The following is a 106012-nucleotide window of genomic DNA, read 5'->3' as shown; positions in this document are numbered from 1 at the left end:
AGCAACCTCACCCAAGCTTTCGAAACTGATGTCTCTTGCTGCATAGATCAGGATGCTCCAGGCAACCGCAATGCCAATCCCCAAACCAGGAGACCAGCCCCGCGACGCGGCGCAAAAACACCGCCGCCTGCGCATCCCTTCTCACAACACGGTATCAACTTGTCCAAGAAACCGCAGCGCCCGTTCGGAAGCCGCATCGGCCGACGTTCAGTCTCCGGTGAGGAGCGAAGCGCCGAGGCCATCTTATCTAGAAGCTTTGACTTTCGATGTCAAGCGGTCATTTCTTCGTGGCCGCCGTTTTCTACTTTGCCTCAGCTTCTGTTTCCCTTGCGGCGTCGCCGTTTCGTTGGCGGCCACCGCGTCGGGAGGCGCTTTATATGCGGGAGCCTTCGGGCGAGCAAGCGCTTTTTCTCCGCCTCCGTCGATTTTTGAAACATGCCTTCGTGACAGACCGGAAATGTCCGGCCAAAGCCAACCGACGACACTTTGTCCATGGCGGCGGGTGAGTCCAAATCACCTCATTGCTTTTTTCTTGGGCACAAACGGTCCGTCTTGCGAATGATTTCATCCGCATCCAGCTTCCTGAAGACGGGAGACGCGGGCAACACCGGTGTCTCCACAAAAAGAACGATCAGGAGGACGCCGTGCATCTGTTCGACCACCCCGACTTCGACGGCCATGAGCAGGTGGTGTTCTGCTGCGACCCCGCGTCGGGACTGCGCGCCATCATCGCGATCCACGACACCACGCTGGGGCCGTCGCTCGGCGGCTGCCGCATGTGGCCGTATGCCAGCGACTGGGAGGCTCTGCGCGACGTGCTGCGCCTGTCCCGTGGCATGACCTACAAGTCGGCGCTGGCCGGGTTGCCGCTGGGTGGCGGCAAGTCGGTGATCATCGGCAACCCGCGCACGGACAAGAGCGAGGCGCTGCTGCGCGCCATGGGCCGCAACGTCGAGCGGCTGGGCGGGCGCTACATCGTCGCCGAGGATTCCGGCACCAGCGTTCCCGACATCAAAACCATGGCGCTGGAGACGACCCACGTTTCCGGCATCGCGGAGAAAACGACCGATGGCGGCGCCACGCGCAATGGCGATCCGTCGCCCGCCACCGCCTACGGCGTCTTCGTCGGCATGAAGGCTGCGGTGCACCACCGCCTCGGCCGCTCGGACCTGGAGGGGCTGAAGGTGGCGATACAGGGCGTTGGCCATGTCGGCGCCCACCTCGCCCGCCATCTGCGGGATGCCGGCGCGCGGCTGTGGATCGCCGACATCGACGCGGAACGGGTGCGCCAAGTCGCCGACACGCTGGGTGCCACGCCGGTCCGTGTTGATGAGGTCTTCGATCTGGACGTGGACGTGTTCGCGCCCTGCGCGCTGGGAGCCGTTCTGAACGACGACACCGTGGCCCGTCTGTCCGCCCGCGTCGTGGCCGGAGCCGCCAACAACCAGTTGGCCGGGCCGCGACACGGGCAGGCTCTGTTCGACCGAGGCATTCTCTACGCGCCGGACTACGTCATCAACGCCGGCGGGGTCATCGACGTCTATCACGAGCGCACCGGATACGATCATGCACGGGTGATGAGCCAGATCGAGGCCATCGCCGACACGCTGACCGAGATCTTCGCCCGCGCCGACGCCGAACGGAAGCCGACCGCCGTCGTGGCCGACCGCATGGCGTGCCAGCGCGTCGGCCGGGCACGCTGAGGCCTCCCCGCACCAGGAACGGGCCGGCCAGGAACCGGCGGAAGAGCGCGATGTTGGACGGATGGTCGTCCTTGCGGCGGCCATCCTTCTCCAACAGGGAGCAGTTCCATGGCCGAGTACGAGAACAGGTGGAGACACGACCGGAACGATCTCCACGATTCGGACGAGAATCGCAGGCGGTGGCGTGGTGACGTGGACCGCGATCTTCTGGAAACCAGCCGCAGGCTGGAGCAACGGCACGACTACAGCCCGGACCTGATCGCGGACCTGCGCTATTTCGCCGGGGCGGAGAGTGGCCGCGATGACAGTGATCGCGATTACAGTAACAGCGCTTATGGCGCGCCCCGCCGGCATGCGGATAACCGCCACCACCAAGCCTCTCATGACAGAGGGCAGCATTACGGAGGGTTGGGGCCACGCGGTTACACCCGGTCCGACGAGCGCATCCGGGAGGACGTCAACGACCGCCTGACCGACGATCCCTATGTGGACGCCTCCGACATCGAGGTGACGGTGAGCGGTTGCGAGGTTACCCTGTCCGGCACCGTCGATGATCGCCGGGCGAAACGCCAGGCAGAGGATGTCGCCGAGTCCGTGTCCGGAGTCCGCTACGTGCAGAACAACCTGCGCGTCCGCCAACCGGCCCATGGCGGCACGGCCACGTCGGCCGGCGCCTCGGCGATGAACGAACTGGGCCGCGCGCCATACCTCTACGATCCCTATCGCGGCGCCCCGTACCTGCGCCGCTCCTGACCGGCCCAACCAGCGCGCAACGTCTGTCTTCCTCAAGGCTCCCGGCGGCGACGACACCCGCGCCGGGAGCCGGATTTCGCCCGGCCCGTGACAACCGCGCAAAAGTGATAATCAATGTGGAGACGGTCACAATTTTGCTCTATTCCATAGGGTGTATCGCCCAGACCTGACCTGAATGCGGCGATGATGAAGGTCGTTCGCGAATGGTTGCAGGCATGGGTGTCCCCTTTTCTCGTCCCGCAGGCGACGCTCCCGCATGGAAGTTGTCCCTTCGTCCGGCCTGGGGTGTGCTGCTGGCCGCCTTGCTCGCGGCGGGAACACCGACACTCGGCGTCGCGGCCGAACCGCAGAAGGTCGAGCCGCAGAACGGGCGCGGCGCGTTGCTGCCCTCCGGCACTGTCACGACCGTCCGTCAGGAGCCGACCAAACAGGAACCGTCCAAGACCAAGCCCCGGACCGACGCCCCGGCGGCCGCGATGCCCGCCGCGACGGCAGCCAACGCTTCGGCCCCCGCCGCCCCGGCCGAGCCTCGGATCACGCAGGCGTTGCGATTCGGCATCTACCGCAAGGAAGCGGACGCCTGGGTCGATTGGAAGTCGCTGGTGCGCCGCCAACCGGACATGGTGGCCGATCTCGTCCCCCGCGTGGTTCCGCTGAAAGCCGGCGCGCCTGATGAGGGCTATGTTCTGCTGGCCGCCCCCCTGCCCGACCTGGACCCGACCTTCGTCTGCCGGCGCATCGTCGGCGGCGGCGGCAGTTGTCTTGTGGTGGAGGCGCCCGACGTTCCGCTCGGCCCGCCGGCGAAGATCGCAGACGGCGACAGCAACGGAGTTGTTACCTACACCCCGGACCAGAGCCGGGAGATGGTGGAGATCGAACGGCAGGCGGCGCGGCTGTCGCGCATCACCGCGATCGTGCCGGGCTTCGACGCACAGATCGATGTGGGTGCGCTGAAGGCCAGCCGCTGGAACCTGTGCGCGCTGACCTTCGACGACGGCCCGCACCCGGCGGTCACGCCGCGCATCCTGGACATTCTGCGCGCCGAAAGCGTGCGCGCGACCTTCTTTCCCATCGGCAACGTCGCCGTCCGACATCCGCGCATCATCCAGCGGATCGTGCAGGAGGGACACGAGGTCGGCAATCACAGCCTGACCCACCCCAACATGCGCAACCTTCCCGCCGAGGCACAGCGCGCCGAGGTGGCCGAGACCAACCGCGTTCTGGCGACAGCCGGGGCCGACCCGGTGCTGTTCCGTCCGCCGGCCGGCCGTTACAACCAGGACACCCTGAAGGTTGTCCAAGAGGAACGCATGAGCCCCGCGCTGTGGAACGTGGACACGCGCGACTGGCTGACCCGCGACGCCGAGAAGATCATGGCGCAGGTCGACGCGGCGGGCGCCATAGGCAGCGTCGTGCTGATGCACACGACCTACAACGCCACGGCCGAAGCGCTGCCGAAGGCCATCGGGCTGCTGCGCACGCGCGGTTGCCGGTTCGTGACCCTGTCGGAGTGGATCAGCAGCCTGACCAGCCTCGCCACCCCGCGCATCGCCCAGAAATGATGTCGAAGAGCGTTCGCGCAGAATGACATTGGGCCGCCCGGATGAGGCGGCCCAAAGTCTCGCAAGGTGTGTAAGCGACGCTGCCTTTACGCCGCGCTTTTGGCGCGGCCGCGACCACGGCGGGCGGGCTTGGCGGGCTGGTCCGCCTTCTTGCCGAGGCCGATCGACTTCGCGAAAGCCGAACGCTGCTCGGCATAGTTCGGCGCCGTCATCGGATAGTCGGCCGGCAGGCCCCACTTGCGGCGGTAATCGTCCGGCGTCATGCCGTAGGCCGTGCGCAGATAGCGCTTCAGCATCTTCAGCTTCTTGCCGTCTTCCAGGCAGACGATGTACTCGGGCGTCACCGACTTCTTGATTGGAACGGCCGGGCGCAGCTCAACCGGTTCCGGGGCCGCCGGCTTGCCGGTGCCGGACAGGCTCTGGTGAACGATCCGGATAAGGTTCGGAAGATCATTCACGGCAATCTGGTTGGAACGGACATAGGAGGCGACGATCTTCCCGGTCATCCCGACCAGATCCGTGTTCGACATCTCCGACCCGTCGGTGTCGCTGCTTTGCATGTTTGTTTCCTTTGCGAGCGAATGATCCTGCGCGCAGCATGGTCAAAGTGATGCGTCGTGCGCAAGCCTGTTATCGTCATAAACATGCAGGCGAGTGATGTGTTTCACGCAGCACAACCGCCGGCCCGCGCCAGTCAAGCCGCAATACAACGCAACGAACCAAAAATGGCTGTGCGCTCAGGCGCGGAAACGCTCGCTTTTGATCAGGTCGGCGTACCAACGGGCCGAGGCTTTCGGCGTGCGTTTCTGAGTCGCGAAGTCCACGTGCACGATGCCGAAACGGTTGCCGTAACCGCTTCCCCACTCGAAGTTGTCGAGCAGCGACCACACGAAGTAGCCGCGCACGTCGGCACCGGCGCGAATCGCCTCATGCATTTTGGCGTTGTAGAGACGCAGGTAGTTGATGCGGTGCTGATCGTCGATGGCGCCGGATTCGTCCGGCGTATCGTTGCCGCCGCAACCGTTTTCGGTGATGACGATGGGCATGCGGTAGCGACGGGTGATCTCCAGCAGTTCGTCCCGGAAGGCATCCGGGAAAACCGCCCAGCCGACCCCATGGGTGGGCGAATCGGGCGGTGCATCGCCCCACCCGTATCCCCAGGCCCTGGTCGGGTCCGCCTTGGCGAAGATCGGGCCGTAATGGTTCAGGCCGAACCAGTCCATGGGCCGGCAGATGCGCGCCATGTCGCCGGCCTGGACGTAGGGCTCGATGGCCTTGGCGACGCGCGGCGAATAATGACCGAGCAGTTGCGGATCGCAGAAGGCGAGATTCCAATGCTCGTCCAGCAGGGCCGCCGCCTCGACGTTCTCCGCCCGGTCGCCCTCGGGCAGGACACGCTGGCGGTTGTGCACGGCACCGATGGAGGCCCCCGGCACCAGATCGCGGATCACGTCCACCCCGGCCCCGTGGGCGAGATTCACATGGTGGATGGCGCGCAGATGCTGTTCGCGGTCGGTGATGCCGGGCGCGGCCCAGGGAATCGCATAGCCGAACAGGGTGAAGACGGAGAACTCGTTGAAGGTGATCCAGCGCTTCACCCGGTCGCCGTAGCGGCGCGCCAGCAACGCCGCATAGTCCGCGTACCAGCCCGCGCAATCCCGGTTCGCCCAGCCGCCCTGGTCGTGCAGCGCCTGCGGCAGATCCCAATGGTACACGCACAGCCAGGGCTCGATCCCCGCCGCCAGCGCGCCATCGATCACGCGGTCGTAGAAGTCGAGGCCCTTGTCGTTCACCGCCCCGCGCCCGCGCGGCAGCACGCGCGGCCACGCCACCGAGAAGCGGTACGCATCCACGCCCAGGTCGCGCATCAGCGCGATGTCGTCCTCATAGCGGTGGTAGTGGTCGCAGGCGACGTCGCCGGTGTCGCCGTTGACGACTCCGCCGGCCGTCCGGCAGCGCGTGTCCCAGATGCTCGGCCCGCGCCCGTCCTCGGCCGCCGCGCCCTCGATCTGATAGGCGGAGGTGGAGACGCCCCACACGAAATCGCTTCGCAGCTTGGTTTTCGCGAGCGCTTCAGCGTCGGGCTTTTCCAGGATTGCGTTGGTCTGGGACATGGCTTTCTCCGCCCGGCTGAACAGTCCTTTCGGGCGGACCACTCACACCGTGATAGTACCTTTGGCATGGTGGCGAGGGAATGGGCATAATTGGGTCATTGTCCCAGCGGACATTATTCCAGCGGAGCGTCCCGCCATGCCCACGCAGACCCCCGAAGCACGCGCACTCGGCCTTCCCGACGACTTTCTGTGGGGGGCCTCGACCTCCGCCTTCCAGGTGGAAGGAGCAGCCGGCGAGGACGGGCGCGGGCCGAGCGTCTGGGACACCTTCTGCCGCCTGAAGGGCCGGGTGGACAACGGCGACACCGGCGACGTCGCCTGCGACCACTACCACCGCTACGCCGAGGATGTGGCCCTGATGCGGGACCTCGGCGTCGGCGCCTACCGTTTCTCCATCTCCTGGCCGCGCGTGCTGCCGCGCGGGCGCGGCGCGATCAACGAGAAGGGCCTCGACTTCTACGACCGGCTGATCGACCGGCTTCTGGAGGCCGGAATCGAGCCCTGGGCCTGTCTTTACCACTGGGATTTCCCGCAGGCGCTGCACGACCTCGGCGGCTGGTCCAGGCGCGACAGCGCGGGCTGGTTCGCCGATTACGCCACGCTCTGCGCCCGGCGCTACGGCGACCGAGTGAAGCGCTGGGCAACCTTCAACGAGTTCTCGGTCTTCACGCTGTTCGGCTACGCCTTCGGCTGGGGCGCCCCCAGCATCGCCGACCGGGCCGAGCATCTGAAGGTCATCCACCACGTCAACCTCGCCCACGGGGCCGGGGTGGACGTTCTGCGCGCCCTCGTCCCGAACGCCTCCATCGGCGCCGTGCACAGCTACCAGCCCTGCCGACCGGAGGACGATGCGCCGGAGAACGTCGAGGGGGCCGCGCTCTTCAACGAGCTGTGGAACCTGACCTTTCCCGACCCGCAGATCCTCAGCCACTACCCGCCGCGCATCGCCCAGGCCATCGAGCCCTATGTCCAGGCCGGCGACATGGCGCGCATTGGACGCCCCATGGACTGGTTCGGCGTGAACCACTACGCGCCGGTTTACGCCAAGGCGGAGCCGGGCATGGTGTGGGGCTGCGGCTTCGGGTCCCCGCCGCCGGACATGCCGCGCACCAACATCGGCTGGCCCTACCAGCCCGACGCCTTCCGCGAGGCCCTGCTGGACCTGACCGGCCGCTACCGCCTGCCGATCTACGTGACGGAGAACGGCTACGGCACCAAGGCCGCCGAGACGCCCGACGAGCGCGGCATGATCAACGACACCGAGCGCCTCGACTATCTGCGCGCCTGCATCGGCAGCATGGCGGAGGCCCATAAGGCCGGCGCCGACGTGCGCGGCTATTTCGTGTGGTCGCTGCTCGACAACTTCGAATGGGGCGGCGGCTACGGCACCCGCTTCGGCATCGTGCATGTGGACTTCGCCACGCAGAAGCGGACGCTGAAGGAGTCGGCCAAGTGGTACGCGCGGCTGATCGGGGGGAGGGTGGCCTAAAAACTCACCCCACCGTCTCAACCGCCCCGCATACCTCTTCCCTCACCTGGACCGCGCCATTCACCCGTTCCAGCACCAGCTTGCGGCTGTGGTGGGCTTCCAGGCCGGGATGGCTGCCGATGGTCAGCACCGTCGCGGCTGGGACCTCCTCCTCGATCAGGCGGAACATGTCGTGCTCGCTCTCGGGGTCGAGGCTGCCGGTGGCGTCCTCCAGGAAGATCCAGTCCGGCCGGCGGATCAGCAGGCGGGCGAAGCCCAGGCGCTGCTGCTCGGGCATGGCCAGCACCTCGTCCCAGGAGTCCTCCTCGTCCAGCTGCGGCAGCAGGTGGCCGAGCCCGACGCGTTCCAGCGCCGCCGTGGCTTCCGCATCGCTGACCCGCTCCGGTCCGACCGGGTAGCTCAGCGCCGCGCGCAGCGTGCCATGCGCCAGATAGGGGCGCTCCGGCATGAAGAACACGCGCGTGTGGGCGGGAAGCGCGATGCGCCCGTGCCCCCACGGCCAGACCCGCGCCACCGTCCGGGACAGCCGCACCGCCGCGCCGGGATCGCCGACGATCAGCACGCGCTCGCCCGGCTTCACTTCGAGGTTGAAAGGCTTGATGACCAGCTTGCCGTCCGGCTCCGCCACCGACACATCGCGGAAGGTCAGGGAGGTTTCGTCGTCGGAGCGGACCACCACGATGCGCTCCGTCCCTTCGCCGCCGATCTCGCGGTCGAGGCGCTGGAGCGCCGTGTTCAGGCCCAGCACGCGCTCCACCGACGCCTTCCATTCCGCCGCGCGGGCGAGGTTGTCGATGGGCCAGGACAGGGCGCCGACCGTCTGCTGGAAGGCCTGCGCCGTCTGCATCAACACGCCGAGCGAGATGGTGCCGGCGATGTAGCTGGGTGCGGCCACCAGAATGGGGAAGGCCGCCGACAGCACCGAATAGGTCGCGCTGAACACCATCATGTTGGACAGCGCCCGCGTCTGCCCGTTCCAGCCCTGCTTCACGCCGCCCAGCAGGCCGACGATGCGGTCGCGCTCGCCCGATTCGCCGTGCAGCAGCGCGATGGCCTGCGCGTTCTCCCGCACACGGGCGAGGCCGAAGCGGAAGGACGCCTCGTTGCCTTGGCGATGGTTCACGGCCTTCACCAGCGGCCGGCCGACCACCAGCGCGATGGTCGTGCCGATGGCGGCGTACATCAGCGCGATGTAGAGCAGGTAGCCCGGCACATGGAAGGTGGCGCCCAGCACCGTCACCTCCGGCGCGCCGGACAGCATCCACAGGATGTTGGTGAAGCTGATCAGCAGCAGGGCGCAGTAGGACAGCGACAACCCCAGATCGATGGCGACCTCGGTGGAGATGCGGATGTCCTCGGCGATGCGGCCGTCCGGGTTGTCGTGGTCGCCGGGCAGATATGTGACCTGATGCTGGCGCCCGCGCGTCAGCCAGTCGTCCAGCAGCTTCTGCGTCAGCCACGTCCGCCAGCCGATTTGCAGGCGCCGTTTCACCCGCAGGTGCAGGATGGTGTTGGCGATGTTGAACAGGATGATGACGCCGACCGCCCCGATCATCGTGACGAAGCGGTCCATGGAGCGCGCCTCCAGCGCGTCGAACAGGCGCTGGCTCCACAGGTTGATCAGGATCGGAACGATCACCTGGCCGACCGTCAGCAGCCCCAGCGCCGCCGTCAGCAGGCGGACCGACCATTTCTTCTCGCTGGACCAGTAGCCGCCGGCCAAATCGATGAACTGGCGGGCGAAACCGGGCGATGCCGGATGCGAGGATTTGATCGACATGGCCTGTTCCGCCCCAACCTGACGAAATACCTCCTTACACTAACGAACGGATTATTACCAACAGCTTGCCTCAAACCTCATCTAGGTTGAGCCGGCGGCTTCGCTTCGTTCGCTGTCACGAATTTGTACCGCCCCGCCAGTAGAGTGGGTGATGGCGGTGTGGGCGGCCCAGGCGGTCCCGGCGTCGATTTCCACCTCGAAGTCGAAGAAGACCGTCCGCCCGTACAGGCCGTAACTGCCGTCGGGAATGTCGGTGAACAGGTGCACCACCATCGCCCCCTGCCACGGCGTCGTCAGCGCCGCCGCGAGGCCCAGCGCCCGGCGCGGCTGGTCCAGCACCATCCACCCGCTGGAGGCCAGAATGCCCTCCTCCCGCTCCGCCTCGTCCACCGTGACGGAGGGCGGGGCGACCACCAGCTTGCAGGCGATGGGCGTGCGGCAGCGCGGGTCCTCGATCACCGCGTGACCGCGCACGGCGACCACGCCCGGCACGTCGTCCAGCGGGATGCAGGCCGACGTCTTCTCCCCGTACAGCGGGTGCAGCAGGATGCGCCCGTCCCGCAGCAGGCCGAACCACGGAAAGGTCGCCTTGTGGTCGCGGCCCTTGCGCACCTGGGCCAGCACCGGCTCGGTCAGCGGCCAGACCAGGCGGTCGGGCAAGGGGTGCGCCGCCAGATGGCTGGCCGGCCCGTACTCCACCCCCGGAATCCCGCCCCACAGCCGCAGGGACAGCATGCCCGCTCCCCCGCCGGCCCGCGCCGGGGGCGCCACCGCGAATTCGTCGAGCAGCCCGGCCGGAGACAGCGACAGGCGCGGCGGTTCGGTCACGACGCCGACCGCCCCAATGCGCAGCTCCAGCGTGCGGTCCATGCGCTCGCACGCCGTGGGCAGACGCAGCGGCAGCCAACCCTCCCGCACCGCGTGGAACGGAATGCGCCATTCCGCCAGCATCCGCCCCGAATCGACGGCGTGCAGCGCGGCAGCGAAGAATCCCCCGCCCTTGGGCGCGCTGTCCACATGCAGGTCGATGCCCACCAGCCCGCGCGCCCACATCGGCACCCGCTGCACGATCTCGGCGGTGCCGGCGGTGGCGGTCTTACGCCCGTGGCGCAGCGGCACCGGCATCGCCCCCGCCGGCTTCGGCGTGGCGAAGACGAGACGCGGCGGCGACAGGCGCAGGTTGTCCAGCAGTTCCACCGCTTCCGGCGGCAATCGCGCGGCCTGCCCCCATTCCTCCCGCAGGGTCGAGAGGTTGCGCTGGATGTCCTGGTTGCGCCGGTGCAGCCCGCCGATCTCGTCCAACGCCTGCCCCAGCAGGGCGCGCTGAATGTCCATGGCCGAGCCCGTGCGCAGGACCGGTTCGCTCCCCGCCCCGCCGGCCTCGTTCCACCACGCGAGCAGCCGCTCCGCATCGCCCTTCACCGCTTCGCCCCGCGCCCACAGGCACCAGACGTTGGCCGGCGGCACCGCCAGCGGGCGCAACGGCACCGTATCGTCCGTTGCGTCGAATTCCGGTGGGCAGAGCAAATAACCGCCGTCGTGCCGCATCAGGCACAGCGTGCGCATGGGCAAGGCGCCGGTGTCGGCGTCCTCCGTGCGGCGCACGACGATGACCTTGGGGGTGCCGTCGTAGAGCGAGGCGAACAGCGTCGCCGGTGCCGAGAGCTTCATGGTGGCTCCTTTATGATACGGCCGGCGGGGACAGAGCGGGGCAGTCCCGCCAATCCGCCTCGTCGCCGACCTCCTCCCCTTCCCAGCGCCGAAGCTTGTCGAGCGGCAGGGCAAGCGCCTGACACAAACGGAACGTCCGTGCATCCAGCGGAACGATGGTCTGGTAGGCATGCTCGAACGCGGCGCAGGCGTTGACCACGTCGGCGGGCGCCCTGCCCTCCTCCGCCAGCCCCAGCGCTGCCCCCAGCACTGCCCAAGTCGTCACACCCAGCTTGCGCAGACGCCCCATCAGGCTGTGCGCCGGCCCGTGCTGGATGGTGACCACCAGATCGAAGGCGGCGAGCGTCCCCGCCGCCATGTCCTCTTCCTCGCGCAGACCCGGCACCGGCGTGCCGAGATAGGCGTTGCGGCGCGTCAGCGGCCGTTCCGGCAGCACCAGCGGTGCCGGAAACGGGATGATCGACCCGAACAGGTCCGCCGCCTCTTGCGACCAGCGGACCGTCCCGCTCCCCATGGCGACGAGGTGTGGTTCCCACCCCTGCCCGCGCAGCCACCCGGCCAGCCTCATCGCCAGATCGAGCTTCTCCGCCGCGCCCGGTTCGACCACCAGCGCGGCCGTACGCCCATTCCCTTTCGGCAGCACCGGCAGGACGGAGGGTAGCTGGTGCACCTGCCAGCAGACATCGCGCGGCGACGCGACCCCCGACCGGTAGCGGTCGATCTGCGCCGACGCCCAGCCCCCGACCGCCTTGTCCGACCACTGCGCCGCCAACGCCTCGTAGAGGGACGCCAGCGCCGTATCGGCTGTCCGGGCGACGGCAACCGGCCCCGGCACGCACAGCCGCAGGTCAAGCCGTGCCTCGACGCAGGGCTTGATGTAATCGCGCTCCAGTTCCGGCGCGCCGGTCGGCTGGGAGCGCACCAAGTCCAGCAGAATCCGCGTCTCCAGCGCGACGACGTCCGCCCCGCCGGACGGCAGCGGCGTCGGCTGCGTGTCGTCTAGACCGATGGCCGTCCCGCGCCACTCCATGGCGCAGGTCTCGCCCACCTCCAGTGTCACCCGCCCGCTGACCACCATAGCCTGGGCGGCGGCGCGCTCCAGCGTCCACAGCACGCCTTGCAACAGACGTTGGCGCAGCAGTAGCCCGTACAGGCCCGAATCCATCACCGTCAGATGGCCGGGGCAGCCCGCATAGTCCGGCCGTTCCGGCGCGCGCAGGATGCACCGGGCGAAGTCGGCCAGCGGCAGATCCTCGCCGTCCTCCCCTTGCCCCCCTTCAGTCGGATCGGTGACGCAGCGGACCACGCCCTTGTCGGGCAGATAGACCGCGTAGCGACGGCCGACGGCCGCCTCCGCCTTGGCGATGGCCTTGACGGCAAACAGCTTGGGATGGCGGCCCTGAATGTGGGTCAGGATCGGGCGGTAGTCGCGCTCCGATTCCGTCAGCATGCTCTCGCCGCGCCGCCGGTAACCGAAGCCGGAGTACGGCACATGCACGCCCCGGAAGCCGCGCTCCAGCCCTTGCAGCCAGAATTCCCAATCCTCGCTGCCCTGGCGCATCGCCTCATCGAAGCGCAGGCCGGCGTCGAGCAGGCGACGGGACGCCATGCTGCCGGCCTCGCTGACGTTGCGGAACAGGTGCTCCAGCGGCGAATAGGGGCCGGACATGTCGCAGAATTCGAAGAAGCCGAACTTGTCCACGTCCGGATAGGCCCAGCCGACCTCCGGCCCGCCGGCCCGCAACGCGTCCAGCATGCGTTGCAGCAGGTGCGGCCGGATGCGGTTGTCGCTGTCGAGGAAATAGACGGCCTCCAGCGCCGGGAAGGCGTCCAGAGCAAAGGCGATGCCGCTGTTGCGCGCGGCGCTCAAGCCGCCGTTGCGCTTGTGCAGGTAAAAGAGCCTGCCGGGGTTCGCCGCCGCGAATTCCCGGCACACCCGATCCGTCTCCGGAAACGGGCACCCGTCATTCACCACCACGACCGCGTAGGCGAAGTCCGTCTCCTGGGCGAGCGCCGTATCCAGCGCTTCCGCCAGCAGGCCGGAGTGCTTGTAGGTCGGCACGACGATCGCCGCGCGGACATCGTCGGTGTCACGGGCTTCGGCCGGGGGGTTCAGGCAAATGGATGACATGACGTATGGATGCGATGAATGTGCATCCTGATTACCGCCGACCACGCCGGTCGCGGGCGTGATAATTCGGGGATCCCGGATCCGGGTTTATTCTGATTCTCGAAACAAAGGGTCCTGACAGTCGCACGAAGATGCAAAAACGCGAAGGGGAGAGGGCGCGCGCCTCCCACCTCCGCGTCTTCGAGTCTTCGTGTGAAAAAGCTTCACAAACGCTACAACTTGCCGCTCCTGGCAACCTCGCTCAAGAACCGGTAGCTGTCCTTCGGCGTGCGCGTCAGCGTGTCGTAATCGACCCGCACGATGCCGAAGCGTTTGCTCAACCCGAACGCCCATTCGAAGTTGTCGAGCAGGCTCCAGCACAGATAGCCCTTCACATTGGCCCCATCGCGCAGAGCCTTCGCCACCTCGGTCACATGGTCGCGCAGGAAGGCCACGCGCTCCGCGTCATGCACCTGCCCGTCGGCGTCCACCACGTCGTCGTATGCCGCCCCATTCTCGGCCACGAAGACCGCCGGGTTGCCGTAGTCGCGCTTGAACTCCATCAGCAGGTCATAAAGGCCATCCGGCTGCACCGGCCACGCCATCGCGGTCCAGCGGTCGCAGTGCGCATCGCCCCACCACACGTCGAACGGGTGCCCCGTCTCGTGCTTCATGGTCATGCGCGAGTAGTAGTTGATGCCCAACAGGTCGATGGGATAGCGGATCGCCTCCTCGTCGCCCGGCAGGACGAAGTCCTTCATCTTCTCGGCCATCAGCTCCGGGATTTTCCCGCGCATCACGCCGTCCAGCGCCACCCGGTTCCACACCGCGTCCCAGCGGGCCGCCGCCGCGATGTCCTCCGGCTTGTCACTCTCCGCCCGGCAGGGCTGGAGGTTGATGACGGTGCCGAGCGTCAGCCCGGAATGCTCCGCCGCGATGGCGCGCAGCGCCGCCCCCTGCGCCAGGTTCTGGTGATGCAGCGCCCGTAGGATGCCAATCTCGCCCAGCTTATGACCGGGCGCATGCTCGCCGGTGCCGTAGCCGTGCGTGGCGACCACGTTCGGCTCGTTCAGCATCATCCAGTCCTTGACCCGGTCGGCAAGCCGGGCGGAGACGATCCGGGCGTACTCGGCAAACGGCCCGATGACCTCGCGCCCCTGCCAGCCCCCCTTGTCCTCCAACGGTTGCGGCAGGTCCCAGTGGTAGAGGCAGGCCATCGGCCGGATCCCGGCCTCCAGCAGCCCGTCCACCAGCCGGTCGTAGAAATCCAGCCCGGCCTTGTTCACCGCGCCCGAGCCCGTCGGCAGGATGCGCGGCCACGCGATCGAGAACCGGTAGGCGTTGAAGCCCGCGTTCTTCAGAAGCGCCACGTCCTCCGCCCAGCGGTGATAGTGGTCGCAGGCGACGGCGGCGCTGCTGCCGTCCTGGATGCGGCCGGCGGCGGTGAAGGTGTCCCACACGCACGGGCCCCGGCCGTCTTTGTTGACGGCCCCCTCGATCTGGTAGGCGGCGGTGGAGGCTCCCCACAGGAAGTCCTTAGGGAAAGTGAAGGGTGCCATAGCGGGACTCCCTCATGAATTGGTCCGCACGCGCCCTGTTGCGCTTGCGAAGTATTTTGCTGCATCCGCGAAGTTTTGATGGCTTCGTGTTCTTCCCAATAGTTGTAGTCCATTCGGGTTAAGAAGTGTATACTTCTTTGGCGGCGGTGATCTTGCCCAACGGTGTGGCGCCTTCCCGCCCGTGGGAGGTATCGCTCATGCTCACCTCGACCCCCAAAACCACGAAAATCGTCTTCCTGGGCGCCGGCAGTGCGGCCTTCGGGCTCAGCATGTACCGCGACCTCTTCACGACGACCGAGCTGGCCGGCAGCACGCTGACGCTGGTGGACGCCAACCCCGTGGCGCTGGAGCGCATGACCGCGCTCGCCCGCGTGCTGAACGCTAGGGGCGGGGCCGGCATCACCATCGAACAGACGACCGACCGCCGTGCCGCCCTGCAAGGCGCCGAATTCGTCGTCAACTCCGTCGCCATCGACCGCAACCGCTTGTGGAAGCTGGATTTCGAGGTTCCGAAAAAGCACGGCGTCCGCCACACGCTGGGCGAGAACGGCGGCCCCGGCGGCCTGTTCTTCACCATGCGCACCCTGCCCCTGATCTTCGACTTCGCCCGCGACATCGAGGAATTGTGCCCGAACGCCCAGTTCATCAACCTGTCCAACCCGGAAAGCCGGGTGGTGCTGGGGCTCGGCAAATACACGAAGGTCAAGACGCTGGGCCTGTGCCACGGCATCTTCCTGGCGCGCTGGTTCATCTGCCAGATCCTGGGCATGGCCGAAAAGGACGTGGAGGTTTGGGGCGCCGGCCTGAACCACTTCCAATGGCTGCTGCACATCCGCGACCGCGCAACGGGGCGCGACCTTTATCCGCTGCTGCGCGAGAAGGAAAAGACCCACGACCCGTCCTTCACCCCGCTGGCCCGGCGGCTGTTCCGCTCCTTCGGCCTGTGGCCGACCTGCTCCGACGACCACCTGGGCGAATACCTCCCCTACGGCTGGGAAGGCGGCGAACACGGCTTCGACTTCAAGGAGGACGAGCGCGGGCGCGGCATCCTGAACGACCTGATGGACGGCGTGATCGCCGGCACGACCCCGATCCCGGAGGACTGGACCCAGCCATCCTGGGGCGAGCGAGCGGTCCAGGTGATCGCCGGCACCCTGCACAACCAGAAGCGCTTCATCGAATCGGGCATCGTCTACAACCAGGGCACCATCCCCAACCTGCCGCCCGATCTGGCGGTGGAGGTGCCATTGCTGGTCGATGCGGCCGGTGTCCACCCGGTCTCACTGGGTCCCCTGCCGGACGGAATCGCCAAGCTGCTGCACATGCAGGCCAGCGTTCAGCAATTGGCGGTGGAAGCGGCGGTTCACGCCTCCAAGGAGTTGGCCTTGCAGGCCCTCCTGATCGACCCGGTCATCAACTCGACCGACGCCGCCCTTGCCATCCTCGACGAGCTGTGGGAGGCGAACAGGCCCTACATCCGGCCTTGCGTGTAGAATCGAACACCCCCTCTGCGCTCAGGGCAGAGGGGGATATCGCGTGAAAAGGTTTCAGTGAACCACCGGCGAGTTCTGGCCGGCGCCGGATTTGCGCCGGGTTTTGGCCCCCGCCGGCTTGTCACCCGCGGACGTGTCATTGGCCGCCTTGGCGCCCTTGCCCCGCGTCGGCTTCGCAGCCGCCGGTTTCATGTCCATGTCCTCGGTCTTCGCGACGGCGCGTGAACCCGCGGTGACTGCCGGCAGCTTGCGGCTCTTGGCGGACTCCTTCGGGCTTTCCTTCGCCACCGAGGTCTTTTCATCAGCCGCTTCGGCCTTCGCCTTGCGACCGCGCGGCTTCTTCTGGCCCAACGCTTCCTCGACCACGTCCACCACGGCGTTCATTCCCGCGCCGATGGCGTCGGCGGCGGCCTTCTTGGTCCGGCGCACCACCTTCTTCACGACGTTGGTAGCGGAAGCTTCACCCGCCCGGTCCTCGTCGTCGATTTCCGCGCACGCCCGCGCCCAGTGCGCGTCATGCTGTCCCTCCGGTCGCCCCTCGCGCTCCCAAATCTCGTGGGCGCGGCGACGGATGCGTTCCTCGCGATCCCCTTGCATCGATCAGTCTCCAATTGGGCCTCGGCCGAAGAAAAAACGAATTCAGCGCCGCCGAGTTCCCGGATTATTTGGCAAATCACAGCACACAAAGAAACCGCTCCATAAATCATAGGATCCTACTCTCCACGGCGTGCCGTCGGATGGCATGGCCTAGGTCGTATGTCGGATGCCGCGCATTGGGCCGGAATGTCCGGCGCATAGGACACTTCGCCGGCTTGTCCATCGGCAATCTCCGAATTTAGCTTTCCGGAGAACGACTTGGGCACCGGGGCCGCAATGCCCCCGCCGTCACGGAAGGCAAAGAGTTCGACGCATGTCCCTTGATCCCTTGTTTCAGGCCAACCGAATCCTCACCGAAGCCATCACCCAATACCTGCAGGCATCCAACGATCTGGCGACGGCGGCCGAGCGCGCATCGGCAGCCAGTGTCGGACGCGACGCGGCCACCCGCCGGCAGGCGTTCCAGGAATTGTCCGAGCGCGGCAACCAGGCGCGTTTCGCCAAGAAGCAGCTGACCGACACCGTGCGCCGATTGCGCAACACGCTGCCCGGTGCGCAGATCGAGTCGCTGGCCGCCAAGCTCGACGGACGCGAAAGCGCCGACAGCGCGCTGACCCTGGTGCGCACGGTTCTGACGGAGAGAATATGGTCGGCGGCGTGACGCCTTATGCCGTTGGTTGAACTTTCCAACAACATACCGCCATTGGAAGAGTAACGCGTTAATCGAAAATACGCCACAATTCCTCCCGTCAGGCGCGCAGGGTTTCGCGTACCCGAGGAGGGACACGACGTGGATCAAGCCGATCTTCGCATGGGCGGGTACAGCGTAAGCCGGCCCCTGCTCGAACAGGTTCTCGCCCTGTCGGATGCCGGTTTCATCCTGTGCAACGGCGACGGTCGGCTGGCCTTCCTCAGCGGCACCGCACGGCAATTTCCCGTGCCGCCGGAGGAATACGCCTTGTCCCGCGCGCTGGCAGGGGAACGCACGAACGGCAAGGTGGTGCGCATCGTCCACGCCGATGGAACGCCCCACGATCTTTCCCTCAGCGCGGCCCCTCTGCGCGATCCGGCCGGGACGACCATCGGCGCGGTCGCGGCGATCACCGACGTGACCGAGCGCCGACGGGCCGACAAATACCGCCGGATCACCGAGCGCGTGATCGACCAGTCGCGCGATTCCATCTCCATCATCGGGCGCGACTACCGATACCAGCGCGTCAACCCGGTTTTCCTCGCCCGTCACGGTCTGCCGCGCGAACGCGTCGTCGGCGCGCATGTGGCCGAGGTGGTGGGAACAGACAACTTCGCCACCATCGTCAAACCGCATTTCGACCGCTGCCTTCTGGGCGAGGAGGTTCAGTGCGACCTCCCCTACAATCTGCCGACCCAGGGGCTTCGCTGGCTGGAGATCCGTTACCTGCCGTTGCGCGACAACGATGACGGAGTCGACGCGGTGGCGGTCATAAGCCGCGACGTGACCGAGCGCCATCGGGACGAGCAGCGCCTGCGCGACGCGTTGGACGCCGCCGAGCAGGCCAACGCTGCCAAGAGCCGCTTCCTCGCCGCCGCCAGCCACGACCTGCGCCAGCCGTTGCAGTCCATGTTCCTGTTCGCCGCCACACTGGCCGCCCATGTAGACAGTGAAGCCGGCCGGGAAAAGCTGATGCTTTTGGAACGCAGCCTCGATACGCTGAAGGGGCTGCTGGACGGGCTGTTCGACCTGTCCCGCGTGGACGCCAGCGGGACGGCGGCACGGGTGGAGAGCTTCGCCCTCGGCCCCCTGATCGACGATGTCATCGCCGCCTATGCCCCCATCGCGGCCAGCAAGGGCGTCGCCGTCTCCGCGATCGGCTTCGCCGACCAGCCGGTGCGCAGCGACCCGACCTTGCTCGGCCGGATGCTGCGCAACCTCGTCGAGAACGCCATCCGCTTCACCGAGCGCGGGCGCGTGACCCTGGCCTGCGTTCCCGACGGCGACCGGCTGCGCATCGAGGTGCAGGACACCGGCATCGGCATCCCGCCCGACCAGTTCGAGGCGATCTTTGAGGAGTTCCATCAGGTCGCCAACCCCGAGCGCGACCGGGGCCAGGGCCTCGGCCTTGGGCTTGCCATCGTGAAGCGCCTGTCCGTCTTTCTCGACCACCCGGTGGAGGTGCGTTCTGCACTCGGCCGGGGATCGGTCTTTTCCATCGCCGTCCCCCGCGCGGAGGCGGCGCGTTGCGCGCCCTGCTCCGCCGAGCCGAAGACGCACCCGCCCGGCACCGACGCCGGCCCAAAAAACAGCGGCCCCAAGGACATCGGAAAAGGACGGCTCGCCGTTCTGGTGGACGACGACGCCATCGTGCTGCTGGGCTTGCGCGCGATGATGCAGGACTGGGGCTACACGACGCTCATCGCCGGCTCCATCGACCAGGCGGTGGACGCCGTGCATCGCTCCGGCCGGGTGCCGGACATCATCATCGCCGACTACCGCCTGCGCGACGGCCGGATCGGGACCGAGGCGGTCCAGCAGATCCGCAAGGCCGTCGGGCACGCCATCGCCGGCATCATCCTGACCGGGGAGGCCGGCCCCGACTGCCGCCTGGACGCCGCCCGCAACGGGCTGGGCATCGCCTTCAAACCCGTGACGCCCCGCCAACTGCTGGGCGTGCTGGAGCGGCATTGGGACATGGCGCTGTGACTTCGACCGCCGTGACTCCGACCGCCGACGCTTGCCCTGCGAAGCCCGCATAACCCCGACGCCCTATTTGACATCGGCCGTTCGCGGGCGCCATTGTCGAGGGTCTGAAGACTATCGGACGAGCCCCAAGAAAGGGGCCGCCAGAGACATGGCCTGAAACAAAACGGCCCGAAACAAGCAGGTACGCAGGGTGCAAGAGACATCACGGGACATGATCGCCCGACTCGTCGGGTTCGACACCGTTTCGCGCCGCTCCAACATGGCGCTGATCGACTGGGTCAGGGACTATCTCGCCGGACACGGAATCGAAAGCCGCCTCGTCCCCAACGCGGACGGCAGCAAGGCGAACCTGTTCGCCACCATCGGCCCCATGGTCGAAGGCGGCGTCGTCCTGTCCGCCCACACCGACGTGGTGCCGGTGGACGGCCAGCCCTGGGACACCGATCCCTTCACGGTGGTGGAGCGCGACGGCCGCCTGTACGGGCGCGGCACCGCCGACATGAAGAGCTTCCCGGCCGTGGCGCTGGCCATGCTGCCGGAGATGCTGGCCGCCGGCCTGAAGCGCCCGCTGCACCTCGCCCTCTCCTACGACGAGGAAATCGGCTGCATCGGCGCGCCTTTCATGATCGAGCGCATTGTGGCCGAACTGCCGCGCGCGAGCGCGGTGATCGTGGGCGAGCCGACCTCGATGCGCGTCGTGCTGGCGCACAAGGGTTGCTACGTGCTGCGCACCACCGTGACCGGGCACGAGGTGCATTCCTCCCAGATCGACCGGGGCGTCAGCGCGGTGATGACCGCCGCGCGTCTGGTCAATTTCATTTCCGACATGGTTGCGGACAACGCCGCCAAGGCCGATCCCGCCTGCCCCTTCGACCCGCCCTACACCACGCTGCACGTCGGCACCATCCAGGGCGGCACGGCGACCAACATCACCGCGCGCCATTGCGAGTTCTACTGGGACATCCGCCCCGTCGCCGGGGACGACTGGACGACCTTCCGCGACCGGTTCGAGGCGGAATGCGACCGCCTGCGAGCCGAAATCCGCCGCGTCGCTCCCACCGCCGACATCCAGACCACCGTGATCGCCGGCGCCCCCGGACTGGCCCCGGAGGCGAACAACCCCGCCGCCCAGCTCTGCCACGCGCTGACCGGCCGCAACGACACGGCCGTGGTGTCCTACGGGGCGGAGGCCGGCCAGTTCCAGGAGGCCGGGCTCTCCACGGTCATGTGCGGTCCCGGTTCCATCGATCAGGCGCACCAGCCCAACGAGTTCATCGAAATCTCCCAGGTGACCGAGTGCGAGCGGTTCATGAGGGAACTCGTCCGCCGACTGGCGGCGTGACGCCAAGCGCGCAAGCGAAGCTCCTGCTGAAGGTTGCGGCCACTGAAGATTTGTTCGAGCGGCCGCAGCACAGCCACACCCGCGAACTGTTGTCGTAGATGTCGAATTACGCGGAGCTGAACGCAACCATCACGCCGGCAGTGCCAAAGAATTGGCCGTTCCGCAGCAGTAAGGCGAGCCGAAGGAGGTACGCCGCTGATGCGCCTAGTTCACCCCTATGTTCGGCATATGCCATTGACGGGAGAGATTTTTGACGCATTCCTGTCGCAAAATTCCAGCAAGGCGTCGGTGGTGCGGCGCGACCGATGAGAGTGGGAGCGCCGGTGCATGGTGGATTTGACCGACCTGGAGCGCGACGCTCTGACGGAGTTGGTGAACATGGGGGTCGGCCGTGCGGCGACGCATCTCAGCCGCATGGTGTCGGATCAGGTGCTCCTGTCCGTGCCGTCGGTGGAGATCGTCCATCGCGACAGCGCCGCCCGCCTGCTCAGCGCGCGGGAACGCAACAGCCTCGTCGCGGTGGAGCAGCAGTTCCAAGGGGCCTTCTCCGGCCGCGCCCTGCTGATCTTCCCCGAGACCAACAGCCTGGAACTGGCCCGCGCCGTTCTGGGCAGTGAACTCAGCCTTGAGGAGATCGTCGATCTCGAACAGGACGCCCTGGCGGAAATCGGCAACATCATCCTGAACGGCTGCCTCGTGGTCATGGCCAACACGCTGAAGGACAACCTGTCCATTTCACTGCCCAGCGTCCTGCGCGGCGACAGCAACCGCATCTTCCAAAACCCCGGGGAGAATTCGGACGAGCTGGTCATGTTCCTCTACATCGACTTCTCGATTCGCAGCCGCAGCATCCGCGGCTACATCGCGCTGTTGATGGGACTGTCGTCGCTGGAATCGCTGAAGGGTCTGATTCACAGCTTCATCCAACGCATCGAGTCCGGGGCGCCGCATGGAACCCACTGAACTCAAGCGGCTGCCCTGGTTCGACGGCATCCTCGACGCGCTGGACGCCGGCGTGATCGTGCTGGACCGGCACGCCCGCGTCCAGCTGTGGAACGGCTGGATGGAGAAGGCCTCGGGCATCCCGTCCGCGACCATCCACGGGCGCGATCTGGTCGAGGCGATCCCCGGCTTGCGCGACTCGCGCCTGCACGGCGCCGTGAGCGACGTTCTGGACACCGGCGCGCCCAGCGTGCTGTCGCACACGCTGAACCCCGTGCTGTTGCCGCTGCGCTGTGCCGACGGCCGGCGCATGGTCCACAACGTGCTGATCCGCCCGCTGGCGGTCGGCAACAACCCCTATTGCCTGATCCAGGTCACCGACGTGACCGCCGTGGTGAACCGCGAGCGGGTCTTGCGCGAACAGCGCGACGCCCGCTACCGCGCCATCGTGGACACCGCCCCGGACGCCATCGTCACCACCGACACGCGCGGCGTGGTGCAGTGGGCGAACGACGCCGCCGCGCGGCAGTTCGGCTACCGCCCCAACGAGCTGATCGGCCAGCACGTCCGCCTGTTCCTGGCCGACGGCACGCCCGACTGGGCCAGCCTGACGGAAGAGGATGAAACCGGCCGCCCCGCCGCCTTCGAACTGATCGGCCGCAAGCGCGACGGCACCCGCATCGACCTGGAACTGTCGCTCGCCCGTTGGGAGTCGGAGGGGCGCAGCTTCATCACCGGCATCCTGCGCGACATCACCGAACGCCGCCGCAACCGCGAGGAGCTGACCGCCAACGCGCTCGCCATGCGCCAGCTGGCCGAGCAGACCAAGGCGACGCTGGACGCCCTGCCGGCGCACATCGCCGTGCTCGACCACGGCGGCCACATCATCTCGGTCAACAAGGCCTGGGCGGCCGGCGGCGCGCGGGCCGGCTTCCTCGGCGACGGCTCCGCCGTGGGCGACAACTACCTGGAGGCCTGCGCCGCCGCGCAGAGCGGGGCCGAGCACGCCGACGCCGTCATCGAGGGCCTGCGCGGCCTTCTCCAGGGTGCCGACGACCAGGAGGGCGGGCAGCCGCTGTCCATCGAGTATCCCGGCCTGTCGGCGGACGGCCCGCGCTGGTTCCGCTGTCTGGCGGCGCCCATGGCCGCCGGCCCGTTCGGCGGGGCGGTTCTGATGCACATCGACGTCACCGAGATCAAGTCGATGGAAGCCACGCTGCGCAAGCTGGTCAGCCAGAAATCGACCCTGCTGCGCGAGGTCAACCACCGGGTCAAGAACAGCCTTCAGCTGGTCTCCAGCCTGCTGACGCTCCAGACCTTCAGCCTGCCGGGCGAGGCCGAGCGCGTTCATTTCCAGGACGCGCGCAGCCGGATCGAGGCCATCGCGCGGGTGCACAGCCGCCTCTACCAGACCGAGCAGTTCCAGACCATCGAGTTCGCCAGCTACCTGAACGAGCTGTGCGCCGACCTGTCGCGGGCGTCCGGCGGCGGCACGCTGTGCGAGGTGGAGGTGCGGGCCGATCCCATCGACCTGCCCATCGATCAGGCCGCCCCGCTCGGCCTCATCGCCAACGAGCTGATCACCAACGCGATCAAGCACCGCGGCGCCGGCCAGGCGGACATTCTGGTGGAACTGAAGAAGCGTGACCTTGCCGTGGAACTGATCGTGACCGACCAGGGGCCTGGCCTGCCGCCCGGCTTCGACATGCACAAGTCGCGCAGCCTCGGCATGCGGCTCATCACCAGCCTGACCGGCCAGATCGGCGCGACGGTCGCTCTTCCGCCGGTCAGGCGCGGCACCTCCTTCCGGATCGCGCTGCCCGTGCCGGCGGGCGACGACCCGGCGCTGGAAACGAGCGCCGTGGAGTTCAACGGATGAAGATCCTTCTCGTCGAGGACGAGGTCCTCATCGCCATGGAACAGACCTTCTATCTGGAATCGGCCGGACACGAGGTCTTCGGACCCGCCCCGACGTCGGAGAGGGCCATCGCGCTCGCCCAGGAGGTGGAACCGGATCTGGCGCTGGTGGACATCCATCTGGCGCAGGGCTCCATCGGCATCGACGCCGCCCGGTGGATGACCGCCCGGGGCATCCCCTGCCTGTTCGTCACCTCCTTCCGCGAAGAGGTGGAGCCCAGCCGCGAATACGGCATCGGCTGCCTGCCGAAGCCCTTTAGCCAAGGCACCCTGATCGCCGCCGTCAACGCCGTGCAGGCCATCCTGGACGGCAAGCCCCCCGGCAAGATCCCCGACACGATGGAGCTGTTTTCGTAAGGGGCCCTCTTCCTTCCCTCTGCCGCTTTGCGTGAGGGGCGCCTTCCGAAACCCATACCCCCACCCACCGCCCGCATAGTACCCTCCAGGCCTTCGCGACGTTGCCCAGGGACCGATAATGGCGAGCATCGCCGAAGCGTTGAGCATTGCTTTCCAGTATCACGAGGCCGGGCAACTCGCCGAAGCGGAAACCCTTTACCGCCGCATCCTCGACGCCGACCCGGAACAGGCAACCGCGTTGCGCCTGCTGGCCGTGCTTCTCTGCCAAGCCAACGCCCCCCAGGAGGCCGTTGGCCTCTTCCGCCAAGCCGTTCGCCTCACCCCCGACGACGCCGGTCTGCGCATCGACCTCGCGCGTGCCCTGATGATGGCAGTCCACAATCAGCAGGCGATCGACACTCTGCAAACCGCCCTAGCGCTGCAGCCCGATCATGCTCTCGCCCTGCTTCAATTGGGCAAGGTCATGCACGCGTCCAACCAGCCGGCGCCCGCAGCCACGCTCCTGCAGCACTTCCTCCGCCTTGCCCCTGACCACGGGGAAGCGCGCCAGCTCTGGACGCAGATCATCGACCGGCACGGCCGGGCCATGACGTTCATGCGGGCCATCGAACGGCTCGACCAGGGAGAGACCGCCGAAGCCGTCCGGCTGTTCCGCGCCACGCTCGCCATCGACCCCGCCTGCGGACCGGCGCTTTCCAACATTGCGGCGCAGAGCCTCCGCCAGCCGGACAATGCCCGCACCCTGGCCCAGCGCGCCCGCCGCGCCGACCCGCGACACCCGGACATCGCGCAGATCCTGGGCAACGTGTTCATTGCGCTGGGTGACGATGAAAACGCCATCGCCGCCTATCGCGAGACCCTGCGCCTGTCCCCCGACCATGTCGGTGCCCATTGGAACCTGTCGCACGCGCTGCTGCGCCTCGGCGACTATGGATCGGGCTGGGACGAGTATGAATGGCGCTGGCGCAGCCCGGCGATGAACGGACAGCATCGCCCCTTCCCCCAACCCCGGTGGGAGGGCGGCGACCTCACCGGCAAGACAATCCTCGTCCACGCCGAACAGGGCCTTGGCGACGCGCTGCAATTCATCCGCTTTCTCGACCGCGTCATGGCCGCCCGGCCAGAGCACATCTATCTGGAAGCGCACGCTCCCGTCCGCCCCCTGCTGGAATGCAACGTCGATCCAGCCCTCGTTTCGGTCATTTCACGGGCCAGCGATTTCCCCGGCATCGCCGGTCTTCCGGATGTGGACTGCCAGATCCCGCTGATGAGCCTCGCCCGCCTGTTCTGCCGCAACATCGAAGCCATTCCGGCCGCCGTCCCCTACCTGCACCCGCCCGCCGACCGGCCGGACACCTGGAAGCGGCGCCTTCAAGAGAGCAGCCCCGACGCGCACCTGCGTTGCGGGCTGGTGTGGGCCGGGCGCCCGGCCAACGTCAATGACGCGCGTCGGTCCATGCGGCTCGCCGCCTTCGCCCCGCTGGCGGCGATCCCCGGCGTCACCCTCTATTCCCTTCAAGTCGGCCCGGCCGTGCGGGAATTGGCAGAATTTCCCGGCCCGATCACCGATCTGTCCGGTGACCTTCCCGATCTGGCGGAGGCCGCCGCCGCCATCGCCGCGCTCGACCTCGTCATCACGGTGGACACCGCCATCGCCCATCTGGCCGGGGCTTTGGGCCGCCCGGTCTGGGTGCTTCTGCCATCCAATCCCTGCTGGCGCTGGATGAGCGGGCGCAGCGACAGCCCCTGGTACCCGACCGCCCGCCTGTTCCGCCAGGAGCGGCCCGACGACTGGACCGGCCCCCTCGCCGCCGTCGCGCGCGCGCTTACCGAAGCCGCGGCGCCACCCAGGTCTTGAGGAAAGCGTCCTCCGGTTCGACGACGACCGCGGCCCGCGCGGCCATCAAAAGCTGCAAGAGCGCCGTATGCAGCGCCGTGCAGCGTCCCAGATCGACGCGCACCCGCTCGCGCCCTTCCAGCCACCCGGCAAGCTCCATCGCCTCATCAACGGCGCAGGCGCCCTCGAACACCGCCATGTCATCCTCGAACCGGATCGGCATCACAGCAGCTCCCGCAGATTGAGGACGAGCAGCAGTTGCCCGTCGCCGAGCACCGCCGTCCCGGCGTAGCCGCGCAGCCGCGCCAGCACCCCGGTCATCGGCTTCAGCACTACGTCGGCGCGTTCGCGGAAGCCGTCCACCACCAGCCCGACCGTCTGCCCGCCGAGATCGACCACCAGCACCGCCTCCGTCCCCACCGCCCGATCGTCCTCCGGCAGGCCGAGCAGCCGGCGCAGCCGCAGCAGCGGCACCACGGCGTCGTGCAGCACGATGCTCTCGGCGCGTTTCACCGCCCGGATGTCGCCCCTCCGCACCCGCAGCATGCCGGTAACCAGCGTGACCGGAAAGCCATAGAGCGCGCCCGCCGTCTCCACCATCATCACGCGCGTGATCATCATGGTCAGCGGCAGCACCAGCCGCACGCGCGTGCCGTGTCCCCGCTGCGATGCGATCTCCACCCGCCCGCCAGCCTGCTCCACCGCCGCGCGCACCGCGTCCATGCCGACCCCGCGCCCCGACAGGTCCGACACGCCGGAGGAGGTGCTGAGCCCCGGCAGGAAGACCAGCCGCACCGCCTCCTCTTCGGTCAGCGCCGCCGCCCGGTCCGCCTCGATCAGCCCGCGCTCGACCGCCTTGCGGCGCACCGCGCCGGCGTCGATGCCCGCCCCGTCGTCGGCCACCTCCACCACCACGCCGTTCTTGTCCTGAAAGGCGGAAACCCGGATCTCCGCCGTCTCCGGCTTGCCCGCCGCCCGCCGCGCGTCCGGCGTCTCAATCCCGTGATCCAGGCTGTTGCGGACGAGGTGAAGCAGCGGCTCGCCCAGAACATCCAGAATGTCCTTGTCGGCCTGCGTCTCCTCGCCGCTCAGCCGCAATTCCACAGACTTGCCGAGCCTCCGCGCGGCATCGCGGACCAGACGCGGCAGCGGTTCGAACACACGCGACAGCGGCAGCACGCGCAGACGCAGAACGGCCGCCTGCAACTCGCCGACGATGGCGTCGATCTGCCCCTGCGTCTCCTTCAGCCCTTGCGCCAGCATCTCGAAGCTCTGCCCCTCCCGCGCCTCGCGGGCGAGATAGGGCAGCCGGCTCTTGGCGACGACCAGTTCACCGACCAGGGACATCAGCCGGTCCATGCGCTCCGCCTCGACGCGCAGCGCCCGCCGGGCGGGTGCCGCCGCCGGAACCGCAAACGGGACGGACGCGGCACCGCCCCCTGTCCGCGCATCCGCCAGCCCCTCGACGAAGCCCCGCAACGCCTCGGGCGTTTCAGCCACCCGATCCAAGGCCGCCCGATCCGCCTCCCGCCCCTGCGCCGTCAGGATGTTGCGCACGGTCCGCAAGACCACGGCCCGCCGCGCCTCACGCTCCGCCGCCGTACCCTCCAGCGCCAGGATGCGCGCCTGCTCGCGCAGAATCGATTCGGCCAGCCCTTCCACCACCGGCTCCGGCGCCGTCACCGCCCCGGCAACGGTCATCGTGGCGATGCGCACCTGATCCGGAACGCTGCGGAACACCCGCGCCACGTCATCCTTGGGCGCCGCGCTCAGCGTCCGGAAGCGCAAGGCGCAGCGGTAGGGATCCAGCGCCGAAAGCTCCGGCCAGGGCTCGACCGGTTCGATCCTCAACAGCAGCAGGTCCGGTATCTTCCGGCACAGATCCAGCGGGTCGTCGCCGGTGAAGAAGCAGTCCGGGTGCGGGTCGTACATCACGGCGGTCACCGTCCGCCCCCCAGCCGTCCGCCGCTCCGCTTCGGTCAGCTCGTCCACCCACGAGAACGCTCCGGATGGAGCCTCGACGGCCTTTTCCCCGCCGAGCGCCGCGCGCAGCAGCGTTTCCCGTTCCCGCGCGACCGCGTCGGCGCCGTCCGGCAGGTCGCCTTCCGCGTCCAGGTGATCGACCCAGCGAACCCCAAGGTCGAGCAGTTGGAACAGCCGGTCCGCCAGTTCCGGCGTCACCGCCGCGCGCCCCTCGCGCACGGCCATCAGCGCGTCCTCGCCCGCGTGCACCAGCCGGGTGAAGGGCGCCATGTCGAACAGGCCGGTCGCGCCCTTCAGCGTGTGCAGCGCACGGAACAGGTCGTTGATGGCCCCGGCGTCCCCCGGCTCCCGCTCCAGCCGCAGCAAGGCGGCCCCGGCAGCGTCCAGAAGCTCGCGCGCCTCGATGACGAATTGTTCGAACAGCGGGTTCATGGTCATCCCTCCCGCTTGTCTTCATGGGAGCGCCCGGTCAGCAGACGTGCTGCCTCGCTCAGATCCTTCGGCTTCACTGGTTTCACGAAATACCAGTTCGCCCCGGCCAACCGGGCCTGTTCGCGGTCGCTGTCCTTGGATTCGGTGGAGATCATCACCGCCGGCACGTCGCGGAGCGCCGGCTCCTGCCGCAGCACGCGCAGCATGGCGTAGCCGTCCATCTTCTGCATATTGATGTCCACGATCAGCAGGTCCGGCGGGTTGGCCATGGCGTGCTCCAGCCCGTCGATGCCGTTGATCGCCTCGTCCACCACGAAGCCGTCCGCCTCCAGCACCTGCCGGGTGTAGGCCCGCACGGTGACCGCATCGTCCACCACCAGCACGCGGCGCTTATCGTTGTTCATCGGATGGCCTCCTTAGCGCTGGGGCTTCTGGTAGAGGATGGCGTCGGGGAACCGGCGCGGCACGAACAGGGAGGACATGCGGCTCATGCTCTCCGAATGGCCGAGGCAGACGAAGCCGCAGGGCGCCAGCGCCTCGTAGAACATCGACGCCGCCTCGCGCCGGCCGAGATCGTCGAAATAGATCAGCAGGTTGCGGCAGAAGATCACGTCGATGTCGCGGAACCGCGCCACCTGCGCCGGATCGACGATGTTGACCAGCGAGAAGTCGATGGACTCCCGCAGCTCGTCCATGATCCGCCAGCGGCCCGGCTCGATCTCGGTGAAGTATTTCGCCACCAGCCCGCGCGGCAGCATGTGCAGCGCCCGTTCCTCGTACACACCGTCCCTCGCGCGCTTCAGCACGTGAGAGTCGATGTCCGAGGCATACAATTCAATCTCGTACTCATCCACCTTGCCCCAGTGTTCCAGCAGCATGATGGCGATGGAATAGGGCTCCTCCCCCGTGGCGCAGCCGGCCGACCAGATGCGCACGCGGTCGCCGGGCTTGCGCCCCCGCACCACCTCGTCCAGCGCCGAATTCACCAGGCAGTCCAGCTGGTACTTCTCGCGGAAGAAGTAGGTCTCGTTCACCGTCATCAGGTTGACGAGCCGTTGCAGCTCCTCCCCCGACGCCTGGAAGCGCAGCAGGTTCATGTAGTCGCGAAAGCTCTCCGCCCCCACCGCCGTCATGCGCTCGGCAAGGCGGCGGTCCACGAAGTAGCGCTTGGCCTCGGTGAAGGACAGCCCGGTCCGCCCCCGCAGGAAGGTGCAGAAGGCATCGTAGTCGTCCGGATCGAGCGGAGCCGTCATGCTCCCAAGTCTCGTTCCGGATCCTCGGTGAACCGGTGGCGCGCCGACTCGACGGAAAAGCCGACGAACGGGTCGTCCGGGAAACGGGCGACCAACCGCTCCAGGCTGGGCAGGGCATTGGGATGGCCGATCTCCACCAGCGCCTCCACGGCGGCGAGGCAGACGTTCACATGCGGGTCGCGCTCCACCACCCCGGTCAGCAGGGGCAGGCGGTCGGGGTGCGGCAGGTGCCCGACCAGCTGCGCCGCGAAGATCCGCACGTCTGAATCCCCGTCTGTCAGCAGCGGCGCCACCTCCGGCATGACGACGGCGGCCGGCATCTGCTGCAGGCTCTCGATGGCCCCGTTGCGCAGGCCCACGTCCTCGCTCGCCAGGAAGGGGATCAGCGCCCCGGCGGCCTCGGCCGAGCCCGTGCGCACCAGCGCGGTCAGAATCGCCTCGCGCACGCTGGCGTCGTCCTCCCGCGCCAGCCGCCCGGCCAGCGGCGCCACGGCCTCGGCGCGCCCGGCCGCCTCGTGCGCCGCGCGGCGGCGTTGCGCCGGGTCGGCGTCCTCCAGACTGGCGGCCTCGGCTTCCACCACGGGCGGCAGCGTGCCCTTCTTCGCCTTGACCAACGCCATGCGTTTCTCCATCAGCCTTTCGCGGGCACCCACTTGACCAGCTGCTGCGCCACCCGATCGGCGGGCAGCACGATCTCCGCCCCGCCGCGCCGGATCAGCTCCTGCGGCATGCCGAAGACCACGGCGCTCTCCTCCGCCTCGGCGATGGTCCGGCCGCCAAGGCGGCGCAGTTCGGCCATCGTCGCCGCCCCGTCATAGCCCATGCCGGTCAGCAGCACCCCGACCAGCCGCGCCGGAGGCACCGTCCGCAAGGCGCTCTCCACCAGCCGGTCCACGTTCGGGTGCCAGCTCTTGTCCTCTGCCGCCGGCATCGGCTGGACGACCAATCGCCCGCCGCGCCGAGTCACCACCACGTCGGCCCCACCCCGCGCGATGTAGACCGTGCCCGACTGCAAGGGCGTGGGGCTGGCGGCCTCCGTCACCGTCACCGCGCAGATATCGTCCAGCCGCCGGGCCAGCGCGCGGGTGAAGTTGGCGGGCATGTGCTGCGCCACGACGACCGGCCAGGGAAAGTCCGCCGGCAATTCCGGCAGAATGTCCTCCAGCGTGCTCGGCCCTCCGGTGGACACCCCGATCAGCACCAGCCCGCCATCGTCGCCCGCCACTGGTTCCACCGGGGTATCGGCGACGAAATCCTCTCCCGCGATGCGCGTCCGCGCCAGCCGCAGCCGCTCGCGCAGGCCCCGCACCCGGCGCGGCCGGGACGAGGCGGCGGCCCGCACCGTGTTCACCAGTTCCTCGGCGATGCGGCTGAGGGAGCCGATGCCCCCCGGCTTCTCCACCGCCTCCACGGCACCCAGCCGCAGCGCCTCCAGCGTCACGTCCGCCCCCTCGGCGGTCAGGGCGGAAACCATGACGACCGGCTTGGGATGCTCGACCATGATGCGCTTCAGGCAGGTGAGCCCGTCCATGCCCGGCATGGTCACGTCCAGCGTCACCACGTCGGGGTCAAAGGGCTTCAGCCGCTCCAACGCCTCTTCCCCGTTGGCGGCGGTCTCCACCGTGAAGCCGGCGTCGCGCAGAAGCTCGGCGATCCGCCGCCGCATCAGCACCGAATCGTCAACCACCAGAACTTTCGCCATGGATCACGCCGCCACGAGCAGTGCGGCCAACTGGTCCATGTCGAGCAGTTCGCCCGGATCCATCAACAGGATCATCCGCCGCCCGTCCGGAGCCCCCGGATCGTCCAGCGTCGCGACACGGCGGATCAGCCGGTGCTGCGCCTGGGACACGACGGGCGCGGTCTCAATGCGGCTTTCCGGCACGCGGACGATGCCGGCCATGCCGTCCACCAGCAGCCCGGCCAGCGCCTCCCCGGCGGCGATCACCACGACGCGCGCCCGCTCGCCCCCGCCGGTCGCCACTTCCGGCAGGCGCAGCAGGCGGCGCTGGTCGATCACCGGCAGCACGGCACCGCGCAGGGTCACCACGCCACGGACAAAATCCGGCGCATTCGGCAAGGGGGTGGGCGCGTCGGGCCGGCGCAGCACCTCGCGCACCGCCGCGACCGGCAGCCCATACTCCGCCCCGGCCAGCCGGAACACCACGAAGGGCTCCGTCCGCCCCTGCGTCGTCAAACCGGCCGCCTCGTCCCCGACCACCATGCCGGCGCCCTCCCCATTCGTTCCGGTTCCCAGCGCGGCCCCCCGGCGGAACAACCGGGCGGCGGACAGAACGGACACCAGCCGCCCGTTGCCATCCACCCGCGCGATCCCGGAGACGTCCTCGAACTCCGCCTCGCGCGCCAGCAGCGGCGGGACCGGGTCGATCCGCCCGTGCGGGGTGCGCAGGATTTCCCGCACCCCATCCACCACAACACCGACCAGCCCTTCGTCGGTCCGCACCACGACGACGCGCCGGCCGGTTTCTTCGCCCGTTTCGTCCAGCCCGAACAGCTCCCGCAGCCCCACCAAGGGCAGCAGCGCGTCGCGCAACGTCATCATGCCCAGAAGATGCGCGCGGGCGCGCGGAACCCGCGTCACCAGATTCGGGACCGGACCGATCTCCTGCACATGCTCCACCGGCAGGGCGAATTCCTGCCCGGCGGCCGCGAAGACGACCAGCCGCACCTCGTCCACGGACACCGCCGCGTCACGACCGATGGGCGCCGCTTCGCCCGAGCCTCCGCCAATGCCCCCGCCAAAACCGCCGGCCCGGCCGGCGATCCGGCCCAAGTCGGCGAACTGGCGCTCGACCACCGGCCCGATGTCGAGGATCAGCGCGCCTTCCCCACCGTCCGTGGCGCGGATCGCCCCGGCCAGCAGCGCCTCGTCGATGGCGGCCCCGGTTCCGTTCGCCACCCCTTCAGCCGCAACGATGCGATCGTCACCCACACTGGCCAGCCCATTGATCCGGTCCGCGACCAGCCCGACCGGCTGCCCCCGGTGCCGCGCCACCAGCACGCGCGCGCCAGCCTCCCGCTCCGCATCGGGCAAGCCCAGAATGCGGCGCAGGCTGATGACGGGCATCACCTCGCCCCGGTGCCGCGCCAGCCCTTCCAGGCTTGGCGGCCCCAGCGGAATGCGCACCACCTCCGGTGGCCGGAGGATTTCCAGAACCTCGGCCAGCGGAACGGCGAGCGCCATATCCCCCACGCCGAACGTGACGAAGGGTCGAGCCCCGTCCTGCCGCACGATCGCTGCCATGCCCCACTCCCCCAAACCCCTCGCCCACCTCCCTCAGCAAAGCCGGGAGGGGGGAAATACGTCAGCCGGCAGCCTGCAACTCGTCGGCCATGGCGGCGATTTCCTCAATGGCGGCGGCCAGTTCCTCCGCACCCTTGGCCTGCTCGCGGGCGGCCTTGGCGGCCTCGTTCGCGGACTGGTTGGCCTGGGTCGCCGCGACGGCGATCTGCTCCACCCCCTTCTGCGCTTCGGCGACGGCGCGCTGTGTCTCTCCGGCCGCATCGACGATCTCGCGGCTGCCCTGAGTCACGGTGCGCAGGTCCGTCGCCGCCGTGGCGAGGCTGCCGGCGAACTCCTCGTGCCGGGCCGCCTCCCGCTCGGCATTGGCGGAAATCTCCTCGATGTCGCGGCGCACGCGCCCGACCTGCTCCTGGATGTCGCGGATGATGTCCTTCACCCGCTCCACATTCTCGGAGCTGTCGCGCGCCAGATTGCGGATGTCGTTGCTGACCACGGTGAAGCCGCGCCCGAACTCGCCGGCGCGCGCCGCCTCGATGGAGCCGCTGACCGCCAGCATGCCGGTCTGGATCGCGATGATGGAGATGGCGTCCACCACCTTGTCGATGCGCCGGCCGACCTGCTCCAGTTCGTTGATCCGCTCCACCGTACGGCGGTTGGCCTCCACGGAGAGGAGAACGCCAGCCGCCAGCGCCCCGACCATCTCCTGCGTTTCACCCAGCAGCGTTTCCATCGACGCGCAGCGTTCCAGCGAGTCCTCCGCGCGCGTCACGCTCAGCTGGGCGTTCGCCTCGATCTGGGTGATGGCGGTGCTGGACTGGTGGGTCGCCGCCCCCTGCGCCTGGGCGCCACGGGCGATCTGGGTGATCGCCGCCATGATCTGGGCGGCGGCGCGATTGATCTCCTCAATGGCCGCCGACAACTCCTCCGCCGCCGAAGCCAGATCGCCCGCCGTGCGGCGAATGTCGGCGCTGCCGTTCAGTTCGTCGGCGACCTCCGACAGCTGGGCGGCGGCCTGCTCGCTCTGGACGAGGGCCTCGGCCTGCTGGCCGACGGTCTTCAAGGCTTCCTCGCTCGCCGCCGCCTGCTCCTCGGCGGCCGAGGCCACCGTCTCCGCGCCGCGCTGCGCCTCGCGGGCTGCGACGTCGGCCTCGATGGCGGCCTTGATGGTCTCCTGCGCGCCGCGCGCGATGGCGCTCATGTCGGCGCGCACCGTTTCCAGCTTCCCGGCGATTTGCCGGCCCCGGCCGACCTCGGTCCGCGCGGTGTCGGAGGACTCGACGATGCCGGCCGCGATGGCGCCCACGGAGTCCTGGATCTGGGTAACCATGCGCTGAATGTCGTTCGCCGACCGCTCCGACCGTTCGGCCAGCGCCTGCACCTCGTCGGCGACGACCGCGAAGCCCTTGCCCGCGTCGCCGGCCCGCGCCGCCTCGATGGCCGCGTTCAGCGCCAGCAGGTTGGTCTGGTCGGCCATGGCCGCGACGCCCCCGGCGATGGTGCCGATCTCCGCCGCCCGGCGTTCCAGATCGCGGACCATGGCGACGGCGGACTCCTGCCGCGCGGCGGCGCGGACCAGCCCTTCGACCGACCCGAGGATCTGAGCGCTGACGTCCTTCACCGTCACCTGCAGCGCCTCGATCCGGGCGAGCGAGCTTTCGGCGTTGCCGCGCGCCTTGCCGATCAGGGTGGCCGCGCGGTCGATCATCCGCTGCGACTGCTGGGTGGCGGCGGCCGCTTCCTCAGCGCCGGCGGCGACCTGCTCCATCGCCTTGCGCAGTTCCTCGGCGGCGGCGGCAGCTTGGGTCACGCCGCTCGCCAGCTCGTTCGTGGCCGCCGCGATGCCTTCGGCCGCCTTGCGGCGCCGGGTGTTGGCGCGGACCTTTCGCCGTTGCGTCTCCGCCGCGCGCAGATCGGTGCGCGGAGCCTCGTCCTCGATGGTCGCCACCGGCGCATGTCCGCCCCCAGGACTTTCCAACCCTTGGCCGGCCCGCGTCGTGTCGATCTGCTTCTTCTTCACCAATGCCATGTCGTGTCGCCTTCCGCCCCGTGAGCCGGGGGCTCCCGTCGTTCGTGTTCTGGTCGTTCGTGTTTCAATTCGGCCGTTTCAGGAGGCGCCCGATGTAGCCGTCGATCAGGTCTTTCAGTTCGGCCGCCGACGCCGCATCCAGCGCCAGGACGACCTCGCCGCCCACATCCACCAAGCTCGCGCGGAACGTGACCTGGAACAGGATCGCCGCGGGCGCAGGGCTCGGCTCCACGCCGCAGGCCTCCAGGATTTCCGCCCCCGTGCCCCGCAGGATGTCCGGCAGGGTCGTCTCGATTCGGGTGCCCAGCAGGTTCGCGATCGACGCCAGACAGCTGTTCAGCACGATGTTGCCGATTTCGGCCAGCGCCTCGCCCTCCAGCTCCGGCGCGAACTCCTTCGGCACGTCCGGCGGCAGCGCGGCGGCGGCCAGCGGCAGGCTGTCGCGTTCGGGAAAGACCAGCAGGGCCGTGCCGCGAACCGCCCCCGACAGGGCTTCCGTCACGGCGACCAGCCGGCCCGACAAACCCGCGCCCAGTCGCTCCGCCACCCGGTCCACCGGCACGATCTCGACGGTCGGAACGGACATCTGTACGGCACTGCCCAGCATCCGGCTGAGCGCGGTCGAGGCCTTGCCGACGCCGATGTTGCCCAACTCGGCCAAGGCATCCTTTTGCAGTTCGTCGAGGCGGTTCGGCATTGGTTGTCCCAGCTGCGGTGTCTCGACGGCGATACCGGTGCGACGATATCGTTACGGCGGCTTTTTCGGTGTTTCGGTGACTCAGCCGGCCGCGCGGCGCGGCAGCGCCGCCGAAGCCAGGAAGCGGACCACCTGCTCCTCGTCCAGCGGCTTCGGCATGAAGGCGGCACCGAGATCCCGGATGCCGGACACCACCGCGTCCTGGGCGTTGGCGGTGATGATCGCGATGTGGATGTCCGGCCGTTTCGCGCGCAGCTTGGCTGCGGCTTCCAGCCCGTTATCGCCGGGCATGTTGTAGTCGATTATGGCGATATGGATACCACCTTCGTCTAGATTCTTGTAAAGCTCATCGCTGTTAGCGGCCTCAAGCACGGTCCAGTCGGGCCTGTTCCGCAGTATAATGCCGCGAACGTGCATACGGGACAGCTTGCTGTCGTCCACGACGATTACGGTCTTGCTCAAAGGCGTGGCTCCACGGCGTAGAAAGTTCTTGGTTTCGAGGTGATTATACCCGTCGCGACGGGCCACGCCACCCTGCATTACGGCGTGGTACGCTGGTCGGGCAATGCGGCTGAACCGTTGGCGGAACGGCGCCCATTTGCTAGACCCAATCCCATTCACGGCCCGGAGTTCCGTCCTTGGATGATTTCGTCAGCGCACTCGTGATTTTTCTCGTGGTCGTCGATCCGGTCGGCATGGTGCCGATCTACCTCGGCCTGACGCGCGGCTTCGACAGCCGGCGCAAGCGCACCATCGCGCTGCGCGGCACGCTCATCAGCTTCGCCATCATCGTTTTCTTCGCCTATTTGGGCGAAATCGTGCTGAATGCCCTGTCCATCGGCATGCCGGCCTTCCGAATCGCGGGCGGGGCGCTGCTGTTCTGGATCGCCTTCGAAATGCTGTTCCAGCTCCGCGCCGAACGGAAGGAACGCACCGCCGACGACGCCCGGACGGAGGAGGAGGCGCACGACCTCGCCGTCTTCCCTCTGGCGATTCCGCTGATCGCCGGGCCGGGCACGATCACCTCGACGCTGCTGCTGATGGACCGCTACGGCGCGACGCTGCCCGGCCAAGGGCTTGTCCTGGGCGCCGCCGCCGTGGCGGTCGGCAGCGTGACCGTGCTGCTGCTGATCGCCGATGCGGTGAACAAGCTGCTGGGCCGCACCGTGATCCACACGGTCAGCCGCGTGCTCGGCATCGTTCTGGCGGCGCTGGCCGCGCAGACCATCATCGCCGGCATCACCGCCATCTATCCGCCGCACTGAGGCTGAGGAGGCCCCATGGACCGCCACGAGATCACCAACGGCCGCCTGAGCGCCGCCATCAAGGCCGACGGTGCGGAGCTGTGCTCGCTACGCGACACCCAGGGGCGGGAACTGCTGTGGCAGGCCGGCCCGGCATGGCCGCGCCACGCGCCGGTTCTCTTTCCCATCGTCGGCCGGCTGAAGGACGATCGGCTGCGCCACGCCGGCCGGGATTACCGCCTGACCCAGCACGGCTTCGCCCGCGACCGCCGCTTCGCGTGGGAGGAGCAAGGCCCGGCCGCCTGCCGCCTGTCGCTGACCGACGACGACTGGACGCGCGAGCGCTACCCCTTTGCCTTCCGGTTCGAGATGGCCTACGCGCTGGAGGGCGATAGCCTGACCGTCCGTCACCGCCTGTCCAACCCCGGCACCGAAGCGCTTCCCGCTTCCATCGGCGGGCATCCGGCCTTCCGCTGGCCGCTGATCGGCGGCCTGCCCAAGACCGCGCACGAGCTGGTCTTCGAAACGGACGAGCCCGCCCCCATCCGCCGCGTGACCGGCGGCCTGCTGACGCCGGACCACCACCCCACGCCCATCCGGGGTCGTCGCCTGCCGCTGGACGAGGGATTGTTCGCCGATGACGCGGTGATCCTCGACCAGCCGGCCAGCCGTTCCGTCCGCTACACCGCGCCCGGCGCGCCGGCCATCGAGGTGTCCTGGGACGGTTTCGAACAGCTCGGCGTCTGGTCGAAGGCCGGCGGCGACTTTCTGTGCATCGAACCGTGGCACGGCCATGCGTCCCCGACGGACTTCGACGGCCCCTTCACGGACAAGCCCGGCCTGCTCCACCTCGTCCCCGGCGAGACGCGGGAATTGACCTACCGGATCACCCTCGGCATCTGAGCCGAAGGCGATTTTCCCTAGGCATAAAGTCGCCCCAAATACGAGCGCATCGAGAAATGAATCCCGCATATCTGTGAAATTGACAGGTTTTTAATCCGACTTCCAATACACATCCATTATGATGAGAGCCAACCCAGACCCGAATACATGAACGAATACACAATGATGACGTATTGACCAAAACTCCCCCACGGTGATTTGCTGGATGCGGCGACATTCCGTCGCCGTTTGGCGGCCCTTCACTCAACGCAAGCAACCTTCTGCTTAGGCTTGAGCTTGGTCCGCACAAATCAACCCGATAGCACGATGGGAGATGAGCAATGAGGAAAATCCTTGCTCTCCCGGTGATGGCCCTCTGCGCAATCAGCGTTGCGGCCAATGCTGCACCCGTGAAGCTTAGCAAAGAGAAAATGGCGACCGTTACCGCTGGGGCCTTGACCGAGCCGACAAAACCCAACGGCAACACCAACGGCTGCCAAACCAATCCGAACTGCGCCGTTTACACCCCCAATGGCAAAAACACACCGCCAGGCGCGCAGTAAAGCCGTAAGAAATCATAAGCAGACGGCCTGTGGGGAAGGATGTCCATGCCGGCTCGTGAATACACTTTCAAAAACAGCTGACGATGGACCTTTCTCCTCTCTCTATCAGCGGCGTTCGCTGGGGCCGGGCGCAGCGCCGGCTTATCGATGGAGACGGCAAATGAAAAAGCTTCTTGTTCTCTCGGTTCTGGCTCTTGGCGCGCTGAGCGTCGCGGCCAATGCTGCGCCCGTGAAGCTCGGCAAGGACAGGATGGCGTCGATCACCGCCGGTGCGATCACGCCCAAAACAACAAATCCTGGCGGCCAATCGGGCGGCTGCTCCAACAACAAAAACTGCACGACCGTTTTTGTGAACCCCACCGGTTTTCCGCCTCCGGGGCAGAACAATTAAACCAACTCGTCTATCGGGAGACAATTTCCGATGAGCAACGAAGGCCCCTTCCGGTGGGTATGCACGCAGAAGTGGGCCTTCGCCCTTTTAGCGGTTTCGGTGTGTTTTCCTGTTCTTTCCGCCGAAGCGGGGCGGCCGGTGCGCTCGCTGGCGGAAATCCGGCACGACCGCGTGGTCATGCAGAAGTGGGACATGAGCTGCGGGGCTGCGGCGCTTGCCACGCTGCTGACCTACGACCACAACGATCCCGTGCCCGAGCGCGAAGTCGCCACGGCGATGCTTCGCCGAACCCAGCCGCTCAAGGTGCGCGCTCAAGGCGGTTTCTCGCTTCTCGATCTCCAGGAGTACGCCCAAGGCCGCGGTTACGAAGCGGACGGGTACGGCGAACTCTCCTTCAGCGACCTCCGGGACATGGCTCCGGCCATTGTCCCGATCCAGGTACACGGCTACGATCACTTCGTCGTGTTTCGCGGTGTTCGAGGTGACGACGTGCTCTTCGCAGACCCGGCCTACGGCAATCGTACACTGCCGCTTCCCGAATTTGAGAACAGTTGGGTGCAGAAGGTGGCGTTCGTCGTCACGCGTCCCACCCCATGAAACGGCTTATCCCTGCCATACTGCTGGTCGCATCCTGCGCCGGCACCGACCCACGCGTCGCCGAACTGGAGCACCAACTGCGCGACCGCGACGCCGAGATTGCCGCGTTGCGCCAGCAACTCGGCTCCAACAACCTCCCTCGCGAGCAGGCCGCCGCCCCCCGTCCGCCATCCTCCGGACAGCCGGCCTCCAATGTCCCCGAGGAGGAAACCAGCCGCGCCCTTGAACAGGCCCTCGTGCGGCAGGGCGGCTCGGTCCTCGCGCGCGGAACCGTGCAGGTCGAACCAGAGCTGTCCTACGTCTACAGCGAGCCCACCAAAGGCTTTCGGCGCGATACCTTCGGATCGGCGGGAACCGTCCGGGTCGGGCTGCCGTGGGACATGCAGGCCGACCTAAGGGTGCCCGTCGTCATCCACGACCGGCTGAAGCAGGGCGGCACCTCGGCGGGCCTCGGCGACATCTCGCTTGGCCTGACCAAATCGGTGGTCGTCGAACGGGATTACGTGCCGGAACTGCTGGTGTTCGGGAACTGGCAGGCGCCGACGGGCCGAAGCGACGCCATCCCTCCGACCGGCAGCGGCGCCCACGCCGTCCAAGCCGGCGTGACAGCGGTCAAGCGGAAGGACCCGGTGGCCCTTTACGGCTCCCTGTCCTACACCTGGAACGGGCGCTCCAGCGACTTTGACTATGGCGACACCTTGGGTGGCACGCTGGGCGTCATCCTGGCCGCGACGCCGGACACCTCAATACTCGCCGACGTCAATCTGAACTCCCATTTCGCCTCACGGGTCGGTGGACAGGCGATCACCCAAAGCGACCGGCTGATCGGGACCTTCGAACTTGGGGCGGCAACCGTGATGGGGCGCGATCTGCTGCTGAACGTCACGGCGGGTGTTGGCTTTACCCCGGCCGCTCCGGATTTTCGGCTGACTGTCTCGTTGCCGAAGCGGTTTTAAGAACACCGATCCTTCCGAAAAGCGTCGCGCCGCCTCCGCGATCTCCATTCAAAAAGGAGGCAAGACAACACTCGCCATAGCCTCGGGCGCTTCTTTATTCAGACTTCCCTTTCCATCCTCATTCAATAAAGTGAAAAAGGACGAAAAGGGAGGGCCCGCCATGATGCAGTTCATGATCCAGTTCAAATTCGGCCCGGACAACTTTAAGGCTCTGGTCCAGCGCCCGGAGAACCGGACCGACATCGTCCGCCGGGGCGTGGAATCCTTCGGCGGACGCCTGCACTCCCTGCATTTCGCCTATGGGAAGTACGACGGCGTCCTGATGGCGGAGTTTCCCGACAGCGAGAGCTGCACGGCCTTCCTGATGATGGTCGCCTCGAAGGGCGGCGTGACCGGCTTCGCGACCACCGTGCTGCTGGATCCGGAGGAGGTCCGGCGGTCCCTGCAACGCGCCGCCGAAACCTCCACCGATTACCGTCCCGCCGCCACTACAGCGGCGTGACCGTCAGGATGCCGAGCGCCGATCCAGAGGAACGAAGGGCCGCCCCGGATTGCCGGTGTACAGCTGCCGGGGCCGCCCGATCTTCTGCTGCGGATCCTCGATCATCTCCTTCCACTGGGAGATCCAGCCGACGGTGCGGGCCAGCGCGAACAGCACGGTGAACATGCTGGTCGGGAAGCCCATCGCCTTCAGGATGATGCCCGAATAGAAATCGACGTTCGGGTACAGCTTCTTCTCGACGAAGTAATCGTCCTCCAGCGCGATCCTCTCCAGCTCCATCGCGATGGCGAGGTGCGGCTCGTCCTTGATGCCCAGCACGTCCAGAACCTCGTAGCAGGTCTGGCGCATGATCTTGGCGCGCGGGTCGTAGTTCTTGTAGACCCGGTGGCCGAAGCCCATCAGGCGGAACGGGTCGTTCTTGTCCTTGGCGCGGCGGATGAACTCGGGGATGCGCTCCACCGAACCGATCTGCTCCAGCATCAGCAGCACGGCCTCGTTGGCGCCGCCGTGCGCCGGTCCCCACAGCGCCGCGATGCCCGACGCGATGCAGGCGAAGGGGTTGGCGTGCGACGAGCCCGCCAGCCGCACCGTCGACGTGGAGGCGTTCTGCTCGTGGTCGGCGTGCAGGATGAAGATCTTGTCCATGGCGCGCGCCAGGACCGGGTTGACCTTGTACGGCTCGCACGGATTGCCGAAGGTCATGTAGAGGAAGTTGTCGGCGTAGGGCAGATCGTTGCGCGGGTACATGAACGGTTCGCCGAGCGCGTATTTGTGGGCCATGGCCGCCATGGTCGGCATCTTGGCGATCAGCCGGTGCGAGGCGATCATCCGCTGCTGCGGATCGAAGATGTCCGTGCTGTCGTGATAGAAGGCCGACAGCGCGCCGGTCACGCCGCACATCACCGCCATCGGATGCGCGTCTCGGCGGAAGCCGCTGTAGAACTTGACCAGCTGCTCATGCACCATGGTGTGATAGGTGATGGTGCGCTCGAACTCCGCCTTCTGCTTGGGGTCCGGCAGCTCGCCGTGCAGCAGCAGGTAGCAGACCTCCAGATAATCGCAATGCTCGGCCAAGTCCTGGATGGCGTAGCCCCTATGCAACAGCACGCCCTGGTCGCCGTCGATGTAGGTGATGGCGGACTCGCAGCTGGCCGTGGAGGTGAAACCGGCGTCGAAGGTGAAGTAACCGGTTTCCGCGTACAGCTTGCGGATGTCGATGACGCGCGGCCCCGTCGTCCCTTCCAGCAGCGGAAGCTTGTAGGTCTTGCCCGTCGTGTCGTCGGTGACCGTGACGGTGCCCACCTGCTGGACGTCGCCGTGCCACGCCCTGCCCTTGCCGCTCTCCATCGCCCCTTCCTCCTTCCGATTGTTCGGTTTTCCTTTGCAACGTGACCTGTGCGCGAACGCGGGCTCGTCAATGGACCTCCCGCTTTCGCGCTAGAAGATTCCCGCCTCCAATCCGGCCGCCATCAGCGTGCCCAGTTCCTCGCATGGGGCCAGGAAGTCCTCGCGGAACGCTCCCCGGCAAACCAGCGGTTCCTGCACCGCGCGCCAGCGCAGGCCCGTGGCGATGCCGGCCACCGCGCGGCAGGTCCCGGTGCCGTCGTGTCCGGCCCGGACGAACAGGGCATAGGGCAGCCCCTGCGTGCGCTCCAGGCAGGGATAGTAGCTGCGGTCGAAGAAGTCCTTCAGCGCCCCGCTCATGTAGCCCAGATTCTCCGGCGTCCCCAGGATCAGCGCCTGCGCCTCCAGCACGTCCTCCGGCCCGGCCTCCAGCGGCGCCTTCACCGCCACCTCCACGCCCGCGACCTCCGGCGAGCGGGCGCCTTGCAGCACGGCGTCGAGCAGCCGCCGCGTGTTCGGCGACGGACAGTGCGCGACGATCAGCAGACGCTTGGCGGCCATGGCGCTCCCAATCCCTTGTCCGGCCAGTCTAGCACCGCCCCTTGGCGTCTACCTCCCCGACAAAGGTGCAGGTGCGCGGGACGAACCGTGAGGCGAAGTTCGTGACATCGCTTCTTCGATATCGAATTTATCGTTGATCAAACGCGTCTCGTTATAGCACTATAAAGAACAGTTTATGCACGCGGCGATATGCAATTTTCATTGTCCTGCTCGATAACTTTATGAGCAAGTCATAATAACCATCTTAAATTGCAGATTCGGCCCGCCCCCTCCAGCACGACAACGACACGAGCGTCCCGATCATGGCCACGACCACCCGCACTCCCGACCTGGAAGACGGCGATCTCGCCCTTGCCGACGCGCCCGCCATCAAGGACGCCGCCAAGGTCCCGGCACCGAAAACCCCGGCCGCCCCCAAGGCGGAGGGCAAGCAGACCGTGAAGAAGCTGAAGCTGGCGCTTCAGGGCGGCGGCGCGCACGGCGCCTTCACCTGGGGCGTGCTCGACCGCTTGCTGGAGGATGACCGGATCGAGGTGGAAGGGCTGATCGGCACCAGCGCCGGCGCCATGAACGCCACCGTCGCGGCGGCGGGCCTGATCGCCGGCGGCCGGCCGGAGGCGCGGCGCCTGCTGCACAACTTCTGGAAGAAGGCGTCGGACGCCGGCAAGAACGGCCCGCTCCAGCCGACCCCGATCGACCGGCTGGTCAGCCGGGGCAACATGGACTTCTCGCCGCTGTGGGCGTGGTACGACACCCTCTCACGCGTGATGTCCCCGTACGAGCTGAACCCGTCCAACGTCAACCCGCTGCGCGACATCATCGCCGACGTGGTGGATTTCGAGGCGCTGCGCAAGGCGCAGGACCAGGTGAAGCTGTTCGTCTGCGCCACCAACGTGCTGAACGGCCGCCTGCGCGTCTTCGAGCACCACGAGATCACCCCGGACGCCGTGATGGCGTCGGCCTGCCTGCCCTTCCTGTTCCAGGCGGTGGAAATCGACGGGGAGTATTTCTGGGACGGCGGCTACATCGGCAACCCGCCGATCTTCCCGCTGATATACGCCGGCGGCTGCAACGACATCCTGGTCGTGCAGATCAACCCGATCAACATTCCCGACGTGCCGCGCACGGCGCGCGCCATCCTCGACCGCATCAACACGCTGTCCTTCAACTCCAGCCTAATGCGCGAGATGCGGACGATCCAGTTCGTGACCGACCTTCTGGACAAGGGCGAGCTGGACCCCGACAAGTTCTCGCGGATGAACATCCACACCATCGACGCCGAGCAGGAGCTGTCGCAGTTCAGTGTCTCGTCCAAGCTGAACCCGGACTGGGAATTCCTGACCTTCCTGTTCCAGCTCGGCCGGCGCAAGGCCGCCCGTTTCCTGGAGCTGCACTTCGACAAGATCGGTGACCGTTCCTCGACCGAGATCCGCGAGAAGTTCTTCTGATGCCTCATAGGGACCGGACGCCGCCCCAGCGGGCGGTGATCCACCTGGATCGGCTGCGCGACAACCTGACGGCGGCCCGGCGTCTTCTGGCGCCGGGGGTCCGCGTCTGGGCCGTGGTCAAGGCCGACGGCTACGGCCACGGGGCCATGGCCGTCGCCCGGACGCTGGAACGCGCCGGAGCGGACGGCCTCGTCGTTGCCGGCACCGGGGAAGGTATGGCCTTGCGGCGGACCGGCATCCGCCTGCCCATCCTGGCGCTCGACCCGCCCATGGAGGACGAGGTATCGGACCTGGTCCAGTCGGGCCTGACCGCCACCGTCACCTCGCTCGCCGAGGCTCTACCGCTCTCGACATGCGCCCGCGCCCTCAACCGCCGGGTGCCCGTCCATGTGCGGATCGACACAGGGCTGGCCGGCCTCGGCGCCGCGCCGGACGACGCCGTGGAACTGCTGGCCCAACTCCGTCTGCTCGACGGGTTGCGGGTGGAGGGGCTGTTCACCCACCTAGCCTCCCCCTATTCCGGCTCGCCCGCCGACATCACGGCCGAACTCGCCCTGTTCGACCGCGTGGTGGCGGAGGCGACGGCACACGGCCTGCGCCCGCCGCTGGTCCACGCGCTCAGCAGCCCCGGCGTGATGCGGGCACCGCAGGCCACCTACGACATGGTTCGGCTGGGCTCGCTGCTGTACGGCATCCACATGGTCGAGACCGGTCCGGACCCCTTCGTCCCGGTGATGGAGGTGACGGCGCGGGTGGTCCGCGTCATGGATCTGCCGCCCGGCGCCCGTCTCGGCTACCGGGCCGGCGTGGCGGCGCCATCGCCCATGCGCGCGGCCCTGGTCGCCTTCGGCTTTTCCGATGGGGCCTTCCTGCACGCCTACCACAACGGTGCGATCCTGCTGCGGGGCCGCCGCGTCCCGCTGGTGGGCGATCCCTTCATGAGCGCCCTGCTCGCCGACGTCTCCGCCCTACCCGAGGTCGAGGCGGGCGACGAGGCGATCTTGATCGGCTGCCAGGGCGGCGAGATCCTGACGGTGGAGGAGGTGGCCTCCGCCTGCGGTCTGCGGGCCTCGGCGATCCTGATGCTCGGCCCCCGCGTGGCGCGCGAGTACAACGCCATCCCGACCCCAGCCGTCGCTCCCCTCGCGATCCCGGCGGAGTGACCCGACGATGGTGAAGAAGGCGACCGCTCCGGGCTCAACGACCTTAGACCTCTCCCCCCTAGGGAGAGGGTGTCCCGGAGGGCCGCCCGTGCCCCTCACCCGCCGCACGTTTCTCACCGGCACCGCCTCGCTCGCCGCCGTCGCGGCCAACCCACGCGCCACGCTCGCCGCCACCATCCCCGCCCCGCGCCCTAACGGCGGCCGCAAATGGCGCATCGGCTATGCCGAGAGCATGCCGTTCGGCAACTACGTCGCCACGCTGCACGGCGTTGCCCTGGCGCTCGGCCGCATGGGCTGGCTGTCCGGCGTCGCCGACGCCCCCTACACCCCCGGCCAGTGGGACAGCGCCGACCTCTGGCGCTGGCTGGCGGGACGCGACCTCGGCCCGCACGTCGAGTTCGTCGCGGACGCCTACTACCCGCGCCTCGACCGCAACGCGCCGGACGAGGCGCTGAACCGCCTCGCCACCGCCCGGGACATCGACCTGATGATCGTCATGGGCACCATCGCCGGCACCAAGCTCGCCACCGACACGCACACCGTCCCGACGCTGGTCTTCTCCTCCACCAACCCCGTCGCGGCGAAGATCGTGGCGTCGGAGAGCGATCCGGGGCGCGAGCATGTCTGGGCGCATCTGGATCTGACGCGCTTCCACCGCCAGCTGCGCATCTTCCACGACACCTTCCGCTTCCAGCGCCTCGGCGTCGCCTACGATGATTCCACGGTCGGCCGCGCCATCGCCTCGCTGTCCGACATCGAGGCCATGGCCGAGCGGCTGGGCTTCGCGCTGGTGCGCCGCCATGTCCGCCCCCCGGCGGACGAGGCCGACTTCCCCCGCTACTACGCCGACCTGGGCACCGCCTGGACGGAGCTGTCGGGTGAGGTGGACGCCATGTACATCACCTACGGCCGGTGGGAGCTGGACCGGTTCCGTCCCCTCGTCCAGCCCTTCCTCGACCGCCGCATCCCGACCTTCTCGCAGCTTGGGCCGGAGGAAGTGGAGCGCGGCGCGCTGATGAGCGTCGCCCGCGCCGACTTCGCCGGCATCGGGCAGTTCGGCGCCGGCACCATCGCCCGCCTGTTCGGCGGCGAACGCCTGCGCGGCCTGCCCCAGGTCTATTTCGACACGCCGACCATCGCCTGGAACATCGCGACGGCGGAGACCATCGGCCACCGCATCCCCTTCGACGCCCTGCTCGCCGCCGACACCGTCTTCGGGGGAACCTGAGCCATGCCGACCAGCAACCAGCCTGTTTCCCCGAACCCAGACCGGCGCGGCCTGTGGCCGGCCTTTCTGCTGTCGGTGGCGCTGGTCGTCCTGACGCTGGGTTTCAGCGCGGGCATCAACATCGGCTCCTTCCGGCAGAGCTACGCCAACGCCCTGATGTCCAGCTTCTCGGTCGCCGGAGGCAAGGCGGCCCGCAGCGTCGAGCACGCGCTGGCCTACGGCAAGGTGCTGGAGGACTTCTACGGCATAGAGAAGATCCTGGCTCAGGTCCGCACCCACCTGCCGGAGGCAGACGGCGTCCAACTCGCCCGCGCCGACGGCCGCATCCTCTATTCCGACCTCAAAACTCCCCAAGCCAACTCAGCCCAAACTCTGCCCGAAGCGGAACGCCGCCGCGCGGCGGCGGAGCTGGCGAAGCGTCCCATCCACGTTTCCTACGATGTGGACGGCGGCAAGTACCGGCTGCACATGGCGATCCGCCAGCCCGGCTCCGGCACGCTGGCCGGTCACCTCGTCATCATCTCCGACAAGGCGGTGGTGGACGGTCAGGTCGCCCGCTTTCAGGAACGCATCGTCACCGCCCTCGCCGCGCTCGGCGGCGCGTCCGTCCTGCTCTTCGGCGGCTTCCTGCTGGCCGCCGGGCTGTGGGGGCGCGGCCCCGCCGCCACCGACAAGCGGCGCCGCCGGCTGACGCTGGGCGTGCTGGCGACGGCCCAGATCCTCGCGGGCGTGCTCAGCTACCAGCATTTCACCGCCGCCTACATCGAAACGGCGGAGGTCTCCACCAAGGTCGTCGGCGACATCGTGCACGGCGATTTCGAAACCGCGCTGAGTCGAGGCGCGAGCTACCGGTCGCTGAGTGGGCTCGACGCCTATTTCGCCCAGATCGCCGCGACCGTACCGCACATCCGCACGCTGACGCTCGACACCACCGGCGCACCGCCCGAGCCGCCACAGAATCCCACCCTGGCCGAAGGGCGGGACTTCGACATCAGCCACCCGTTGCCCGCCGACCCGTCCGGCCGGGCACCGGCCCTGACCATCACCATCGCCGGGGAGCACATCACCGCACAGCTGCGCGAGATCGTGCTGGACATGGCGACGATCCTGGTCACGTCGCTGATGTTCATGTTCGAGTTCTACGCCTTCACCGCGACCTTTTCCGCCGGTCGGGCGACGGAGGCCGCCGGCGAAGGCTCCGCCGTCGCGGCGATGCGCTTCACCACCTTCCTGCTCTACCTCGGCGCCTTCCTGCCGGTGTCCTTCGTGCCGTTGGTCATGGGCACCTTCTCCGAGGGGTTGTTCGGCCTGACACCGATGCAGGCCGCCGCCGCGCCCATTTCCATGGAGATGCTGTGCGGGGCCGTCATGCTGCTGATCGCCGGGCGGCTGGTGCGCGCGGCCGGCTGGGTGCCGTTGGCGCTGGCCGGCTTCGGGCTGGCTGGGGCGGGCATGGCGCTGTCGGCCTGGGCCGGGGAGCCGCTGGCCTTCGTGCTGGCGCGCGGCCTCGTCGGCCTCGGCGTGATGGGGACCCTCGCCGCGCTCTACGGCCTGATCGACCGGCTGCGCGACCCGGAAAGCCGCACCGCCGCCTATCCCCAGATGTTCGCCGGCATGTACGCCGGGGTGAACTGCGGCGCGGTGGTCGGCGCACTGCTGGCGGGCCGCATCGGCTATCCACCGGTCTTCCTGATCGCGGGCGCCATCCTGGCCGCCGGCATCGCCCAGGCGTGGCTGTTCGTGCCCGCCTCCGTGAAGACCCGCCCCGCCCCCATCCCAGCCCTGACACCTATGCCCGCAAAGGCCAGGGGTCCCGGCGTGTGGCGCCCGTCCGTGGTCGCCTTCCTGCTGCTGATCTCGATCCCGACCTCGGCCTGCAGCATGTTCCTGCCCTACTTCTTCCCGCTCTTCGCCTCGGGGCTGGGGGTGTCGCCGTCCACCATCGGGCGGGCCTTCCTGCTGAACGGGATGTGCATCGTCTTCCTCGGCCCCGTCCTGGCCCGGCTCGCCCGCACCCATGTGGCGCCGTGGCTGGCGGTGCTGGGATCGGGCCTGCTGATCGCCGGGGCGCTGATCCTGTTCGGCGTGCAGGCCAGCCTGCTGGTCGCCTTCCTCGCCGTGTTCCTGATCGGCGTCGGCGACAGCTTCGGCCTCGCTTCGCAGCAGCAGTATGCCGAAACCCTGGTCGGCGAGGCGGCGGACAGCCGCGCGGCGGTGCGCGCCTGGCACCTGAACGCCCGCAAAATCGGGCAGGTGGTTGGCCCGATGCTGTTCAGCGCCGCCGCCGCGGTCAGCGTCGCGGGCGTCGGCATATTGGGAACCGGCCTGATCCTCAGCCTTGCCGCCTTCACAGCCATGGCCCTTTTCACGGTGCGCCGCCCGGCGCCGGCGGTGGCCTCATGATCCGCAATCCCGTCACCGAGACCGTCATCGGCGGCCGGCCCTGCCACATCGGCACGCTCGGCCCCGCCGCGCGCCACGCCGTGCTGGCCTTGCAGGAGGAGGGGATCGGCGACCTGATGTTCCCGATCTCGCCTGCGGAGGTCGATCACATGCTGACCGACCAGGGCGGTCGCATCGTCGGGGCGGAGGTGCAGGGCCGCCTCGCCGCCTTCTTCGCCATCCTGCTTCCCGGCCGCTCCCCGGACAATCTCGGCCGCGACGACGGCCTGCCGGAGGAGGCGCTGGACCATGTGGCGCACTGGACCGCCGTGATCGTCCGCCCGGACCTGCGCGGCCACGGCCTGCAACGGCGCCTGATGGCGGCGACGCTGGAGGCCGTCCTGCCGCCGCCGCGCGTGCGCCACTGGTTCGCCACCGCCCGCGTGGAGAACGCGGCGAGCGTGCGCAGCTTCCTGTCCGCCGGCCTCCGCATCGTCAAGGTCGGGCCGAAGTACGACGGCCACGACCGCTACCTGTTCCGTCAGGATTTTCCCGTCACCGCCGACGCCCACCACCGCGAGCACGCCTTCCCATGACCGGCACGGACACCAGACGCAGCAGCATGCGGATCCGCCTGCGGGTAGGCATCGCCACGGCCTTCCTGCTGACCGTCGTACCGTCGATCGCCGGCATGCTTGCCTACCTGCATATGGAGAACTCCCGCTCCGCCATGGCGGTGGCGACGGACGCCATCGGGCGCACCTCGGCCTCGATCGTCGAGGATCTTCGCGGCATGCTCAGCCCCGTCGCCCGCGTGGCGGAGGCGACGGCCATGTTCGGCAAGGTGGACCGCAACGGCCTGCGCCGCATCGAATCCCTGCGCTACTTCAACGACGCCGTCGTGAATCTGCCGCAGCTGGAGGCGCTGTCCATCGGCTTCACCAGCGACGGCGCCTTCTTCCAGCTGACCCGCCTCGACGCCGGGGAGAGCCGCTACGGCCCGAAGGGGGAGATCACCCCGCCGGAGACGCAGCTCGGCCTGCGCATGCTCGACGCCAGCTCGGGCGAGATGGCCGACTCCTACCTGTATCTGCGCCGCTGGGGTCAGGTGGTGGCGGTGGATCGCGGGCCGGTCACCTACGATCCGCGCACGCAGCCCTGGTTCCGCGCTGCGTGGCGTCAGCCGGGCGTGACCCTGTCCGACGCCTTCGTCTTCCCCTCCAGCGGGCGGCCGGGCCTGACCATGTCGCACCGGGTGGCGACCGACGACGGCGTGCCGATCGGCGTCGTCGGCGCCGACGTGTCGCTGGACGCGCTGGCCCGCCTGCTGGACGCCAAGCGCATCGGCCGCTCCGGCTCCATCTTCCTGGTGGACGAGAACGGGCGCGTCATCTGCCACAACCGGCCCGAGCTGCTGGTCCACACGGGCCTGCGCGGACCGGAGCTGGCGCCCGCCGCCGAATTCCCCGATCCCGTGGTCGCCGCCGCCGTCGCCCGCTGGAAGCGCGAGGGGCAGGACCGCTTCGTCGCGGCGCTCGGCCCGCTCGGCAAGGAGTACATCGTCGATTTCGCCCGCGTGCCCAACGACATCGGCAACGGCTGGACCGTCGTCACGGCGGTGGAGGTGGACGAGTTCATCGCCCCCATCACGCGAGCGACCACCAACATGGTGTTCGTCGGCGTCGCCGTGATCGCCGCGCTGATCCTGGTGGTGCTCTGGCTGTCGCACCGGCTGACCCGCCCCTTGCAGGCCATCGTCGCGGAAACCGACCGGATCCGCCGGTTCGAGCTGGAGGGCCCCCTCGACATCCGCTCCCGCATCCTGGAGGTGGACGAGCTGGCCAAGGCGATGGACACCATGAAGGGCGGCCTGTCCAGCTTCGGCGCTTATGTACCGAAGGATCTCGTCCGCTCCATGATCCGCACCGGCAAGGCCAGCCAACTGGGCGGGGAGCGCCGGCCGCTGACCATCCTCTTCACCGACATCAAGGGCTTCACCGCGTCGAGCGAGGGCATGCCGCCGGAAGAGGTGATGCTGCGCCTGTCCGCCTATTTCCAGGAGCTGACTGGCTGCATCCACGCCCAGGGAGGCACGGTCGACAAGTTCATCGGCGACGCCATCATGGCCTTCTGGAACGCCCCGCTGGCGGACGAGGACCACATCGGCCGCGCCTGCCTCGCCCTGCTCGCCTGCCGCGACGCCAACCAACGCCTGAACGAGCGCCTCGTCCAGGCCGGCGAGGCGCCCATGCCGACCCGCTTCGGCCTGCACACGGGCGACGTGGTGGTTGGCAACGTCGGTTCCGCCGACCGCATGCAGTACACGGCCCTGGGCACCCATGTAAACTTGGCCTCGCGCGTGGAAGGGCTGAATAAGAACTATGGCACGCAGCTGCTGGTCACCGGCGCGGTGGAGCAGGCGGTGCGCGACCGCTTCCTGTTCCGTCCGGTGGACCTCGCCGCCCCGTCGGGCCTGAGCAAGCCGATCCCGCTGTTCGAACTGGTTGGTACGCGCGGCAGGGAAGTCGGTGAAAACGGCGGCCTCTTCGCCCCCTCGCCCGAACTGCTCGACGAATGCCGGCGCTGGCAGGACGCCTATTACCTCTACCGTGCCCGACGCTGGGACGAGGCGCTGGCCGCCTTCCGCGCGCTGGCCGGAACCATGGCGAACGGCACCCTGGCCGAACTCTACATCGACCGCTGCCTGCACCTTCTGGCCGACCCGCCCGGCCCGGAGTGGGACGGCGCCGAACGCTACACCAAGAAATGAGCCGCCTTATGAAACAGCAGCGCTCCCCCTTCCTGCTGGCCGCCGGCCTTCTCCTGTCGCTCATCTTCGGTACGGCGAACGCGGCCTTCGCGGCGGACCCGGTGGTCATCAAGCTGGCCCAGCCCAACCGCAACGACGCCTTCGACAACCCGGCGGCGGCCATGGCGGTGGTGTTCAAGAGCCTTGTCGAAGCCGCGACCAACCGCGCGGTGCGCGTGGACATCTTTCCCGAAGGCCAGCTCGGCCGCGACGCCGACGTGGTGGGGCTGGTCCGCAAGGGGACGATCCAGACCGCAGTCTCCTCGGTCAGCGGCGTGGCGCCCTCCTATCCGCTGATCGGCGTGCTCGACCTGCCCTTCGCCTTCCGCTCGATCAGCGAGGCCTACGCGGTCTTCGATGGTCCCTTCGGGCAGCAACTCGCCGGCGACATCCGCCGCAAGACAGGGCTGGCGGTGCTGGGCTTCGGTGATCCGGGCGGCTTCTTCGCCATCACCAATTCGAAGCGACCGATCCGCACGCCGGAGGACATGAAGGGCCTGCGCCTGCGCACCATGGACCTGGAGACGCACAAGGCGGTGGTCTCCAGCCTGGGCGGGGACCCGGTCTCCATCGTCTGGTCGGAAACCTATACCGGCCTCGCCACCGGGGCGGCGGACGGGCAGATGAACCCCATCCCGATCATCCGCTTCGCCAAGTTCGACGAGGTGCAGCGCTACCTGACGCTGACCAACCACCTCTTCGCGCCCTTCGTCTGGGTGATGGACGGCAAGTTCCTGGACGGCCTGTCGCCGGCCAACCGCGCGGCGGTGCAGAACGCCGCCCGCGCCGCCGTGGTCGCCAGCCGGGGCCTCAGCCGCGTGATCGAGGCGTCCGACCGCGGCCTGCCGCCGCTGGCGCACCGGATGGAGGTCTACGTGCCCACCGCCAAGGAGCTGGAAGCCTTCCGTCAGGCCTCCCAGCCGGTCGTGCGGCGGCACATCGAGCACAAGTTCGGCCCCGAGGGCATGGAGATGCTGGCGCGCTTCGAACGCGCCATCGCCGAGGTTCAGTAAACCAAACCCGCAACGGTGAAGAGAGCAACAGAGGAAGCGACAGCCATGGTGGCGGACGTTCAAGAGGTCATGGAGACCAGCGACCGGAAAGCCGGCGGACACAGGCTGCCGGGGGCGGTGCTGATCCTGGCCGGCCTGCTGCTGTGTGCGGTCGGTTTCGGCATCCACACGCAGTTCCGCCAAGCGGAAAGCCAGGCCGAGGCCATTGCTCAGGAACGGGCCCGCGACCTGACCCGTCAGGCCGCGTCCCAGATCGACGCCCGCCTGCGCAAGCTGGAGGGTGTCGTTGCCAGCTTCGCCGATGAGATGTCGCGCGCCCGCCTCGACCGCGACGCCATTCTCGCGCGCATCGCCGATGAGACGGCCCGCAACCCGGACCTGTTCGGCTTCGGCATCGCCTTCCGCCCCAACGCCTTCGACCCCGCGCGGCGGCTGCTGGCTCCCTTCAGCGTGCGCGGGGCGGACGGCCGGCACACGCTGGTGGACATCGGCGCCCAGTACGACTACACGGCCCCGTCGGTCAGCTGGTACAACGGGCCGATGTCCAAGGGCCGCCAGTGGATCGAGCCCTATTTCGGTTCCGCCAGCAAGACTCTGGTCGCTACCCACGCCATGCCCTTCCGCCTGCCCGGCTCCACTTCGACTGAGCCGGACGGCATCGTCTTCGCCAACTTCAGCCTGGACGACATCAAGAACTTCGTCCGCTCACTGAACCTGGGCAACGCCGGCTACGGCTACATCCTGTCGCGCCAGGGCACCTACCTGTCCTTCCCCATCCCCGATTTCGTGACGCAGCAGCGCACCGTCCGCGCCGTCGCCGAGGAGCGCGGCGACCACGTCCTGCGCCAGGCCGCCGACGCGGTCGAGGCCGCGCGTCCGGCCATCCTCGACGCGACCAACCTGTCCACTGGGCAGGCATCCTGGTTCCTGTTCGAGCCCATCGCCGCCACCGGTTGGAGCATGGGCGCCACCGTCATCAAGGACGAGCTGCGCAGCGACCTGCGCGAGGCGCGCCGCGCCCACCTGACGGCGGCGGCCTGCATCCTGTCCGGTTTGGTCGTTCTGGGCGTCGGCGTCGCCCTGTTCCGCCGCCTGCACTTCCGCGGCTGGGTGTGGATGGCAGGCGTGGCAACCGTGCTGCTGCTCGGCGGCGTAGTGCTGACCCTGCGGCTCGCCACCGTTCTCCCGGACGGGGCCAAGGACACCGGCACCATCTTCAACGACCCGGCGGCGCTGGCCCGCTACACGGCCGTGCTGACCGCCGACGCGACCCGCCGCGAGGTCAAGCCGCCCGTCATCGTGCCGACCGGCGTCTACATCGAGACGCTGCGCTTCACCTCCGGCTCCGAAGTGTCGGTCACCGGTACGGTCTGGCAGAAGCGCCCGGCCGACCTGTCGGGGCGCAACGAGGCCGACATCGTCTTCGCCGACGCGGTATCCAGCCGCGTGGCCGAGGCGACCCGCCGCAAGACCGCCGATGGTGGCGAGGTCATCACCTGGCAGTTCGACGCCGTGCTGCGCCAGCGGCTGGAGCTTCAGAAGTTCCCCTGGGACCGCGCCGACGTGGCCGTCCGCCTGCGCCCGCGCGGCCTCAGCACCGAAGTGGCCTTCGTCCCCGACCTCGACTCTTACCGCGTGGTCGCGCCGACGGCCAAGGCGGCGGTCAACCAGAACCTGATCCTGCCGGGCTGGACGGTGGAGCGCAGCCTGTTCCGCATCCAGGAACAGCCGACCCTGACCTCCTTCGGCGCCGGCACCTCGCTGTACGACCGGGGTGCCGCGCAGATGGTGCTGGAGGTCGCCATGCGCCGCGATCCCACCGACCCGGCGGTGTCCGGCCTTGTCCCCATCGTCTTCCTGCTGGCCGCCGTCTTCGCCATCGCGGTGATGAGCAGCCACGACAAGGACCGCAACGACGCCTTCGGCCAAAAGCCCTTCGCGGTGGTCCTGTCCTCCTCGTCGCTCTGCTTCGTCACCACGGCCGGCCAGACCGTGCTGCGGTCGAAGGTGGCGACGGACGGGCTGGTCTATCTCGAATATTTCTACATGGCGCTGTACGTCATCATCGTCGCCAACGCGGTCAACGTGATCCTGCTGGCGCGCGGTCGCGGCGGCCCGCTGGTGACCTATGGGGACAACCTGATCGTCCGCCTCGGCTACTGGCCCTGCGTCATGGCGATCTTCTTCGCCTTCACGCTCTGGCGATTCTTCTGAGAACCCTTCTTTTTAAGGCGCAACAACCTCTCCAAATCGCCCCCACCCCGGTCCTTATCGCACGGAACCGGGGTGGGGACGCGATGTTGGGACGGGTGCCGCCGAACCGGGCGGCCTTGAGTTTCCAACAGGGGAGGAATCCCATGGCAGACTTTGAAAACCGGCGGGACGACCGCTGGCGCGCCGGACAGCGCCAGCGGCAACCCGGCTACGGCTACGAAGGCTATGGGCGCGAGGGCTACGACTACGGCCGCGAATACTGGCGCCAACCCGAGGACATGCGCGGTTCCGCCCAGGATTTCGGCCGTTTCAGCATGGGCCATCCCGGCAAGAGCGAACCACCCCCGCGCGGCGACATGGGCCGTGACATGGAGATGAGCGGCGGTCAGCATCGTGGACGCGGCCCGCGCGGCTACACCCGCTCCGACGACCGCATCCGCAAAGACGTCAACGACCTCCTGACCGACGATCCCTACATCGACGCCTCGGACATCGAGGTCACCGTGGCCAATTGCGAGGTCACGCTGTCCGGCATGGTCGATCACCGCGTGACCCGGCGCCGGGTCGAGGATCTCGTGGACAGCGTCCCCGGCGTGACCCACGTCCAGAACGACCTGCGCGTCGCCCAGCCGTCGGCCGGCATGGGTGGCGGCATGGGCGGCGGGGGCACCTCGGCGGGAGCTTCCGCCATGGCCGGCCTCGGCACGCAGAACGCCGGGACGACAGGCACGGGCGCCGCCGGCACCACGGGGACGCCGCAGCCCACCGCCACCAGCCGCCGCTGACGCACGTCCGGTGGCGGCCATCGCCCTTGCCAACAGGGGCAGCCGCCGCCACCATCCCGCCATGGACACGACGAGCGACCGGCTGGAAGCACGCCTGACCGACGACCCGGTGCACCGGGGCCAACTTGCCGCCCGGATCGAGGGGTTTGCCGCCCGGCACGCTCTGCCCGACACCCTCGCCGTCGCCCTCTCCCTGTGCCTTGACGAACTGATTGCCAACGCCATCACCCACGGCGGCGCCCGAAGCATCTGCGTCTCCGCCACCAAGGACGGCCTTGCCCTGCACGCTCGCATCGAAGACGACGGTATCGCCTTCGACCCCTTCTCCGACGCCCCGCCCCCACCCCTGCACACGCCCATCGACGAGCGCCCACCGGGCGGCCTTGGCGTCCTTCTCGTCCGCCGATCCGTCACCGATGCCCGTTATCGGCGCGAAAACGGCCGCAACGTCATTATCCTTCGGTGGGCTTGGTCTCGCGCGTGAGGACCCCGCCCGCCGCGACCGCGACCGCGACCGCGACCGCGACCGACGCTGGCGTCAGCCGCGCCCCTGCTCCAGCCTCGTCAGCGTGCGGGCCAACTCGGAGGCGTTGCGTGCGCCCATCTTCTCCAGGACGCGGGCGCGGTGGGTCTCCACCGTGCGAATCCCGATGTCCAGCTGGCGGGCGATGGTCTTGTTAGGAAGGCCTTGAGCCACCAGCACCATCACTTCGCGCTCGCGCGGGGTGAGCAGGGTCATCCGGTGGCGGATTTCCGCCGTCTCGACGCCAGCCTGCCGCTCGTTCCGGTCGCGTTCGCAGGCCTCATGCACCCGCTCGATCAGCAGGTCCTCGTCGAACGGCTTCTGTAGGAAGTCCACGGCGCCAGCCCGGAAGGCGCGGACGGCGGCGGGAACGTCGCCATGCCCGGTGATGACGATCACCGGCAGGGTCAGGCCGCGCCGGATCATCTCCTGCTGAAGCGTCAGCCCGTCCATGCCGGGCATGCGGATGTCGACCACCGCGCAGCCCGGCTGGTCGGGATCGGCGGCGGCCAGGAACTCGGCGGCCGAGGCGCAGGGGCGGACGGTCAGCCCGGCCAGTTCCAGGTGCAGCGTCAGCGCGTCGCGGACGGCCTCGTCGTCGTCGACGATGAAGATGACGGGAACGTCAGGCGTCATCGGAATCGGCCTCGGCTCCGTGGATGGGAATGGTGAAGCGGAACACCGTCTCCCCGTGGGGAAGGCGCTCGCTGGTCAGGGTGCCGCCGTGCCCCTCGACGATGCTGCGGGCGATGGACAGGCCCAGCCCCATGCCCGTGGCCTTGGTGGTGACGAAGGGCGCAAACAGGTTGCGCTCGACGACGCCCGACAGCCCCGGCCCGCTGTCGCGCACGCCGAGCGCGACGAAACCCGCCTCGGCCGCGGGGTGGGCGAAGACGACGATGCGGCGCCTGCGCGGGTCGGGCGCGTCCATCGCCTCGGCGGCGTTACGCACGAGGTTGAGGATCACCTGCTGCAACTGCACCGCGTCACCGCTGACGGCGGGCAGGCTGGGTGCCACCTCGGACTGGATGGACACCGAATGCTGCCCGGCGAGAGGGGCGGCCAGCGCCAGACAATCGGCGATCAGCCCGCCGACTGACAGCGGCGCGCGGTCGCTGCGCCCCTTGCGCATGAAGTCGCGCAGGCTGCGGATCACCCGGTCGGCCCGCTCCGCCTGGGCCACGGTCTTGTCGAGGATCTCGCTCAGCCGGGGCGAGGCCTCCTCCATCTTCGCGATCTTGCGGGCGGCGCGGGCGTAGCTCATGGCGGCGGCCAGCGGCTGGTTCAACTCGTGCGCCAGGGCCGCCGCCATCTCGCCGGCCTCGGTCAGGCGCGACGCGCGGGCGAGGTCCGACTGCCGCTCGCGGATCGCCGCCTCGACCCGGCGGCGCTCGCTGACCACCGCGCCCAGCAGCAGAGCGGTAACCGCCAGGGTCAGCATGAGAAGCTGGAAATGGGTGGTCCTGGCCGTCTCCACCCCGGTCACCTGGATGGCGACGATCAGCCCGGCCTGGGTCGCGGCAGAGGCCAGCGCCGCCCCCGCCAGCCCGTGCCTCACGGCCACCGCCACCGCCGGCAGGAACAGCAGGTAGAAGTGCTCGTACTGGGCCGAGGCGAGCGGTCCGAAATCCAGCCACAGCGTGAGGCCGATGAGCAGGCCGTACGCCGCCAGTTCGGCCACCCCCTTCCAGGATGCCCCCCTCCAGGAAGCATGGGGCACCGTGCCGCGCAGGGCGACCAGCACGACGGGCGTCAGCACCGTGATCCCGATGACCTCCCCGACCCAGTACCGCAACAAGGCTCCGCCGAAATCCGACCAGGGAAACAGGCCGATCAGCGTGTGGAGGGCGATGTAGCCCGTCCCCACCACCAGCGGCGTCATCGCCGCGCCGACGAGCAGCAGCACGATGTCGCGCAATCGGGAAAGCTGGTGATCGAGGCCAAGCCGCCGGCACAGCACCCAGGCCGCCCCGCCGTAGCCGGCGGCGAGAAGGCCGTTCGCCGCCACCGTCATCCACAGCGGCACAGGCAGGTCGCGCACCATCAGGTCGGCCGCCATCAATCCCAGCCAGGCCAGCGGCACGGCGCGCAGGCCGACGACGATCAGCATCCCCATCATCAGCCCGGCGGGCGGATTCCACGGGGTGATGTTGAGCGGCGGGACCTCGTGGATGAAGCTGACCCAGTCCAGGGCGAGGTGAGCGGCCAGATAGGCCGGCACGAGGGCCCAGAGGCCGTGGAAATCCTTCGGCATGTCCTCCCGTCCGAACGATGGCGTGGGCCGTCCATCGGCAGGACGGCGGGGATGATGGTAGCGCGTGACGCCGCCGTCCGCAGCCGTCCGGAACGCCTATCCGTGAGGATACGGACGCCCGGATGCGATGCGCGTCCGTATTAGCCGGCATAGACAGGGCCGGCGACCTCTTCCGATCATGTCCCGGAGATAAAAGCACGAATCCGGCACGCCCAACCGGGGCGGGGAGTACAGTCATGACGAGCCCTCGACGAATCCTGCTGGCCACCGACCTCGAACCGAAATCGGATCGGGCGATGGAGCGCGCGGTGCAGCTAACCCGCCAGTTCGGGGCCGAGTTGACCGCCCTGCACGTCGTCCATGACGGAGAGGGTCCGTACGTTCATCTGCCGCTCCACCACATCGAGGCGGAACTGCTTCGCCACCTGCACGCGATTCCCGGCGCCGCCGGCGTCACGATGCGGGCGGTCGCCGTGCAGGGCCGCGCGGTGGGGCAGCAGGTCGCCGGCTATGCCGGGCTGTGGCGGCCCGACCTCGTCGTGGCGGGCGTCCACGCGCGTGACAGCCTGGCGGACCTGTTCCTGCCGCCGACCATCGAACGGATCGCCATCGCCGACGAGACCCCCGTGCTGATCGTGCGCGACAAACCGCACGGTCCCTACGCCCGCGCCTTGGTTCCGGTCGATTTTTCCGAACGCTCGCGCGGCTCGGTGGAGGCCGCGCGCCGGCTGCTGAGCGACGGCAGCCTCCACCTGCTGCATGTGGCGGACCTTCCGCTCGCCCACCGCTCCCCGGCGGGGCTCGCCACGGTTGGGGATTTCACCCACGGGTTCGCTGACGAGTTCGCTGCCGAGTTCGGCGAGGTGCTGAGGGGAATGGCTCCCGGCGGTCCTGCCGTCACCCGCGAGGTGCGGATCGGTCATCCCGTTCCGGAGATCGTCCGGACGGCACGGCACGGGCGCTACGATCTGGTGGTGATGGGATCGGCGCGGCGCGACGGCCTGATGCGCGCGCTCCTGGGCAGCGTCACCCAGGACGTGCTCGCGGACCTGCCCTGCGATGCCCTGATTGCGGGCGATCTGGTCGAGGACCGCCGGTGTTGAGGGGCAGGACCGTGCCCCATTCCCTTGGGCGGGCGGCCCTGTGGCGGCCGGAACCCGTCGTGACCGGGAATGGATCGCCGAGCCAGCCCTTGCGGAACCATGTCCGCGACATAGACGTAGATCTGGCGGTCCTCGGCATGCACGGGCGCAACGCCATTCCTGAACCGATCGCCGGCAGCATCGTCAAGACGATCATGGACGATGCGCCGTGCGATGCCCCGGTCATCCAGGAACTGTTGGATGCCGATGCAAGAGCCTGAACGTCGGGCCGCCCAGTGCGCACCGCAGACAGCCCACCGCGAGGGAGATGGGGATGAGCATCCCTGAGCTTTTTTTGACGGCCAACGTCATCCTTGACGCCGAGCCGGGCAACAAGGCAGCCCTGCTCGACTTTTTGGCGGAGGAGGCCGGACAGCGGCTGGGGCTTCCCAAGCAGGAGGTCCTCGGCGCGCTTCAGGCGCGCGAGAAGATCGGCTCCACCGCGCTTGGCCGGGGCGTCGCGCTCCCTCACGCGGAGATCCGCGATGCCCAGGCTCCGGTCGTGTTGTTCGCGCGGCTCCGCCGGGCCGTCAACTTCGACGCCCGCGACGAGGAGCCCGTCGATCTCGTCTTCCTGGTGCTCTGGCCCTCCGAGACCCGCAAGGGCCTGCTGCCCGTCATGTCGGAAATCTGCCGCGCACTGCGCGAGCCGCAGGCGTTGCGCCGGCTGCGCACCGCGGAGACGCCCGAGGAGGTGGTCCGGCTCGTTCTCCAGGCCATCCCCCCTGAAGCGGCCCAGGACGGCGAATCGAGCGGAGAATGACCGCCGCACCGCCGAGAAGAAGTTCGGCCGAAAAGATACTTAATTGTAGAAGCACATGCCCGACGCCCTGCTGCTCCTGACCCTCGTCGGTCTTCCCTTCCTCGGCGCGATTGCCGCCGGGCTTCTGCCGACGCACGCGCGCAATGCCGCGGCGTGGCTGGCCGGCGTGATCGCCCTCGTCGGGTTAGGTCTGTTGTTGGCCGCCTATCCGACGGTGGCGGCGGGCGGCGTGCTCCGTCACGAGGTCGCGTGGATGCCGTCCCTCGGGCTCAACTTTTCCCTGAGGATGGACGGCTTCGCCTGGCTGTTCGCTGGGATGGTGTCCGGCGTCGGCGTGCTCGTGATCGTCTACGCGCGGTATTACATGTCGGCGGACGATCCGGTGCCGCGCTTCTTCGCTTTCCTGCTCGCCTTCATGGGCTCGATGACGGGCGTGGTCATCGCCGGCAACCTGATCCAGCTCGCCTTCTTCTGGGAACTGACCAGCCTCTTTTCCTTCCTGCTGATCGGTTATTGGCATCACTTGGCCGCCGCGCGCGACGGCGCGCGCATGGCGCTGACCATCACCGCGACCGGCGGGCTGTGCCTGTTCGCGGGCGTGCTGGTGCTCGGCCACATCGTCGGCAGCTACGACCTCGACGCCGTGCTGGCCTCGGGCGAGACGATTCGGGCTCATTCCCTCTACCTGCCGGCGCTGGTCCTCATCCTTCTGGGCGCCCTGACCAAGAGCGCGCAGTTCCCCTTCCATTTCTGGCTGCCGCACGCCATGGCGGCGCCCACGCCGGTTTCCGCCTACCTGCATTCGGCGACGCTGGTGAAGGCGGGGGTCTTCCTGATGGCGCGTCTCTGGCCGGTGATGGCCGGGACCGAGGCGTGGTTCTGGATCGTCGGCACGGCCGGCATCGTCACACTGCTGATCGGCGCCTACATCGCGATCTTCCAGCACGACCTGAAGGGCTTGCTGGCCTATTCGACCATCAGCCATCTCGGGCTGATCACGCTTCTGCTCGGCCTGAACAGCTCGCTGGCCATGGTTGCGGCGATCTTTCACATCATCAACCACGCGACGTTCAAGGCGTCGCTGTTCATGGCCGCCGGCATCATCGACCACGAGACCGGCACGCGCGACATCCGTCGTCTGTCCGGCCTGAACCGCTTCATGCCCTTCACCGCGCGGCTGGCCATGGTCGCCGCCGCCGCGATGGCGGGCGTGCCGCTGCTCAACGGATTCCTGTCCAAGGAGATGTTCTTCGCCGAGGCGCTGTCGGCCGAGGGGCCGCTGCCGCTGCTCCTCGACATCCTTCCGGTGGCGGCCACGGTGGCGAGCGCCTTCAGCGTGGCGTACTCGCTGCGCTTCATCCACGGCACCTTCTTCGGCCCCGACCCGGTGGACCTGCCGCTCACGCCGCACGAGCCGCCGACCTGGATGCGCTTCCCGGTGGAGATCCTGGTGCTGACCTGCATCATCGTCGGCCTCCTCCCGGCGGCCACCGTGGGGCCGTTCCTGGACATGGCAGCGCACGCGGCTCTGGGTGCTGCCACGCCGGACTACAGCCTCGCGGTCTGGCACGGCTTCAATCTTCCGCTGCTGATGAGCGTGATCGCCCTGATCGCCGGCGTCTCGCTCTATCTCCTGCTCCAGCGGCATCTGATAAAGGGCGTCGAAGGGGCACCGCTGATCGGCGGCCTACAGGGCCAGCGCATGTTCGAACGGAGCATGGTCTTTCTGTCCTGGCGCCTGGCACGAACCCTTGAGGGCCTGTTCGGCACCCGGCGCCTGCAACCCCAGTTGCGGCTGGTGGTGAGCGTGGCGGTTGTCGCCGCGGGCTGGACCGTTTATCTGCGCGGGCTCGGCCCCGGTAACCTCGCCCCCGCCGGCATCGATCCCGTTCTTGCGCTGATCTGGGTGATCGGCGCGGCCTGCGCTCTCGGCGCCGCGACGCAGGCCAAGTATCACCGGCTCGTCGCGCTGATCCTGCTTGGCGGCACAGGGCTGGTCACCTGCGTGACCTTCGTCTGGTTCTCGGCCCCCGACCTCGCCTTGACGCAGTTGCTGGTCGAGGTCGTCACCACCATCCTGCTTCTGCTCGGGCTGCGCTGGCTGCCCAAGCGGCTGGACGTGCCCGGCGCCCGCCCGCCGGAAGTGATCACCGCGACGCGCCGCCTGCGCGATCTCGGCATCGCGATCACCGCCGGCGTCGGCATGGCGGGGCTGGCTTTCGGCGTGATGACCCGGTTCCCACCTGAAATCCTGGCGGAGCATTTTCTGGAGCGCGCCTACACGGAAGGCGGCGGCACCAACGTCGTCAATGTCATCCTGGTCGATTTCCGCGGCTTCGACACGCTGGGCGAGATTGCCGTCCTGGGCGCGGTGGCGCTGACCGCCTATGCGCTGTTGCGGCGCTTCCGTCCGGCCCCCGACAGCGTCGACATCCCGGAGCAGCAGCGCGACCAGAGCGCCTACGACATCTCGCGGCCGGGCCGGCGGGAAGGCGACACCGTTGCCGACTGGCTGCTGATCCCGTCCGTGATCGCGCGGCTGCTGTTTCCGGTGATTTGTCTGGTTGCGGTGTACCTTCTGTTGCGCGGCCATGATCTGCCCGGCGGCGGGTTCGCGGCGGGCCTGACCGCGTCGATTGCCATGATCCTGCAATACATGCTCGGCGGCACCCAGTGGGTGGAGGCGCGCCTGCGCGTGCTGCCGCTGCGCTGGATGGGTCTCGGGCTCCTGCTGGCCACGGGCACCGGCTTGGCTGCTTGGGCGTTCGGCTACCCCTTCCTGACGAGCTACTTCACCTATGTGGAGCTGCCGCTCATCGGCTCCTTTCCGATGGCGAGCGCCTTGGCCTTCGACATCGGCGTCTTCGCGCTGGTCGTCGGCGCCACGATGCTGATGCTGATCGCGCTCGCCCGCCAGTCCGTGCGCGGTCACCGCGCCGCAGCACCTCGTCCGTCGGAAGAACCGCCCGCCCCAACCACGGCACCCGCCGCGACGGCGATGGGAGACGACTGATGGAACTCATCCTCGCCCTTGGAATCGGCGTGCTGACGGGATCGGGCGTGTGGCTGCTGCTGCGCCCCCGGACCTTCCAGGTGATCGTCGGCCTGTCGCTGCTTTCCTACGCCGTCAACCTGTTCATCTTTTCGACCGGCGGTCTCCGGACGGGCGCCGCGCCCGTGCTTGAGCGCGGGGCGGTGGGCCACCTCGCCACCCACGCCGATCCGGTTCCTCAGGCGCTGGTCCTCACCGCCATCGTCATCAGCTTCGCCACCACGGCCCTGTTCCTCGTCGTGCTGCTCGCGGCGCGCGGCCTGACGGGGACGGACCATGTGGATGGCCGGGAGAAGGACCGATGAGCGGCTGGACGAACCATCTGATGATTGCGCCGATCATCATCCCGCTCGTGGTCGGGGCGGCGATGATGCTGATCGACGAGCGGCGGCGCACGCTCAAGGCCGCCCTCGGTGTCGCGTCTACTCTGGTGCTGCTCGTCCTCGCGATCGTGCTTCTGCGGATGGCCGACGGCATGCCTTTGGATGGTGGCGCCGTCACCGTGCGCGTGTACCGGCTGGGTGACTGGCCGTCGCTTTTCGGCATCGTGCTGGTGCTGGATCGGCTCGCCGCGCTCATGCTGCTGCTGACCGCCATTCTCGGCTGTGCCGCGCTGGTGTTCTCGCTGGCGCGTTGGCAGCACGCCGGGGCGCATTTCCATTCGCTGTTCCAGTTCCAGCTGATGGGGCTCAACGGCGCCTTCCTGACCGGCGATCTCTTCAACCTGTTCGTCTTCTTCGAGATCATGCTGGCCGCCTCGTACGGCTTGGCCCTGCACGGCTCCGGCCTCGCCCGTGTCCGGGCCGGGCTGCATTATCTCGTGATCAACCTCGCCGCCTCCCTGCTCTTCCTGATCGGGGTGAGCATGATTTACGGCGTCGCCGGCACGCTCAACATGGCCGAACTGGCGAACCGGATCGCCGTCATCGCCAGCGAGGACCGGGCGTTGGTGGAGGCGGGGGCGGCGATCCTGGGCATCGCCTTCCTGATCAAGGCTGGGATGTGGCCCCTCGGCTTCTGGCTGCCGAACACCTACGCCACCGTCAGCGCCGCGTCGGCGGCCATCATCTCGATCCTCAGCAAGGTCGGCATCTACGCCGTGCTGCGGCTGTGGCTGCTGATGTTCGGTGAGAGCGGCGGGGCTTCGGCAGGCTTCGGCGGCGTCTGGCTGCTGGCCGGCGGGCTCCTGACCATCGCCTTCGGTTCCGTGGCGGTGCTGGCGACGCAGAGCATGGCGCGGCTCGCGGGCGCGAGCGTGCTGGTCTCCTCCGGCACGCTGCTGGCGGCCGTGGGGGCGGGGCAAAGCGCGGTAATCGGGGGCGCGCTGTTCTATCTGACCAGTTCGGTCCTGGCGATCGCCGGCTTCTTCCTGCTGATCGAGCTGGTGGAACGCGGCCGGGAGGTCGGCGCCGACGTGCTGGCCGTGACGCGGGAGGCGTTCGGCGAGGACGAGGAACTGGACGAGGACGACGAGGTCGGCGTTCCCATTCCGGCGACGATGGCGGTTCTCGGGGCAAGCTTCATCGCCTGCGCCCTTCTCCTGGCGGGGCTGCCGCCGCTGTCCGGCTTCCTGGCCAAGTTCGCCATGCTGGGGCCCCTGCTGTCTCCCGGCGGCACCGGAGTGTCCACGACGGCTTGGGCGCTGCTGGCCGCGTTGATCCTGTCCGGGTTGGCGACGGTCATCGCCATGACCCGCACCGGCATCGACGTCTTCTGGGCGTCACCGGTGGACACCGTCCCGCGCGTGCGCGTCGTCGAACTCGCACCGGTCATCCTGCTGCTGACGCTGTGCGTGGCGCTCTCCGTCCAGGCCGGCCCCGTGATGCGTTACATGGAGGCCACGGCCCGGTCGATGCAGGCGCCGCACGGCTACATCGGCGGCGTATCGCCGACGCCCTGGCCGTCGGCGACGGTGGAAGGAGGCGATCGATGACGCGTTGGCTGCCATTTCCCCTCCTGACCGCAACGCTGCTGGCCGTGTGGCTGATCCTGAACGAGAGCGTGTCTCCGGGGACGATCATCCTGGGCAGCGTGCTGTCGGTCGGCGCGGTCCGGGTGCTGTTGGCGCTTGATCCGCCGGCGGGCCGCTTCCGGCGACCGCTGGTGGCGCTGAAGCTCGCGCTGGTGGTTCTGGGCGACATCGTCCGGTCCAACAACGCGGTTGCCCGGATCATCCTGCATCCGGGGACCAAGAATCGGACATCGGGTTTCGTGCGCATCCCACTCGATATACGCGCGCCCTATGGCTTGGCGGCACTCTCCTGCATCATCACGGCCACGCCCGGCACGATCTGGGTGGAGTATGATTCCGCCAAGAACACCGTGCTTCTCCACATCCTCGACCTGGTTGACGAGAAGGTGTGGATCGAAACCATCAAGCAACGTTACGAGAAGCGCCTGATCGAGGTGTTCGAATGATCACGGAACTGCTGGTCTGGTCCATCTTCCTGGCGCAGATCCTGCTCGTCCTCGCCATGGGCTGTGCGGTGTTCCGCATCCTGCGGGGGCCACGGGCGCAGGATCGGGTGCTCGGGCTCGACACCCTGTACGTCAACGCCACGATGCTGCTGCTGATCTTCGGCATCCGCACGACGAGCACGCTGTATTTCGAAGCGGCTCTGATCATCGCCCTGCTCGGGTTCGTCTCGACGGCGGCGATCGCGAAATTCCTCATGCGCGGAGAGGTAATCGAATGACACAGGTGTTCGGATGACGCACTTGGCCGAACTCCCGTCGTGGGCGGCGCTGCTGACGGCCTTGCTCCTTCTGCTCGGCGCCGCTCTGGCGTTGATCGGTTCGTTCGGGCTGCTGCGGTTCGGCAGTTTCTACGAACGGATCCACGCCCCGACGCTGGGGTCTACGCTGGGCATCGGCTTCGTGCTGATCGCGTCGATGCTCTTCTTCTCCGTGCTGCAATCACGTCCGGTGCTGCATGAGGTGCTGATCACGGCGCTGATGGTGGTCACAACGCCGATCACCCTTATGCTTCTGGCGCGCGCGGCGCTGTATCGCGACCGCAGCGAAGGCAACGACGACGTGCCGCCTTCGGCGTGAGGCTCCTCATGGACGCACCCGGTGGGCCACCTTGAACCGCGCCGGGTGTGTCGATGTGCCGTTCACGCCGTCGGACGGCCATCCCCGGTTCGGTCACGCCCGGCCGACGGGGCCGGCGGGCTTCCCGATGGCCGGGGCACGAAGAGCGTTCGCGACGGTGTAGAGGCCGCTGACCGCGAACACGGTGAGGACCGCGCCGAAGCCCAGGACGGCGAGAGCCAGCGCGGCGAGCAGAAGGGTTTCCATGATCGTCTCCGGTGAATGTCGTTCCGAAGACGCTAATCCCGCCGGCCCGGCCCACCCTTGAGCCAGGTCAAAGGCCGCTCGATGTCACAGCGCGGCTCCGCCACGACGTTGAACGTAACGGCGTCCTCTCAGCCCCGCTGGCTGCGGGTCAGGCCGATGCGGATGGCGTCGCCCCGGTTGCGGGCGCCGATCTTGGTGAAGACGTTGCGCAGGTGAATCTTGACCGTCACCTCCGAAATGCCGAGCCTAGCGGCGATCTCCTTGTTCTTGCTGCCGGCGAGCAGCGCGTCGAACACTTCCGCCTCGCGAGCGGTCAGATCGTCGGTGGCGGGCGTCAGGTCACCGTCAGGCTCCGGGGCGAGGTCGTCGCCGTAGTCCACCATCAGCGATTTGGGGATGTAGCGCTGACCGCGCAGAATGCTTTCCAGCGCCCGCATCAACTCCCCTCCGCGCAGCGTCTTCGGGATGAAGCCGGCGCAGCCGGTGCGGAGCGCCGCGCGGATGTCGGCGCGGTTGGTACTGCCCGACATGATGGCGACGGGCACGCTGGGCATCTCCTCCATCATCCGGGTCAGGCCGGACAATCCCTGCATTCCCGGCATGTGCAGGTCGAGCAGGATCAGGTCGAAGGACGGGGGAGCCAGGGCACGCGCGCGGGCCTGGGCAAAATTCGCGACAATCTCCACCTGCACCCCGTCGCTGGCGCGTTCGAGGTAGAATTTCGCCATCTCGGCGAACAGGTCATGATCGTCGGCCAACAGAATGCGCATCTCGTGCCTTCGCACGGGGGTGGTCCCGCACACTAAGCCGAGTGCATTAAAATTGTGTTGCCGTGCTCAGCCTTCGCCCATCACGCCTCACCCAGCATCTTCATGGACTGTTCCAGCACCACGGTTGCCTGCCCGATCCTGTCCAGCACACGGCCCGACAGCGCCGGGATGACGGCCGAACGCCGCCGCCGGCACGCGCGTTCCAGCTCTCCGGCGGCCTCGGCCAGCGCATCCAGGCCGAAGGAGCCGGCCATGGCCTGCATCTCGTGCGCTTGGCGAAAGATGGCGTCACGCTCCCCACCCTGGCGGAACGCCTCGGCGCGCTTGGGCAATTCGCGCAGGAACACGCCGATCAGGTGGGCGGCGCCGTCGCGGCCGACGACCTCCACCAGCTCGTCCACCGCGATCCGGTGCGCGGCCTCGGTCCATTCCGGCGCGTAACGCCTTGGGGTCGCCATGATCAGGCCGCGGCGTCGATGGGCTGGAGACCGTTGGTCAGCGTGTCGAACACCCGCCGGAAGGCTGGGGAGGCCGCGCTGTCCTCTTCAAAGCGAAGGTGGAGGCGGTTGCCATCCACGACCATGACGAAGCAGGCCAGCTCGGCCGTGTGGCGGTCCAGGCGCAGCATGGCCTGGGCGCCTTCCGGCACCGCTTCGGCGCACAGCACCATGGCGCCGCCGAGCGACAGGTTGCTGAGGGTCACGGGCTGCCGCGTTCCATTGACGGTCAGCGTGCCGGCCTCGTCCACGCGGAAGCGCGGCAGACGGCGCCGGTCGGCGTCGCCGGTGGAGGTGCGCACGACGCGGACCAGCACGCGGCGCAGCGCCTCGATGCTCTGCGCGACCTCACCCGAGCCTTCCTTGACGTGGGCGGCCTGGGTCCCGGTGATCTCCGCCTCCTGCGACACCGCGGCGATGCGGTTGGACACCTCCTGCGCGGCGGAGGAGGTCTCGATGACGTTGCGGCTGATCTCCTGGGTGGCGGCGGCCTGTTCCTCCATGGCGGCGGCGATGGAGCCGGCGATCTGGTCGATCTCGCCGATGGTCGCGCCAATCTCCTCCACCGCCCCGACCGCCTGGGTGGTGACGGCCTGGATCTCGGCGATCTGGCGGGTGATCTCCTCGGTCGAGCGGGCGGTCTGGTTGGCGAGGTTCTTGACCTCCTGCGCGACGACGGCGAAGCCCTTGCCCGCCTCGCCCGCGCGGGCCGCCTCGATGGTCGCGTTCAGCGCCAGCAGGTTGGTCTGGCCGGCGATGTCCTGGATCAGGTTGACCACCTCGCCGATGCGGCCGACCGCCTCGGACAGCGAACGGATGGTCGTCTGGGTGCTCTGGCCGTTTTCCACGGCGCGGCGGGTGACCGCGCTGGAATGGGCGACCTGGGAGGAAATCTCGCGGATCGAGGCGGCCAGCTGCTCGCTGGCGGCAGCGACGGTCTGCGCGTTGGACAGGGCCTGATCGGCGGCGGCGGCGACGGTCTGTGCGTTGATGCTGACCCGCTCGGCCGAAACGGACATGCCCTCGGCGTCCTGCACCATGCTGCCGGTGTTGCGGGCCACGCCTTCCACGGCGCGGCCGGCCTCGCGCTCGACGGTGGCGGCCATGTTCTCCAGCGCGGCGCGGCGATCCACGGCGGCCTGCCGGTCGCGTTCCACCCGCTCCTGCACCGAATAGGCGATCTTGGCCTTCAGCGCGCGCAACAGCGAGGTCACGCGCTGGAATTCCGGAGTCGCGGGCATCTCGATCTCGTGCAGCACGTCACCGCGCGCGATGGCGTCGAAATGCACCTCGAAACGGGCCAGAGGACGGCGCACGGTGGCGATCAGCAGCCAGCCGAAGAAAACCGCCGCCAGCACGCTGCCCAGCACGACGGCGATGGATTGGACGACCCGCGCGCGGTAGTCGGCCTCTGCCGCGGTGACCGCCTCGCCGGCGAGGCGGATCTGCATCGCCAGCAGAGCCTGGTTGGCGGCGTGCGCCGCCTGGAACTGCGGCACCAGCATGGTGCGGTGGAGCCGCTCCAGAGCCAGGGCGTCGCCGTCCTGGGCCATCTTCAGCGCCGGCTCCAGCCCATCGCGCACGAAGGTGGCGCGCAGGTCGCCGAAGCGCTGCGCCAGCCCCCTTTCCTCCGCCGTCAACTCGGTCGCGAGATACTTGTCCCACAACTGCGCCACCTGGGCGATGTTGTTCCGGACCTTGGCCGCACGGCCGTCGATGGTGGCGCGGTCGGTGCCGTCGCGCAGGTCGATGACCAGCAGGGTCGCCTGCTGAAGGTTGTCCTGCATGCGGTCCACGATGTCGCCCAACTGGCCGGCGGTGACCGTCCGGTTCTCGTACACGTCGCGCAGCGCGTTCTTGGAACCGGCCATGCCGGACAGGCCCAGCCAGCCGACCAGCGCCATCATCAGGATCAGCAGGCCGAACACGGCGGACAGCCGGCCGGTGACGCTGTTGCGGATGTCGGTCAGACGCGGCCCGAGGCCGGTTGGCACGGCGGCGCCTTCGCGGATGCGCAGGCCAGCGGCCTGCTTGTTGCGGAAGCGCGCGTAGACCTGCTCCGCCGCCGCGATCTGCGCGCGCGAGGGCTTGGAGCGGATCGAGACGTAGCCGGTGACCTTCCCGTCCTCGACCAGAGGCGTCACGTTGGCGCGGACCCAGTAGAAGCCGCCGGACTTGGTCCTGTTCTTCACCAGCCCTTCCCACGGGCGCCCCGACTTGATCGTGGCCCAAAGGTCGGCGAAGGCCTCCTCCGGCATGTGCGGGTGGCGCACGATGTTGTGCGGCGCACCGATCAGCTCCGCCTCGGAATAGCCGCTGATGGTGACGAAGGCGTTGTTCACGAAGGTGATGCGCCCGCCCGTGTCGGTGCGGGAGACCAGCAGCTCGCCATCGGACAGTTCGGTCTCTCGGTCGTTGACCGGCTCGTTCAATCGCATCGCTCCGCACCTTCCATGAACCACAGGATTGCTCGTATACTCAGCGTTGTCACGGATTGGACCCATACAAAAGGGTTAATCCACACCGTGCTGAAAGGTCACAGGCCGGCCGCATAGCCGCCGATCGCCTTCAGGGCTTCGGCGGTCCGTCCGCGCAGGGTCACGGCCAGGGAGTCGGCTTCGGCGGCGTTGCCGTCGCGCAGGGCGTGTTCGATGGCCTCGGCGTGGCGTGCCAGGGCGTTCAGCCCGAAGGTGGCCGAGGTGGACTTGACGTCGTGTGCCGCCAGCCGTCCGGCGTCAGCATCGCCCCGCGCGCAGGCGATGCACACCCGCTCCACCCGCTCGGCGGTGTCGACGACGTACATGCGGATGAGGTCCGCCAGGGTATCCACCCCAATTTCCTTCACCAGGGTGTCGGGAAAGGTTCGGTCGAACAGGCCTTTCGGGGCCGGCGCCGGGTGCGCCAGGGCGCCATCGGCCGAACGGCGGGCGTGGCGGGCCAGCGCAGCGTCGAGTTCCCTGGGAACGATGGGCTTGCGCACGTAGCCGTCCATGCCCGCCGCGAAGCAGCGTTCGTCGTCGCCCGGCATGGCGTTGGCGGTCATGGCGACGATGGGCACCCGGCCCGCCTCCCCGCCCAGCCGGCGGATGGCCCTGGTGGCTTCCAGCCCGTCCATGCCGGGCATCTGCATGTCCATCAGCACCACGTCGAACCGCCGGGCGCGCGCGGCCTCGACCGCGAGCCGGCCATCGGCGGCGATGGTCACGTCATGCCCCCAGCGGGACAGCAGACCCACGGCCACCTTCTGGTTCACCACGTTGTCCTCGGCCAGGAGAATCGACAGCGGCCCCACGTCGATGATTGGCGCGACCCTCACCCCGACCGTTCTCGCCACGTCGCCCACCGGGCAGGCGATCTCGAACCAGAAGGTGCTGCCCTGGCTAGGGACGCTGTCCACGCCGATGTGGCCGCCCATCAGCTCCACCAACTTCCGGCAGATGACCAGACCGAGCCCCGTGCCCCCGAAACGGCGGGAGATTGAGGCGTCCGCCTGGGTGAAAGCCTCGAACAGCCGGTCCCGCGCGCTTTCGGAGATGCCGATGCCGGTGTCGCTGACCGTGAAGCGCAGCCGGTCGCCGCCGGACGGACGGACGGCCACGCGGATCGTGCCGCCTTGCGTGAACTTGATTGCGTTTCCGATGAGGTTGAGCAAAATCTGGCGCAGCCGGCTGGCGCAGCCGGCTGGCGTCGCCGACCAGCGTCGCCGGCACGTCCGCGCCGATGTCGGCGATGAGGTGCAGCCCCTTTTCCCGCGCGCGGGAGGCCATCAGTGAGACGGTGCTGCCGACCACCCGCGCCACCGCGAAGCCGGACCGGTCCAGCTCGACCCGGCCGGCTTCGAGCTTGGAGAAGTCCAAGATGTCGTTGAGGATGGCGAGCAGCGCCTCGCCCGAGTCCTGCACGACCTCCAGCTTCTCGCGCTGGCTGGCCGTCAGGTCGTCGTCCAGCAGCAGCCGCGTCATCCCCAGCACGCCGTTCATGGGCGTCCGGATCTCGTGGCTCATCACGGCCAGGAACTCCGACTTGGCGCGGCTGGCCGATTCCGCCGCAGCCTTGGCGGCGCGCAGCTCCTCCTCCATGTGCTTGCGCGACAGGGCGTAGCGGATTGCCCGCTGCATCAGCACGCCATCGGCCTGTCCCTTGACCAGAAAGTCCTGCGCCCCGGCCTCCACCGCCGCCACGGCGAAGTCCGTGTCGTCGAAGCCGGTCAGGACGATGATCGGGATCGCCGGAAAGGCCCGGCGCAGCCCCTGAAGCGTTGCCAAGCCATGGCTGTCCGGCAGCGACAGGTCCAGCAGGACGATGTCCGCCGGGGCGGATCCCAGCCAAGCCAACGCGCCGTCCAGCGTCTCCACATGCTGTAGGTCGAAGGCCCCGGGCGCGGCGCGGCGCAGGCCGACGCGCACCAGCAGGGCATCGCCGGGATCATCCTCGACCAGCAGCACACGGATTCTCGACGGGATGGTCATGAAAGGGCGTTTTCGAAAACGGCGCCGGCCGGCGCGGCGAAGGGTGGTTCCGCCTCCACGCGGTTGCGCCCCCCGGCCTTCGCGCGGTAGAGCGCGTGGTCGGCACGGCCGAGCGCCTGTTCCATGGAGGCATCCTGGGCGGCGCAGGGCGAGACGCCGACACTGACGGTCAGGCGGGCGCCGCCGGGGCGGTTCACCGGAACCGGAATTCCGGCGAGCGCAGCGCGCAGCCGTTCCGCCACCTCCAGCGCATCGGGCAGCGCGGTTTCAGCCAGCAGGATGCCGAACTCCTCCCCGCCCAGCCGGCCGGTCAGGTCGCTGTCCCGCAGCTCCCTCCGGCAGACGGCGGCGACCGCCTTCAGCGCCTCGTCCCCCTCCGCGTGCCCGTGGGTGTCGTTGATCCGCTTGAAGTGATCGATATCCAGCATCAGCACCGTCGCCGGCCGGCCGTAGCGGCGCAGGCGGGCCAGCTCGCGCTCGGCGCTCTCCAGGAAATGGCGGCGGTTGGGCAGGCCGGTCAGGCTGTCGGTGGTGGCGAGGCGCAGCAGCTCGTCCTCGAAGCGGCGGCGCTCCGTCACGTCGCGGATCACGGCGGTCAGCAGCACGCCGTTCTCCCCGGTCTCCTTCGAGATGGAGACCTCCACCGGGAATTCCCGCCCGCCGGCGGTGAGGCCGACCACCTCCGGCCGGCCGTCGGCCGCCTGCGCCATGGGGGCGGAGCCCTTGAAGCGGTCCATCAGCCCATCGTGCGTCGCGCGGAAACGATCGGGGATCAGACGGTTCAGCGGCTGCCCCAGGATCTCCCCGGCGCGGTAGCCGAACATCCGCTCGGCCGCCGGGTTGAAAAGCGTGATGCGGTGCTGCCCGTCGGCCACCACGATGGCGTCCTGGGCGAGCGCGATGACGTTGTGCAGGCGCTGTTCGGACTGGCGCAGCTGCTCCTCCAGCCGTTTGCGCGCGATGGCGTAGCGGATGGCGCGCTTCAGCGCCGGGCCGTCGGTTTCGCCCTTGAACAAATAGTCCTGGGTCCCGGCAGCCATGGCAGAGACCGCGAAATCCTCGTCGTCGTGGCCGGTCAGCACGATCAGCGGCACGGCGGGCGCCGCCTCGCGCATCCGGCGGATGGTGTCGAGCCCAACGGAATCCGGCAGCGACAGGTCGAGCAGGACCACGTCGCAACCCTGCCCGTCCAACCAAAGCAGCGCGTCGGCCAGCGAGGTGACGTGCGACAGGACGAACCGGCCGCCGGACGATTTCAAGGCGAAGCGCACCAGCCCGGCGTCCGCGGGGTCGTCCTCCACCAGCAGGACCTCGATGCCGCGCCCTTGGCGGGTCTGGTGGGCGGAAATGGAAGGCATCACTTCGCCAGTTTCACCACGTTGAACCAATAGTTTTCCAGGCTCCGGATGACGTCGAAAAAGTCCTGAACGTCCATGGGCTTGGTCACGAAGCTGTTAGCGCCCAGCAGGTAGCTGGCCTCCACGTCGTGCTCGATGTCCGAGGTGGTCAGCACGACCACGGGGATGGAGCGCAGGTCGGGATCGTTCTTAACCTCCTGCAGGACCTGACGGCCGTCCAGACGCGGCATGTTGAGGTCAAGCAGGATCAGGTCCGGCCGCCGGGCATCCGCGAACCGCTCGCCCCGGCGGCGCAGGAAATCGATGGCCTCCGCCCCGTCCTTAGCGTGATCGACCGCGCACAGGATCTTGCCGTCCCGGATGGCCCGTTTCACCAGTCCGGCGTCGGCGGGATCATCCTCAACCAGAAGGATGTGGAAGGGCTCTGGCTGGTCGTCGCTCATGCGGCGGTTCCTTGGTGGGAGGAGGGCTGCGGGAGGGGCAGATGGACGGAGAAGACGCTGCCTTTGCCGGGTTCCGACCGGACGGTGACGCGCCCGCCCAGCCGTTCGGCCATCTTCCGGGCGATGGCAAGGCCCATGCCGGTGCCGGGATGCTCGTCGCGGCGGTGCAGGCGGCGGAACACCTGGAAGATCTGCTCGTGGTAGCGGGGCTCGATCCCCAGGCCGTTGTCGGCGACGGTCAGCACGTCGAAGCCTTCCTCGCGCCGGGCCTCGACCCGGATCGCCGGCTCGCGGTCGGGATGGCGGTATTCCAGGGCGTTGCCAATCAGGATGACAAAGATCTCCTTCAGCCGGCGCGTGTCGGCCATCACCGCCGGCAACGGCGACCGCGCCACCGCCGCCCGCGCGCCCCGGCCCTTGCGCTCCAGCGCGTCGACGGCAGCGTCCAGCGCGGCGTCGGCGGACTGCGGTTCGGTCGGCAGCGGCACGCGGTCCTCCGCGATGAACAGCTGCACGTCGTGCAACAGGGTCTTGAGGCGCGCCGCCCCATCGATGACGTGGTTCAGGCAATCGCGCCCCTCCTCGTCCAGCCCGTCGCCGAGATGGCGTTTCAGAAGCTGCGCGTAGCTCGCCATGATCCGCACCGGCTCCTGAAGGTCGTGCGCGGCGACGTAGGCGAACTGCTCCAGCTCGCCCTTGGCGCTGGACAGCTCGGCCGCCTTGCGGTCGAGGTCGCGGGTGCGCTCATCCACCAGCCGGGCGAGGGCGGCGCGGCGTTCGGCCACCAGCACGATGACCGCCTCGATCAGCAGGCCGAGTCCAAGGAACACCGCCGCCAGCGGCAGGCGGTCCACGTGGTCGCGCCCCATCGCCTCCCAGCCCAGCGTCGGCGCCACGGCCAGTTCCCATTCGCCGTCGGGGACGTGAATGCGTTCCAGGATCGGATCCACGACGAAGGCGGCCGGGTCGCCGGCGATGACGCTCCCGTCCGCCCGGCGGAGGCCGTAGAAGTAGCGGGGCGCCAGCGCTTCCAGGTTGGCTTCGTCGAGCATGGGCTGAAGGTCGAACACCGCCCCCACCGCCCCCCAGGGCGCCCCGCCCAGGAAGACGGCGCGGCGGGCGATCAGCCCCATGCCGCCCTGGATCAGCGGCAGCGGCCCATGGATCGTCACGTCGCCGGATTCTATGGCGCGGCGCACTGTTTCGGCGAAGCCCGGGCGCGGATCCCGCAACAGGTCGTTGCCCAGAACCCTTTCGTTGCCGATGACCGGGTTGACGACCCCGACCACGAAGCCCGGCGCCAGGGAGATGTTGCGCACCCCGGACACGCTGGTCCGCAATGCATCGGCGAAGAGCACGAATTCCTGCACCAAGTCGCCCTTGGCGGCCTCGACCGAGGCGAAGGCGGCGACACCGCGCACCAGGGAAAGGCGCTTGTTCAACGCGTGCCCCAGGCTGCTCGCGTAGGGGGCCGCCGCCGCTGCCGCCGCCGCGCGCGCCTCAGCCGCCGCCGACCGCGCGCGCACGCCCTCGGTCCACAGATAGGCGGCGGCGACGAGAATCCCGGCACCCGCCATCACCAGGGCCAGCATTCGGCGGACACGCCACCAGCGGCGCAGGCCTCCCATTCGCCGTTTCATCGCCAGGGCCTTCACGGGCGCGTTCATGCGGCCTGCGCCTCCCGGCGCGGGAAGGTGACGTGGAAGGTGCTTCCCCGCCCCGGTTCGGACTCGACCCAGATGCGGCCGCCGTGGTGTTCAACGATCTTCTTGCAGACGGCCAGCCCGATGCCGGTGCCCTCATACTCGTCGCGGCGGTGCAGCCGCTGGAAGATGCCGAAGACGCGCTCGCGATGCTCGGGCGCGATGCCGATGCCGTTGTCGCGGACGGTGACGTGCCACGCCCTGCCCTCCCGCGTGCCGGCGACCTCCACCACAGGCGCGCGGTCGGCGGCGCGGTACTTCACCGCGTTGCCGATCAGGTTCTGGAACAGGCGGATCAACTCGTCCCCGTCGCCCCACAGCGTGGGCAGGTCGGGGGCGACGGTGACGGTCGCCGACGTCTCGGCGATGGAGAGTTCCAGGTTGTCGAGCGCGGTGCGGATCAGGTCGCCGGCCGGCCATGCCGTGAACGGCTTGGCCTTGCGCCCGACGCGGCTGTATTCGAGCAGATCGACGATCAGCCGGTCCATGCGCTGCGCGGCGTCGCGGCAGAAGGCCATGTACTCCCGCGTGTCGTCGTCGAGGCTGCCGGCCAGATCCTGTTCCAGCAGGCCGAGGTAGCTGTTGATCGTGCGCAGCGGCTGGCGCAGGTCGTGCGAGGCGACGTAGGCGAAGGCCTCCAGCTCGGCGTTCGACCGTTCCAGCTCCGCCGCCTGCTGTTGCAGCGCCTCCTCGGCGCGGCGGCGCTGAGTGATGTCATGGACGAGCGACAGCAGCAGCTCGCGCCCGTTCACGTTGATGGGGCTGGAATAGACCTCCACGTCCCGCACCTCGCCCGAAGCGAGGCGGTGGCGGAAGACGAAATACTGCCGGGCATCGTGGCGGGCGTGCTCCATCTCGCGGCGCACCTCGTCCGCCGACAGGGTGTTGATGTCGTCGACGCGCATGGCGCGCAACTCGTTCAGCGACCGGCCGTAGAAAGCCTCCGCCGCCGGGTTGGCATCGACGATGCGGCCGTCGGCCGGGTCGATCAGCAGCTTCACCGCGAGGCTGGCAACGAAGATTTGCTCGAACAGCTCCTGCCGTTCGCGAAGCGCCTGTTCGGCCTTCTTGCGTTCGCTGATGTCCACGATGGCGCCGACGATGCCGGCTGGCGCACCGGCAGAATCGTAGTAGACGGCCTTGCAGAATTCCACGTCCAGTTCGGTGCCGTCGGCGCGGCGCACGCGTGCCTCGCAGAGCTGAGTCCCCGGCGCTGCCAGCAGCGCCCGGTCAGCCTCCTCATAAATGGCGGCGAGTTCCGGCGGCGCGATGTCGTGGACGGTCAGGCCGAACAACGCCCCTCGCTCGATTCCCATCCAGCGTTCGAAGGCGGCGTTGGCGTCGATGTAGTGGCCCAGCCGGTCCCGGACGAAGATCGGAATCGGAATGGTGTCGGTCAGCACCCGCTGGAAGCGGTGGTTCTGCGCCAGCGCCCGTTCGGCCTGCTTGCGGGCGCTGATGTCGTCCACCACCCAGACGGTGCCCAGCGCCGGGTCGTCCATGGACACCCGGTGGCCGACGATCCGCGCCCAGAAGCTGGTGCCGTCGCCCCGGCGCATCTGCAACTCCTCGCCGATGGTGCCGCCCCGCTCGATGATGGGGTAGAGCCGCCGGCCGATCTCGGCGAAGCGTTCCTCGTCCTCGTAGAGAAGGCGGGTTGTGGCCCCCAGCAATTCGTTGGAATCGCGCTGGACGATCCGGGCCATCGCGTCGTTGGCAACGAGGATGCGGCGGTCCGGATCGACGATGGCGACACCGACCGGAGCGCTTTCCAGGATGGCCTCCAGCTTGGCCGCCATGGCGCGCAGCGTGTCCTGCGCCGCCTTACTAGGGGAAATGTCGGTGTGCGTTCCGACCATCCGCAGGGGGACGCCGTCTGCCCGGCGGGCAACCACGACGCCACGGTCGAGAACCCATTTGTAGCCGCCGTCCTTGCAGCGGATCCGGTGTTCGGCGGCGTAGAAGGGGGTCTGGCCTGCGAAGTGCCGGTTCAGCGCGTCGCGGACGGCGGCGAGGTCGTCCAAATGGACCCGGCTTTCCCATTCCCGCAGCCTGTTGGCGATCTCGTCGTCGGCGTAGCCGAGCATGCCCTTCCAGTTGTGCGAGAAGAAGACCTCGTCCGTGGCGAGATTCCAGTCCCAGATCCCGTCGCCGACCGCCTCCAGAGCCAACCGCCAGCGTTCCTCCGATTCCGTCAGCCGGCGCTGGGCCTCTTCCAGCCGGCGCTGGTGGCGGCCCTGGCGCCGGGCAAGCCAAGCGATCACCAGCGTGGCTCCGAGAACCAGGGCGGCCACGATGGAGCCCCAGCCGACGACCTCGTCCCGACGCGCCTCGTAGCCGGCCATCGCCTCCCCCTCGCCGAGGAGAATGTGAACCACCAGCGGATAGTCCCGGACCCGGCGGTAGGCGGTGATGCGAGGAACGCCGTCGAGCGCGCTGGCCAGCCGGAAGACGCCAGCGTCCGGTGCTGCGGGATCGAAGAAGGGGCGGTCGGGCAGCGTGGCGCCGATGAGCTCGGATGGCGGCGGGACCGCCGATGCGCGGGACCGGATGATCCGGTCCTGGCCGATCAGCGTAACCGCACCCTCCCGCCCCACGTCGGACGGTCCGAGAAAGCCGGACAGGATGGCGGGGTCGACCGACAGGACGAGGACGCCGCCGAAGGAACCGTCCGCCGCCCGCACGCGCCGGGTGAACTGGATTGCCCATTTGCCGGACACCCGCCCGAGAACCGGCCGGCTGATGAACAGCGTGTCTTCCCCGCCCTGCCGATGCACCCGGAAATGCTCCCGATCGCTGAGGTCGAGCCGTTGCGAGGGAGTCTTCAGGTTGCTGAACAGCAGCGTCCCGTCGGGGCCGATGGCGCCGACCTGGAAGGCCAGATCCGCGTAGAGCGACGTCTTCCAGCTTTCGGCGCGGGCGAGGAAGGAGGCCGGATCCCGCTCGAACTCGTCCCGCAGATGGACGAGCGCCTGATCGAGCCGCCGCATGACCTGAAAGATGTGTTCCTCATAGGCGCGGGCGAGGTTGGCGGCGTTTCCCTCCGCCTCGCGGACAGCGAGGGCGCGCTCGCGCTCAAGGCCGCGCGTTGCGGCGTAGGCCCCGATCCCGAGGAGCACGAGGCCGAAGGCGACGACCGTCGCCGGAATGTTGGCCAGCAGGCAGGAGGCGAAGCGCCGGATTCTTGCGGATAAGGCTCCGTTCCGCCAGGACGCGCCGTCGCTCTGCATCAGGGACATGACCGTTTCGCCCTTATACCAAAGCCCGAGATGCGGGCCGGTTCGTGCATGGGGCGGGCGTGGGTGCGCGTGCGTCACCAAGCGAAAGGATTAGAACCTTCGTCCTATACAATACGCAATGCGACAGAGTTTCCCATCTCCGCACGCGCTGATTTTCATCTTTTCGAGCAAAAGCAACCCAAAGGCGCCAATCGCGCCGTGACGCGGCATCCGGCGGCTCGACCGGTCAACGCACCTCGATCACCGCACTGTCGCTTCGCCCGTCCGCATCGACCACCGTGACGCGGACGAAGCCCGGCCCCTCCGGCTGCCACGCCGCGTCGCGGCGGATTGATGAGACGGCGACGCGGCGGCCGTCCACCAGCCAGGACAGCGGCCGCTGCCCGCCCGAGGCGGACAGGGTCAGCGGCGACGGCGCGCCGTTCGCCGCGCCGGCCTCGACCACCATGGACTCGGTCGGGAAGACCAGCCGCAGCCGGTCCGTTTCCGGCGCGCCGGCCGCCGCGCTGGCGGCAACGCGCCGCAGCAGGTCGGGCGCCGCCTGCGCGACGCGCGGACCGGGGGCGGGCTCCTCCGGCAGCAGGTCGAAGACGCGGAGCAGCAGCGGCGCGGCGGTGTTGCGGCCGAAACGGCCGGGGCTGGGCGTGCCGTCTGGCCGGCCGACCCAGACGCCCACGGTGAAGCGCCCGGTGACCCCGAACGCCCAGGCGTCCCGGAAGCCGTAGCTGGTGCCGGTCTTCAGCGCCAGCGGCGCCGCCCGCCGCACCTCGGCCGCCTGCACCGCGCCGGGCGGCGGCGGCGCGCCCTCCAGTATGTCCAGGACCTGCCGGGCGGAGGCGGGGGAGAGCAGCGCCGCCGTCGGCGTCGGCGGGCCGTCTTCCGCCTCGCGCGTGACGCGCAGCGGCGCCGCCTGCCCGTCGCGCGCCAGCGCGGTGTAGAGCGTCGCCATGTCCCACAGGCTGGTGGAGGCGCCGCCGAGCGCGACCGGCAGCCCCGGCATCGCCGCCCCGGCCGGCAGCACCAGCCGTGTCCCGGCCCGCCGCAGCGCGTCGGCGAAGCGCATCGGCCCGACCTTGTCCAGCACCAGCACTGCCGGAACGTTGAGCGAGCGCTGGAGCGCGTCGCGCACCGTCAGTTCGCCGGTGAAGTCCCGGTCGAAGTTGCGCGGCGCGTAGTCGCCGAAACGGGTGGAGACGTCGGCGATCTGCGTCAGCGGATGGATCAGGCCGTCGTCGAATCCGAGACCGTAGATGAAGGGCTTGAGCGCCGAACCCGGCGAGCGGACGGCGCGCACCATGTCCACCCCGCCCTCGCGGCGCTCGTCGAAATAGTCCGGTGCCCCCAGGTAGGCGAGCACGCTGCGGCTGCGGTTCTCCACCACCAGCACCGCCAGACCGGCGCGCTCGTGCAGGTCGGGCAGCGTGCGGCGCGCCAGCCCCTCCACCGCCTCCTGAAGCCGCCCGTCGAGGGTGGTGGGCAGCACCGGCCGGCCGGGATGGCGGGCCTTCAGCCGGTCGGCGAGGTGGGCGGCCAGGACCGGCATGGGAATCCGGCGGTCGGGCACCAGATCGGCCTTCGCCTCCTGCGCGGCGCGCGGGGTGAGGACGCCCTGCTCGACGGCGCGGTCCAGCACCTTGTCGCGCGCCGCCCGCGCCCGCTCCGCCGCGCGGTCCGGACGCAACCGGGTGGGCGATTGCGGCAGGGCGACCAGCAACGCCGCCTCCGCCGTGCTCAGCTCCGCCGGTTCCTTGCCGAACAGAGTCCGCGCCGCCGCCCGAATGCCTTCGACGTTGCCGCCATAGGGGGCCAGCGTCAGGTACATGCCGAGAATCGCGCTTTTGGAAAAGCGCGTCTCCAGTTGCACGGCGCGCGCGGCCTCGATCAGCTTGGACCCCAGCGTACGGGGCCGGGGCTCCAGCAGCCGCACCACCTGCATGGTGAGCGTCGAGGCGCCGGACACCACCCGCCCGGCCGCAAGGTTCTGCCCCGCCGCGCGCAGCACCGCCAGCGGGTCGATGCCGGGATGGGCGTGGAAGCGCCGGTCCTCGTAGGCGATCAGCAGGTCGGTGAAGCGCGGTGCCACCGCGTCGGGCGTGGCGGGGAAGCGCCATGCGCCAGCGGCGTTCGTGAAGGCGCGGAGCGGCGTGTCCTTGCTGTCGGTGACGGTGACCGACAGGTCGTCCAGGCGCGACAGGTCCGGCGGAAACAGCCGGTCGAGCGCGAAGGCGATGAGGATGAGAAGAGCACAAACCCCTCCTTTCACGAAGAGAGATAGTTTTGCGCCTCCTCGCCCAGTCATTCGCTACTCCACCGGATGGACGGCGATCCGCCCGGCGGCCTGCCGGGCGAAGAAGCGCGGCTTGTACATGTCCTCCACCACCGCGCCGGGCAGCTCGTAGCTGCCGGGGGTCACGGCGCGCACCAGATAGGCCAGCTTGAAGGTCGGCGCCTCCGCCGTGAGGTCCAGCGCGGCGACGTAGCGGTCGTCGCGCGCTTCCGCCGTGCGCGTCGGGGTCAGGTCGGTCAGCCAGCGCAGATCGTCGGTGCCGGCGGCGCCGAGATGCGGATTCTCGATCTCCCATCCGGCGGGCAGCGGGTGGGTTATGGCGGCCTGATGGAACAGCTTGGTGCTAGCCTCGCCCTCCAGCACCACGACGAACACGTCGTTCTGCCGGATCTGGTCGAGGTTCAGCGGCTGGCCGTCGCGGGTGAAGAAGTTGCGCTTGATGCGCAGCCCCTCGCGCGCCGCCGGCGATGGCTGCGCGGGAATGCCGGACACCGATACCGCCTGCCACACCGCCGCCTTGCCCGCGTTGCCCACCTCCACCCCACGGCCGAGCTGGGCGGCGTCGGGCAGCAGGTTGAAGGGATCGCCCTTCGGCTTGGCAGCGCCGGTGACGGTCAGTTCCAGGGGTGCGCCGCCCCGGCTCAGCGTCTCGGCGGCCAGCACGATCCACGCCTTCTCCTGCGTGCTGGTCAGCTTCGCCGCCGTGCCGGAGGCCGGCAGCCGGTCGAGCAGCGCGGGCAGGCGCTTGCCCGTCATGCCGGTCTCGCCCAGCAGGGTGACCAGAGCCGCCGCGTCGCGCACGGTGGAACCGTAATCCTCGTGCCACGGCTCGCGCGCCAGCCGCTCCACGGCGGCCGAGAAGGCGCTTTCCGCCCGCTCGCGGTCGCCCAGCCGGGCCAGCGCGGCGCCGAGCTGCCCCTTGGCGAGCGGGGTCGGCAGCTGGTCGAGGAAGGCATCGTGGAAGTAGCGCGCCGGCCCCGGCGTCAACACGCCGCTCAACGCCAGAACGTGCAGCGCGTAGGCGCGGCTGGCGAGCTGCCCCTCCCCGCGCCCGCCGTCGATGGCGTGCTGGCGCAGCCACGCCAGCGCGTCGGCCAGCGGCTTTTCGGGCACTGCGTGGCCCTTGGCCTTGGCGCGGGCCAGGAACTCCACGGCGTAGGCGGTAAGCCAGGGGTCCGTCTCGTCGCGGGCGCTCCACAGGCCGAAGGCGCCGTCGTAGCGTTGCTTGTCGAGGGTGCGGGCGATGGTCGACGCGACGCGCACCTCGGCCGTCTCGTCCGGGTTGGCCCCGATGGCCAGTTCCACGTCGCGCACCGCCAGCAGCGGCAGCGTCCGGCTGATGGTCTGCTCCAGGCAGCCGAAGGGGTAGCGGTCGAGCGCCCGCAGCGTGCCGGCTACGTCGAACGGCGGCGCGGTTCCGAAGCTGGCGGCCAGCGTCGCGGTGCCCGGCACGTAGGCCGCAAGGTCGGCGGCGGCGAGCGTCACGCTGGCCCCCGGCGGCAGCTCGCGGGTCAGGAACTGCGTCTCCACCGGACGGGACGGGCGCACGGTGATGCCGTAGGAGCGGCGCACCGCCGCCCCGTCCGATCCGGTCACCGCCAGATCGACCCGGCCGATGCCGGCCGTCACGCCCTTGAACGGCAGGGGGATGCTGCGCCGCTCGCCGGCCGCGAGGTCGAGCGTCAGCGCGCCGTTCTCCACCGCCGCCGCCTCGTTGCCGGTGACGGCCACGGTGAAGGTGCCGGCTGGACCATCGACGTTGTGCAGCGACAGCGTCAGGCGGCTATCGTCGCCCGGCGCCAGGAAGCGCGGCATGACCGCCTCCGCCACCAGCGGGTCGCGCACGGTGAGCCGTCCCGACGCCGAGCCGACGCGGCCCTTGGACCAGGCGACCGCCATCAGCCGCAGCTCTCCGTTGAAGTCGGGGATGTCCAGGGTGGCGCGCACCGTGCCATCCGGCCCGACCTTCAGCGGTCCCTGGAACAGCGAGACGACGGTGAAGGGCACCACCGGCAGCGCCGCGCCGCTGGCGTCACCGCCCTCCCGCAGCTTGCCGTAAGGGCCGTCCAGCGCCTCGATCAGCCGGCCGTAATCGTCGCGGATGTCGAGGCCGAGCAGCCGCTTGCCGAAGAACTGCCGGCCCGGATCGGGCGACGGGAAGCCGGTGAGGCGCAGGATGCCCTCGTCCACCGCCGCCAGCGTCACATAGGCGTCCTCGGCTTGGCCCAAGGCCGGCGTCACCGACAGCTCCACCGTCACCGGGCCGCGCGGGCGGACCACCGGCGGGGCGTTCAGCGCCACGTCGAGGCGGCGGGCCGCCGGGTCGAGCCCCAGCCACGCCACGCCCAGCGCGCGCACGGGCTGGCGTTCCTTGCCGGCGACCGGCGGGCGGTAGAGCGTCGCGGTGACGTAGGCGCCCGGCCCCCAAGCGGGATCGACCGGCACATCGACGGTCGTGCCGCCGGCCGGCACGCTGAAGGCGCGCGTGTCGAGCAGCCGGTCGGTGGCGACGGTCAGCAGCACCTCGCCCGCGAAGGGCGGGCTGAGGCGGAGCTTCGCCGTCTCGCCGGGGCGGTAGGCGGGCTTGTCGGCGACCAGCTCCAGCTTGTCCGGCGTGTCGGCGGACTCGTCGGCCATCTCCCAGCCGGACAGGAACCGGACGGAGCTGGCGACCCCGGTGGCCTTGTCGCTGACCTCCAGCCGGTAGCGGCCGAAGGGCTGCGCGCCGAGATTGAGCGCCGCCGGCCGGTCGGCGGCCACGTCCAGCGTGCCGGATTTGCGCGGGATGTCGCGGGTGGTGGCGCGGTAGCTGTAGCGGCCGTTGGTCATGTACCACTGGAAGGTGGTGTGCTCCTCGATCAGCTCCCACGCCACGGCCGGCTTGGCGATGGCCGCGCCGTCGGGCGCCACCGCGATCAGGTCGAACGCCGCCTCCTGCCCTTCGCCGAGGCGGGGGCCGTCGAAGCGGGGGCGGATGCCGAGCGCGTGGTCCTTGGTGCGCACGGGCACGCTCAGGCTGGCGCGGGCCGGACGGCCGCCGGGCTCCGCCATGGTGACCCGCAGTTCGGCGCGCAGCGGGCGCGTCACGTCCGGCAGCGCCGGCAGCGCGACGGCAACGCGCGCCTCGCCGTTCGCGTCGCTGGTCGGAACGCTGAGCTGTTCGAGCTTGGCGTTCACCGTCTCCGTCACCAGCCCGAAGCGGAAGCCCTTGTGCTGGGGATAGGGGGCGGGGTCGGCCTGCACCGACACCTCCGCCGTGCCGGGCAGGCCGGCGGCCGGCGGGCCGTAGAGGAAACGCCCCCGGACCAGCAGGTCGAAGGGCTTTCCCGGCTCGATGAAGGGGGCGGGCGGCGTCAGGTCCACGGCCAGCCGCTCGGGCACGAAATCGTCGACCTGGAAGGTGGCGCGGCCGACCGGCTGGCCCTTCGGGTCGGTGTAGGCCTCCACCGTCCAGCCGCCGAGCGGCGCCGTGCGGGTCAGGGCGATCGGCAGGAAGAAGCTGCCCTGCGGGCCGGCCGGCGCCGGGCCGGAATAATACTCGGTGCCGCTGGGGCGCAGCACCTTGACGGTGAGGGGGAAATTCTCCACCGCCTCCGTCCGGTCGTCGCGCAGCAGGATGCCCAGATTGACCGTCTCGCCCTGCCGGTAGACGCCGCGGTCGGTGTAGACGAAGGCGTCCATCGGCCCCGGCGCCGCCCGACCGCCGACGCCCCGGTCGGACAGGTCGAAGGCGGCGGTGGTCAGGTCCAGCACGGCGTAGTCGGCGCCTGCGTAGGCCATCGCCGCCACCGGCGCGTTGCCGCCGGTGCCGCGCGCCAGACCGGGCGCGAAGCGCGCGCGACCGAGATCGTCGGTGGTGACGCGCGCCAGCTCGGCGTTGTTGCGGGCAACCAGCGCCACCTCGACGCCCGGCATCGGTTTGGCGGTGGACAGCGCGCGTGCGAAGACGGTGATGCCGTCCGCGCCCTGGAAGCTGGTCAGCGCCACGTCGGTAACCAGCACCCACTGCGTGGCGAGGGGGTAGGGCATGTCGTGCTGCGGCACGTCCACCGGCGTCGCGACCACGGCGTAGAGGCCGGGCTTGGGTGCGGGGACCAGCTCGCGGAAGGGGATGGCGGTGGTGGCCTCGCGGTTGCGCTCGCCGGCCACATCCATGCGGCCCGTCCACACCAGCTCGCCATCGCCGTCGGCGAGGTTTTCGGCGTCGTAAGCGCCGAGAGCTTCCGTCACCGTCTGGTTCCGGATGCGGGCGGCCAGCGCGCGGTCGTTGAGGCGCAGCACCTTCAGCGTCACCGCCGGCAGGTTGACGGTGACCAGCGGAATGCCCTCGCTTCCGGCGCGCGGCAGGATGAAGCCGTTGCCACGGAAGGCCGCCAGCGGCTTGCGGTCGAACACGCGGAAACGCTGCGCCGAATCGGCCTTCAGCGCCATCCTGTCCGTGCCCGGAAGCCCCTGACGCAGCGTGGCCGTGTAGGCGACGCCGTGCGCCAGCCCGCCGATGCACAGCGTGTCGCCGCGCGCCTCGACGGGGGCCTTCGGCACCGCCGGCTCTAGGGCCACGAAATCGGTGAAATGGATGCCCTTCCGCGCGCTGAGCGCGTCGGAGAAGCGGATGCAGGCGCGCGGCACGGTCTGGTCGGAATCGACCCGCACCGATTTGACGATCAGCCCGACCTTCTGGCGCAGCGCCGCGATGCGCGCGTCCAGCCCCGGCGCCCTGGCGTTCAGATCGACTGGGGGATCGGCGTCCTTGACCACCTGCGTGATCTCGCGCGCCGCCAGCAGCGCGGTTTCCGGCTGGGAGAAGGTCTCGTCGAGCAGCGTGGTCAGGCGCCACAGGGCGGTCACCTGCTCGGCCGGATCGGCGGCCACCTCGTAGGCGGTGTAGGCCGATTGAAGCGCGCGGTCGCGGTTCGGCTTGGGCAGGGCCAGCCATGCTTCCGACAGCGCCATCCAGGTCGCGGTGCCGTCGGCGCCCAGCGCCACGGCCGACTCGAACGCCGCCACCACCTTGGGCCAGTCGCGTTTGGTCAGCGCGGCCTGGGCGTCCTTCACCGCCTTGTCGCGCTGCTGCGGGCTGACCTGCGGCGGCGCCTTCAGGCGCAATTCGGTGGCGTAGGTCCCGGCGTCGGCGGCCAGTCCGGGAGGGTCGAAGCGCGCCCAGGACACCGTTGCGGACAGAAGGACGAGCAGGAAAAGCCCAAACGGCGCGAGCAGACGAACCATGGCGGGCTCTTCCCCGGTTGTGAGACGCGGGAGCTTAGCAGTTTCCGGTTCGCACAACGAGACTGGCGAAAGGTTGGATATGGAACACGCCGACGCGCCACCGGGGCGGCGCGTCGGCGGACGGCGGAACGGGTGGGCCTCACCCCTCCTGAAGCAGTTCGACCTCGACGAACACGATGTCCGCGCTTCCGTCGTTGATGACGTTGTGGCTGACTCCGGCCTTGCGGAAATAGGACCGTCCGGGTTCGAGTGGGAACTGCCGCACCGTGCCGTCCGGGTCCACGATATGGAAGGTGCCGGGCGTGATCGGCACGATTACGTAGTCGTACTCGTGGACGTGCGCTCCTGTTTCGGCGCCGGGCACGAGGCGCCATTCCGTCACGCGGGTGCGCTCATTCTCGACATGCGTTGCGGAAACGGCTTGCGGTCGCGTGCTCATTGACCCTCCTTTTGTTTCCCCGAGTGTAGCGCGCGGAAGTGGGTACGCAAACGAACTCTGCGTCCAAGCCGCCGGAAACGGGGAATCGAGGGGCACCGGCGCTCAGTTCTTGGCGAGGAATCCGTGGGCGCGGTGCCATTCCTCAAGCGATTCCGACGGATAGGCGTCGTGGCGCGCCTCGTCCGGTTTGGCATCGACGCGCACCCAGTTGGCCTTTGAGCCCAGCATCATATGGACCTGCGCCGGAGGCTCGGGCAGGGGCGTGTCGATGACGCTCGCGAACGGATGGAGGAGGTCGGGCCATCGCGGGTCCCACAGCCACAGCGCCGACCCGCAGCGCGCGCAGAAGCGGCGCTCGGCCGGGCTCGGGTCGCCGTCGATGACGGCGTGAAAAACGGTGATGTTCTCTTCACCGGTGACCGCCAGCGTGTCGGCTCGGGCGCCCAGGTTGATGGCGTATCCGCCGCCGCCCGCCGTCTTGCGGCAGATCGAACAGTGGCAGCGCAGATACGGGACCGGTGCGTAGGCCTCCACCGAGAACCGCACCGCGCCGCAGTGGCAGGAACCGTCAAGCCGCATCGTTGCTCTCCCTGATCGCCCGAAGATCGGTCGCGCACCATATTGATGGCGCTCTCCGCTCCAGGAAGGATGGTCCCCGCCATCCCTGCGGACAACGCTGCCCATTCGCACGGGATGCCCACGGGGACAGGCGCTCGCGCAGGTCGCTCATCGCCAGCCCTCTTTGGAAGTGGCCGGTAACATCTATTTCCATCAAAGAGGCAATGGAGCCGTCACGGAGCGGTTGTTGCAGCGTTGCACTGTTGCGGGAGGCAGGATGACGCGGAAGGTGCCCTCACAGCCGGACCGGGGTGTGGTCCTGTATCGGCCCGGCGAGCGCTGTTACGCGCGCAGCCACGAACGGGCCACCCATCTCGCGATCGCGCACAGGCTCGCCGCGCTCAAAGGCTTCGCGTCGGTCGAAGAGTTCGATCCGGCCCGTCGCTACGACGATCCCGTCTACGTCCTTCCCAGCGACACCCTCATCGGTCTGGAGGCGGCAAGCGCCCTGGGCATCCGGGGAGAACACGACCTGTTCGGCGGCGTCGTCCCCCATGCCTTCGTCGCCACCAAGGCCATCACCCACCCGCTTGTCGAACCGGACGCGGTCGCGCCGGCCGGATGGTCCATCGACATGGGCCGGCGGGTTGAGAACGTCGTCCTGCCCGGTTTCACCGCCTTCACCCCCGAGGACGCGCGTCTTGCCGGCCGGCGCCTGCTCGACCGTGGGCCGGTGCGGGTCAAGCCGGTGCGCGAAACGGGCGGGCGCGGGCAAGCCGTCGCCCGCGACGACGCCGAATTGACGGCCGTGCTCGATGCGGTCGATCCCACCGAACTGTCCCAATGCGGTCTGGTGCTGGAGGAAGATCTCGGCGACGTGACGACCTTCAGCGTCGGTCAGGTGCGTGTCGGGGATCTCGTGGCGACCTATTATGGCACGCAGCGCCTGACAGCGGACAACGGCGGCAAGGCCGTCTACGGCGGCTCCGACCTGACGGTCTGGCGGGGCGGCTTCGACACCGTGCTCGGCCTTGAGCTTCCCGAGCCGGCGCGGTTGGCGGTGATGCAGGCCTGTGCCTACGACGAGGCCGCGACCGCCTGTTTCCCCGGCTTCTTCGCGTCGCGCCGCAACTATGACGTGGTTCAGGGGTTGGACTCGCGCGGGCGGCGACGCTCCGGTGTGCTGGAACAATCCTGGCGCATCGGCGGGGCCAGCGGCGCCGAGATCGCGGCGCTGGAGGCCTTCCGGCGCGATCCGGCCTTGCCGGCGGTTCGCGCCACCTGCGTCGAGGCCTACGGTGAGGACGCCACACCGCCCCCGGAGGCGACCGTGGATTTCCGCGGCACGGACGAACGGGTGGGCTTCATCACCAAATACACGCTGGTCGAACGGGTGGACGCTGGGTGAGCCGATGACGACGCGCGAAGAGATGGTCGATATCGCGGTGGACGATCAGCACATTGCCGGGACTGTGGTCAGCCCAGCCTCGGCCGTTCCGGGCTTCCTGTTCGTTCATGGCTGGAGCGGCAACCAGCAGCAATATCTGGCGCGGGCGCGGGAGATCGCCGCGCTGGGCTGCGTCTGCCTGACCTTCGACCTGCGCGGGCACGCGCGCACCGACGCGCAGTTCGAGACCGTGACGCGTGAGGACAATCTGCGCGACGTCATCGCCGCCTACGACGTGCTGGCCAGCCAGCGGAACGTCGATCCGGCGGCCATCGCCGTCGTGGGCAGCAGCTACGGCGGGTATCTGGCGACGATCCTCAGTTCGCTGCGGCCCGTCCGCTGGCTCGCCTTGCGGGTGCCGGCGCTCTACAAGGACGAGGACTGGGGCGTGCCGAAGCGGCGGCTCGACCGCGACGAGCTGGCGACTTACCGCCGGGGCGTGGTGCGCGCGGCCGAAAACCGGGCGCTGAAGGCGTGCGCGGCGTTCGAGGGCGACGTGCTGATCGTCGAATCCGAACACGACGACATCGTTCCCCACCCGGTCATCACCAACTACCGAAAGGCGTTTGAAAAGGCACACTCGCTGACCTACCGGGTGATCGAGGGGGCGGACCACGGCCTGTCGGAGGAGCCATGGCAACAGGCCTACACGTCGCTTCTCGTGACGTGGGCGGCGGAGATGGTGCTGGGCGCGCGCGAGGGGGGCACTGCGCCGGCCGCACACACGCACCGGCAGCCCATGCCGCAGCGGCAGCCGCCCAGCGAGGCATGAGGCCAGCGAGGTATAAAGACGGCCGCGACATAGACGTCGCGATGCCAAAGCCACCTATGACGACCGGCGGCACCAACGAGCGCCGAACTGACCGTCGGTCATGTCCCGCCGCGCCGCTTCCGCCAGCCCGGACACAGCGCCTATCCTGACCCAGTGCGATGTGCCCAGGGATCGCCTCACCGGATCGGGAGGGCTCCATGCCGTTCAAGACCATCCTCGTCCACGTCGATACGTCGGCGGCTTGCGCCAACCGGCTCCAGATCGCCGCCGACCTCGCGCGCCGGTTCGGGGCGCGGCTCATCGGTGCCGGCCTGGGCGATGCCGACCTCGAAACCTCGGATGCGGAGACGGTCGCCCCCACGGAACGGGACTTTTTAGATCAGCTGCGCCGCGCCGACCTTCCCGGTCTGTGGCTCCCGATCAGCGGTCTGGAGGAAGACTTCATCGTACGGCAGGCGCAAACCGCCGACCTTGTCATCGTCGGTCAACGCGACCCCGAACTGACCGCCGGCCTTGGCCCCGAAGGAGTCATTGTCGCCTGCGGGCGTCCCGTGCTCGTCGTGCCGTACGCAACCGCTTGCGAGCGCGTCGGCGATACCGCGCTGATCGCCTGGAACGGCAGCCGGGAGGCGACCCGCGCCGTGCACGACGCCCGACCACTCCTGGAGCGGTCGAAAGACGTCGTCGTGCTGTCGGTCCGAGCGGGGAGCACGCAGGATTCAAACGGCCGGAGCCTGGCTTACGACCTTACGCAACGGGGTGTTCGAGCCCGCGCCGAAACCGTGGATGCGGACAAGCGCGCCATTTCGTCCGCGGTGCAAGCCAAGGCGATGGAGATCGGCGCGGACCTCATCGTCATGGGCGCCTACAGACGCTCGCCATTGGATGAGTTGTTTCGCGGCGGCATGACCGATGCCATGCTCCGCGGCATGACCCTGCCCGTGCTGATGGCGCACTGACGATCGGGCGGGTCCCGAAGCCGGCACCCGCCCACGCGAACCGTCAGACGGCGGCCGTGACCACCACCTCGATCAGGATCGACGGGTCGCCGAGGTCGGCGACGCCGATAGTGGCGCGCGCCGGCAGGTCGTTACCGTCCAGCCACTCCAGCCACGCGGCGTTCATCTCGTCCTTTGCCGCCATCTTGGTGATGAAGAGCTGGGCGGACAGCAGCTTGGTCTTGTCCGTGCCGGCCATCGCCAGCACGGCGTCCAGCTTCTTGCAGATCTGGGCGGTCTGGCCCTGCATGCCGACGCTGACGTCGTCGGCGATGATGCCGCCCAGGAAGACGATGCCGTTGTGCTCCACGGCGCGGTGCATGATCTTGGTCTTTTCGATGCGCTTAACCACGAATCTCTCCGGTTTCTTGGTGATTGATGGGTTAGGGGGTGACGGAAAAATCGACGTACTTCGCCGCGATGCGGGCGAGCGTGCCGTCCTGGACGACCGACGCGATGGCCGCGTCGAACGCCGCCTTCAGCTCGGTGTCTTCCTTGCGCAGGCCCACGCCGACGCCCGGACCGAAGACGTCCGCGTCGATCAGAGGCTTGCCGACGAGCTGGATGCTCTTGGCCGTGTCGGCCTTCACCCAGTCCGACGCGGTGGCGCCGGTGGTGATCGCCGCGTCGATGCGGCCGCTCTTCAGGTCGGCCAGCAGGTTGGAGGCGGTGTCGTAGCTCCGCAACGACACGTCCTTGCCGAAGTGCTTCTCGACGTAGCGGTAATGGGTGGTCGAGGTCTGGGCGCCGACGCTCTTGCCCTTCAGGCTTTGCGCGGAGCCGTCGATGGGCGACCCGGCCGCCGCCACGAAATAGGCGGGCACGACCATGTAGGGGTTGGAGAAGGCGATGGCCTTCGCCCGCTCCGGCGTGATGTTCATGGTCGCCATGATCGCGTCGTAGCGGCGCGTCATCAGGCCGGGGATGATGCCGTCCCAGTCCTGGGTGACGACGGTGCAGGGGCGCTTCATGCGCTCGCACAGCGCGCCGGCCAGCTCGACCTCCAGGCCGGCGACCTGCCCGTCGGGCTTGGTGAAGTTGAACGGGGGGTAGGCGCCCTCCGTGGCGATGCGCACGGCGGATCCCTGCGCCAGGGCCGACGAGGAGACGACGAGGCTCAGCGCCAGACCGATGGCCAGACGTTTCATGATGTGCTCCGGGATGGTGGGTGGTGCTGGGCCGTGCTCAGCGCGCCGCGACGACGACGATCTCGACGAGGTATTCGGGGGCGGCCAGACGCGCCTCGACCGTCGCGCGGGTCGGCGGGTTGGCGCGGTCCACCCAGGCGTCCCAGGCCGCGTTCATGGCGGCGAAGCTGCCGATGTCGGCGAGGTAGACGGTGGCGGTCAGCAGCTTGCTCTTGTCCGTGCCGGCCTCCGCCAGCAGGGCGTCGATCTGGCGCAGCACGTCGCGGGTCTGCGACTCCACGTCGGTGGAACCATCGTCGGCGATCTGGCCCGACAGATAGACGGTGTCGTTGTGGATGACCATCTCGCTCATCCGCGGGCCGGGGTGGACGCGCTGAATCGGCACGCTCGTGTCTCCTGAATGGGGTCGGTGTGGGGTGGTCAGGCGGCGACCGCCGTCTGGCGGAAGCGCTGGATGCGGAAGGCGTCGATGGGCAGGTCGGTGGTCTGGTCGGTGATGAGATCGGCGAGGATCCGCCCGACGATGGGGCCAAGCTGGAAACCGTGCGCCGAGAAGCCGAAGGCGTGGAACACGCCCGCCTCGGTGCCGCTGGGGCCGATCACCGGGATGTCGTCGGGCATGCGCCCCTCGATCCCCGCCCAGGCGCGGACGATGGTGGCGCCGCGCATGTTCGGGAACAGGTCCCAGACCGTGCGGGCGTTGACCGACATCTTGGCGTAGTCCAGCTCGGTCCGGTTCTCGTCCGGCACGGCCCGCCCCAGCAGCCCGCCGCCGATCAGCACCGTTCCGTTGGGGAACTGCTTGAAGGACAGCGTCCGGCCGGTCGCCCCGACCACGGGCTTGAGGAAGGGCGGCATGCGCGCCGTGATCATCAGCATCGGGGCGATGACCTCCAGCGGCACCGGCTCGCCGAGCTGGGCGGCGATGCGGCCGGCCCAGGCCCCGGCGCAGTTGACCAGCACCGGCGCCTCGAACCGCCCACCGTCCGCCGTCTCGACGCGCCAGCGCGTGCCGGAGCGGGCGACGCGGGTCACCGCCGCCCCTTCCGCGAAGCGCGCGCCGAGGCTTTCCGCCTTGCGCTTGAAGGCGAAGGTGGTGCGGTAGGGGATGGCGGCCCCGTCGCGGCGGGACACGACGGCCCCGACACAGTGGTCGGCAATGGCGGGGACGAGGCGGCGCAGCTCCGCCCGGTCCGCCACCTCCTCGTGCGTGAAGCCCAGCGCGTTGAGCTGCGCGACGCGCGCCCGGCCCTGGTCCAGTTCAGCTTCGGTCTCGGCGACCTTGATCTGGCCGTGGCTTTCGAACCCGCAGTCGTCGTCCACCAGTTCGGCGATGCGGTGCCACAGCGCCATGGAGGCGACCGACAGCGGCACCTCCGCCACATGGCGGCCGAGCTGGCGCACGCCGCCCGCGTTCACGCCGGAGGCGTGGCGGCCGATGTAGTCCTTCTCGACCACCAGCACCTTGGCCCCGCGCAAGGATAGGTGCAGGGCGGCGGAGCAGCCGTGCAGGCCGCCGCCGATGACGATGACGTCAGGCTGAGACGTTGCGGGTTCGGGCATCGCCGCCTCCCCGTCAGTGGTGCAGCACGGCGTTGATCTCGTCCTCGCTCTTGGGGAGCGAGGCCAGTTCCGCCAGCGTGATCGGCTTCACCGGCGGGCGCAGGCGGTAATAGCCGACCTCGGCCGGGGATACGCCGCGCGCGTCGGCGATCACCTCGGTCACGGTCGGACCACACAGCCGGCCCTGGCAGGGACCCATGCCGCAGCGCAGGAAGGACTTGGTCTGGTTCGGCCCGCTGCACCCCAGCTTCACCGCCTCGCGGACCTGCCCCGCCGTGACCTCCTCGCAGCGGCAGACGATGGTGTCGTCCTGCGGCACGCGGAAGTCCCTGGCCGGCTTGTAGAGGGTGTCGAGGAAGACGCGCCCGCGCTGCGCCCGGTCCAGCGCCTCGCGGTGCGGGGCAGCGTCGCGGTCGCGCTCCGCCCGGTCGATGCGGCCGAGCCGGTGCAGGGCGTCCAGCGCGGCCAGCCGGCCCCGGTGCTCCGCCGCCAGCGCGCCAGCGATGCCGGCACCGTCGCCGGCGATGGAGACGCCCTCCACCGTCGTGGCGCCCCAGTCGTCGACGGTCGGGACCCAGCAGCGCTGCCCCTCGTCCCAGTTCTGGGCGCAGCCGATGGCGTTGGCGAGGTTGATGTTGGGGACGACGCCGTGGTGCAGCAGCAGCGTGTCGGCCGGAAGCCGCGCCTCCGCCCCGTCGCCCTGGCGGTGGACGACCGACTGCACGCGCCCGTCGCCCTCCGCTCGCAGGGCCGAGACGTTGCCGATCACCTTGACCTTGCGACGGACCTCCAGCAGCAGCTTCAGGCCCTTGCCGATGTAGCCGGAGCGCAGGAACTCGGTCATGTGCGGCATGGCCTGCCGCCAGTTCTCGCGCGGGGTGGTGTCCAGGATCGTGTCGATGCGCGCCCCGGCGCGCAGGTACTGCCACGCCAGCAGCCACAGCAGCGGCCCCGTGCCCGCCAACACCACGTTGCCCGAGGCGACGAGGCCGGAGGTCTTCAGCAGAATCTGCGCGGCACCGGCGCCCATCACGCCCGGCAGGGTCCAGCCGGGGATGGCGAAGGGCCGCTCCAGCGCGCCGGTGGCGAGGATGATGTGTTTGGCCGGCAGAAGCCGCGCCGCCCCTTCCCGCGACAGGCCGATCTCCAGCCCGCGCGAGACGCTCCACACCGTGCTGCCGGGCAGATAGTCGGCGCCGCTGTCGCGGAACGGCCCCACGAGGTCGGCGCCGTGCCAGTAGTCGGAACCGAGGACGCTGGGGTTGCGCACCGGGGTCTGGGTGATGGCGCGGTAGATCTGGCCGCCGGGGGCGGGCTGCTCGTCCAGCAGGACGGTGGACACGCCCCGCTTCGCCGCCAGCGTGGCGGCGGCCAGACCGGCCGGGCCGGCACCGATCACGGCAAGGTCGTAACGTGTCGTCATCGGGCGATCTCCCGCTTGCCGTTCTGGGTCTCGACCCGCATGCCGGGGCGGACGCGCACCTGGCAGCCCTGCTGGTTGCCCACGTCGTCGATGATGACGAGGCAGTCGAAGCACACGCCCATCATGCAGTAGGGCGCGCGCGGGGCGCCGGACACCGGCGTGGACCGGCAGGTCTGCACCCCGTTGGCGAAGAGGGCGGCGGCGACGCTGTCGCCGGACAGCGCCTCGGCCGGGCGCCCGTCGATGGTGAAGGAGACGCGCTCGCCGGACGCGTTAGGCAGCCTTTGGAACATCGAACCTCCGGGCGCTGAAGACGGTGAACTCCTCGGGCAGGCGGCCGGCCGCGATGTGCGGCGCCAGCGCGAGGGCGTGGTTGGCGGCGAGGGTCACGCCGCTGTGGCAGGTGGCGACGAAGGCGCCGGGCGCGCTGGTCGACTGTTCGTAGATCGGGAAGCCGTCCGGGCTCATGACGCGCAACGCCGCCCAGGTCCGCACGACGTTCAGCTTGCCCAGCAGCGGGAAGATGCGGATGGCGCGCTCCGCGATGGTGGAGGTGACGCCGTTGCGCACCGTGGTGTCGAAGCCGACGTCCTCGAAGCTGTCGCCGATCATCACGCCGCCCTCGTCGGTCTGGCGGATGTAGCCGACCGGGAACTTCAGGAAGGGCGCGGTCTTCTCCGTCACGATGATGTGGCCGCGTTCCGGCCGCACGGGCGCGGACAGCCCGACCATGGGCGCCAGCCGCGCGCTGTCGTGGCCGGCGGCGAGCACGACCTTGCCGGCCCCCAACTCTCCGGCCGACGTGATCAGGCGGAAGCCGCCGTCGCGCGGCTCGATCCGTTCCACCCGGTGGTTGGGCAGGTAGGCGGCACCGTGGAGGCCGAGACCCGCGTGCAGCGCGCGCAGCAGCCGCAGGGAGTTGCAGTGGCCGTCCAGCGCGCAGTAGCTCGCCCCGACCACGTCCTTGCCGATGTAGGGCATTTCCTTCGCGACGGCGGCGCGGTCCAGCATCTCGTAGTCGTAGCGGACCATGGAGGGCTGGTTGTGCAGCCGGCTCAGCTGGGCGGCGCGGGCCTCGACCTCGGCCTCCGACAGCAGGGGCATGAAGCCGCCCGGCCGCTCGTAATGCACGTCGATGCCCGTCTGGTCGCGCAGCATGCCGGCGAAGCCGGTCCAGCGGTCGGAGGAGCCCTTGGTCCAGCCCGCGTATTCGGGCATCCCCAGCCCCTTGCCCTGGACCCAGACGAGCGCGAAGTTGCCGCGCGACGGGCGGACGGCGATGTCGCCCTCGTCCAGGATGGCGACCTTCTGCCCCAGCCGGGCGAGGCCCCAGGCGGTCGCCGACCCGACGAGCCCGCCGCCGACCACGGCGATGTCGTAATCGGGCCTGTTGTGTGCGCTCATGGTTGGGTTCACTCCTGTCCGCGGCCGACCAGCAGCCGCTCAAGCCCGTACAGGCGGTCCAGCACCAGCATCGCGGCCACGGTCATGAAGATCAGCGCCGCGGACACGGCCGCCACCAGCGGGTCGATGTTGTCCTGGATGTAGAGGAAGAGGCGCACGGGCAGCGTCGTCGTCTCCGGCGAGGCGATGAAGACGGTCATCGTCACCTCGTCGAAGCTGTTGATGAAGGCCAGCACCCAGCCGCTCGCCACGCCCGGCAGGATCAGCGGCAGCGTGACCCGGCGGAAGGTGGTCAGGGAAGAGGCGCCGAGCGACGAGGCCGCGTTCTCAATGGAGCGGTCCATGCCCGTGGAGGCCGCCAGGATCAGGCGCAGCGCGAAGGGCAGGATGATGATGATGTGGCTCAGCACCAGACCGGCGAAGGTGCCGCCCAGCCCGATCTGCGTGAAGAAGCGCAGGAAGGCGATGCCCAGCACGATGTGCGGCACCATCAGCGGCGACAGGAACAGCGCCGTGATCGCCTCACGGCCGGGGAAGCGGTGGCGGGCAATGGCCAGCGCCGCCGGGATGGAGAAGGCCACCGCGAAGGTGGAGGACACGGCGCCGAGCACGAGGCTGTCCCGGAAGGCACGGACGAATTCCGGGTTGTCGGCGATGGCGTAGAACCAGCGCAGCGACAGCCCGTTCGTCGGCAGCGACAGGTAGCCCTCGGACGTGAAGGCGACCGCGCAGACGATCAGGATGGGCGCCAGCAGGAAGCCCAGAAACAGCGTGTGGAAGACGAGCGCGAGGGGGCCGTTGCGGTTCATTCGAACACCTGCTTGTAGCGACGCTCGATCAGGCGGTTGCAGCCGACGATGATGACCACGTTGGCGACCAGCAGCAGGATCGCGATGGCGGCGCCCAGCGGCCAGTTGAGCGTGTTCAGGAACTCGTCGTAGGCCAGCGTCGCGGCGACCTTCAGCCGGCGCCCGCCGATGATGGCCGGGGTGGCGAAGGCGCTGGCCGCCAGCGCGAAGACGATGATCGATCCGGACAGGATGCCGGGGATGACCTGCGGCAGGACCACACGGCGCAGCACGGTGAAGGGCTTGGCGCCCAGCGACAGGGCCGCGTTCTCGATCTGCGGGTCGAGCCGCTGGAGCGACGCCCACACCGACAGCACCATAAAGGGCACCAGCACGTGGGTCAGCGCGATGACCACGCCGGTTTCCGTGTACATGAACTCGATCGGCGTCGCGATCAGCCCGACCGCCAGCAAGGCCTGGTTGATGAGGCCGGTGGAGCCGAACAGCAGCGCCCAGCCCAGCGTGCGCGACACGACCGAGATCAGCAGCGGCCCCAGCACGATCAGCAGGCAGATGCCCCGCCAGGGGGAGTTCATGCGGCGCAGGATGTAGGCCTCTGGCGCGCCGAGCACGGCGGCCAGCAGCGTCACCAGGAAGGCGATGCGGAAGGTCCGCAGGAACACCTCGTGGAAATAGCTGTCCGACGCGATCTCGATGTAGTTGGACAGGCTCCAGACGTCCTGGATGCCGGTGTAGAAGCTGAATCCGTTCAGCGACAGCAGCGCCGTCATGGCCAGCGGGACGAGCAGCAGCACCGCGAACAGCGCCAGTGCCGGCAGGCTCAGCAGGTAGGGCACCGGGGACGGCCGGTCCGCTGGGGCGGAGGCCGGCGGGGCCGATGCGGCGACGGTGCTGGCGGGGGAGGTATCGGTTGTCATGTCGTAGCGCCTTGAGTCGTCGCTCGGCACGGCGGTCATGACGCACCGACCTGACCGGCCATCACCCGCATATCCTCGGGGCGCCAGCCGACCATCACGCGCTCGTTCTCCTGCGGCAGGACCTGCCCGTCGTTCTGGCGGATCACCATCATCGGACCGGCCGGGGTCTCGACCTCGAACAGCCACTGGGTGCCCTGAAAGACGCGGGCCTGCACCAGGCCGGGCACGCCGGCATCAGCAACGAAGGAGACCTTCTCGGGGCGGACGGTCATCACGCCAGGGCCGGGGGGAACCGCGTCCACGACCGGCCAGACCGCGCCGGCCACGTCGATGCGCCGCGCCCCGCCGTCCTGGCGCACCGTGCCCTGGAGCAGGTTGGTGCGGCCGAGGAAGTTGGCGACGAAGGCGCTCGCCGGGCGGTCGTAGGCCTCCTGCGGGGCGGCGACCTGCTCGACCTTGCCCTTGTTCATGACCACCACGCGGTCGGACAGGGCCATGGCCTCCGCCTGATCGTGGGTGACGAGGATCATGGTGGTGCCGACGGTGCGTTGGATGCGGCGCAACTCGATCTGCATCTCCTCGCGCATCTTGGCGTCGAGGTTGGACAGCGGCTCGTCGAGCAGCAGAAGGTTGGGCTTGATGACCAGCGCGCGGGCGAGCGCCACGCGCTGCTGCTGGCCGCCGGACATGCGGCGCGGGTAGCGGTCGCCGAACGCGCCGAGACCGACGAGCTTCAGCGTCTCCGTCACCATGCGGTCACGGTCGGCGCGGGGCACGCCGCGCATCTCCAGCCCGAAGGCGACGTTCTCCGCCGCCGTCATGTGCGGAAACAGCGCGTAGCTCTGGAACACGATGCCGAGCCCGCGCTCGTTGGGTTTCTTCACCAGCAGATCGGCCCCGTCCAGCGTGATGCGTCCGGCGGTCGGGTCGAGGAAGCCGGCGATCATCTGAAGCGTGGTGGTCTTGCCGCAGCCGGACGGGCCGAGCAGCGAAATCAGCTCCCCCTTCTCGACCGTCAGCGACAGTCCATCCACGGCGAGCCAGGGGCCGAACCGCTTGGTCAGCGTATCGAGGACAAGGTAGGCCATGGTTCCGTCTCCACGTCCGGGCAGAGCCCCTCTCCCGCCAGGGACGGGAGAGGGGGGTGTTGCCACTCCATTCTGTCGAGAAAGGCTTGGCGGTTGGGCAAAGCCCTCTCCCCTCGTGGGAGAGGGGTTGGGGTGAGGGGGTGTAGCGTCCGGCAGGACGGGGAAGAGTCCTGATTGGCCTTTCGCCTTTGGCGAACACCCCTCATCCCAACCCTTCTCCCACAAGGGGAGACGGGCTTTGCCCCCAAACCGGCCTCTCCTCGGCGTTGTCAGAGTGGTGTTAACGCTCGATCTCGCGGGTCCAGCGCTTGTTCCAGGCTTCACGGTTCGCGTTGATGGTGTCCCAGTCCACGACCAGCAGCTTGCTCATCTGCTCCGGCCCGTAGGGCAGGCCGACCTGCTGGTCGGGCGTCAGCTCGACTTTCTTGTTCACCGGGCCGAAGCCGGCGCTGACCGCCAGCGACTTCTGCGCTTCCGGCATCAGCATGTGCTGGATGAACTGCTGGGCCTCGGCCGGCTGCTTGCTGCCCTGGATCGCGCAGGCCGCGGAGGCGAGCACGATGCCGCCCTCCTTCGGATAGACGAAGGCGGCGGGGAAGCCGGTGTCGGCCAGCGCCTTGCTGCGGCCCGAACCCCACACGGCGATGGTCGCCTGACCGCTCTGGAACAGCTCGGTCATCTTGCCGGGCGACGGCTCGTAGGCGAGCACGTTCGGGTTGATCTTGTCGCGGAATTCCTTGAAGCCCGGCTCGATGTTCTTCTCGCCGCCGCCGTTGAGGCGCGCCATCATCACCAGCGCGTGCAGGCCGTAGGAATTGTTGATCGGCGGAATAACCAGCTTCTTCTTGTACTTGGCATCCTCGATGTCGGTCCAGGAGGCAGGCGCCGGCCACTTGTTCTCCTCGAAGACCTTCTTGTTGTAGACGATGCCGGTGCCGACAGCGCCGAAGTTCACCGCCTTGTTGGACGGCATTTTGGCGAGGTCGTAGAGGTCGTCGTAGATGGGGGCCTTCGCCAGATCGGAACAGAAGCCCAGGGCCACCGCCTGATACATCGGGCCGTCGTCGAGGATCACGACGTCGATCTGCTGGTTGCCCTTCTGGGCCTGGAGCTTGGCGAGGTTGTCGGTGGAGTTGCCGGCGACGTATTCGATCTTCACGCCGTGCTTCTGTTCGAAGGCGGGGATGATCTCCTTGCGCATGGTCTGCTCGAAGGAACCGCCGTAGGCAGCCACGTAGAGCGTCTTCTGCTGCGCCTCAGCCGTTCCGCACCACACGGCGGCGGTCGCCATCAAGCCGTAGACGAAAGCCCGCATCTCTCCCTCTCCTCGTTCTTGTTTGGCATCCAGCGGTGGATATTTTGTCGCACGAGAAGATGGTTGCCTCCCCAACATATAACCGTCAAATCGAATTATTGAGGGCCACCATGCTCAAATGTTATGATGCGGCGTTCTGACCCCGTCCGGAGTGGACCGCCGCGTGCTCAACCCTCGACAGATCGAAGCTTTTCGCGCCGTCATACTGGCCGGCGGCATCACCTCGGCGGCCGAATTGCTGAACATCTCGCAGCCGGCGGTCAGCCGCCTGATCGCCGATCTCCAGCACGCGCTGAAGCTGACCCTGTTCGAGCGGCGCGGGTCCCGGATCACGCCCACCAGCGAAGCGCTGGCGCTCTATCAGGAGGTGGAACGCTCCTTCGTCGGGCTGGAGCGGATCGAACAGGCGGCGCGCGACTTGCAATCGCGCCGTGCCGGCACCTTGCGGGTCGCGGCGATGCCGGCGCTCGCCATCGGCTTTCTGCCGCGCTTCGTCGCCCGGTTTTTGCACCAACGGCCACGCGTGGACGTGTCGCTGTGGGGTAGCAGTTCGACGCAGGTGCTGGATTGGGTAACTGCCGGGCAATGCGAACTCGGCTTCGGACAAACACCCGTCGAGCACGGCACGGTGTTGAGCGAGAGGCTGCCGACCGTGCCGGCCGTCGCCATCGTACCGAGCCTGCACCCTCTGGCCGACAAGCCCAGCCTGGAGCCCAAGGATTTCCGGGGCGAGAATTTCATCTCGCTGGGGCAATCGACCCTGCTGCGCTACCGGATCGACGCGGCCTTCGCCGACCGTGGTGTGGATCGGAAGCTGCGCATCGAAACCCAGTTGACCATGATCGCCTGCGCCATGGTGGCCGCCGGGGCCGGCGTCGCCATCGTCGATCCCTTCACGGCGGAGGAATACGCCGGCGCCGGCGTCGTCGTCCGCCCCTTCGAGCCGCGCATCGACGTCGAAATGGTCATGCTGCGCTCGGCCCAGCGGTCCCTGTCGACGCTAGCCCAGGATTTCCTGGAGGGCTTCCGTTCCGAGATCGCGGCCTTCGGCTCCGTCGGGACAGGCGGCAGGACGCTATGACCCAATTGCGGCTGGCCCTTCATCCCGATCGGTCCTGAGCATTCTCGCGGGTCGAAAAGCAGCCTATTCGGCGGCACAATCGCCGCCAGTCGGTTAGAGTAGCGGCAACGGCCACCGCCGGAAGCGCAAGGGAGCAGAAAGGACGCATGGCGCTCACCCCCGATCCAGCCGTTTTGCATGGGATGCCGCTGTTCGCCGGGCTCGACGGGGAGGCCTTGGCCGACGTGGTCCGTCAGGCGGGCACGCGCCGCGTTCCGAAAGGGACGCAGGTCTTCGCGCAGGGCGACGAAGGTGCCGGCGGCCACGCGCTGATCGACGGTCGCGTGAAGATCGTCCAGGCCGGCGCCGACGGGCAGCAGGTGGTCATGCGCCTCATCGGCCCTGGCGAGATGTTCGGCACGCTGGCGATGTTCACCGGCGGAACCTATCCGGCGGACGCCGTCGCCGTGTCGGACTGCGTGGAAATCCACTGGTCCGCCGCGACGATGACTGCGCTGATGGAGCGGCACCCGCGCATCGCCCTGAACGCGCTGGCAATTGTCGGACAGCGCTTGCAGGAGGTACAGAACCGGCTGCGCGAGGTGTCCACCCAGCGGGTGGAGCGGCGAATCGCCCACGCGCTGGTCCGCCTTGTCCGCCAAGCCGGGCGCCGGGTCGAGGATGGGGTGGAGATCGACTTCCCGCTCTCGCGCCAGGACGTGGCGGAAATGACCGGCACCACGCTCCACACCGTCAGCCGCACCCTGTCGGCCTGGGAGAGCCAGGGCATCGTCGAAAGCAGCCGTCAGCATGTGGTGATCCGCAAACCCCACGCGCTGATCGCCATTGCCGAGGATCTGCCCCCGACGACCGAGGCCACCCCAAAGGACTGAGCGTTTGCTCCCGCGCAAAGAGCCGCGACGGCGATCCCCCTATCCTGATGCGGTGCCGAGGACGGCACGTGCATTCCAGGATTCGGAGTCGCCTTCCCATGGCTGTCCAGACCGTCGATCCGCGCCCGAGCGCACCGCCCTTCGTGGTGTTTCAGTACGGCTTTCGTCCCTTCTTCCTGCTGGCGGGGCTGTCGGCGCCGGCCCTGGTCGCTATCTGGCTTCTCGTGCTGACGGGCGCCCTGCCGCTGCCGGGGGATGTGGCGCCGATGTCCTGGCACGCCCATGAGATGCTGTTCGGTTTCGCGAGCGCCGCCATCGCTGGCTTTCTGCTGACCGCCGTGCCGAGTTGGACGGGCACCAGCGCGCTTGCCGGCCGTCCGCTGGCCGCCCTGGTCGCCCTATGGCTGGCCGGACGGATCGCCAGCCTGCCGCCCTTCGCCGATGGCTGGGGTGCGACCGTGGTCGATCTCGCCTTCTTTCCTGCGCTGGGAGCCGCCCTCGCCATGCCGTTGCTGCGCGCCGGCAAGTGGCGGAACACCGCGTTCCTGCTGCTGCTCGGCCTGATGACGGTGGGGAACCTGCTGTTCCGGCTGGAATGGCACGGCCTGACCTCGGGAACGCAGGCTCAGGGAATCGCGCTGGTGACCGGCGTTGTGCTGATGATGATCGCCGTGATCGGTGGCCGCATCGTTCCGGCCTTCACCCGGAACGCGCTGCGGGCGCGCGGCGATACGACCGAGGTCGGCTCCCCGTCCGCCGTCGATACCCTGGCGCTGGCGCTGACGGTCGCGGTGATCGCCGTCGATGTGTTCCTGCCCGCCTCGGCGATGGCCGGTGTGCTCGCCTTGGCCGCCGCGTCGGCCCACGCGGTGCGGCTCGCCCGCTGGCGCAGCGACCGGACGCTGCATGACCCGCTGCTGTGGATCCTTCACGTCGGCTATGGGTGGATCGTCGTGGCCCTGGGGCTCAAGGCCGCTTGGCTGCTCGGCGATGCCGCCGTCGGCGCGACCTGGCTGCACGCCCTGACCGCCGGCGCTTTTGCCACGATGATCCTGGGGGTCATGAGCCGGGCCGCGCTCGGCCACACCGGCCGGAAGCTCGTCGCGCCGCGCGCCACGGCAGTCGGCTACGTCCTGCTGACGCTGGCGGCGCTCGTGCGCATCGCTGCGCCGTTGCTTTCCTCCGTGAACTACGCCGACGGGCTTGCGGTGGCCGGCGTGCTTTGGACGCTCGCCTTCGGCCTGTTCGTCCTGGATTACGCCCCGATGCTGCTGCGCCCGCGCGTGGACGGGCGGCCGGGATGAGCGAAAGACATTGCCGAAAGACATTGCCATGTCTCTCCAAGGCACGCCCCTCCCCTCCCCCGACCGGACCGTGGCCGACCTCATGCGGGAATGGCCGTCCCTTCTGTCGGTGTTCCTGCATCGCCGCATGGCCTGCCCCGGCTGCGCGATGGCTCCCTTCATGACGTTGCGCGAAGCGGCAGGGGCCTACGGGATCGATGTGGAGGTCCTTCTGTCCGACCTCGCCGCGACGACGGACGGCGGACTCACCACCGGCCCGGTCCAGCCGCCCCTGCCGCACCGCCCTCCGGCTGAGGAACCGGCGCCGGCGCAAACGGTTCGAAGCTTGCGCGGGCACAAAGAGGTCGGGGCGCCGCCACGGCATGATTGACCATGGTCGAGAAAGGGGGACGCGATGGGATGGACGGATTTTCTCACCCGATTGGGCGGCGGGGCACACGCAAACGAGCCCCCACTAACCGTTCCGGTTCATGACGGGACATCCCCGCTGGACGACACGATCCGCGCTGCGCTGCGGACGGTTCTGGATCCGGAACTGGGCCTGAACATCGTTGATCTCGGGCTGCTCTATGCGATCGACGCGACCGAGGAGCGCGTCCGGGTCGATATCAGCCTGACCACCCCGACCTGCCCTCTGGGCGAGACCGTCGCCGCCGACGCGCGGGCGGCCATACGGCGCGCGCTGCCCGATGTGCCGGACCTGGATGTCCGTCTGGTCTGGGACCCGCCCTGGAAACCTTCGATGATGAGCGATGATGCACGCAGGCAACTTGGCTGGTAGCGCCGCCGCGTCGCGCGGCCCTTCCGTCGCCCTGAAACGCGGACCCGTTCTGGCCCTGGCCGTGGCCGCCATGGCGGCGGGCCTGCTCGGTGGGCTGGCCCGGCTCGGCATTGCCGTGCCCGGGGCCGAGGGTGATTTGGCGGTCCATCACGGGCCATTGATGGTCGTGGCACTGTTCGGCACGGTGATCGGCCTGGAACGCGCCGTCGCCATGGGCGGGTACTGGCCGTATCTGGCGCCGGCCGCCTCGGGCGTCGCCGGACTGCTGCTGATTGCCGGCGGCTCGCCGGGGCTGGCGGCCGGAATGGCCGTCGCGGCCGGAGCGATCCTGCTGGCGGGCGGCCTGCTCGTGCTGCGCCGGTATCCGGCCCTGCACACGGCGGTGCTGGCCGGCGGCTGCGCCTGCTGGCTGGTGGGAAACCTGCTGTGGGCGGGCGGTCTGCCGGTTGCCCAGGCCGTGCCCTGGTGGATCGGTTTCCTGGTGCTGGTGATCGCGGGCGAACGGCTGGAGTTGAGCCGCGTGCTGAAGCCGCCGCCGGGCCGCAGCCTGCTGTTCCTAGCGTCGGGCAGTTTGCTGTTGGGCGGCATCGCCCTGTCCTCCTGGGAACCGGATGCGGGCCTCGTCCCCCTCGGCCCGGGGCTGCTGGCGATGGCGCTTTGGCTGGCGCGCTACGACATCGCCCGGCGCACCATCCGCCAGACCGGACTCGTCCGGTACGTGGCGGCCTGCCTTCTGGGCGGCTATCTGTGGCTGGGGATTGCCGGGCTGCTCGCGCTCGGCGACGGGTCCGGCGCGGCCTTCGTCCGCGACGCGGCACTGCACGCGGTCTTCCTGGGGTTTGTGGTGACCATGGTCTTCGCCCACGCCCCGATCATTCTGCCGGCGCTGCTGCGGGTGACAGTCCCCTACACGCCTATCTTCTTCGCCCATGTCGCCCTGCTCCACGCCACGCTTGGCCTGCGGATGCTGGCCGACCTGATGGGCTGGGTTGAGATCCGCGCCTGCGCCGGCCTGGGCAACGGGGCGGCCATCCTTCTCTTCGCGATGCTCACCGTCGGGGCCGCCGTTCGCGGGCGCCGTTCGCGGTGAACTTGTCCCGGCGCAAAGAGCATCGCACATGAAACCCGAATCGGGGGCGCTCTGAGTGCGGTTGGTCTTCCTCGACGAGACCGCCCCCCACGCTTCCACGAAGGCAGCCCCAAATAACGCGAAACCGGCCGCTCCTATTGGGAGCGGCCGGTTTCGGTGATCGTTGGGAAGACATGCGAGTGACGGTTCGTTGAGCGTTCGTTGTGTGTGGCCGTTGGTGTTGTTGAGCTGTGCGCGCCGTGGCGACCTGGCGGCGACCTACTCTCCCACGTCTTAAGACGCAGTACCATCGGCGCTGAGGCGTTTCACGGCCGAGTTCGGAATGGGATCGGG

Annotated in this window: 92 protein-coding genes, 1 rRNA gene and 1 pseudogene; 47 read left to right on the top strand and 47 right to left on the bottom strand. The window is 68.9% G+C overall.

Annotation, left to right across the window (positions count from 1 at the left end; genetic code table 11):
• Positions 1 to 644 precede the first annotated feature (644 nt).
• The 3 genes from J2852_RS24785 to J2852_RS24775 all read left to right on the top strand — a co-directional run bounded on the left by J2852_RS24785 (position 645) and on the right by J2852_RS24775 (position 4018).
• Complete coding sequence (locus tag J2852_RS24785) at positions 645 to 1703, top strand: Glu/Leu/Phe/Val dehydrogenase (protein WP_209880844.1); 1059 nt, start codon at positions 645 to 647, stop codon at positions 1701 to 1703.
• 108 nt (positions 1704 to 1811) lie between these two features.
• Positions 1812 to 2456, top strand: coding sequence for a BON domain-containing protein (locus J2852_RS24780; RefSeq protein WP_209880842.1), 645 nt, complete (start codon positions 1812 to 1814; stop codon positions 2454 to 2456).
• Positions 2457 to 2719: 263 nt separating this feature from the next.
• A complete protein-coding gene (locus tag J2852_RS24775; RefSeq protein ID WP_246499957.1) occupies positions 2720 to 4018 on the top strand; it encodes a polysaccharide deacetylase family protein in 1299 nt (432 codons plus the stop codon).
• Between the two features lie 86 nt (positions 4019 to 4104).
• On the opposite strand, the gene J2852_RS24770 is transcribed toward J2852_RS24775, so the two are convergent.
• Complete coding sequence (locus tag J2852_RS24770; RefSeq protein WP_209880841.1) at positions 4105 to 4578, bottom strand: Ros/MucR family transcriptional regulator; 474 nt, start codon at positions 4576 to 4578, stop codon at positions 4105 to 4107.
• Positions 4579 to 4755: 177 nt separating this feature from the next.
• On the bottom strand, positions 4756 to 6132 hold the full coding sequence (locus J2852_RS24765) for a GH1 family beta-glucosidase (protein WP_209880839.1): 1377 nt from the start codon (positions 6130 to 6132) through the stop codon (positions 4756 to 4758).
• A 136-nt stretch (positions 6133 to 6268) separates the two neighbouring features.
• On the opposite strand from J2852_RS24765, the gene J2852_RS24760 reads away from it, so the two are divergent.
• On the top strand, positions 6269 to 7621 hold the full coding sequence (locus J2852_RS24760; RefSeq protein ID WP_209880838.1) for a GH1 family beta-glucosidase: 1353 nt from the start codon (positions 6269 to 6271) through the stop codon (positions 7619 to 7621).
• Positions 7622 to 7625: 4 nt separating this feature from the next.
• Here the strand turns inward: J2852_RS24760 and J2852_RS24755 are convergent, their stop codons facing one another.
• From J2852_RS24755 to J2852_RS24740, 4 genes are all read right to left on the bottom strand, one after another.
• Positions 7626 to 9401 (bottom strand): ABC transporter ATP-binding protein/permease, encoded by a 1776-nt coding sequence (locus tag J2852_RS24755; protein ID WP_209880837.1) that lies wholly within the window; start codon positions 9399 to 9401, stop codon positions 7626 to 7628.
• An 81-nt stretch (positions 9402 to 9482) separates the two neighbouring features.
• Positions 9483 to 11072, bottom strand: a complete 1590-nt coding sequence (locus J2852_RS24750) for a DUF6212 domain-containing protein (protein WP_209880836.1) — start codon at positions 11070 to 11072, stop codon at positions 9483 to 9485.
• Positions 11073 to 11082: 10 nt separating this feature from the next.
• Positions 11083 to 13203, bottom strand: a complete 2121-nt coding sequence (locus tag J2852_RS31705) for a glycosyltransferase family A protein (RefSeq protein ID WP_246499956.1) — start codon at positions 13201 to 13203, stop codon at positions 11083 to 11085.
• Between the two features lie 212 nt (positions 13204 to 13415).
• Entirely contained in the window at positions 13416 to 14741 is a 1326-nt protein-coding gene (locus J2852_RS24740) for a GH1 family beta-glucosidase (protein WP_209880835.1), read from the bottom strand.
• Between the two features lie 197 nt (positions 14742 to 14938).
• On the opposite strand from J2852_RS24740, the gene J2852_RS24735 reads away from it, so the two are divergent.
• Positions 14939 to 16234 carry a family 4 glycosyl hydrolase gene (locus J2852_RS24735; protein ID WP_209880834.1) on the top strand — a complete coding sequence of 432 codons (1296 nt, stop codon included), beginning with the start codon at positions 14939 to 14941 and terminating at the stop codon, positions 16232 to 16234.
• 54 nt (positions 16235 to 16288) lie between these two features.
• Here J2852_RS24735 and J2852_RS24730 read toward each other — a convergent pair whose 3' ends face one another.
• Positions 16289 to 16831 carry a DUF2934 domain-containing protein gene (locus J2852_RS24730; protein WP_209880833.1) on the bottom strand — a complete coding sequence of 181 codons (543 nt, stop codon included), beginning with the start codon at positions 16829 to 16831 and terminating at the stop codon, positions 16289 to 16291.
• A 313-nt stretch (positions 16832 to 17144) separates the two neighbouring features.
• On the opposite strand from J2852_RS24730, the gene J2852_RS24725 reads away from it, so the two are divergent.
• The 7 genes from J2852_RS24725 (at position 17145) to J2852_RS24695 (ending at position 25927) form a co-directional block, all read left to right on the top strand.
• Complete coding sequence (locus J2852_RS24725) at positions 17145 to 17492, top strand: hypothetical protein (protein WP_209880831.1); 348 nt, start codon at positions 17145 to 17147, stop codon at positions 17490 to 17492.
• 129 nt (positions 17493 to 17621) lie between these two features.
• Complete coding sequence (locus J2852_RS24720) at positions 17622 to 19511, top strand: PAS domain-containing hybrid sensor histidine kinase/response regulator (protein ID WP_209880829.1); 1890 nt, start codon at positions 17622 to 17624, stop codon at positions 19509 to 19511.
• Positions 19512 to 19722: 211 nt separating this feature from the next.
• On the top strand, positions 19723 to 20853 hold the full coding sequence (argE, locus tag J2852_RS24715; protein ID WP_211112322.1) for an acetylornithine deacetylase: 1131 nt from the start codon (positions 19723 to 19725) through the stop codon (positions 20851 to 20853).
• 327 nt (positions 20854 to 21180) lie between these two features.
• Complete coding sequence (locus tag J2852_RS24710; protein WP_209880826.1) at positions 21181 to 21816, top strand: chemotaxis protein CheC; 636 nt, start codon at positions 21181 to 21183, stop codon at positions 21814 to 21816.
• Positions 21803 to 23674: a sensor histidine kinase gene (locus J2852_RS24705; protein ID WP_209880824.1), complete on the top strand. Its 1872-nt coding sequence runs from the start codon at positions 21803 to 21805 to the stop codon at positions 23672 to 23674. The genes J2852_RS24710 and J2852_RS24705 overlap by 14 nt, the downstream gene beginning before the upstream one ends.
• Positions 23671 to 24069: a response regulator gene (locus J2852_RS24700; RefSeq protein ID WP_209880823.1), complete on the top strand. Its 399-nt coding sequence runs from the start codon at positions 23671 to 23673 to the stop codon at positions 24067 to 24069. The genes J2852_RS24705 and J2852_RS24700 overlap by 4 nt, the downstream gene beginning before the upstream one ends.
• A gap of 118 nt (positions 24070 to 24187) precedes the next feature.
• On the top strand, positions 24188 to 25927 hold the full coding sequence (locus J2852_RS24695; protein ID WP_209880822.1) for a tetratricopeptide repeat protein: 1740 nt from the start codon (positions 24188 to 24190) through the stop codon (positions 25925 to 25927).
• Here J2852_RS24695 and J2852_RS24690 read toward each other — a convergent pair.
• From J2852_RS24690 to J2852_RS24645, 10 genes are all read right to left on the bottom strand, one after another.
• The gene (locus J2852_RS24690) at positions 25896 to 26129 is read right to left on the bottom strand and encodes a hypothetical protein (protein WP_209880821.1); all 234 of its coding nucleotides are present in this window, start codon (positions 26127 to 26129) and stop codon (positions 25896 to 25898) included. The genes J2852_RS24695 and J2852_RS24690 overlap by 32 nt on opposite strands.
• Positions 26129 to 28321: a chemotaxis protein CheA gene (locus J2852_RS24685; RefSeq protein WP_209880820.1), complete on the bottom strand. Its 2193-nt coding sequence runs from the start codon at positions 28319 to 28321 to the stop codon at positions 26129 to 26131. Before J2852_RS24685 ends, J2852_RS24690 begins: the two co-directional genes overlap by 1 nt.
• A gap of 2 nt (positions 28322 to 28323) precedes the next feature.
• The gene (locus J2852_RS24680; RefSeq protein ID WP_209880819.1) at positions 28324 to 28725 is read right to left on the bottom strand and encodes a response regulator; all 402 of its coding nucleotides are present in this window, start codon (positions 28723 to 28725) and stop codon (positions 28324 to 28326) included.
• 12 nt (positions 28726 to 28737) lie between these two features.
• Positions 28738 to 29574, bottom strand: a complete 837-nt coding sequence (locus J2852_RS24675; protein ID WP_209880818.1) for a CheR family methyltransferase — start codon at positions 29572 to 29574, stop codon at positions 28738 to 28740.
• On the bottom strand, positions 29571 to 30194 hold the full coding sequence (locus J2852_RS24670) for a HEAT repeat domain-containing protein (RefSeq protein ID WP_209880816.1): 624 nt from the start codon (positions 30192 to 30194) through the stop codon (positions 29571 to 29573). Before J2852_RS24670 ends, J2852_RS24675 begins: the two co-directional genes overlap by 4 nt.
• Positions 30195 to 30205: 11 nt before the next feature.
• Positions 30206 to 31276, bottom strand: coding sequence for a chemotaxis-specific protein-glutamate methyltransferase CheB (gene cheB, locus J2852_RS24665; protein WP_209880814.1), 1071 nt, complete (start codon positions 31274 to 31276; stop codon positions 30206 to 30208).
• Positions 31277 to 31279: 3 nt separating this feature from the next.
• Positions 31280 to 32839, bottom strand: a complete 1560-nt coding sequence (locus J2852_RS24660; RefSeq protein WP_209880812.1) for a chemotaxis protein CheW — start codon at positions 32837 to 32839, stop codon at positions 31280 to 31282.
• 61 nt (positions 32840 to 32900) lie between these two features.
• Positions 32901 to 34865: a methyl-accepting chemotaxis protein gene (locus J2852_RS24655; protein WP_209880810.1), complete on the bottom strand. Its 1965-nt coding sequence runs from the start codon at positions 34863 to 34865 to the stop codon at positions 32901 to 32903.
• A gap of 64 nt (positions 34866 to 34929) precedes the next feature.
• On the bottom strand, positions 34930 to 35562 hold the full coding sequence (locus tag J2852_RS24650; RefSeq protein ID WP_209880808.1) for a chemotaxis protein CheC: 633 nt from the start codon (positions 35560 to 35562) through the stop codon (positions 34930 to 34932).
• A gap of 81 nt (positions 35563 to 35643) precedes the next feature.
• Positions 35644 to 36024 (bottom strand): response regulator transcription factor, encoded by a 381-nt coding sequence (locus tag J2852_RS24645; RefSeq protein WP_246499955.1) that lies wholly within the window; start codon positions 36022 to 36024, stop codon positions 35644 to 35646.
• Positions 36025 to 36200: 176 nt separating this feature from the next.
• Here J2852_RS24645 and J2852_RS24640 point away from each other — a divergent pair, with 176 nt between their 5' ends.
• The 7 genes from J2852_RS24640 (at position 36201) to J2852_RS24610 (ending at position 40697) form a co-directional block, all read left to right on the top strand.
• Positions 36201 to 36827, top strand: coding sequence for a MarC family protein (locus J2852_RS24640; protein WP_209880804.1), 627 nt, complete (start codon positions 36201 to 36203; stop codon positions 36825 to 36827).
• 15 nt (positions 36828 to 36842) lie between these two features.
• Complete coding sequence (locus J2852_RS24635) at positions 36843 to 37709, top strand: aldose 1-epimerase family protein (protein WP_209880802.1); 867 nt, start codon at positions 36843 to 36845, stop codon at positions 37707 to 37709.
• Between the two features lie 320 nt (positions 37710 to 38029).
• Entirely contained in the window at positions 38030 to 38251 is a 222-nt protein-coding gene (locus tag J2852_RS24630) for a hypothetical protein (RefSeq protein ID WP_209880801.1), read from the top strand.
• A 160-nt stretch (positions 38252 to 38411) separates the two neighbouring features.
• Positions 38412 to 38642, top strand: coding sequence for a hypothetical protein (locus J2852_RS24625; RefSeq protein ID WP_209880799.1), 231 nt, complete (start codon positions 38412 to 38414; stop codon positions 38640 to 38642).
• Positions 38643 to 38672: 30 nt separating this feature from the next.
• Entirely contained in the window at positions 38673 to 39239 is a 567-nt protein-coding gene (locus J2852_RS24620) for a C39 family peptidase (RefSeq protein WP_209880797.1), read from the top strand.
• Positions 39236 to 40195, top strand: coding sequence for a transporter (locus J2852_RS24615; protein ID WP_209880794.1), 960 nt, complete (start codon positions 39236 to 39238; stop codon positions 40193 to 40195). The genes J2852_RS24620 and J2852_RS24615 overlap by 4 nt, the downstream gene beginning before the upstream one ends.
• 160 nt (positions 40196 to 40355) lie before the next feature.
• Positions 40356 to 40697: a GYD domain-containing protein gene (locus J2852_RS24610; RefSeq protein WP_209880792.1), complete on the top strand. Its 342-nt coding sequence runs from the start codon at positions 40356 to 40358 to the stop codon at positions 40695 to 40697.
• Positions 40698 to 40700: 3 nt separating this feature from the next.
• Here J2852_RS24610 and gltA read toward each other — a convergent pair whose 3' ends face one another.
• Both gltA and J2852_RS24600 read right to left on the bottom strand, forming a co-directional pair.
• Entirely contained in the window at positions 40701 to 42044 is a 1344-nt protein-coding gene (gltA, locus tag J2852_RS24605; RefSeq protein ID WP_209880790.1) for a citrate synthase, read from the bottom strand.
• A 90-nt stretch (positions 42045 to 42134) separates the two neighbouring features.
• Positions 42135 to 42602, bottom strand: a complete 468-nt coding sequence (locus J2852_RS24600) for a flavodoxin family protein (RefSeq protein ID WP_246499954.1) — start codon at positions 42600 to 42602, stop codon at positions 42135 to 42137.
• Positions 42603 to 42904: 302 nt separating this feature from the next.
• On the opposite strand from J2852_RS24600, the gene J2852_RS24595 reads away from it, so the two are divergent.
• From J2852_RS24595 to J2852_RS24550, 10 genes are all read left to right on the top strand, one after another.
• The gene (locus tag J2852_RS24595) at positions 42905 to 44050 is read left to right on the top strand and encodes a patatin-like phospholipase family protein (protein ID WP_209880788.1); all 1146 of its coding nucleotides are present in this window, start codon (positions 42905 to 42907) and stop codon (positions 44048 to 44050) included.
• Positions 44050 to 45213, top strand: a complete 1164-nt coding sequence (gene alr, locus J2852_RS24590) for an alanine racemase (protein WP_209880786.1) — start codon at positions 44050 to 44052, stop codon at positions 45211 to 45213. The genes J2852_RS24595 and alr overlap by 1 nt, the downstream gene beginning before the upstream one ends.
• Before the next feature lie 88 nt (positions 45214 to 45301).
• Positions 45302 to 46441 (top strand): ABC transporter substrate binding protein, encoded by a 1140-nt coding sequence (locus J2852_RS31700; RefSeq protein WP_343206813.1) that lies wholly within the window; start codon positions 45302 to 45304, stop codon positions 46439 to 46441.
• A gap of 3 nt (positions 46442 to 46444) precedes the next feature.
• Positions 46445 to 48844 carry an MFS transporter gene (locus J2852_RS24580; protein ID WP_209880784.1) on the top strand — a complete coding sequence of 800 codons (2400 nt, stop codon included), beginning with the start codon at positions 46445 to 46447 and terminating at the stop codon, positions 48842 to 48844.
• Positions 48841 to 49419: a GNAT family N-acetyltransferase gene (locus tag J2852_RS24575; protein ID WP_246499953.1), complete on the top strand. Its 579-nt coding sequence runs from the start codon at positions 48841 to 48843 to the stop codon at positions 49417 to 49419. Before J2852_RS24580 ends, J2852_RS24575 begins: the two co-directional genes overlap by 4 nt.
• On the top strand, positions 49416 to 51593 hold the full coding sequence (locus J2852_RS24570) for an adenylate/guanylate cyclase domain-containing protein (RefSeq protein ID WP_209880783.1): 2178 nt from the start codon (positions 49416 to 49418) through the stop codon (positions 51591 to 51593). The genes J2852_RS24575 and J2852_RS24570 overlap by 4 nt, the downstream gene beginning before the upstream one ends.
• A gap of 8 nt (positions 51594 to 51601) precedes the next feature.
• Positions 51602 to 52645, top strand: coding sequence for a TRAP transporter substrate-binding protein (locus tag J2852_RS24565; RefSeq protein WP_209880782.1), 1044 nt, complete (start codon positions 51602 to 51604; stop codon positions 52643 to 52645).
• Between the two features lie 45 nt (positions 52646 to 52690).
• Entirely contained in the window at positions 52691 to 54859 is a 2169-nt protein-coding gene (locus J2852_RS24560) for a PDC sensor domain-containing protein (RefSeq protein WP_209880781.1), read from the top strand.
• Positions 54860 to 55002: 143 nt separating this feature from the next.
• Entirely contained in the window at positions 55003 to 55644 is a 642-nt protein-coding gene (locus tag J2852_RS24555) for a BON domain-containing protein (protein WP_246499952.1), read from the top strand.
• Between the two features lie 10 nt (positions 55645 to 55654).
• Positions 55655 to 56128, top strand: coding sequence for an ATP-binding protein (locus J2852_RS24550; protein WP_209880779.1), 474 nt, complete (start codon positions 55655 to 55657; stop codon positions 56126 to 56128).
• A gap of 54 nt (positions 56129 to 56182) precedes the next feature.
• Here J2852_RS24550 and J2852_RS24545 read toward each other — a convergent pair whose 3' ends face one another.
• Together J2852_RS24545 and J2852_RS24540 are read right to left on the bottom strand one after the other, a co-directional pair.
• The gene (locus tag J2852_RS24545; RefSeq protein WP_209880777.1) at positions 56183 to 56803 is read right to left on the bottom strand and encodes a response regulator transcription factor; all 621 of its coding nucleotides are present in this window, start codon (positions 56801 to 56803) and stop codon (positions 56183 to 56185) included.
• The gene (locus J2852_RS24540; protein ID WP_209880775.1) at positions 56793 to 58421 is read right to left on the bottom strand and encodes an MASE1 domain-containing protein; all 1629 of its coding nucleotides are present in this window, start codon (positions 58419 to 58421) and stop codon (positions 56793 to 56795) included. Before J2852_RS24540 ends, J2852_RS24545 begins: the two co-directional genes overlap by 11 nt.
• A gap of 236 nt (positions 58422 to 58657) precedes the next feature.
• On the opposite strand from J2852_RS24540, the gene J2852_RS24535 reads away from it, so the two are divergent.
• From J2852_RS24535 to mnhG, 9 genes are read left to right on the top strand one after another with little or no spacing between them, the layout of a single operon-like run.
• On the top strand, positions 58658 to 59524 hold the full coding sequence (locus J2852_RS24535; RefSeq protein ID WP_209880773.1) for a universal stress protein: 867 nt from the start codon (positions 58658 to 58660) through the stop codon (positions 59522 to 59524).
• Positions 59518 to 59784 carry a universal stress protein gene (locus J2852_RS32125; RefSeq protein ID WP_343206812.1) on the top strand — a complete coding sequence of 89 codons (267 nt, stop codon included), beginning with the start codon at positions 59518 to 59520 and terminating at the stop codon, positions 59782 to 59784. The genes J2852_RS24535 and J2852_RS32125 overlap by 7 nt, the downstream gene beginning before the upstream one ends.
• Before the next feature lie 53 nt (positions 59785 to 59837).
• Positions 59838 to 60326 (top strand): PTS sugar transporter subunit IIA, encoded by a 489-nt coding sequence (locus J2852_RS24525; RefSeq protein ID WP_209880770.1) that lies wholly within the window; start codon positions 59838 to 59840, stop codon positions 60324 to 60326.
• Between the two features lie 55 nt (positions 60327 to 60381).
• Positions 60382 to 63339 (top strand): monovalent cation/H+ antiporter subunit A, encoded by a 2958-nt coding sequence (locus J2852_RS24520; RefSeq protein WP_209880768.1) that lies wholly within the window; start codon positions 60382 to 60384, stop codon positions 63337 to 63339.
• On the top strand, positions 63339 to 63683 hold the full coding sequence (locus tag J2852_RS24515; protein WP_209880767.1) for a Na+/H+ antiporter subunit C: 345 nt from the start codon (positions 63339 to 63341) through the stop codon (positions 63681 to 63683). Before J2852_RS24520 ends, J2852_RS24515 begins: the two co-directional genes overlap by 1 nt.
• Positions 63680 to 65311, top strand: a complete 1632-nt coding sequence (locus tag J2852_RS24510; RefSeq protein WP_209880766.1) for a monovalent cation/H+ antiporter subunit D — start codon at positions 63680 to 63682, stop codon at positions 65309 to 65311. The genes J2852_RS24515 and J2852_RS24510 overlap by 4 nt, the downstream gene beginning before the upstream one ends.
• Entirely contained in the window at positions 65308 to 65796 is a 489-nt protein-coding gene (locus tag J2852_RS24505; RefSeq protein WP_209880765.1) for a Na+/H+ antiporter subunit E, read from the top strand. Before J2852_RS24510 ends, J2852_RS24505 begins: the two co-directional genes overlap by 4 nt.
• On the top strand, positions 65793 to 66074 hold the full coding sequence (locus J2852_RS24500; protein ID WP_209880764.1) for a K+/H+ antiporter subunit F: 282 nt from the start codon (positions 65793 to 65795) through the stop codon (positions 66072 to 66074). The genes J2852_RS24505 and J2852_RS24500 overlap by 4 nt, the downstream gene beginning before the upstream one ends.
• A 13-nt stretch (positions 66075 to 66087) precedes the next feature.
• Positions 66088 to 66432, top strand: a complete 345-nt coding sequence (mnhG, locus tag J2852_RS24495) for a monovalent cation/H(+) antiporter subunit G (RefSeq protein WP_209880763.1) — start codon at positions 66088 to 66090, stop codon at positions 66430 to 66432.
• A gap of 93 nt (positions 66433 to 66525) precedes the next feature.
• Here the strand turns inward: mnhG and J2852_RS24490 are convergent, their stop codons facing one another.
• The 14 genes and pseudogenes from J2852_RS24490 to J2852_RS24420 form a co-directional block, all read right to left on the bottom strand.
• Complete coding sequence (locus J2852_RS24490) at positions 66526 to 66678, bottom strand: hypothetical protein (protein WP_209880762.1); 153 nt, start codon at positions 66676 to 66678, stop codon at positions 66526 to 66528.
• A 128-nt stretch (positions 66679 to 66806) separates the two neighbouring features.
• Positions 66807 to 67448 (bottom strand): response regulator transcription factor, encoded by a 642-nt coding sequence (locus J2852_RS24485; RefSeq protein ID WP_209880760.1) that lies wholly within the window; start codon positions 67446 to 67448, stop codon positions 66807 to 66809.
• Between the two features lie 80 nt (positions 67449 to 67528).
• Positions 67529 to 67906, bottom strand: a complete 378-nt coding sequence (locus J2852_RS24480) for an Hpt domain-containing protein (RefSeq protein WP_209880758.1) — start codon at positions 67904 to 67906, stop codon at positions 67529 to 67531.
• A gap of 2 nt (positions 67907 to 67908) precedes the next feature.
• A complete protein-coding gene (locus J2852_RS24475; protein WP_209880756.1) occupies positions 67909 to 70383 on the bottom strand; it encodes a methyl-accepting chemotaxis protein in 2475 nt (824 codons plus the stop codon).
• A 98-nt stretch (positions 70384 to 70481) separates the two neighbouring features.
• Positions 70482 to 71597 (bottom strand): ATP-binding protein, encoded by a 1116-nt coding sequence (locus tag J2852_RS24470; RefSeq protein ID WP_209880754.1) that lies wholly within the window; start codon positions 71595 to 71597, stop codon positions 70482 to 70484.
• A gap of 190 nt (positions 71598 to 71787) precedes the next feature.
• Positions 71788 to 72414 (bottom strand): annotated as a pseudogene (locus J2852_RS31695) (response regulator); the annotation flags it as partial.
• A complete protein-coding gene (locus J2852_RS24455; protein WP_209880752.1) occupies positions 72411 to 73772 on the bottom strand; it encodes a GGDEF domain-containing response regulator in 1362 nt (453 codons plus the stop codon). The gene J2852_RS24455 and the pseudogene J2852_RS31695, both read right to left, overlap by 4 nt.
• A complete protein-coding gene (locus J2852_RS24450) occupies positions 73772 to 74215 on the bottom strand; it encodes a response regulator (protein ID WP_209880751.1) in 444 nt (147 codons plus the stop codon). Before J2852_RS24450 ends, J2852_RS24455 begins: the two co-directional genes overlap by 1 nt.
• Complete coding sequence (locus tag J2852_RS24445; RefSeq protein ID WP_209880749.1) at positions 74212 to 75882, bottom strand: ATP-binding protein; 1671 nt, start codon at positions 75880 to 75882, stop codon at positions 74212 to 74214. The genes J2852_RS24450 and J2852_RS24445 overlap by 4 nt, the downstream gene beginning before the upstream one ends.
• Complete coding sequence (locus J2852_RS24440; RefSeq protein WP_209880747.1) at positions 75879 to 79157, bottom strand: PAS domain S-box protein; 3279 nt, start codon at positions 79155 to 79157, stop codon at positions 75879 to 75881. Before J2852_RS24440 ends, J2852_RS24445 begins: the two co-directional genes overlap by 4 nt.
• 226 nt (positions 79158 to 79383) lie before the next feature.
• Entirely contained in the window at positions 79384 to 81420 is a 2037-nt protein-coding gene (pbpC, locus tag J2852_RS24435; RefSeq protein ID WP_343206811.1) for a penicillin-binding protein 1C, read from the bottom strand.
• A 39-nt stretch (positions 81421 to 81459) separates the two neighbouring features.
• The gene (locus J2852_RS24430) at positions 81460 to 86670 is read right to left on the bottom strand and encodes an alpha-2-macroglobulin family protein (protein WP_209880743.1); all 5211 of its coding nucleotides are present in this window, start codon (positions 86668 to 86670) and stop codon (positions 81460 to 81462) included.
• Between the two features lie 139 nt (positions 86671 to 86809).
• Positions 86810 to 87109 carry a cupin domain-containing protein gene (locus J2852_RS24425; protein ID WP_209880741.1) on the bottom strand — a complete coding sequence of 100 codons (300 nt, stop codon included), beginning with the start codon at positions 87107 to 87109 and terminating at the stop codon, positions 86810 to 86812.
• 102 nt (positions 87110 to 87211) lie between these two features.
• Positions 87212 to 87688, bottom strand: coding sequence for a GFA family protein (locus J2852_RS24420; protein WP_209880740.1), 477 nt, complete (start codon positions 87686 to 87688; stop codon positions 87212 to 87214).
• A gap of 256 nt (positions 87689 to 87944) precedes the next feature.
• On the opposite strand from J2852_RS24420, the gene J2852_RS24415 reads away from it, so the two are divergent.
• From J2852_RS24415 to J2852_RS24405, 3 genes are all read left to right on the top strand, one after another.
• A complete protein-coding gene (locus J2852_RS24415; protein ID WP_209880738.1) occupies positions 87945 to 89075 on the top strand; it encodes a DUF3182 family protein in 1131 nt (376 codons plus the stop codon).
• Between the two features lie 4 nt (positions 89076 to 89079).
• A complete protein-coding gene (locus tag J2852_RS24410; RefSeq protein ID WP_209880736.1) occupies positions 89080 to 89886 on the top strand; it encodes an alpha/beta hydrolase family protein in 807 nt (268 codons plus the stop codon).
• A gap of 197 nt (positions 89887 to 90083) precedes the next feature.
• Positions 90084 to 90845, top strand: a complete 762-nt coding sequence (locus tag J2852_RS24405) for a universal stress protein (protein WP_209880734.1) — start codon at positions 90084 to 90086, stop codon at positions 90843 to 90845.
• Positions 90846 to 90888: 43 nt separating this feature from the next.
• On the opposite strand, the gene J2852_RS24400 is transcribed toward J2852_RS24405, so the two are convergent.
• The 11 genes from J2852_RS24400 to J2852_RS24350 all read right to left on the bottom strand — a co-directional run bounded on the left by J2852_RS24400 (position 90889) and on the right by J2852_RS24350 (position 100551).
• Entirely contained in the window at positions 90889 to 91236 is a 348-nt protein-coding gene (locus tag J2852_RS24400; protein ID WP_209880732.1) for a RidA family protein, read from the bottom strand.
• A gap of 31 nt (positions 91237 to 91267) precedes the next feature.
• The gene (locus J2852_RS24395; RefSeq protein WP_209880730.1) at positions 91268 to 92032 is read right to left on the bottom strand and encodes a transporter substrate-binding domain-containing protein; all 765 of its coding nucleotides are present in this window, start codon (positions 92030 to 92032) and stop codon (positions 91268 to 91270) included.
• Between the two features lie 37 nt (positions 92033 to 92069).
• Positions 92070 to 92417: a RidA family protein gene (locus J2852_RS24390; RefSeq protein WP_209880729.1), complete on the bottom strand. Its 348-nt coding sequence runs from the start codon at positions 92415 to 92417 to the stop codon at positions 92070 to 92072.
• A 35-nt stretch (positions 92418 to 92452) separates the two neighbouring features.
• Positions 92453 to 93595, bottom strand: coding sequence for an NAD(P)/FAD-dependent oxidoreductase (locus J2852_RS24385; RefSeq protein ID WP_209880727.1), 1143 nt, complete (start codon positions 93593 to 93595; stop codon positions 92453 to 92455).
• A gap of 13 nt (positions 93596 to 93608) precedes the next feature.
• Entirely contained in the window at positions 93609 to 95018 is a 1410-nt protein-coding gene (locus tag J2852_RS24380; RefSeq protein ID WP_209880725.1) for an FAD/NAD(P)-dependent oxidoreductase, read from the bottom strand.
• Positions 95015 to 95311, bottom strand: a complete 297-nt coding sequence (locus tag J2852_RS24375) for a (2Fe-2S)-binding protein (RefSeq protein ID WP_209880723.1) — start codon at positions 95309 to 95311, stop codon at positions 95015 to 95017. Before J2852_RS24375 ends, J2852_RS24380 begins: the two co-directional genes overlap by 4 nt.
• Complete coding sequence (locus tag J2852_RS24370) at positions 95292 to 96422, bottom strand: NAD(P)/FAD-dependent oxidoreductase (RefSeq protein WP_209880721.1); 1131 nt, start codon at positions 96420 to 96422, stop codon at positions 95292 to 95294. The genes J2852_RS24375 and J2852_RS24370 overlap by 20 nt, the downstream gene beginning before the upstream one ends.
• Before the next feature lie 8 nt (positions 96423 to 96430).
• Positions 96431 to 97231: an ABC transporter permease gene (locus tag J2852_RS24365; protein ID WP_209880719.1), complete on the bottom strand. Its 801-nt coding sequence runs from the start codon at positions 97229 to 97231 to the stop codon at positions 96431 to 96433.
• Entirely contained in the window at positions 97228 to 98148 is a 921-nt protein-coding gene (locus J2852_RS24360; protein WP_246499951.1) for an ABC transporter permease, read from the bottom strand. The genes J2852_RS24365 and J2852_RS24360 overlap by 4 nt, the downstream gene beginning before the upstream one ends.
• 35 nt (positions 98149 to 98183) lie before the next feature.
• Positions 98184 to 99236, bottom strand: a complete 1053-nt coding sequence (locus J2852_RS24355; protein ID WP_209880717.1) for an ABC transporter ATP-binding protein — start codon at positions 99234 to 99236, stop codon at positions 98184 to 98186.
• A 280-nt stretch (positions 99237 to 99516) separates the two neighbouring features.
• Complete coding sequence (locus J2852_RS24350; RefSeq protein WP_209880716.1) at positions 99517 to 100551, bottom strand: ABC transporter substrate-binding protein; 1035 nt, start codon at positions 100549 to 100551, stop codon at positions 99517 to 99519.
• A 163-nt stretch (positions 100552 to 100714) separates the two neighbouring features.
• Between J2852_RS24350 and J2852_RS24345 the strand changes: the two genes are divergently transcribed.
• The 6 genes from J2852_RS24345 to J2852_RS24320 all read left to right on the top strand — a co-directional run bounded on the left by J2852_RS24345 (position 100715) and on the right by J2852_RS24320 (position 105679).
• A complete protein-coding gene (locus J2852_RS24345) occupies positions 100715 to 101632 on the top strand; it encodes a LysR substrate-binding domain-containing protein (RefSeq protein WP_209880714.1) in 918 nt (305 codons plus the stop codon).
• 146 nt (positions 101633 to 101778) lie between these two features.
• Positions 101779 to 102504 carry a Crp/Fnr family transcriptional regulator gene (locus J2852_RS24340; protein ID WP_209880712.1) on the top strand — a complete coding sequence of 242 codons (726 nt, stop codon included), beginning with the start codon at positions 101779 to 101781 and terminating at the stop codon, positions 102502 to 102504.
• A 98-nt stretch (positions 102505 to 102602) separates the two neighbouring features.
• On the top strand, positions 102603 to 103808 hold the full coding sequence (locus J2852_RS24335) for an NnrS family protein (protein WP_209880710.1): 1206 nt from the start codon (positions 102603 to 102605) through the stop codon (positions 103806 to 103808).
• A gap of 28 nt (positions 103809 to 103836) precedes the next feature.
• Positions 103837 to 104178 (top strand): DUF1858 domain-containing protein, encoded by a 342-nt coding sequence (locus J2852_RS24330; protein WP_209880708.1) that lies wholly within the window; start codon positions 103837 to 103839, stop codon positions 104176 to 104178.
• A gap of 24 nt (positions 104179 to 104202) precedes the next feature.
• Positions 104203 to 104589: a metal-sulfur cluster assembly factor gene (locus tag J2852_RS24325; protein WP_209880706.1), complete on the top strand. Its 387-nt coding sequence runs from the start codon at positions 104203 to 104205 to the stop codon at positions 104587 to 104589.
• Positions 104561 to 105679 carry a hypothetical protein gene (locus J2852_RS24320; RefSeq protein WP_209880704.1) on the top strand — a complete coding sequence of 373 codons (1119 nt, stop codon included), beginning with the start codon at positions 104561 to 104563 and terminating at the stop codon, positions 105677 to 105679. Before J2852_RS24325 ends, J2852_RS24320 begins: the two co-directional genes overlap by 29 nt.
• Before the next feature lie 245 nt (positions 105680 to 105924).
• On the opposite strand, the gene rrf is transcribed toward J2852_RS24320, so the two are convergent.
• Positions 105925 to 106012, bottom strand: a 5S ribosomal RNA gene (gene rrf, locus J2852_RS24315); the annotation flags it as partial.

It is taken from the genome of Azospirillum soli (assembly GCF_017876165.1).
In the GTDB taxonomy this organism is placed as follows: domain Bacteria; phylum Pseudomonadota; class Alphaproteobacteria; order Azospirillales; family Azospirillaceae; genus Azospirillum; species Azospirillum soli.
The sequence above is the reverse complement of the archived record's forward strand: the minus strand, read 5'-3'. Positions and strand labels throughout refer to the sequence as shown.

Excerpts from the sequence above, each read along its gene's own strand:
- J2852_RS24780 (WP_209880842.1), top strand. The coding sequence starts at position 1,812 with ATGGCCGAGTACGAGAACAGGTGGAGACACGACCGGAACGATCTCCAC.
- J2852_RS24770 (WP_209880841.1), bottom strand. The coding sequence starts at position 4,578 with ATGCAAAGCAGCGACACCGACGGGTCGGAGATGTCGAACACGGATCTG.
- J2852_RS24765 (WP_209880839.1), bottom strand. The coding sequence starts at position 6,132 with ATGTCCCAGACCAACGCAATCCTGGAAAAGCCCGACGCTGAAGCGCTC.
- J2852_RS24760 (WP_209880838.1), top strand. The coding sequence starts at position 6,269 with ATGCCCACGCAGACCCCCGAAGCACGCGCACTCGGCCTTCCCGACGAC.
- J2852_RS24755 (WP_209880837.1), bottom strand. The coding sequence starts at position 9,401 with ATGTCGATCAAATCCTCGCATCCGGCATCGCCCGGTTTCGCCCGCCAG.
- J2852_RS24750 (WP_209880836.1), bottom strand. The coding sequence starts at position 11,072 with ATGAAGCTCTCGGCACCGGCGACGCTGTTCGCCTCGCTCTACGACGGC.
- J2852_RS31705 (WP_246499956.1), bottom strand. The coding sequence starts at position 13,203 with ATGTCATCCATTTGCCTGAACCCCCCGGCCGAAGCCCGTGACACCGAC.
- J2852_RS24740 (WP_209880835.1), bottom strand. The coding sequence starts at position 14,741 with ATGGCACCCTTCACTTTCCCTAAGGACTTCCTGTGGGGAGCCTCCACC.
- J2852_RS24735 (WP_209880834.1), top strand. The coding sequence starts at position 14,939 with ATGCTCACCTCGACCCCCAAAACCACGAAAATCGTCTTCCTGGGCGCC.
- J2852_RS24730 (WP_209880833.1), bottom strand. The coding sequence starts at position 16,831 with ATGCAAGGGGATCGCGAGGAACGCATCCGTCGCCGCGCCCACGAGATT.
- J2852_RS24725 (WP_209880831.1), top strand. The coding sequence starts at position 17,145 with ATGTCCCTTGATCCCTTGTTTCAGGCCAACCGAATCCTCACCGAAGCC.
- argE (WP_211112322.1), top strand. The coding sequence starts at position 19,723 with ATGATCGCCCGACTCGTCGGGTTCGACACCGTTTCGCGCCGCTCCAAC.
- J2852_RS24710 (WP_209880826.1), top strand. The coding sequence starts at position 21,181 with ATGGTGGATTTGACCGACCTGGAGCGCGACGCTCTGACGGAGTTGGTG.
- J2852_RS24705 (WP_209880824.1), top strand. The coding sequence starts at position 21,803 with ATGGAACCCACTGAACTCAAGCGGCTGCCCTGGTTCGACGGCATCCTC.
- J2852_RS24700 (WP_209880823.1), top strand. The coding sequence starts at position 23,671 with ATGAAGATCCTTCTCGTCGAGGACGAGGTCCTCATCGCCATGGAACAG.
- J2852_RS24695 (WP_209880822.1), top strand. The coding sequence starts at position 24,188 with ATGGCGAGCATCGCCGAAGCGTTGAGCATTGCTTTCCAGTATCACGAG.
- J2852_RS24690 (WP_209880821.1), bottom strand. The coding sequence starts at position 26,129 with ATGCCGATCCGGTTCGAGGATGACATGGCGGTGTTCGAGGGCGCCTGC.
- J2852_RS24685 (WP_209880820.1), bottom strand. The coding sequence starts at position 28,321 with ATGAACCCGCTGTTCGAACAATTCGTCATCGAGGCGCGCGAGCTTCTG.
- J2852_RS24680 (WP_209880819.1), bottom strand. The coding sequence starts at position 28,725 with ATGAACAACGATAAGCGCCGCGTGCTGGTGGTGGACGATGCGGTCACC.
- J2852_RS24675 (WP_209880818.1), bottom strand. The coding sequence starts at position 29,574 with ATGACGGCTCCGCTCGATCCGGACGACTACGATGCCTTCTGCACCTTC.
- J2852_RS24670 (WP_209880816.1), bottom strand. The coding sequence starts at position 30,194 with ATGGCGTTGGTCAAGGCGAAGAAGGGCACGCTGCCGCCCGTGGTGGAA.
- cheB (WP_209880814.1), bottom strand. The coding sequence starts at position 31,276 with ATGGCGAAAGTTCTGGTGGTTGACGATTCGGTGCTGATGCGGCGGCGG.
- J2852_RS24660 (WP_209880812.1), bottom strand. The coding sequence starts at position 32,839 with ATGGCAGCGATCGTGCGGCAGGACGGGGCTCGACCCTTCGTCACGTTC.
- J2852_RS24655 (WP_209880810.1), bottom strand. The coding sequence starts at position 34,865 with ATGGCATTGGTGAAGAAGAAGCAGATCGACACGACGCGGGCCGGCCAA.
- J2852_RS24650 (WP_209880808.1), bottom strand. The coding sequence starts at position 35,562 with ATGCCGAACCGCCTCGACGAACTGCAAAAGGATGCCTTGGCCGAGTTG.
- J2852_RS24635 (WP_209880802.1), top strand. The coding sequence starts at position 36,843 with ATGGACCGCCACGAGATCACCAACGGCCGCCTGAGCGCCGCCATCAAG.
- J2852_RS24630 (WP_209880801.1), top strand. The coding sequence starts at position 38,030 with ATGAGGAAAATCCTTGCTCTCCCGGTGATGGCCCTCTGCGCAATCAGC.
- J2852_RS24625 (WP_209880799.1), top strand. The coding sequence starts at position 38,412 with ATGAAAAAGCTTCTTGTTCTCTCGGTTCTGGCTCTTGGCGCGCTGAGC.
- J2852_RS24620 (WP_209880797.1), top strand. The coding sequence starts at position 38,673 with ATGAGCAACGAAGGCCCCTTCCGGTGGGTATGCACGCAGAAGTGGGCC.
- J2852_RS24615 (WP_209880794.1), top strand. The coding sequence starts at position 39,236 with ATGAAACGGCTTATCCCTGCCATACTGCTGGTCGCATCCTGCGCCGGC.
- J2852_RS24610 (WP_209880792.1), top strand. The coding sequence starts at position 40,356 with ATGATGCAGTTCATGATCCAGTTCAAATTCGGCCCGGACAACTTTAAG.
- gltA (WP_209880790.1), bottom strand. The coding sequence starts at position 42,044 with ATGGAGAGCGGCAAGGGCAGGGCGTGGCACGGCGACGTCCAGCAGGTG.
- J2852_RS24600 (WP_246499954.1), bottom strand. The coding sequence starts at position 42,602 with ATGGCCGCCAAGCGTCTGCTGATCGTCGCGCACTGTCCGTCGCCGAAC.
- J2852_RS24595 (WP_209880788.1), top strand. The coding sequence starts at position 42,905 with ATGGCCACGACCACCCGCACTCCCGACCTGGAAGACGGCGATCTCGCC.
- alr (WP_209880786.1), top strand. The coding sequence starts at position 44,050 with ATGCCTCATAGGGACCGGACGCCGCCCCAGCGGGCGGTGATCCACCTG.
- J2852_RS24580 (WP_209880784.1), top strand. The coding sequence starts at position 46,445 with ATGCCGACCAGCAACCAGCCTGTTTCCCCGAACCCAGACCGGCGCGGC.
- J2852_RS24575 (WP_246499953.1), top strand. The coding sequence starts at position 48,841 with ATGATCCGCAATCCCGTCACCGAGACCGTCATCGGCGGCCGGCCCTGC.
- J2852_RS24570 (WP_209880783.1), top strand. The coding sequence starts at position 49,416 with ATGACCGGCACGGACACCAGACGCAGCAGCATGCGGATCCGCCTGCGG.
- J2852_RS24565 (WP_209880782.1), top strand. The coding sequence starts at position 51,602 with ATGAAACAGCAGCGCTCCCCCTTCCTGCTGGCCGCCGGCCTTCTCCTG.
- J2852_RS24560 (WP_209880781.1), top strand. The coding sequence starts at position 52,691 with ATGGTGGCGGACGTTCAAGAGGTCATGGAGACCAGCGACCGGAAAGCC.
- J2852_RS24555 (WP_246499952.1), top strand. The coding sequence starts at position 55,003 with ATGGCAGACTTTGAAAACCGGCGGGACGACCGCTGGCGCGCCGGACAG.
- J2852_RS24545 (WP_209880777.1), bottom strand. The coding sequence starts at position 56,803 with ATGACGCCTGACGTTCCCGTCATCTTCATCGTCGACGACGACGAGGCC.
- J2852_RS24540 (WP_209880775.1), bottom strand. The coding sequence starts at position 58,421 with ATGCCGAAGGATTTCCACGGCCTCTGGGCCCTCGTGCCGGCCTATCTG.
- J2852_RS24535 (WP_209880773.1), top strand. The coding sequence starts at position 58,658 with ATGACGAGCCCTCGACGAATCCTGCTGGCCACCGACCTCGAACCGAAA.
- J2852_RS24525 (WP_209880770.1), top strand. The coding sequence starts at position 59,838 with ATGAGCATCCCTGAGCTTTTTTTGACGGCCAACGTCATCCTTGACGCC.
- J2852_RS24520 (WP_209880768.1), top strand. The coding sequence starts at position 60,382 with ATGCCCGACGCCCTGCTGCTCCTGACCCTCGTCGGTCTTCCCTTCCTC.
- J2852_RS24515 (WP_209880767.1), top strand. The coding sequence starts at position 63,339 with ATGGAACTCATCCTCGCCCTTGGAATCGGCGTGCTGACGGGATCGGGC.
- J2852_RS24510 (WP_209880766.1), top strand. The coding sequence starts at position 63,680 with ATGAGCGGCTGGACGAACCATCTGATGATTGCGCCGATCATCATCCCG.
- J2852_RS24505 (WP_209880765.1), top strand. The coding sequence starts at position 65,308 with ATGACGCGTTGGCTGCCATTTCCCCTCCTGACCGCAACGCTGCTGGCC.
- J2852_RS24500 (WP_209880764.1), top strand. The coding sequence starts at position 65,793 with ATGATCACGGAACTGCTGGTCTGGTCCATCTTCCTGGCGCAGATCCTG.
- mnhG (WP_209880763.1), top strand. The coding sequence starts at position 66,088 with ATGACGCACTTGGCCGAACTCCCGTCGTGGGCGGCGCTGCTGACGGCC.
- J2852_RS24490 (WP_209880762.1), bottom strand. The coding sequence starts at position 66,678 with ATGGAAACCCTTCTGCTCGCCGCGCTGGCTCTCGCCGTCCTGGGCTTC.
- J2852_RS24485 (WP_209880760.1), bottom strand. The coding sequence starts at position 67,448 with ATGCGCATTCTGTTGGCCGACGATCATGACCTGTTCGCCGAGATGGCG.
- J2852_RS24480 (WP_209880758.1), bottom strand. The coding sequence starts at position 67,906 with ATGGCGACCCCAAGGCGTTACGCGCCGGAATGGACCGAGGCCGCGCAC.
- J2852_RS24475 (WP_209880756.1), bottom strand. The coding sequence starts at position 70,383 with ATGCGATTGAACGAGCCGGTCAACGACCGAGAGACCGAACTGTCCGAT.
- J2852_RS24455 (WP_209880752.1), bottom strand. The coding sequence starts at position 73,772 with ATGCCTTCCATTTCCGCCCACCAGACCCGCCAAGGGCGCGGCATCGAG.
- J2852_RS24450 (WP_209880751.1), bottom strand. The coding sequence starts at position 74,215 with ATGAGCGACGACCAGCCAGAGCCCTTCCACATCCTTCTGGTTGAGGAT.
- J2852_RS24445 (WP_209880749.1), bottom strand. The coding sequence starts at position 75,882 with ATGAACGCGCCCGTGAAGGCCCTGGCGATGAAACGGCGAATGGGAGGC.
- J2852_RS24440 (WP_209880747.1), bottom strand. The coding sequence starts at position 79,157 with ATGTCCCTGATGCAGAGCGACGGCGCGTCCTGGCGGAACGGAGCCTTA.
- J2852_RS24430 (WP_209880743.1), bottom strand. The coding sequence starts at position 86,670 with ATGGTTCGTCTGCTCGCGCCGTTTGGGCTTTTCCTGCTCGTCCTTCTG.
- J2852_RS24425 (WP_209880741.1), bottom strand. The coding sequence starts at position 87,109 with ATGAGCACGCGACCGCAAGCCGTTTCCGCAACGCATGTCGAGAATGAG.
- J2852_RS24420 (WP_209880740.1), bottom strand. The coding sequence starts at position 87,688 with ATGCGGCTTGACGGTTCCTGCCACTGCGGCGCGGTGCGGTTCTCGGTG.
- J2852_RS24415 (WP_209880738.1), top strand. The coding sequence starts at position 87,945 with ATGACGCGGAAGGTGCCCTCACAGCCGGACCGGGGTGTGGTCCTGTAT.
- J2852_RS24410 (WP_209880736.1), top strand. The coding sequence starts at position 89,080 with ATGACGACGCGCGAAGAGATGGTCGATATCGCGGTGGACGATCAGCAC.
- J2852_RS24405 (WP_209880734.1), top strand. The coding sequence starts at position 90,084 with ATGCCGTTCAAGACCATCCTCGTCCACGTCGATACGTCGGCGGCTTGC.
- J2852_RS24395 (WP_209880730.1), bottom strand. The coding sequence starts at position 92,032 with ATGAAACGTCTGGCCATCGGTCTGGCGCTGAGCCTCGTCGTCTCCTCG.
- J2852_RS24385 (WP_209880727.1), bottom strand. The coding sequence starts at position 93,595 with ATGCCCGAACCCGCAACGTCTCAGCCTGACGTCATCGTCATCGGCGGC.
- J2852_RS24380 (WP_209880725.1), bottom strand. The coding sequence starts at position 95,018 with ATGACGACACGTTACGACCTTGCCGTGATCGGTGCCGGCCCGGCCGGT.
- J2852_RS24375 (WP_209880723.1), bottom strand. The coding sequence starts at position 95,311 with ATGTTCCAAAGGCTGCCTAACGCGTCCGGCGAGCGCGTCTCCTTCACC.
- J2852_RS24370 (WP_209880721.1), bottom strand. The coding sequence starts at position 96,422 with ATGAGCGCACACAACAGGCCCGATTACGACATCGCCGTGGTCGGCGGC.
- J2852_RS24365 (WP_209880719.1), bottom strand. The coding sequence starts at position 97,231 with ATGAACCGCAACGGCCCCCTCGCGCTCGTCTTCCACACGCTGTTTCTG.
- J2852_RS24360 (WP_246499951.1), bottom strand. The coding sequence starts at position 98,148 with ATGACAACCGATACCTCCCCCGCCAGCACCGTCGCCGCATCGGCCCCG.
- J2852_RS24355 (WP_209880717.1), bottom strand. The coding sequence starts at position 99,236 with ATGGCCTACCTTGTCCTCGATACGCTGACCAAGCGGTTCGGCCCCTGG.
- J2852_RS24350 (WP_209880716.1), bottom strand. The coding sequence starts at position 100,551 with ATGCGGGCTTTCGTCTACGGCTTGATGGCGACCGCCGCCGTGTGGTGC.
- J2852_RS24340 (WP_209880712.1), top strand. The coding sequence starts at position 101,779 with ATGGCGCTCACCCCCGATCCAGCCGTTTTGCATGGGATGCCGCTGTTC.
- J2852_RS24335 (WP_209880710.1), top strand. The coding sequence starts at position 102,603 with ATGGCTGTCCAGACCGTCGATCCGCGCCCGAGCGCACCGCCCTTCGTG.
- J2852_RS24330 (WP_209880708.1), top strand. The coding sequence starts at position 103,837 with ATGTCTCTCCAAGGCACGCCCCTCCCCTCCCCCGACCGGACCGTGGCC.
- J2852_RS24325 (WP_209880706.1), top strand. The coding sequence starts at position 104,203 with ATGGGATGGACGGATTTTCTCACCCGATTGGGCGGCGGGGCACACGCA.
- J2852_RS24320 (WP_209880704.1), top strand. The coding sequence starts at position 104,561 with ATGATGCACGCAGGCAACTTGGCTGGTAGCGCCGCCGCGTCGCGCGGC.